The sequence below is a fragment of the Pseudoclavibacter sp. Z016 genome (assembly GCF_002931215.1).
In the GTDB taxonomy this organism is placed as follows: Bacteria; Actinomycetota; Actinomycetes; order Actinomycetales; family Microbacteriaceae; genus Pseudoclavibacter.
The window spans coordinates 110,342-217,182 of sequence record NZ_PSTU01000002.1; the positions used below are offsets into that span (position 1 = coordinate 110,342).

Sequence of the window (106,841 nt, forward strand, 5' to 3'; positions counted from 1 at the left end):
CCTCGCTGATCGCACGCTTCGCTAGCATCGGCTGAATGTCGAACACCACGAACGCCTACTCCCTGCGAGCTGAGGAGTACAGCACCCTCCTGGGCTCGATGGAGTCGGTGCACGACTCCGACCGTCAGCTCATCGACAGCTGGGCGGCCGCAGTTGACGGTCGGGTGCTGGATGCCGGTTGCGGGCCCGGGCAGTGGACGGACTATCTCGCCAGGAGGGGGCTCGAGGTCCGGGGCATCGACCTGGTCCCGGCCTTCATCGAGCGTGCGCGATCCTCGTATTCCGGCGTGCGATTCGATGTGGGGAGCATCGACGAGATCGACGAGCCCGACGACTCCCTCGGGGGCGTCCTGTCCTGGTACTCGACGATCCACCACGACCCGTCTCGCATCTCCGAACCCCTCACCGAGTTCGCTCGGGTCCTGCGCCCAGGCGGCCTGCTTGTCCTCGGGTACTTCGAAGGTCCCGCGTGCGAAGCGTTCGATCACGCCATCACAACCGCGTACCGGTGGCCGGCGAGCGAGTTCGAGCAAACCCTGGAAGCATCCGGATTCGAGGTGCTCGAATCCCATCGGCGAACGAGCAGAACCCACAGACCACACGGCGCCGTCGTCTGCCGACTCGCTTGAGCCTGGCTGAACGGCGGGTGGCATCGCAGGAGGGATGCTTCGGCCCGGCCTTTCAGGCGAGTTCGAGTTTCCACTCGGCGACATCGCACTGCCCGTCGTCGCTGTTGCCGGATGCAAGCACTGTTCCGTCTGCGCGCAGGCCGAGCGTGTGCGCTGACCCCGCGGCCACCGCCACGACGTCCCGCCACGTTGCGACCTCGCATTGCCCACGCCCGTTGTCACCGGATGCGCGCACCCGACCGTTCCCGAGGACAGCAACCGTGTGGCGGCTCCCCGCTGAGAGGGCCACCACGTCGCGCCACTCCAGCGCATCCACGAGGCCCGCCGCCCGATCGCCAGCGACAACCACCCGACCTTCTCGAGTCAGACCGACAGTGTGGAGGTAGCCCGCAGCCACCGCGCTCACGCCGCGCCAGTCCGCCACGGAGGATTGCCCCCTCCGATCGTTGCCCGCAGCGACCGCCGTGCCGTCTGCGCGAAGCCCCACCGTGTGCCAGTCTCCCGCGGCGACGGCGACAAGCTCGCTCCACCCTTCGACGTCATTCGCTCCCTCGTTCCGCCTCCCCGCCGCCAGGGCTCGCCCGTCCGCGGAGACGGCGAGAGTGCGCCGCCAGCCGGCGGCAACAGCCACGACCTGCGTCCAGTCGCCGACGTCGCACTGCCCCTCGTTGTTCCAACCGGTGGCGAGCACGGTGCCGTCCGCGCGCAACCCCACTGTGTGAGATCGGCCCGTGTTCGCTGCGGTATGCACCCCACCGACAGCGACCGAGATGACGTCGGACCAGCTTTCCACCCGTCGCTCCTCAGAGCGCGCTTGACCAGCGGTGCACACAGCCCCGCCTGCCATCACACCGGCAGAGTGTCGTCGACCGGCCGCGATCTTCGCGCGGGCAGGTTTCGCGTGCTGGTCGAAGCTCATACGTTGATCGTCTCAGCCCGTTCGTCGTACCGCACTCATCGACGTGCGGTGCCCTCCGGTATCACTCCGACGACGGGGCCAGCTCGCCGTCGTACTAGGGACGCAACCAGCGGATGAGTCGCCGGAGGAGCTCTCGGTGCTCCGGAGCTTCGAAGGATCGAGCGTCGTGCTCGAGCGTCCTCCGACTCCGCAGCCTCGACGGCCGGCCGACGATGCTCGAGCGGCTCACGTTCACGGAGGAAGTCGGACGCCACCTCTTCGAGGTCGACCTGAACACCGTGTCCATCACCGAGTTCCTCGACAGCCGCGGCTACGGCTACACCGACATCGACCACGAGATCGACGCGAAGGCCGCCGATGCACTGGACGCCAGGCTGCTGGAGATCGAGGAAGGCTCCCCCGTCCTGCGCCTGCGCCGGGTGACGCGAGACAACGATGGCCGCGTCTTCGAGGTCTCCGATGACCGCTACCGGAGCGACATCGTGCGCTTCACGGTGTCAGCATCCGGCAGGTCGCGGCGGGGGACGCACTACGTGCGGCCGATCGCGTTCTGACCTTCGCCGGTCGGCGTTCAAGGTCGCCGATGCTGCCATCTGCCGACCCACTTGAGCCCGCTTGAACGGACCGCTGGCCTCACCCTTGTGTCAAGCGTGCTTGACGTGTATAACTGTCTCGACAGTCAAGCTAGCTTTACACATGGGAGTGCAACATGGACACCGAGCGTTCTTCGTACACAGCGGACACTCGAAGCCGGTGGGGCCGAGTGAAGTTCGGCGGGCGCTGGTCGGCGCTCTGGCTGGCGATCCCCTCCGGCCTGCTCCTCGCCTGCGCCATCGCAACGATTCTGGTGCTGACAGGGTCCGCCGGCCCGCACCCGCTCGTCGGGTGGTTCGCGACGGTGCTGGTGTCGTTCTGGGCCTGTGCCGGTCTCGTGTGGGCGCTGTCCGTCGACCGGGACAGCCTTCGAGGGGCCACCCCGCGTCCCGAGCAGTCGGTGGAGTCGGCGTGGATCGAACGCGCGACGAGTGGCGCGTTCGGCGACACCCTGCTCGTGACCGGTCTCGGCACCGCGGTCATCGCGGTCGGGAACCTCGACATTCCCGCGCTCCTTGCTCTGGTCGCCGTGATCATCGTCGCGATGGGATCGGTGAGCATCCGGTATGGCCTCGAGCGAAGGCGAGGCTAGTCGGTGAAGAACGAGCTCCCGGCGCTTCGCAAGCAACGCGGGTGGTCGCAGCAGCGCCTCGCGGAAGAGCTCGGCGTCTCCCGCCAGACGGTCATCTCCATCGAGCGCGGCCGCTTCGACCCCTCGCTACCCCTCGCGTTCCGACTCGCGCGCGTCTTCGAATGCCCGATCGAGAGCATCTTCGACGACGATGACGCCGACGGGGCCGACGACACCGAGTGACGGGTCCCCTCTGACGACTCCCGCAGGCATCCGCGAGAAGGGCCGCGTCAGCCGTCGTCGCGCGGGCGTTCCGTCAGCCCGAGGAGGGCGATGACCTGCTCGGCGTGCGCGCGCGCAGCCGCCGCGCTCGGTGCGGGCGCCAGCCCGAGCAGGCGGCGACGGTGCGGCTCACCGAGGAGCAGCCCGAACAGCGCCTCCGCCAGCGCCAGTGCCTCCGCGTCCGTCTTCACCTGCACGAGCCCGCTCGCAGGAGAGAGGCACTGCGCAAGCAGGGCGACGTACCCCCGTGGGCCGCTGGAGTAGAAGCCCGACGCGAGCTCCGGGAACTGCGCCGCTTCTCCGATCATGAGCCGGTGCAGGCCGACGGCGTTGTCCGAGTGCAGGACAAAGACGAGCCGCGCTGCGGTCTCGAGCAGCGACTCGGCGGTCACCCCGTGGTTCGCGAGGTCGCGAGCGCGGAACCGCTCGATCGCCGCGGTGAACACCTCCGCCTTGTCGCCGAAGTAGGTGTAGATCGTGCGCTTGGTGACCCGTGCGGCTGCTGCGATCTCGTCGACGGTGACCTGGCCGTAGCCATTCGACACGAACAGCGCGACGGCGGCGTCCAGGATCTGGTCTCGGCGCTCCTCCCGCTCCTGGGCGGTCGGGCGGCCCCGCTTGCGGCTCGTGCTCGACACGGTCTCGCTCATCCGCAGTGCTCCCCACCTCGTGCTTCGCATGTCGACCCTCGACGACAACCATCCTATAATGAGACGTATTCGTTTCATTACCCGCGTGGTCATCCCTCGCGGTCGATCGCGCCGAGCCCCAGAAGGGTCAGGCGAGAGGAGCTCCCAATGGCTGCACGCAGATCCGCAACCCCGCGGAAGACAGCGTCGAATCCACCCCCAGCGCACACCACGTCCCTCGACAGTGAGGGACTCGTCGAGTTCTACCGCCAGATGGTGCTGATCCGGCGGTTCGAGGAGCGCGCCGCCCGCTCGTACACGCAGGCGGAGATCGGTGGCTACTGCCACCTGAACCTCGGCGAGGAGGCGACGGTGGTCGGCCTGATGGCGGCGATGGAGTCGACCGACTACCTCTTCACGAACTACCGGGAGCACGGGTACGCGCTCGGGCGAGGCATCGCGCCAGGGCGGATCATGGCAGAGCTCTACGGGCGCAGCGGCGGCGTGTCGAAGGGGTGGGGCGGGTCGATGCACCTCTTCGACCTGGAGTCGCGCCTGCTCGGCGGGTACGGCATCGTCGGCGGGCAGGTGCCGCTCGCCACCGGTGCAGCCCTCGCGATCGACTACCGCAGCGGCCAAGAGGCCGTGGTCTGCGTCATGGGAGACGGCACCACGAACATCGGGGCGTTTCACGAGTCGCTGAACATCGCTGCCCTGTGGGACCTGCCGGTCGTCTACGTGGTCGTCAACAACGGCCTCGGGATGGGCACCACGGTCGAGCGCGCCTCCGGCGAGCCCGAGCTGCACAAGCGGGCATCCTCGTACCGGATGGCATCCGCCCGCGTCGACGGGAACGACCCGGTCGCCGTCCGGGACGCCGCGGCCAGCGCGCTCGCGAGCGCCCGGGCCGGCAAGCCGTTCCTGCTGGAGACGGTGAGCGAGCGGTTGAAGGGCCACTCGGTCGTCGACCCCGCGAAGTACCGCACCCGCGAGGAGGCTGAGGCTCTCAAGGTCGGCGACCCCATCGCCGCGTTCGCAGTTCGCCTCGCCGAGCAGGGACTCCTGACTGACGAGGCAATCGCCGACATCGACGCTGCCGCCATGGCCGCCGTCGCCGAGGCCGTCGCGTTCGCCGAGGCGAGCCCGCACCCGTCGGTCGACACGCTCTTCGACTACACCTACGCCACACCGGTTCCCAACGATTCCCGCAGGCTGCCCGGCCAGCCGCTCTTCGAACCATCCCCCTCACCCACGATCGGAGCATCCGCATGAGCATGATGACCTACCGTCAGGCGCTCCACGACACCCTCCGCGCCGAGATGCTGCGAGACGAGAACGTGCTGCTCATCGGCGAGGAGATCGGCGTCTTCGAGGGCTCGTACAAGATCACCGCCGGCATGCTCGCGGAGTTCGGCGAGAAGCGCGTGCGAGACACCCCCATCGCCGAGGAGGGGTTCACGGGAGCCGCCATCGGCGCCGCGATGCTCGGACTGCGCCCGGTCGTGGAGATCATGACCATCAACTTCTCGCTGCTGGCCCTGGACCAGATCGTGAACCACGCCGCGAAGATCTACGGCATGTTCGGCGGTCAGGCCCGGGTCCCCCTCGTCATCCGCACCCCGGGCGGAGGCGGGCAGCAGCTCGGCGCCACGCACTCGCAGAACATCGAGCTGTACTACGCGTTCGTGCCCGGAATGAAGGTCGTCGCCCCGTCCAGCCCCGCTGACGCGAAGGCGCTGCTGCTGGCCGCGATCCGCGACGACGACCCCGTGCTGTTCCTCGAGAACCTGGCGCTCTACAACACCAAGGGCGAGGTGCCGGACGACGACACCCCCGCCGAGATCGGCCGGGCCGCCGTGACCCGCGAGGGTGCCGACATCACCGTGGTCGCCTACTCGCGCATGGCGGCCGTCGCCCTCGAAGTGGCCGAGCGGCTCGCCGAGACCGAGGACATCGACGTGGAGGTCGTCGACCTCCGCAGCCTGCGCCCGCTCGACCGCGACACCGTCATCGCATCCGTGAAGAAGACCCACTGCGCCGTCGTCCTGGAAGACGACTGGCTCACCTACGGCATCGGCGCCGAGATCGCCGCGACCATCTCGGACGGCGCCTTCGACTGGCTGGACGCACCCGTGCGCCGGGTCGCGATGGCCGAGGTGCCCATGCCCTACTCCAAGCCGCTCGAGACCGCCGCGCTCCCCTCCGCGGACGACGCCGCCACCGCCATCCGGCAGACCCTCGCCGCGGTCTCCCGCCGCATCTAAGGACACCCCATGATCAATATCCTCATGCCCCGCCTCTCCGACACCATGCAGGAGGGCGCCATCGCCGCGTGGCACAAGCAGCCAGGCGATGCCGTCGCCGTTGGCGACCTGCTCGTCGAGGTCGAGACCGACAAGGCCACCATGGAGTACGAGGCCTACGACGCCGGCGTCCTGCGCGACATCCTGGTCGCCGAAGGCGAGGTGGCGACCATCGGCACGGTCATCGCGCGCCTCGATGACGGCAACGAAGACGCAGCGGCCGCGAGCGCGGACGCTCAGGCTTTGGAGGTCGCTTCGGAGGTCGCTTCCCAGGCCGACCACCAGGGCACAGCAGGACAGCGGCTGTTCGCGACGCCGCTCGCGCGCCGACTCGCCCGCGAGCACGAGATCGACCTGTCGGGCGTCCTGGGATCCGGCCCCGGCGGCCGGATCGTCCGCGCCGATATCGAGGATGCACGCGCACGCCAGGCCTCCCCCGCGGACACGGCCATCGCGTCGCCCGCTCGGTGCACGTCGCGCGCGACGGCGGGCCAGACCACCGTTGGCACCAACACCAACACCAACACTCCTGATGAGCGACAGCCAACGGTCGTCCCGTTCGACAAGACCCGCGAAGTGATCGCTCGACGCCTCAGCGAGAGCAGCAGCACGGTGCCGCACTTCTTCGTCACGGCTGCGGCCGACGTCGAGGCCCTCATGGCGCTCCGCGCCGAGCTGAACGGCAACCTCGAATCGACGGGGCGCCCCAAGATCAGCGTCAACGATCTCCTCGTGCGCGCCTGCGCCATCGCGCTTCGCTCGCATCCGGGAGTCAACGCCTCCTACTCCCCCGAGGGCCGTGGAGAGACCCTGCTCCACGGGCGCGTCAACATCGGCATCGCCATCGCCTCCCCGACCGGGCTCGTCGTGCCGGTGATCGACGACGCAGATCTGAGGCCGGCGTCGCAGATCGCGCGCGAGTCTCGGCGACTGGCCGGACTCGCGAAGGAACGCAAGCTCGGCGCCTCGGACATGGCGGGCGGCACGTTCACCATCAGCAACCTCGGCATGTACGGCGTCGAGCAGTTCACCGCCATCATCAACCCGCCGGAGGGGGCGATCCTCGCGGTCGGCGCGGCGAGGCCAGAACCCGTCGCCGTCAACGGGGCAGTCGAGGTGCGTCACCGCCTGCGATACACCCTCTCCGCCGACCACCGCATCATCGACGGAGCCCTTGCCGCGGAGTTCCTCGCCACGCTGACGGGGCTCCTCGAACGGCCCATGCACGTCATCGCCTGAGCGACTGGAATCGCGGTCGCGGGGACGGTCGCACCCCCGCGACCCCGACCCGGTGATGGCGGTCCGGCTTCCCGGGCGGCGATCTCGTACTGTGGTGGGACCGTCGCTCGAAACCGGAGAGCCCGGGCGACGCCCACTCCAGGTGGGAAGCTGAAGGAGGGACCACATGGGCCGACCGAGTCTTGTGCATGAGCGGCGCCCGCAGATCGTCGCGGCCGCGAAGCGAGTCATCGGGAAGTACGGAGTCGAGGGCGCGACCCAGGAGCGCATCGCCTCCGAAGCTCAGCTGAGCCGGGCGCACATCCGGCACTACGTCGGCAACCGCGACGAGCTCATCCAGCTCGTCTGGAACTCGACGATGGACCCGTACGCGCAGGAGATGCACGAACGGGTGCAGGCCGCGCGCTCCGGCCAGGGGCTCGAGGGGGTGCTCGACTTCCTCTTCGGCACCGGTGTCGAAGCGAGTCCAGACGATGCCGTGTTCGATGCATTCCTGGCCTGGTCCCAGCACGACGAGCAGGTCAGGCGGCGCCTGCTCGACAGCTACGCAACCGTGGTCACCGAGGTCGCCGCGGCGATCAGGGCGACGCACCGGGAGATGGACGTCGCACGGAGCGAGGCGCTCGGCTATGCCATGCTGTGCCTCACCATCGGGTCCTCGAGCATGAGCGTTCTCCAGTTCCCGGACGCGCAGACCAGTCCGCTTCGCGACCTGGCGGCGTCGATGATCCAAGCGGCGGCGGCTGCCTGAGCGCCGCCGCCGCCCGATCGTGGCTCAACTGCGATCGGCGCTCGGCACCTCGAGACTGCGGGTGCTCTCGTCGTCGCCGACCTCGTCCTCCGCGCGGATCTGCGCGGGCAGACGGCGGAAGCCCTTGGTCAGGAAGCCGAGGTAGATCACCCCGATGATCAGCCAGGTGATGCCGAGCATCTTCGCCGAGGAATCGATGCTCACCCAGAGGGCGACATTGGTGGCGACGCCGATCAGCGGGAGGACGAGGTAGCGCACCACATCCATCCCCGAACGCCGGCGCTGGCGAACGAAGTAGTGGTTGATCACGGCGATATTGACCATGATGAAGCCCGTGATGGCACCGAAGCTCGTGAGCGAGGTCGCGCCGAGGAGGTTGTCGGTGAAGAAGACGGCGCCGAGCGCCGCGACGGAGACGAGCACGATGTTGTTGACCGGGGTTCCGAATCGCGGCGAGAGCTTGCCGAAGAACCGCTTCGGGAGCAGACCGTCGCGCCCCATGCCGTAGAGCACGCGGGAGACGGCGGCGACGGCGGCCATCGCGCAGAGGATGCTCGCGGCCTGATCGGCGACGAAGAACGTGATGTTCAGCGCTTCTCCCCCGATCCGGGGCAGGAGCTCGAAGATGCCGGTATCCGGATCCTCGAACTCCGCGTACCCGGTGGGCCACGCGATCTGCAGGAAGTAGGCGATCGTCGCGAAGCCGAGGCCCGCGCCGATGCACATGATCAGGATCGCTCGCGGGATCGTGACGGTCGGCTGGTGGGTCTCCTCCGCGAGCGTGGAGACGGCGTCGAAGCCGAGGAAGGAGACGGCGAGGATCGAAGCCGCCCACATCACGTTGCCGAAGTTGAACGTCTCGGGGTTGTAGATGGCCTCCGGCACGAAGAGGCCACCGGCTCCACCGCCCTGCAGGACGTAGCTCGTGATGAGGCCGATGAGTACAACCGCGAAGATGATCTGCGCGGAGACGACGGCGATGTTGAGCCGCCCGGAGACCCGTGCTCCGAGGATGTTCATGACCGCGCCGAAGCCGGCCGCGAGCATCACCCAGATGGCGGTCGGAATGGCGGGAACGTACTCCTCCATGTAGATCCCGAACAGCAGGTAGCAGATCATCGGGAGCAGCATGTAGTCGAGCAGGAACACCCAGCCGGTCGCGAAGCCGAGGTAGGGATGCACGCTCTTCTGCACATAGGTGTACGCGGACCCGGCGACCGGGAAGGCCTTCACCATCTGCGCATACGAGTACGCGGTGAAGAACATGACGACCAGCGTCACGAGGTACGCGAGGGCCATCATGCCCCCGCTGAGCTCGGTGGCGATGCCGTAGAAGTTGAAGATGGCCGTCGGGGCGAGGTAGGCAAGCCCGAACGCCAGGAGGTGACGCAGCTTGAGTGATCGAACGAACTGGGTGGCTTGACTCACGGGTGCTCCTCTGGGGGTCTCCGTCGACTGCACTGTCGCGTGGAGTGGGGCACGAAGCGTGCCCTCTGGCGAATAGATTACCAACATTGCTAATTTATGCCAGACTGCATTTCCAAGTTGTTACGTCTCTACCCGCAAGGAGCGCTCATCGTGGACCTGATCCTGACGAACGGCAGATTCTTCACCGCCGACGAGGCCGCTCCGTGGGCGAGCGGAGCCGTCATCCGTGACGGCCGGATCGCGCAGATGCTCAGGGAGGAGGACTCGCTGCCCTTCCCAGCGGAGGGGCTTCCCAGCTACGACCTGGGCGGACGACTCGTGCTGCCCGGCCTGATCGACGCCCACACGCATCCCAGCGGCGTCGCGAAGAGCGCCTGGCACGTCTCCCTCCCGCAGACGGACGACGTGGACGCGATCCTCGCCTTCATCCGCGAACACGGCGAGCGGCACCCCAAGGAGGAGGCGCCCTACCTGTTCTTCGAGTACTACCCGAGCACGCTGTTCGCGGGAAGCGCCCCGACGAAGGAGCTCCTCGACTCGGCGATCAGCGACCGCCCCGTGCTCTGCCAGGACTTCAGCGACCACGCGCACTGGGTCAACTCGAAGATGCTCGAGCTGCTCGAGGTCGACGAGCACACGCCAGACCCCGTGCCTGGCCTCGAGATGTTCGTCCGTGACGCACACGGCGTGCCGACTGGTCACATCCTCGAGTTCGCGCACCTCCGCTTCATCGACCGCCTGTACGACTCCATCGGGTGGCGCCCACCAGAGGAGCTGACCGCCGAGAGCCTGAAGCCGTTCTTCGAGTTCATGACCCGGCACGGTGTCACGTCCCTCTTCGAGGCGCTCATCGAGGACGAGGATGTGCTCCCCGCACTCCGCGAGCTCCACCGACGCGGGGAGCTGCACACCAGGTACGAAGGCGCGGTTCGGTTCCGGACCCTCGCCGACCTTCCCGACGCGATCGAGCGAGCCCAGCGCCTCGACCGCGAGCACGGCACGGATCACATCCGCGTGCGAACGCTCAAGCTCTTCCTCGACGGCACGAACGAGAGCGGGAACAGCGCGGTCCTCGCTCCGCTGGTCCACGACGACTCCGGCAGTCTCGGCGAGATGCAGATCGAGACCGACGAGCTTGTGAGCTGCCTGCTGCTGGCGAACGAGGCGGAGATCGACGTGCACATCCACATGGTCGGCGACCGCGCCTTCCGGGCTGGATGCGATGCCGTCGCGGCCACCAAGGAGTCGCTCGCCGGGACAGGCGGTGCCTGGCGGACGCAGGTGACGTTCGCGCACTGCGAGCTCATCGACCCGGCCGACATGCACCGGCCGGCCGAGCTCGGCATCATCGTGAACTGGACGAACCACTGGTCGGCGGGGTACTTCGGTGAAGAAGCGAAGAGCTACCTCGGGGACGAGCGATGGAATCGGATGTACGACTTCCGGGGCGTCCTGCAGGCCGGCACCTCGATGACCTTCGCGAGCGACGTCGTGACGAACTTCGAGCTCCACCGGGGAAACCCGTTCTTCGGCATGCAGGTGGCCGCGACGCGGGTCGACCCTGAGCTGCCCCTCGACCCCGACCGCTACCCGGGGAGCATCCGGCCGAGCCGCGAATCGCGCTTCGAGGTCACCGCGCTCCTGCGCGGGCACACCATCGAAGCGGCTCGACAGCTCCGGATCGATGACAGAGTCGGGTCCCTCGAGGTCGGGAAGGACGCGAACCTCGTCGTCCTCGACCGGGACCTCTTCGACGTGGAGCTCGACCAGCTCGGACAGGTGAGCCCGTCGGCGGTCCTGTTCGAAGGAGAGCTGGCCTTCGGCTCGCTCACCTAGACCGACGGCGGTCTCCGTCCGCGAAGTCCTCAGCGAGATGTGCGCTTCGGAACGAGCAGAGTGATGAGGAGAACGGCGAGACCTGCGCCTCCGGCGACGAACCCCGCCATCTGGAGGATCCCGGCACCGATGTTCGCATCGAGTGCCGTCGGGTCGGTGATGAGGACCGCCGCGGCGAGCGCGATGAATCCGATGGCAAGAAGAATCGTTCCGAGAAGTCGCATGCAGTGTTCCTTTGGTTGAAGCGCGGTTGGGTGTGGTCGTGATGTGTGTCCGGCTCAGCCCTCGTGGAGCGTGTACCCGACCCCGTAGACGGTGAGGAGCCTCGACGGCGTCTGCGGATCGGCCTCGATCTTGGCCCGGAGGTTCTTCACGTGGGTGTCGATCGTGCGGCCTCCGATCCAGCGATCTGTGCCATGCAGGCGGTCGAGCAGGCGGGCGCGGCTGAGGACGATACCGGGGTGCAGGGCGAACTCCTCGAGCAGGTCGAACTCCGCGCGGGTGAGGTCGAGGAGCCGATCGGAGAGGGTGGCTCGACGCCGCTCCGGGTCGATCTCCAGGTCGCCGACGGCGACGACCCTCGTGGCCGGCGCCGTGCGGTGGACTCGCCGCAGAAGCGCGCGGACTCGGGCGACGAGCTCGCGCGGGCTGTACGGCTTGGCGAGGTAGTCATCGGCGCCGAGCTCGAGCCCGAGGAGCAGATCGTTCTCCGTGGAGCGTGCGGTGAGCAGGAGTATCGGGAGCTCGAACTGCTCCTCGCGCAGCGTGCGGCAGACGGTGAGGCCGTCGGCCCCGGGGAGCATCACGTCGAGGACAAGCAGGTCGGGCGCAGAGCGACGCACCTCGGAGAGCGCTTCGGCGCCGTCGGCCAGCACCGTCACGTCATGCCCCTCGCGTTCGAGGTAGCGGCGGACGAGCTCGGACTGCAGCGCATCGTCCTCGACGATCAAGACTCTGGTCACGACCCAACCCTAAGCACGCGTCCGCCATGCGGTCTGGCTCTGCACTGAACGCTCACAAGTCCCTCACATCCGAGGACGAGCGTGGGTCACGGCCGCTCACGACACGAGGAGGACTCATGCTCCGCATCACCCACCGATCCCTGACCGCCGCAGCAGGCGCCATCGCGCTCGTCGGAGTGCTCGCCGCGTGCTCCGCACCCTCAGCCGACCAGAGCCCTGAGGGTGACACCGGCATCGCGACGTTGGAGACGGCCGCTCCGGCCCTGACCGAGGCAGCCGATGCGCTCATCGCGGAGTACGGCGAGCCGGTGCGCCTGCGTCTCGACATGTCGGACGAAGAGGAGGCGGACGCCTGGAAGGCGCGGGATCGCTGCCTCGAAGACCACACCGATGCACCGCAGGACGCCCCCGTGGGCGGCGGCGGAGACTCGGTCAGCGCCAGCGACGGTGGGGATCCGGTGAAGGCCGCCGAGGCCGAGGCTCTCTGCCTGCGCGTGGCGCCGCTGCCTCCGTGGGAGCTCGACGTGCAGAACCCGGATGCGCTGCGGTTCGCGCAGGGCGTGGTGGACTGCCTGCACGATCGCGGCGTCCGCGAGGTCGAGATCGCGGAGGCGGACCAGTTCGGCCGGATCAATATCGCCTTCGGCGGTGAGACGAACGATGCCACCTCGATCTCGCTTGGCATGCAGTACGTGGATGCCTGTGTGGCCTCCGAATCGGATGGGAGCGCTGCATGACGAGAGGTCGTCGCCGCACCGCGCTCATCGTCGCGCTCGCGGTCTGCTCCGCGCTCGCCGCGGGCGCCGGCGGTGCCGCCCTGGTGCTCCGGCCCGCGAATGAGGCAGCCCCCGTGGAGGAGACAGCCGCGCCGTCCACCACGGTCGTCGAGCGTGGCGAGCTCGTGCAGACCGCTCGCCTCGACGGTGCCGTCGGCTTCGGCACCGCGGCCCCCGTGACGACGAAGGCGGATGGCATCATCACCTGGCTGCCCGAGGCGGGCGAAGTCCTTGATCGGGGGTCGGTGGCCCTGCGCGCGAACGAGCGCCCGGTGCCCGTGCTCATCGGCGAGGTTCCGCTCTACCGCGCGATCGACAAGCCGCAGATGGAGGGGGCCGATGTCAGCATGGTCGCGTCGAACCTGATGGACCTCGGCTACCTGTACCCCAGCGACATCGACACGTTCGAGACGGGGAAGCACTTCAAGCAGGCAGTGCGGGACTGGCAGGAGTCGCTCGGCGTCGAGCGCACCGGCATCCTCGGACCCGCCGACGTGGTCGTCCTGAGCGCGTCGAGTCGCGTCGCCGCCGTGAGCGCCCGCCTCGGCGACACTGCGGCTGGCCAGCCATACACGGTGACGCTCACGACGCGCGTCGTCGAGGCGTCCGTCCCGGCGCAGGATGCGGGGGTGATCGGCGCCGGTGCACGAGCCACGATCGAGCTGCCGGATGGACGCGTCGTCGACGGTTCCATCGACAGCGTGAACACGACCGGCGAGGGGGCCGAGGCGAAGGTCGACGCAATCGTCGCGATCGACGATCAGGCCGCCCTCGACGGCGTCGACGCTGCCGCCGTGACCGTCCGCATCGTCACCAGATCGGTGCAGGACGTGCTGATCGTCCCCGTGGCCTCGCTTGTCGCCCTCGCCGAAGGCGGGTACGCCCTGCAGGACGACCGGGGCGGACTGCACGGCGTCGAGATCGGTCTGATCGCGGACGACCGCGTCGAGGTCAGCGGCGAGGGAATCGACGCCGGCATGACGGTGGTGTCGGCACGATGACGACGACGCCTGCACTCGAGCTCGAGCGAGTCAGCCGCATCCACCCCGGTGGAGTCGTCGCCCTCGACGACGTCTCGCTGCAGATCGACCCCGGTGAGCTCACCGCGATCGTCGGACGCTCCGGCGCCGGCAAGTCGACGTTGCTCAACGTGCTCGGCACGCTCGACCGCCCCACGAGCGGTGCGGTTCGCATCGGCGGGACCGACACCCGAAATCTCACGGATCGTGCGCTCTCCACCCTGCGGGGCAGCACGATCGGGTTCGTCTTCCAGGGCTTCCACCTGAGCGACGGCGTGACCGCCGAGCAGAACGTCATGATGGCGCTCCTCTACAGCGGCGTTCCGAGGCGAGCGCGCCGCGATCTCGCACGCGCGGCGCTCGAGCGCGTCGGGCTCGAGCACCGCATGGGGCACGCGGCGCAGGAGCTCTCCGGCGGCGAACGGCAGCGAGTCGCCATCGCCAGGGCGATCGTGACCGATCCGCTCGTCGTCCTCGCCGACGAACCGACCGGCGCCCTCGACACCGCGAACGGCGAACGTGTGCTCAGCCTGCTCGAGCGGCTGCACCACGAGGGCACCACCGTCGTCGTCATCACCCACGACGTCGAGCTCGCCACGCGACTGCCGCGCCGCGTCGAGCTGAGCGACGGCCGCATCGTCGCCGACACGAACACCGCCACCACAACCGATGCCGGTACCGAGGCGGTGGAGCATGCGTGAGCGCCGCAGACGCCTCGGCCTCCGAGACCTGCTCGAGGTGGGCACGGTCGGGCTTCGCACTCGGCCGCTGCGCGCCGTGCTCTCCACCATCGGCATCGCCATCGGCATCGCCACGCTGGTGACCGTCACCGCGGTGCCCGCGTCCTCGCAGGCCGCGCTCGACGAACAGCTCACCGCGCTCGGCGCGGACCTGCTGCGCGCCGACCCACGTTCAGGTGCCGACGGAGACCCCGTCCCGCTTCCGGCCGAGGCGCTCGGCATGCTGCAGCGCATCGGGGCCGTGACCGATGCCGCGACGGTCGGCAATGCCCACGCCCCCATTCGCAGCAACGAGCTCCGCGAGTACCCGGAGACCGGGCTGACGACGCTCGCCGTTCGCGGTGACCTCCCCGCGGTGCTCAGGGCGGAGGTGACCTCCGGTCGCTGGCTGGCAGAGAGCGACCTGCCCACAGCGGTGCTCGGCATCGACGCCGCTGAGCGGCTCGGCCTGTCCCAGCTCCCCGACCGTCCCGTCACGATCGACGTCGGCGGCGTCGCGTTCACCGTCATCGGAGTGCTTTCCGCGACGCCGCTCTCCGGCGACCTGCAGTCAGCGGTCCTCGTCGACGATGCTGCGGCGCAGCGCTGGCTCGGCTTCGATGGCGCACCGACGGTCGCCTACGTCACCGGAGACGAGGCGTCGATCGAGGCGCTGCGTCCGGTCGTCGCCGCGACCCTCGCCCCGGGGGCGAGCGGGCTCGTGCAGGTGAGTCAGCCCTCGGCCGTCCTCGCCGCGAAGGACGCCGCCCGTTCCAACTTCGATGGGCTGTTCCTCGCGCTCGCCGCGGTCGCGCTCGTGATCGGCGGCATCGGCATCGCGAACACGATGTTCGTCTCCGTGCTCGAGCGTCGCCGGGAGATCGGCCTGCGACGCGCGCTCGGCGCACACCGCGGGCAGATCCGGGCCCAGTTCCTCCTGGAGGCGATCCTGCTCTGCGCGCTGGGCGGCGCATCCGGAGTGCCGCTCGGGCTGCTCGGCACCGCAGCTTGGAGCGTCGTGCAGGGGTGGCCGCTGGTCGTTCCGGTGGAGACGATCGTGGCAGGTATGACAGCGGCGCTTGCGACAGGCGCAGTCGCCGGACTCGCCCCCTCGATCCGCGCCGCGCGACAGTCGCCGACGGCGGCCCTCGCCGCGACGTGAGCAGGCAGGGCGTCGACCGTGCGCGGATACCATTCCGGGCGAACAGCGATGAGAGCATGGCAGACGACATGAGCAGAAGCAGAAGAGCCGGGGCCGCGGGCGCCCGACGTGTGCCCCGGCTGCTCGCCCGCTACCTCGCGGCTGGAGTACTGCTCGTCATCGCGTCGGCGGGCGGCACGATCTGGCTCGCGGAGACCTCCGAGTACCGCTACGACGAGCAGGCGTCCGGCGCCGCGCTCATGCGGGACGAGCAGGTGATCGACGAACTCACGAACTGGGCTGGGAGCCACACCGACTGGAGCACCGTCGGGCCAACGCTGCTGCTCCTGGGCAACGAGACAGGGCGCCGCATCGCCGTCATCGACGCTGCGGGGACGGTCATCGCCGACACGGCGCCCGATCTGCCCCGCCCAGCGAGCTCCACTCGGCTGCTCGACCCGCTCGAGCCGCTCTCCGACCCGGTGACGCTCGAGCCGCAGCTGCACGAGGGAATCACCGGGCCCTTCCTGCTCGATCAGACGCAGCGCGACCAGCTCACAGGGCAGGCGAGCGCGGTGGTGGAGTGCCTGGGTGACGCGCTCGTCGACACGACGGTGTGGGCGAGCGGTCGCCCTGTGGTCGTCGGCGGAGAAGACGCCCCAGACTGCGGCCGTGCGGCCCTGAACACGCCACTGCCGAGCGAGCGGACCGCCCTCGACGAGCTCCGCGATCGCACGAACGCGTGCATGCTCGCCGCAGATGCACCTCTCGTCGCCGACGTCGAGCTCGACCTGCCCCCGTCGAGCGACTCCGCGCATCTCGCGCTGCGCACCGTCCCGGCAAGCGGCGATACCGCAGATGAGTGCCTCCTGCAGGCGCGCATCGACCAGTCCGAGGCGACGACCGCGCCCGCGGTGCACGTGGTCCTCACCGACGAGCGTGGCGGCCCGCAGGGTCCGCTCGACGCGAGCCCAGGATCGATCGCCCGCTTCGGAGTCTTCATCGTGGTGCTGCTCGCGCTCCTGTCGGCAGCTGCCGCGCTCATCATCGGGCCGACCCTGCGGAGCGCGCGCCGACTCGAGACCGCCGTCGATCGCTTCAGCGCCGGTGACCGCGACGCTCGCACGGGCCTGCATGCCCGCGACGATCTCGCCGGGATCGGTGCGGCATTCGACCGCATGTCCAGCGAGATCGCCGGACACGAAGCGTCCCGCCGGCGCCTGCTCGGCGATATCGCTCACGAGCTGCGCAGCCCGCTCACGAACATCCGCGGATGGGTCGAGGCTGCGGACGATGGACTCGGCCTCGAACATGCGGCGCTCCGGCGGCTCGTGCTCGACGAGGCCAGTCGCATGGAACGCATCACCGGCGACCTCCAGCTCCTCGCGCTCGCGGAGTCCGGCGACCTCGTGCTGGAGCGCACGCGGTGCGATGCGGCCGCCGTCGTGCAGGAGCTCGCCGAGGCGTACCGAGCCCGCGCGGCCACCGCAGGCGTCGAGCTGAACGTCACGACCCCCGAGCAGCTGCCGCTCACCACCGATCCCGCCAGATTGCGGCAGATCCTCGACAACCTCCTCTCGAACGCGCTCCGGCACACGCCGTCCGGCGGACGCGTCGACGTCGAGGCGGCGACAGCAGACGGCACGGTGCGCATCGCCGTGATCGACACCGGGACGGGCATCGCCCCAGCCGACCTCCCCCGCGTCTTCGATCGCCTCTGGCGCGGGGAGCCTTCTCGAGTCCGCGCAGGGCAGAGCACCGGCCTCGGCCTCTCGATCGCCCGCAGCCTCGCCGAAGCGCTCGGCGGCACGATCCAGGCGCGGAGCACTCTCGGCGAGGGCAGCCGGTTCGAGGTGTCGCTGCCTCCGCTCAGACCACAGTGACGGGTTCCGCGTGCGGCGGGATCAGCCCTGAGCCAGCCAGAAGTCGACCTCCTGCTGGCGCGGCCTCGGAACGACCCTGGTCTCATCGCCGAGCTCGAGGACGTGATCGGGAGATGCCTGGAGCGTGGGCCAGGCAGGCCGCGCATCGCCGTTCGGGTCGCCGGTCCTGACGAAGGCCAGCCAGTAGCCGGTCATCTCGGCCTCGAGACGATGATCGATCGCCTCGTAGGCGACGTCGCCATCGGCCCCCAGATTGCCGTACGCGTACATGACCTCGGCCCCGTGGTACGCGCCGAATCGCTCGAGTGCGGGGTCAGGTGGCACCCGCGTGAAGAAGTACGGATAGACGCTCCCGGTACCCGTCGCCGCCGCGCTCACGCCCCACTCGTGGGTCGGGCTGATCATGGACCTGTCGGTCTCCGCCCGCACGCGCGAGTCGAGCACCTGCTCCGCGGTCTCGCCCGGGTACAGCTGCAGGTAGGCATCCGCCTCCGCGCCGTAGGTCTCGCGGGCTTCCTGCTCGTAGGCGCCCGGGTCCGTGTCCAGGCTCCCCAGCAACGACAGGGAGGCTTCGTCCGCGTTGCTGCCCAAGAGCAGCGGGACGTCATTCTGCGCGCCGGCGGCGTAGATCTCGGTGGGCGAGGCGGGGAGCAGCGCACCGTCGATGTGCGGCCACCAGTGCGCCGACAGCGAAGCCGCAGCCTCCTGGATCGCCTCGGAGGGCAGTGCGCGCAGCTCGGCCAGACTCGCGACCCCGAGCGCTTCCTGCAACGAGGCTGCGGCCGCGCGGGCGTTCTCGGCGGTGTCGTACAGGTCGCCGGCGTCTCTGTCGCCGGCCGTTCCGAGACAGCTGCCGCTCTCGCCGATGAGGCCGTGGACGAGCCCCGCAGCAAGCGGGGAGACGCCGAGGATGCAGGCGCTGCCGGAGCCCGCAGACTCCCCCGCCACGGTGACCCGGCCGGGATCGCCCCCGAACGCGGCGATGTTGTCCTGCACCCAGTGCAGCGCGGCGATCTGATCGCGCAGACCCTGGTTGCCGCCCTCGTCCCCCAGCTCCTCATCCGCCAAGAAGCCGAACACGCCGAGACGGTAGTTGATGGTGATGACGATTGCCTCGCCGCGAGCAGCCAGCGCGGCACCGTCGTAGGCGGGAAGCGCCCCAGACCCACCGGTGAATGAGCCACCGTGCACGAACACCAGCACCGGGAGCCGCTGTTCGGGCTGCGCCGAACTGCTGCGCCAGATGTTGAGCCGCAGCGCATCCTCGTCCGTGGCGTAGCCGCCGAGCAGGGTGTTCTCGAGCGGCACATCCATTACCTGCGTCGCCGCGCGGACGAAGAACGACGGCTCGGATTGCACAGCAGAAGGGCCGAAATCGTCCGCGATCAGGGTCTCAGCGCGAGGAAGCGCGGGCTGCGGCGCCGCCCAGCGCAAGTCGCCGACGGGAGGGGCCGCGTACGGTATGCCGGCGAACGCCTCCACCCCGGCTTCCTCGTCGCGCACCCCGACCACCGCTCCCTGCTCGGTCGCCACGGCGGCGGTGTGCGGACCATCGATGGTCCGGGTCACGATCGGCGGACCAGCCGCGATGGCAATCGCTGCGACCAGGGAGGCGGACACCAGCCATGCCGGCACCTGCACGAACCACCGGCGGGAACCCCACGTGTGCGCCGCGAGCGCGACGAGCAGCACGCTGGCGGCCACCAGCAGCCAGGCCCACCAGAGCCCCTGGTTGAGCCAAACCAGAACCCCGCCGAGGGCCGAGACCAGCGCAAGCGGCACCCACCACCTGGCGCCGAACTTCGGTGTCCGGGACGCGCGCGGAGTTCGCGGACGGCTCATGGTCTTCTCCTCGTTTCAGCTCTCAGACACCTCACCGCACCGCGACCTCCACAAAGGCAGGGTGCGCGACGCTGACTCGCGTCGTGGTGGGTCAGTAGAGCTCGAGCGCCAGTTCCTGCGCGAGTTCCATGCTCCGCCAGCGCGCTGGGGAGAAGTCGTACGGCATCATCTGGACGGCCTCGGCGAGGCTCGTCCCGCGCGCTGCACGGGCGTCTTCGGCATCTTCGGCGGCGTCCTCCGCGCCCTCGTGGTCATCGGCAGGAGCAGGATGTGATTCCTCCCAGGCGTCGAAGCGGTCGTTGTCGGCCTGCGCGAGGCCGGAGCTCTCGATGACCCCGTTGAGGGTGGCCTCGAAGGCGGCCCGTTCAGCGGCCACCTCAGCCACGCGGGGGTCGTCGACGGCGACGGTATCGTCCAGCGCCTCCTCGGCGGCGTCGATGCGGTCGGCCTCCTCCCGCAGCTCCGGGTGGGTGGCCAGGGCGATGAACCGGGATGCCTGGACGGAAGCACCGAGTGCGCCGAAGATCCGCTCGGTCACGAGGAGGGTGTCCAGGTCGTCCTGTCGCAGGGCCCCCTCTGGCAGCTCTGCCAGGCGGTCGCTCACGACATCGGAGAGCAAACCCAACCTGCTGCCCTGCGCGCGCATGCGCTGCACCGCCGTCCGCTGCCGCTCGAGTTCGGCCTGCCGCGCGACGAGGGACTCCTCCAGCCGCTCGAGGATGCGCGCGACATCGCCGCCGCTGTCGACTGAGTCGGCCACGTCCGCGTCCGCGAAGGCATCGCGGATGTCGTCGAGGGCGATACCGGCGTCGGCCATCCGACGGATCCACAGCAGCTGGATCATCTCGTCGTAGCCGTAGCGGCGGCGGTCGTCGCTCCCCCGCGCCGGCTCCGGGATCAGCCCCAGCTGGTGGTAGTGGCGAATCGCGCGGGGCGTGGTCCCGACGAATTCGGCGGCTCCGCCGATCGTGACCTGGCGGGGCGGGATGAACGACGACAGCATGTGGGGCCTTCCTCGGGGGTGGCTGGATGCATCCACTGCACCACATGACGCTGCGGAAGGTGCAAGTCCGCCGTCGATCCGAGCCGGAGACGGCGGGGTCTAGAATGAGAACTGTTCTGGTGTTATGGTGTTTATGTACAGTGGAGTTCGCATGCGGAAAGTACTGATTTCAACGAGCGCCTCGTTGCCCATCTACGAACAGATCAAGACGCAGGTACGGTCGGCGATCCTGTCCGGAGATGCCGCGGCAGGCGAGACGTTGCCTTCATTGCGCCAGTTGGCGGCAGACCTCCGAGTGAGTGTCATCACCGTGACTCGCGCGTACAACGACCTCGTCCACGAGGGCCTGGTCCGCAACGAGCACGGCCGCGGATTCGTCGTGCTGGAGGTCGACCCCACGATCGCCTCCGGAGCACTGGAGGAGCGAGTCGCCGCCGCACTGCACGAGCTGCTCATCGCAGCCCGAAGCGCCCACATCGACATCGACGAAATGCACCGACGCCTTGATGAGGCTTGGAGGAACAATGACTGACGACGCAGCGCAGATCTCAGACCTGCGCATCACTCGACCCGACTTCACGGTCGAGGACATCTCATTCAGCATCCCGCGCGGTTCCGTGGTTGGACTCGTCGGCCCGAACGGCGCCGGGAAGACCACGATCATCCGCTCCCTGCTTGGCCTGATCACCCCCGACGCGGGACGCATCGAGGTCTTCGGCGGCCCAGCTGGAGCGAGCACGGCCCTCGCGAAGACGGGCATCGTCCTCGACCGGCCGACAGCCGCCGAGGACTGGCGCGTAACGTCGCTCGGCCGAAGGCTCGCCCCGTTCTACCCGAGGTGGGATCACGCCCGCTTCGCGCAGCTGCTCGACCGGTTCAGCATCCCCGAGAAGCGGCGAGTCGGTGAGCTCTCCCGCGGACAGGGCGTGAAGCTCGCGCTCTCGTGCGCCCTCGCGCAGCAGCCGGAGCTCCTCATCCTCGACGAGCCCTCGAGCGGACTCGATCCGGCATCGCGCCGGGAGATCACGGACGTGATCCGCGAGTTCATGGTCGACGCGCGGCACGCGGTGCTGTTCTCGACGCACATCACGACCGACCTCGACGAGCTCGCCGATGACCTCATCGTGCTCGTGGGCGGGCGCATCGCGCGCCGAGGCCCACTCCCCGACGTCAAGGGGAGCTACGCCATCGCGCGCGGCACAGGCACCGTGCCCGCGAGCGCACTCGGCCCCCAGCACACGGGCCAGGGATGGTCCGCGCTCATCCGCGTCGACGACTCCCCGCAGTACGGGCCCGAGGTCGTGATCGACGAGGCGACCATCGACGACATCATCATCCACCTGGCCGCCGCACACGAGGAGGCAACAGCATGACGCTCGCATTCACTCGCTTCGACCTGATGTCCTGGGCCGTCAAGAAGCAGACGCTGCTGCTGCTCGCGTTCATCGCCCTGGTCGGCATCGTGCTCCCGCTACCGGGGATGGCCATCGCCGCATCCGCCCTCGTCACATCCCTGATCCTGTCCGCCCCTTTCCTGGGAGACGAACGCGATCGACTCGACACGCTCTACGGAGTGCTCCCGATCTCGCGGGGCGCAGTTGTCGTCGGGCGCGCGATCTCGGTGCTCCTCTACGGCCTCGCCGCGGTGGCCGTCGCGACAGCAGTGACGTTCGTCATGGCGTGGGTGCGCAACCGCGAGCTCGCGCCCGAACTGCTTCTCGTGAACTACGCGGCGGCGTTCGCGATCATCGGCCTGGCGGTCGGCGTGCAGCTCCCCGTGCTCTTCCGCGTCGGCTACACCCGTGGACGCTTCATGGTCTACGCCCCGGTGATCGTCATCGCGGGCGGAGCCTGGGTGGGCCAGGCCACCGGCGTCCTCGGCGACGACACGTTCTCGGCCCTGCCCCTCGAGGGCATCGTCGCGGCGTGCGCCGCCATCGGCATCATCGGCATCACCGTGGGCACCGGTCTCGCTGCACGTTTCTACCGGGCGCGCGAACTGCGCTGACCGCATTCCTGCACTCCGCCACTCCCGCATTCCTGGCGACCCGCATCGAACAGCATGCATTGCAATACCTTGCATTACAAAGTAAAGTGCAATGCATGACAACCTCAGTCGGTGCGCAACTCCGCAAGGGCGTCGTCGAGTACTGCGTCCTCGGACTCCTTCAACAGGGGCCCATGTACGGGTGGCTGATCTCAGAACGACTGGTCTCCCTCGGGCTCATCGGCAGCATCGGAACGCTCTACCCGTTGATGACTCGACTGCGCGAGCGCGAGCTGATCGCCGCGCACGCCGACGACTCCGACTCGGCGCGACCCCGGAAGTACTACGCCATCACCAGTCAGGGACACGCCGAGTTGGAGCAGTTCAGGTCCCAGTGGGCGCCGTTCGCCTCCGCCGTGGAGGAAGTCACGCAATCACGAACGACCACCACCACGACCGCGAGCGACAGCATCCGCTCACGCGACCAGACGGAAGCAGGAGACCGATGAAGCCTTTCGAATCGCAGAACGAAATCGCAGGCAGCTACCTGAAGGAGCTCCAAGCAGCACTTCGCGATGGGGCGCCCCAGGTCCGGGACGAGGTGCTCAACGACATCGCGGACACGCTCCGCGGCCTCGATGCCGACGAGACTCGAGTCCGCATCCGAGAGCTCGGGGCACCGAGCACGATCGCAGCCGACGCCATGGCGGAGACGCCCTCGCCCGAAGGGACCGGGCCGAGCCGCGCGTACCCGATCATCATGTCCATCGTCCTCATCGCCGGCTGGTACCTGGTGCCAGTGCTCGGCTGGGTGGCCGGACTCATCATGATCGGCGCGAGCCAGCACTGGTCGTCGCGAGTGCGCAGGAACGGCATCCTCGCGTCTGTCGCCGTGATCGTCGTCTCGAGCATCGGCATCTTCGCGTTCCGCGGGACAGAAGCGTGGGTCGTCGGCGTGATCATCTTCGCTGTGCTGCCGCTCCTCGGCAACATCTTCGTCGCCGACTACCTCCGCCGCCGCTGGGCACTGCCCGGCCAGCACTAGATCCGACGCACACCCGGCCCGATCTGGCCCAGCTCGACAGCTCTGCCGATGACCGATGACCCGAACTCTGGAGGAGAATGCCGGTATGCGCCTCCGTCGATTCACTCCAGTGCTGCTCGTCCCCCTCGTGCTCGCAGCACTCGTTGGATGCTCGCCCACTGCGCCCACGGAACCGGAGCCGCCGAAGTTCAAGCTCTCCCTCAACGAGGTACGCGACGCATCGCGGGAGGTGGCCGAGGGGATGGTCGCGGAGTTCCCGGAAGCAACGGGGCTCATCGAAGCCGATCCCAACGTCTCAGCCTGCGCCGGCGAGGAACCCAGAATCGGTCGTTGGGTGTGGGCGACGACGTTCTCGTCCACCGACCTCGTGAACACCGTCACGAAACTCCAAGAGGAGTATGGCGACGCCGTGACCTCCACGGGCACCGCGAGTGAGACGGTCGAGTATGCCGACGGCTCCACATGGCCTGCGACTGGCTTGCACACCTTGATCGAAGACGAGACCGGGTCGTACCTCCTGAACTACCCAGCTGGAACCGAAGGACAGGTCCTGCTTCGCGTGGTCACCGCCTGCGGAGTGCTGCGCTGAGCATCCCACCATCGAGACGATTCGGACCCCACGGGTCTCGCGCATCTGGGCGCTAACGCCTCCCTGCCGAACCCTGCTAAGTTAGGGGCAATCGTTCAGCCCGCCCGGTCCACCGGTGTGGGCTGGATTTTTTTGTCCGAGAGGATGCCGAGAGTGTCACCTTCACCGGAGAAGTACCTCACGATCGGAGAGCAGGCTCAGCTCCTCGAGAGCCGGGGCATGGAGCTCGACGGCAACCCCGAGCAGTGGCTGAAGTCGATCAACTACTACCGGTTGAGCGGGTACTGGTACACGTCGCGTCGATTCGAGACAAACGCTGAGGGCGCGCCCTCACGATCCGATCAGTTCCAACCGGGGACCAAGTTCTCAGAGGTTGCGGCACTGTACGAGCTTGACCGCAAACTTCGCTCTCTTGTACACGTCGGGCTCGAGCGGGTCGAAGTAGCGCTCCGCAGTCAGGTCAGCTACGTCCTCGGGCGCTACGGCCCTTTGTCCTACGAGAACAAGTCCCTGTTTCGGGATGCCTTCAACCACTCGTCGTGGGTCGACAAGACGCACGAACGGGTGAAGCGGGCGGCCCGCAGATCGATGTTCATCAACCATCACATGCAGAATCACGCTGGGGTGATTCCGATCTGGGTGCTCGTCGACGTCCTCGACTTCTCGGACGTATCGATGCTCTACGACGGAATGCGCGCAACAGACCAGTTCGATGTGGCTGAAGGCATGGGTATTCGTCTCCGACTTGACCGGTTATCGCACAGGCAACGCGGCAAAGCCGTCAAGCATCATCCGTTCGCCCGGTGGCTCGAGCAGCTGACGGTCGTTCGCAATATCTCTGCCCATCATGGACGCCTTTGGAACCGCTCCCTCGTCCCGGCTGCGACAGGGGCAATGAGGACCATCGAAGAGTTGGAGAGCCTTCCTCCTGGACAGAGCGAAGATCTCTAAGGAGCGCTCGCGGTCATCGCGCAGATCTTGACAGCTGCCGCGCCCGACTCGAATTGGGCACTCAAGGTCGCGTCGGAAGTCGAGCGCGGGTTCGCGGCGCTGCCCGGGCGGGATGTCAGTGAGATGGGGTTTCCCGGCGATTGGCGCGATGTCGGCGTCTGGAGGGCCTGAGAAGCGCACCGTCCGCAGTGGTTCGTTTGCGCAGGATTTCCTGGGTGGGCCACGCCTATCTGGCCGAGCACGCTCGCAGAGCGTCCCCTCGAAACCGGTGACCCGATCAGCGATAGCGTGATCGCATGACAGGCGGCACTCTGCGTTGGGCGACCGAAGCTGATGCGCGGGCAGTCGCCATCGTGCACGTCGACTCGTGGCGAGCGGCCTACGCGGGCCTCATCCCCTCGGAGGTGCTGGCCGCCCTGAGCGTCGAGCAGCGCGCCGCCGGCTGGACACGGTGGATCGCCGCCTCCCTGCGCGGCGATGCGACGGACCTCGACGCCGTGCGCCCGCATCGGCTGCTCGTCGCCGAGGACGGGGAACGCATCGTCGGCTGGGCCGCATTCGGGCCCGGGAGAGACCCCGACGATGGGCACCGAGGGGAGCTCGGTGGCCTGTACGTGCATCCAGACCACTGGTCGACGGGGGTCGGCGCTTCGCTCATCCGTCGCGCCGAACAAGAACTCCGCACGGCCGGCCACTCGGACGCCTACGTGTGGGTGCTGACGGGCAACGAGCGGGCGATCGGCTTCTACGAGCGACAGGGCTGGCGTGCGGACGGCGCCAGCAAGATCGCGGATGAGGGCAGCGCACGCGCGCTCGTCGAACTCCGGCACACGAAGCCCCTGTCTTAGTCATGCCGAAGAAGCGCTGACCGAGAAGGACATGGGGCGGCTGGCCTCAGCGACGGATACGCGGGGCCAGCCGCCCGACCTGGAGGCGACGCCCGGACTAGACGCCCAGCTGCCCCAGCCACTCTGTGACGGAGCGAGGCGTGATGCCGAGGCGCCGCTGCGCGCTCGTCGCCTCCTCGATGACCTCGTGGGGCTGCGTGGCTCGCCACTTGTAGGACTCGACGACGGGCGCAGCACCGGGACCGATGACACGCGCAAGGTCCTCTCCGAACGCATCCGGATCACGACTCTCGAAGCTGACCGAACGACCAAGGTGCGCTGCGAAACTCTGCGCGAGATCGTCGCCGAGCAGACCGGGGAGGGCGCCGACGCCGACGATTCCGGTGATCGCATCGTCCTGCAGCAGTCCGACGACGACGTCAGCGACGTCGAGGTGGGAGCTCCAAGAGACCGCATAGTCCGCACGGATGGGGTAGCTGAGAACGCCACGCTCCTGCACCGACTCGACGACGAACGGCAGCAGGAGGTTCTCGAGGTAGAGGCGGGGCTGCACGATGGCGGTCGAGATCTCGGCCTCCTCGAGCCTGCGCACCAGCACGGCGAGCGCGCTCTCCGGGTCCTCCAGCGTGTACCCGCTCGTGGAGACCACGACTCGGGCCGGAGTCGACGCCTCGGCGGCGTCGGCGACCGCGTTCGCTGCGGACAGCTGGTCGGCAGGCGATCCAATCGGCAGGTGGACGAAGATCCCCTGAACTCTGCGATACGCGTCGGCCAGCGAGGCGGCGTCGGTGAAGTCGACGGCAACCGCCGTTCCCGGGCCGACATAGGAGCTCGGTGTGCGAACCGCGGCAGTGACATCGAGGTCGGCCTGGGCGAGGGCTGCGATGACGGGGGCGCCCTGGGCACCAGTGGCGCCATGAATCAAGTAGGTCATACGTCCATTAGTGCACAGGATGCATCGGTTACGTCAACTGCACTAAAGGGATATGCTCAAACTCATGCCAAGATGCGACGATCTCCCCGAGTGCGGTGTCGCCCGATTCCTCGTACTCCTCGAGGGGCCATGGGCCACCTTGATCGTGCGGGAACTGCTCCACGGCCCCCTCCGATTCACCGAGATCAAAGACCGCCTCCCCGGCATCAGTGCGCACACGCTCACGAACCGGCTGCGGCGCTTCGAGGCCAACGGGCTCGTCACACGGACGTCCTACCCGGAGATCCCGCCGAGGGTCGTCTACGAGCTGACCGAGGTCGGTGAGCAGCTGCGGACGGTCCTCGACGCCATGAACGCGTGGGCCTTGTCCGTGCCGGAAGTCGCCAACGCGGAGTGACCGGTTAGCTCCGCCATCACCGTTCTACTAAGATCCTTGCTCGGAATTGCTAGCCATGTCACGAGGTTCGCCTGATGCCTCGTGCCGACCGAGCAAGGAGCCGGCCGTGCAGTCGCCCGAGTCAAAACTCACCCCAAGCAGCTACGGCGCGGTTCGCCGGACGACCAAGGGAGAGAAGACTCCCCGGATCACGCAGAGCTATGGCGCAGTCTCGAAGGCGATCCGTGGGGAGGGACTCCTCGATCGCACGCTCGGGTTCTACGGCGCTCTCGCAGCAGGCCTTCTGGTCGCGCTTGCCGCCGCGATCACTGGGTTCATCCTGCTCGGGGACAGCTGGTTCCAGCTGCTCATCGCGGCGGCACTCGGGGTCATCTTCACGCAGTTCGCGTTCCTCGCTCACGAAGCCTCCCACCGCCAGGTCCTGACCTCGGGCAGGGCGAACGACCGGCTCGGTCGTTTCCTCGCGGCCGGCATCGTCGGGATGAGCTACAGCTGGTGGATGACGAAGCACACGCGTCATCACGCCAACCCCAACAAGAAGGGGAAGGATCCCGACATCGACTTCGACACGATCTCCTTCACGGAGGAGTCGGCGAGCGAGCAACGGGGTCTGCTGGCGCTGATCACCCGCAAGCAGGGGTACCTGTTCTTCCCGCTGCTGACCTTCGAGGGCTACAACCTCCACTTCCGGTCCATCAAGTCGCTCTTCGCCAGGGAGAAGATCACGGGTCGGTGGGTGGAGCTGACGATGATCGCGGTCCGCTTCGCGATCTACCTCGGCGCGATCTTCTGGATGCTCCCGCTTGGCCTCGCGGTCGCGTTCGTCGCCGTGCAGATGGCCGTGTTCGGGGTCTACATGGGGGCGTCGTTCGCGCCCAACCACAAGGGCATGCCGCTCATCCCCGCCGACGTGAAGCTCGACTTCTTCAGCAGGCAGGTCCTCACCTCGCGCAACGTGCGGGGCGGCTGGTGGGCCAGTGCGCTCATGGGCGGACTCAACTACCAGATCGAGCACCACCTCTTCCCGAGCATGCCGAGGCCGCACCTCGCCCGTGCTCGCGAGATCGTGCGCGCCTACTGCGAAGAGCAGGACGTGCCGTACGCGGAGACCTCGCTCCTGGAGTCGTACCGCATCGTGATCGAGTACCTCAACAGGGTGGGACTGCAGGCTCGCGACCCGTTCGACTGCCCCGTCGCCGGCGACTTCCGGCGGCGCTAGGCGACCACGCCCACCTGCCTCGGTGAGTCCAGAGCTCAGACGTCGCGCGCGAACCCGCGAACAGCCTCGACGACCGGCGTCTGCCCCTCGTTCAACTCCAGGATCTGCCGCCTGATGGACGGCTCGAGCACCAGCGCCTCGAGGACTGCGGCCACATCCTCGCGGGGTATCTCGCCGTGCTCCTCTGCGGGCCCGAGGGAGACCGCCCCGGTTCCAGCGTCATCCGTCAAGAGCGATGGGCGGAGGATCACCCAATCGACATCCTGTCGGGTCAGGCTCACCTCTGCCCGCTTCTTGACCGCGAAGTAGTGCTCCTCGTCGTCGCTCAGCGCTCGTTCACGCCACGCTTCGGGAAGCACGGAGAGCAGAATGAGCCGCACCCCTCGGACGCGCTCGACCGCCTCCGCCACGCGACCGAGGGCGGCGAGGTCGATATCGTCCGTCACGCGCTGGGGGCCAGCGTTCGAGCCAGCGGCGTACACGACGACATCGCAGTCCCGGATCATCGCCCCGAGCTCGTCTGTGGTGGAGGCTCCGAGGTCCCCGAGCAGCGGCGACACCTCGGCCCGCTCGAGCGCTGCGGCCTGCCGCCGCGTCCGAACGAGACCGGAAACGGGCACGCCCTGACCTTGGAGGCGGGCCGCGAGCAGCCGGCCGACCCTGCCTGAGATGCCGAAGATGAAGACGCGAGGAGGCACCGCCCGCTTCGGCGCTGACCTCGACTGCTCATCCGCAGAAGTGGGAGCTGAGTGGATGGGCTTCGAAATGATGATGCTCCCTTTCATCGGCGAACCTCTTCTGCTGCCAGCAGGTTCACGAGCTCCTCGTATCCGTAGAGACGGGCGAGATCCTTCGGCGTGAGCCCTGCGTGTGTTCGCAGCACCAGTGAGGCCCCCGCCTCGAGGAGCACCCGAGCCGAGTCGACGTGGCCGTGCCAGACCGCGTCGTGGAGCGCAGTGAGGCCGTTGTACAACCCCTGGGCGTCAAGGTCTGCCGAGAGGCCTGTCTGGCGTGGCGCAAGCAGGCAGCGGAGCACGTCGGCATGTCCGAAGTAGGCGGCGTCGTGAACCGCGGTGCCCTTCATCAGGCCGATCGTGAGGCGCGGGTCTGCGCCGGCATCGAGGAGACGATCTGCGACATCGACGTGACCTTCGCGAGCGGCCACACCCAACGGCGTGTAGTCGTCGTCGAAGCCACCGACGATCGGGTGGCGCTCGTCGAGCGCGGCGCCGCCTGCGATGAGCTGCTCCACCGCGGTGAGATCCCCCGCGCTCGCGGCGGCGAACAGCGCAAGGGAAGCCACATGCCGCTCGTTGGCACTGTCATGGTCCAGGATGAGCGCTTCGATGGTACCCAAGCCATCCTCGCGGGCGAGCTGGACTGCCGTCTGGTGCCAGTGGTTCATCACGTCGGTTCGAGCTCCTCGGTTCAGGAGAACCTGGACGGCTTCCGGCTGCTTCTGCAGGACAGCGTCCATGAGCGCGGTGTTGCCGAGAGACGGGGACTGCTGATCGATGAACGCGCCGTGATCGAGGAGCAGCGACACCACATCGCCGTTGCCGCCCTGCGCTGCCTTGTGCAGAGCTGTGGCCCCCATGTGACGTTCCACTGTCAGCGGGTCGGCTCCTGCGGTCAGCAGCAGGTCGACGAGTTGCGCGTTCCCGAAGGTGGCGGCGACCATCAGGGGCGTGAGGCCGTCTGGCAGGGGCTGGCTGGCGTCTGTTCCCGTGCGAAGAAGGTCAGCGACCCTGGACAGGTCTTCCGCTCGGACAGCTTGGTCGAGGTTCATCATCGTTTGCTCTCACTTTCAGCACCCATGTCACTGGTGCATTGCCATTCGATACCGGCAAGGAATGCCAAGATCTCCGCCGTCACCCGTTCGGCCGCTTCGTGCTGCGGCCAGTGCCCGACCCCTTCGAGACGGACGACGTCTACCAGCCCAGGGGCGGATACGCGCAACTGCTCGACGGTCGGCGGTTCGGGGTGGAAGAGCTGGCAGAGGCCATCTTCAGCGCCCCATATGTACAGCGCGGGCTGCCGGATCGGCACCCCCTTGAACGCCGACATCTGCTCGAAGGTGATGTCGGATGCGCGGTAGTAGTTCAGACCCGTCGCGAAGCCGCTCCCTTGGAAGGCGGCGATGGAGCGCGAGACATACGTGGGGTCGGCCCAAGCGGGGACGCCGACTGGCGCAGGTCGGAGCATGCCTCGGGAGGAGTCGACGGGATCCCACCCTTCCCCGACGGCGGGGCTTCCAGAAAGCCAGTACAGCGCACTCGGAATGGATGCAGCCGCGGGCTCGAAGGCGAGATGCCCGTCAGGCTTCATCATCTCGAACGCGTAGTAGCTGTCGCCCAACCCGTCCTTCTTCAGCTGGCTCCACAGGCTCGCTTCCCCGCGGGGCAGAAACGGGATGCTCAAGCTGACAAGTCCGCGGAACAGGTCTGGACGGAGCACCATCGCGCGCTGCGCCACGTCCGCACCCCAGTCGTGGCCGACGAGCACGGCCTCGGAGATCTCCAGCGCGTCCAGAACCCCGACGAGGTCCCCCACCGTGTGGAGAGCGCTGTAGAGCTCGACGCTGCTTGGGGAGTAGCTGGCTCCGAACCCTCGCATGTCGAGAGCCACAGCCCTGTATCCCGCCTCAGCGACTCCGGCCATCTGACCGAGCCAGGTCTCCCCCACGTCAGGGAACCCGTGGGCGAACAGGACAGTGGGCCCATCTCCTTGATCGAGCACTCGGAACGGGTGGCCATTCACGTCGATCTGCCGCTCGCGCAACGGCGGCCTGTTTCCTTCTCCTCGGTTCAACGGTGGTCCTCCTTCTCTCTTGCCTGGCCGAGCCGAAGCGCTTGGGCGCAGAAACGCCCCATTGGTGCCTTCGACTCGGTAAGCTACTTTCTGTAGCAACAGTAACCTACTGAAGGTAGCTTAATGATGGCCCAAGCAACACCACCCCCCGAAGAACCACGGAAGCGTCGCCTCCCCTGGGATGCTCGCCACCAGGATCTGCTGGAGAAGGCGCTGGCCATCGTGCGGCAGGACGGGGTGGACGCCCTGACGCTGGGCACCCTCGCCCAGCACGGGGGCGTGTCGAAGCCCGTCGTCTACGATCACTTCGAGTCGCGCTCGTCGCTGCTGACGGCCCTGTACCGGTGGATCGACGCGGAGCGGAAGCGGGCGTTCCAAGAGGGGATGGCCCAGGACAGCCTCGCCCACGAGCCCACGATCGACGCCCTCTCCGAGACGTACATCCGGTGCGCGACGGATGCCAGCAGCGAGTTCTTCGCCGTCGGGGCTGCGATGACGGGCAACGAAGAACGTGCCAGCATCTACCGCGAGCTCGAGGAGACGGGCGTCCAGATGTTCGAGGCGATCCTTCGGCCGCACGTCGTCATGCCCGACCCGGAACTCCACCTCCTCTGCATCGCCCTCGTCGGCGCGGGCGAGTCCCTCTCGGCCTCGACCCTCAAGGGGGCGATCACGGAGGCCGAGGCGATCGCGACGTACTCCCAGCTGATCGGACTGGCGACGAGGAAGGACAGCGGATGTCGGAGCTGAGCGCCGACGACCGCGTGATCCTCGTCCATGGGTGGCCGGGACTCCCGTCGGACTACGACGCGGTGCGAGACGCCCTCCAGCCCGCGACGACGATCGTGCCAGACCTCCGCGGATTCGGAGCAGCGTTCGCGGGCGAGCTCCCGCTCGCTGAGGCCACCGCGGAAGCGCACGCCCGCCGCCTCCTCGATGGGCTTGCGGACCCTGCCAGCGGCGGCCGCACCATCATCGCCGGCTACGACATCGGCAGTCGAATCGCTCAGGCGGCGCTTCGCCTCGACCCGTCGCGGTTCGACGGGGCCGTCCTCACCCCCGCATATCCGGGCATCGGCGACCGCGCGACGGCGCCGTCCCTCGCACCGACATTCTGGTACCAGCACTTCCAACGCGAGCCGATCGCTGCCGAGCTGATCGATGGCAGACCCGACGCGGTCGCCAGCTACCTCGACTACCTCTGGCGCACCTGGAGCGGAGCCGCCGCACCCCAGCGTCACCCGCAGCGCGAGGAGCTCATCGCGGCCTATTCCCGGCCCGGAGCGTTCGCCGCGAGCATCCAGTGGTACCTCGCGAATCGCGGGTACGCGGGCGAACTGCCACCGATCGAGACCCAGACCGTCATGCTCTGGCCGACGGAGGACCCCCTGTTCCCGATCAAGTGGGCCGACCGGCTCGACGATCACTTCAGCCGCGTCAGCCTGCACCCCGTCATCGGAAGCGGACACCTCCTCCCGATCGAAGCACCCGCCGAGTTCGTCAGCGCGATCCGCTCCCTCGTCGTCGCCAGCGAACGCTGAACACACCGGGCGCGCGGCAGCCGACGTCGCCAGGACTCAGAGTGCTCCGTTGCCGGTGGGCCCCTCGGCGAGGTCCCTGAACCGGGGCGCGCCCAGATGCATGCAGAGGGCCGCGACGCTCAGCAGCGTCGCGAACACCGCGAGTACGACCTCGGTCCGCACCACGCTCCCGAGGACTCCGATCGCCAGCACCGTCGACGCGGATGCGGCATAGGTGGCGACGGCGAACTTCGACGCGAGCGAGCTCTGCTGGCTCGCGGCCGCTCCGCGCGTCAGATGCACCAGCGACGTCCGGTAGGCCACAGCCCCTCCCGCACCGAGCAGCGCCATCGCGAGCAACGCGAGCGGGTTGTTCGAGAGCAGCACCGACGTGACCGCGAGCGCACAGCCGACGGCGAACGCGAAGTGACCGCTGGCTGCGGGGAGCAGCCGACCGAGCGGCACGCTCGCGAGCTGAGCGACGGCCGCAGCAACCAGCATGGTGACGCTGCCGCCGAACTGCGCCAGCGGCATCGTGGCATCGGAGAACACCGTCGGCGCGTAGACGACGCCAGCGCTGAGCCCCGTCCAGACCACCGCGGCGCGCGCGATCGTCCGGACGTCGGCGCGCGTCAGCCGACGGGAGGTCGGAGCCCCGATTCCGCGCTTGCGCGCTGCCCGTGGCACGCTCCGGGGAAGCAACAGGACAAGGGCCAGTGCGAGCAGGAGCGCTATCGCGGCGCCAGCGACGTACATGGACATCGCCCCGGCGACGGTCTCGAGCGCCGCAACCCCCTGGGCGATCGCGGTGCCGACGACAGCGCCGACGAGGTTCCCCGTCGCGGCCAGCCCCCGCCCACGCCCTTTGAGCGCATCCACCACCAGACCGGCCGCACCGCCCGTCGCGAGCCCGACCGCGACCCCGGTAGCCGCCCGCCCGACGAGCAGCTGCACCTCGTTCGAGGACGCGAGGAGCAGGTTCGCGAGCGCCGCGATGAGCAGGGCCGCGACCACGGCCGAACCGGGTGTCACTCGCAGCCGGGAGAAGCCGACGACCAGGAGGGTGGCAACCGCTGCTGACACGTAAACCACGAACGTCAGCGACACACCGAGCGGGCTCAGGGGCACCTCGACCCGGAGCATGGGCAGCAGCGGGTTGATGCTGTTGGCGCCGGCGATCACGAAGCCGAAGGCGATGGCCGCGAACGCAGCCAGCGCACGCTCCCTGGGGCGGATGTTCGTCAAGGGGACTCCAGATGTCGCTCACCGATCGGATCGCGAAGGCCCCGAAGGTCACCTGGCGCGCGGGTGTCACGCGCACACCCTGCTGAGCCCGAGTGTACCTCCGAACCGCCGGTGGACACCGCCCCAGGATCCGTGTAAGTTCATGCAACGGACATGTGACTGGTCATGCAGGCAGGATCCGATTGTTGCTCTACAGAGCTACGGTCGGGTCCTTTTTTGTTGCCCGGAAGCTGTCCCCCGAGTTCCAATGGAGGAGCACAACATGAACATCAGCTCAGAGGCGGCAGAGATCCTCGAGCACGTCGGCGGGAGCAGCAATGTGTCTGCCCTGCAGCACTGCTCGACCCGCCTGAGGTTTACCCTCAGCGACGACAGCCCCGTCGACGAGGCGGCACTCAAGTCCATCCCCGGCGTGCTCGGCGTGGTCCGCGGACCCCAGACGCAGGTCATCGTGGGAGGACGAGTTCTCGAGTACTACCGAGCGGTCGAGAAGCTCCGCTCCGGGTCACCGACCGCCGCCGCGACCGAGAAGCCCCGGACCCCGTGGACCGTCAAGCGGGTCGGCTCCAAGGTGCTGGACTTCGTCGTCAGCGTCTTCGTGCCCATCATCCCCGCCATCGCGGGCGCGGGAATCTTCAAGTCGCTCCTCGTCCTCGCGGCCGCGCTCGGCTGGATCGACCGGGAGAGCGACTCGTACGCGCTCATCGCCGCCGTCCCCGACGCCGTGTTCGCGTTCCTGCCGCTGCTTGTCGCCTACACCACCGCGAAGAAGCTCGACGTGAACCGGCCGGTGGCCCTCGGCTCCGTCGCGCTGCTCCTCTTCCCCGGGTTCACGAGCCTCGTGAGCCAGGATGGCGGCGCGGCGCTCTTCGGGATCCCCGTGCCCGTCGTCAACTACAACGCGCAGGTGTTCCCCGCGATCCTCGCCGTGCTGCTCCTCTGGGGTGCAGAGCGCTTCTTCACGAAGTTCTCGTGGCCGCCCATCCGCACCTTCTACGTGCCCCTCATGTGCTACCTCGTGGTCGCGCCCGCCACGGTGTTCCTCATCGGTCCGTTCGGCTTCGAGATCGGCGACCTCTTCGCAGGCCTGCTCTTCAACTTCCACAACACCTTCGGGTGGATCGCCGTCGCGCTCCTCGCCGCCATCCTGCCGTTCCTCATCTCGGTCGGCATGCACAAGCCGCTCCTGCCACCGACGATCACGACGATGGCCACGTACGGCAAGGAGAGCTTCTACCTGACCGCCTCCCTCGCGCACAACATCGCCGAAGCCGGCGCGAGCTTCGCCGTCGCTGTCCGCACCCGCAACCAGGTGCTCCGCGCCACGGCCGTCTCCGCAGGCTTCTCGGCGCTGTTCGGCGTTACCGAGCCGGCCCTCTACGGCGTCACCCTCCAGAACCGACGCGCACTCATCGCGGTGCTCGCCGGCGCCATCACCTCGGGCGCGTACCTCGGCATCACGCTCGTCGACACCTTTGCGATCGTCAGCCCCGGCCTCGCGAGCTTCTCCATGTTCATCGACGCCCTCGACCCGTGGAACCTCATCCACGCCCTCATCGGCCTCGTGATCGGCGCGGCCGTGTCGTTCATCGTCGGCGTCGTGCTCTGGAAGGACTCCGACTCCGGCACCCTGCGCGTGCTCGGCAAGACCGACGAGCACGCGGATGCGAGCGCGGACGCGGGTACCGCAGCGAGTCCGTCGCAGCCTCGCGCGCTCACGATCGTCTCCCCCATGCAGGGCGAGGTCGTCGAGCTCGCCTCGCTCGGCGACGGGGTCTTCTCGACGGGTGTGCTCGGTGACGGCGTCGCGATCCGCCCCACGGATGGACGCGTGGTCGCCCCCGTGTCGGGCACCGTCACGTCCCTCCTCGACTCGCAGCACGCGATCGGCATCCGCACTGACGACGGCGTCGAGGTGCTCGTGCACGTCGGCATGGACACCGTCGTCCTCGAAGGCGCCCCCTTCACGACGCACGTCGCGCAGGGCGACCGGGTCGAGGAGGGCCAGCCCGTCATCGACGCGGACCTCGACGCCATCGCCGCGGCCGGCCTCGACACGATCACCCCCATCGTCGTCGTCAACACGGCCGGGGGCGACGCGCAGTTCGACACCGGCCAGCACGTCAACCGGGGCGCATCCCTCATCTCACTCACCAACATCAAGGAGACCGCACATGGCACTGTCTGATCACTTCCTCTGGGGCGGCGCAATCGCCGCGAACCAAGCCGAAGGCGGCTGGGGCGAGGATGGCCGAGGATGGGTCGTCACCGACGTGCTCCGCCGCCACCCGAACGCCAACAACGACGACTTCGCCGCGCTGCACGCCGTCACCCTCGAGAGCATCGCCGAGGCCAAGCGCGACCCGGACCCCACGTACTTCCCGAAGCGGCGCGCCATCGACTTCGTGCACCGCTACAAGGAAGACCTCGCCCTGTTCGCCGAGATGGGCTTCAGCGTGCTGCGGGTGTCGATCCTCTGGTCGCGGCTCTACCCGACCGGCGAGGAGCTCGAGCCCAACGAGGACGGCATCGCCTACTACCTCGACCTGTTCGAGGAGATGCAGAGCCACGGCATCCAGCCCCTCGTGACGCTGTCGCACTTCGACGCGCCCCTCGAGCTCGCGGTCACCCGCAACGGCTGGCTCGACCGGGCCACGATCGGCCTCTTCGAGCGTTTCGCCCGCACCTGCTTCGAACGGTTCGGGCACATCGTGAAGCGGTGGATCTCGTTCAACGAGATCGATGGCATGGAACGCCACCCGTTCACCTCGGGCGGCATCATCGAGGAGACCGTCACGGGGACCTCGATCACGCAGGCCTGCTACACGGCCCTGCACCACCAGTTCATCGCAGGCGCATCCGTCACCCGCATGCTGCGAGAGCTGCACCCGGACGCGCAGATGGGCTGCATGATCACCATGCTCACGACCTACCCGCGCACCTGCCACCCGAACGACGTCGCCGCGACGCGCGCGAAGGAACGCCTCCTCTACATGTGCTCGGACGTGCAGGCCGGCGGGTCGTACTCGCCGATCGTGCTCCGCCAGCTCGAGGAGATGGGCGTCACCGTGCCGTTCGAGGACGGCGACGTGGAGCTCCTGCGCGAGCACACGGCCGACTTCGTGTCGTTCAGCTATTACATGTCGATGACCGAATCCGTCGACCCCGACGCCGAGCGCACGCCGGGCAACACGGTCCTCGGCGTCAAGAACCCCTACCTCGGCTCGTCCGAGTGGGGCTGGCAGATCGACCCGATCGGGCTGCGCATCTCCCTCCTCGACCTGTACGACCGCTACCGCAAGCCCCTCTTCATCGTGGAGAACGGGCTCGGGATGCGCGACACGGTCGACGAGGACGGACGGATCCGCGACGACTACCGCGTCGAGTACTTCCGAGCGCACTTCGAGCAGATGATCCAGGCCGTGGACGAGGGCGTCGACCTGCTCGGCTACACCAGCTGGGGGCCCATCGACCTCGTCAGCTCGTCGACATCGCAGATGAGCAAGCGGTACGGGTTCATCCACGTCGACCTCGACGACCTCGGGAATGGCACACTGGAGCGCCGACGCAAGGACTCGTTCCACTGGTACCGCCAGGTCATCGAGTCCAACGGCGCAGACCTCAGCTAACCCCCTCCCCTCCAAGCGGCGTCAAAGGAGACCACCGTGCCCGCCATCAAGAAGGTCCTCAATTCCAGTGTGGTGCTCGTCGTCGACGACCGCGGCGTCGAGCGGGTCCTGCTGGGCAAGGGCATCGGGTACGGCCAGAAGCCGGGCGACGAGGTTTCGGCGACGATCACGGACCAGGAGTTCATCTCCCTCCCTGACTCGGATCACCGGAACCTCGTCGAGCTGCTCGCGCAGATCCCGGCAGAGTACGTCGAGCTGACCCGCGAGATCGTCGCGGATGCGGGTCGAGCGGGACTCACCCTCGACCCGCACGTGTACCTCACCCTCACCGACCACCTCCACTTCGCGGTGGAGCGATACCGGAAGGGCATCGCCCTCACGAACCGGCTCGCGTGGGAGGTACGCACCGTCTACCCGGACCACCACGCCGTGAGCGTCCGCGCCCTCGACGACGTCGAACGACGCCTCGGCGTGCGGCTCGGCGAGGAGGAGGCAGCCAACGTCGCCTTCCACCTCGTCAACGCCGACACGGGCAAGCTCGGCGTCGACTCGATGCGCGTCGTCGACCTGGTCGCGAAGGTCACGAGCATCGTGACGATGACCTCCGCCGTCCGGGTCTCCAGGAAGGACCTCCACGCCTCGCGGTTCCTCACGCACCTGCAGTTCTTCGCGGAGCGATTCTTCGCGGGCCAGCTGCTGGGCGGCGACGACTTCCTGTTCCGGAACCTCAGCGAGCGCGCCCCTCGTGCGATCGCGACCGCGGAACGCGTGCGCACGTTCATCCGCGAGACGCACGGCGTGGAGCTTCCCGACGAGGAAGTGGCCTTCCTCGCAGTGCACATCGCGCGCGCCTCGCCGGAGTAGGGAGATGAACGCGGCGCCCCATCCCTCCTACCGGCGTCGGTCCCCGGCTTCGGCCGCCTGACTCCGGAGGCGACCCGCGACCCACACACCGACCAGGGCGAGTGCGGCGGTGGACCCGAAGACCGCGAGGAACGCGGGCGTCGTGGCGCCGAGCCGTGCGACGGCCGCCCCACCGAGGCCGGCGATGACCGCCGTCGCGAGGGTCTGCGCGAGCTGCAGGCTCGCGCTGATGCTCCCCGCGGCCGAGGTCGGCGTGGCCGACATGGTCGCCGCCGTCGACGCGTTGAACGCGATCCCCATCCCGATTCCCGCGATGCCCCAGCCGACGACGGCCCAGCCCGGCCAGACCGCCGGAAGCGCGACAGCCGCCCCCATGAGCAGCTGGCCACCCAGCAGGACGAGCATCCCGACCCTCGTCGAGCGAGCGCGCTGTCCGGGCCGGGCTGCGTCGATCCGCGCCTGCACGAACGACCCGGCCGTCCAGGCGAGCGCGCCGGCCGCGAGACCCAGCCCTGCGATCGTGACGTCGAGGCCGTGGATGCTCGTGAGCCCGAGGGGCAGGAACGCCTCCGACCCGAAGTACACGCCGCACAGGATGAAGCGCACGACGACCCCGGCCGGCGCACCACGGCGCGCACGGAAAGATCCCACGGGCAGGGTGCGGCGCAACCCCACGACCGCGGCCACGAGGCCCACGATAAGCAGCGCGAGCATCAGCGGGAGCGCATCCACCTCGAGGCCGAAGAGCACGGCCCCCGTCCCGGCCGCCAGGAGCACCGAGAACCAGACGGGCGCGGAGAACAACCGGCCACTCCGCACTCTCGGGCCTGCCGAGACCCGGCGTGCACCCGGCAAGACGAGCGGGAGGAGGAGGATCGTGATCGGGGCGATGGTCCAGAACACGACGCGCCAGTCGAGCACCGTCGTGAGCACCCCGGCGAAGACCGGGCCCAGGAGCGACGGGATCGTCCACGCTGACGACAGGAACGCGAACATGACGGCCTGGAGCCGAGGCGGATACGCGAGGCCGACCAGGCTGTAGGCGTACGCCATGATCGCTCCGACCCCGAATCCCTGGAGCGCTCGCGCGGCCACGAACACTCCCCACCCGGGGGCGAGGCCAGCGAGCAGGCAGCCGAGCGCGAAGACCAGGCTTCCGACCACCACTGCCCGGGCGGGCCCCCTGCGGTCGATGTCGCTCCCGGCGACGACGGTGCCGACGATGCTGGCGAGCATGAGCGCCGAGAGCCCCCAGCCGTATCCGCGCAGGCCTCCCAGCTCCTCGGCGACGGTCGGGAGGACGGTCGCGACCCCCAGCGATTCGAAGGCCACCGCCCCGACGCTCACGAGGATCCCGATCGTCGACCCGCGCAGACGGGGCGAGAAGACACCTCCGGCCTCTACCTCTGAGGGTGTCGTCGCCCCCGCCGTCGAACGCGATTCATCCTGCTGCATGCGCACTCCCATTCATTACATTCCACACCGGAACGTAATGAATGTAGGGTACGGTGAGGCAATGCCGCAACCAGAGCCGCACGCTGCACCCCGGACCCGATCACTGCCGCACGGCCGCCCCCGCGACGCGACGATCGACGCCAGGGCGACCGAGGCGGTCATCGGCCTCCTCGAGACCGGCCAGTACCGCTCGCTCACGATGGAGAATGTCGCGGCAGCCGCCGGGACAAGCAAGCCCGCGCTTCGACGGCGCTGGAAAAGCCTGCCCGGCATCGTCGTGCACACGCTCATCTCGGTGCTCGGAACGACGCCGACGCCGGACACCGGCTGCGTGCACTGCGACCTCGTCAGCGGCATCTCGAACATCGCCGACGGGTTCGGCGACTCCCCCATCACCCGCGCACTCCCGGGACTCCTCGCCGACCTGGAGGCCGACCCGGAGCTCCGCGAGCTGTTTCTCCGCGAGTACTTCGAGGCTCGCCGCGCGACGACCAGGACAGTCCTCGAGCACGCCATCGAGCGAGGAGACCTGCGGGCGGAACTCGACATGGAGCTCACCCTCGACCTCCTCGCGGCACCGCTCTACTACCGAGCGTTCTTCGGCCACCAGCCGATCGACGCGAAGCTCGCCGAGCGCACGGTACTCAGCGTCCTGACCGGCATCGCCGACCCCACCTGGCAAGAACGGCACCACTCAGCACAGGAGCAGCCGCCGAGCTAGCCGAGTCGAGCGCCGAGCTCACGAGGACGACGATGCCGCCGCTGCGCGGTGCGCGCGCACGCGGCCGCGGGATGCGCACGCAGGTGCTGGGCACCACCGCCTGCGGCCAGATGAATCCAGAAAGACCCAGCGGCAGTCGACCTCATCGCACTGGCGAAGGAGCGCACGGTCGGGCCCGCGCAACGTGAGGGTCGCCTGAATCGCGAGCGCTGACAGCGCGGACGCGACATCACCGAGCGGCGCCCCGGCTAGAGCCGGGTTCCCCTTCGTGGAGAACTCTAGGAGCGCATCCATGCTCAGCCCCCTGGGTGACGAAGGCTCCACGGCTGCCATCGCCAGCCCACGAAGGGTCTCGCGGAGCCGCACCGCCTCCTTCAGGTCGCCTCCGCTCGGCGCCTCGAGGGGTCGCAGGCCCATCAGCGTGAGCCACCGCTGGAGGTCTTCGGGGGCGCGAAGGCGCTCGATGGGATGCGCACCGAATGTCTGCCCCCGAGTGGCGAGGAGATTGAGCCACGCCGCTCCACCATCTGTCCTGAATGCTGTCTTGTCGGCCACTCGACAAGTGTAACGTGTGAACCGTTACAGAATGGAGTCGCCATGGACAGGCAGTACGACCCAGAGGCAGGCCTCGATACGCTCGCCGCGTTGCAGGAACCCGAGACGACGCAGGGATGGCGCACGACCGTCGACGCGACGGCGCCCGGTTTCGATGAGTGGATCGTCGGTGCGGTCTTCGGCGGCACCTACCAGCGCCCCGGGCTCAGCCCCCGCGATCGGCAGCTCCTCAACCTCGGAGCCCTCGCGGCACTGGGCGGCGTGGATCCTCAACTGCAGGGACAGATCGCATCCTCGATCAGGATCGGCATGTCGCGGGAGGAGGTCGCCGAGGCCTTCGTTCACCTCGTCGCCTACGTCGGCCTGCCCCGCACCATGGCGGCCCTGCGCGCACTCGACACGGTCTCCCCGAACAGCGCGACAGCGTGACCGGGGAGGTCGTCCGAACGACTGCCGGCGACCTCGACGCGGCGAGCGTCGGCGTCGTGGATTCGCACGACCATCTCTTCCTCTCCACGCCCGCCCTGCCAGGCCAGGAGCTCGCCGACTTCGGGGCCGCGGTGCTCGAGGCTGACCTCTTCCGCGAGGAAGGCGGAACCACGATCGTGCAGTGGACTCCGCGCGGCCTCGGTCGGCAGCTGGCCGCACTGCAGGAACTCGGGCATGCGTCTCGAGTCCACATCGTCGCCGCGACCGGCCGGCACCGCCGGGAGGTCTATCGGCCCGGGCATCCACTGCTCGACGCCAGTGCCGTCGAACTCGCGGCGGCCTTCGTCGAGGACGTGATCGATCGGCGGTGCGGCCTGATCAAGGTCGGGACCGGACCGGCGGGCGCGACGCCGTTCGAACGGACGAGCTTGGATGCGGCTGCGGCCGCGCATCACGCGACCGGTGCACCCATCGCCGTCCACCTGGAAGGAGGAAGGTGCGCCCTCGCGGTCGTCGGCCTGCTCCGAGAGCTTGAGGTGACGCCTGAAGCCGTCGTCCTGGGACACCTGGGCCGCAACCCCGACCTCGAGTACATCGCCGAAGTCAGCGCCACCGGCGCGTTCCTGTGCGTCGACGGGCCCTCGCCCAACCACGCCCGCACGGACTCCGCCCTGCTGTCCGTCATCAGCCGGATCGTTGACACGGGCCACGCCGACTCGCTCCTCATCGGCGGCGACACCACGACGCGCTCGGCGACGGCAGCCGGCGGCGGGGCCGGGATGCGCGGCCTCCTCAGCCAGACGAGGCGGACGATCGCCTCGCACGTCGGCGACGTCGTCGCCACAGCGATGTTCACGACGAATCCCGCTCGGGCGTGGCGCCTTCGCGGCAGTGGGCACCCCGAACGAGGTTCGTGAACTACAGCTCAGTCGGCGAGCTGGGGATGATCGTCCCCTGGTGGTATCGGAGGGTTGGGCCTCGCGTGTCCCACAGCGACGCATGCCTGCTGCTCCGGCCGGGCTCATGGAGCACGTAGTTCACGAGCACGAGCTCCGCACTCACCCGGTTGAAGAGCCACTCCGATGTGCGCGGAAGAGGGCGCTCCTCCTCGCCGGCCAGGGCCGCCACCGACTCCGCGTACGTCCAGCGACGCCCGGAGCGCCCGATCTCTGCGAAGTCCTCAGATAGGAACGCGGACGTCTGGGCGGAGTCGGCTCGCACGGCCGACGAGAGCAGCGCGAGTTCAGCGCTCTTGATGTCCGCGAAGTCCTCGGTATCCGTCTCCCACATAGAGCGACCCTACCGACGCATCCGCTCGTCGCAGCCCCGGCAGGAGCCTCTCGGCCCCTGCCCGTTGGACCTGAACAGGAGCACGGGCTCAGGCGCCCTCGAACTCCAGCCGGTCGTAGACGACGGGATCCATGACATCGAGGCCCGCGTCGACAGCTTCCCCGTAGACGACCGCTTCCCTGTCATCCCTCTGGCTGCTCGTGAGCCCCGAGATCCAGTACGCCGTGGCGTGCAGATTCCCCCGAGGCACCCCGAGACCCTCGATGAGGTGGCGGCGGATGCTGCGAACGGTCGCCGACTCGGCGGCCAGCCACACCTGCGCATGCGGGGGTACGGTCAGGTTGCGGGCGGCGCTCACGAGGGCGCTCTCCAACCCCTGGGACGACCTCCCGGTGAGCCAGACGACACGCAGTCGGTCACCCAGCGACTCGATCGCCGCGGAGAGAAGCGCACGATCTTCTGGGTTGCCCGTCTCCGCCAGCAGAGCCACTCGGTGACCAGTGGGAAGCGACTCGAGGATGGCGGCGGTTGCGGGGAGAGCGCTGGCGTCGGCGATGAACACGTGCTCTGTGACCCCGTCACCGACGGCGAAATCTCGCCGGAAGCCGAGGAAGCGCACCCGTTGACCGACCGCGACCGTCTGCGACCAGTCGCTGGCACGACCCGCCTCATGCAGGGCGACGTCGAAGTCGAACTGCAAGCGCTCTGCCCGGAAATCACGGACCGTGAAGCCCCGGATAAGCGGGTTCGCCTCCGAGCCGATATCGATCTTGAAGGCATCTGCAGGCAGCGGCTCCGTGTAGTCCGCAAGGCACGCGCCCCCGAGCGTGACCCGTTGGAACCCCGGAGTGAGACGACGGCTCGCGACCACCTCGACGAAGTCGTCGATCAGGATCGCTCGCCCCTGGGAGACTTCCCGGATGCGGTCACGGATCGTTGCCATGAAGGCCTTCCTCTGGGGATGAGAGGCGCCGGACAGGACGCACTCCCACGACGCTGCACTTAGGTTAGCATTCCCTTACAAAAGCCTCCGTGACAGCCGTACTGTCCCGCATCAGAGAAAGCCCTCCCCCCAATGACGCTTCCCATTGCGCGCATCGCCGCTGTCAGTCTCGCGGCCTTGACCGCCCTCTCCCTCGCGGCCTGCTCGGCACCAGCGGAGTCCAGCCCTGCCGCGGGCAACGACAGTTCGGCACTCTCAGGCGAGTTCCCCCGAACCGTGACGACGATCCAAGGCGATGTCGAATTGACGGAGAAGCCGGAGCGCATCGTCGTCCTCGATTCTCAGAGCGCCGACGTCGCCGCTGCCCTCGGTGTCGAACCGGTTGCCTACGACATCGGCACGAGCGACAGCCTCGAGACGCTGCCCTGGCTCGACGGGGCCCTGACGGGCGCCTTCGAACCTGGTCTCATCGGCGCCGACGGCTCACTCGACTTCGAAGCCATCCTGGCAACGGACCCCGATCTGATTGTCGTCGACTACTGGACGGCAGCGGAGGGAGAGGCCTACGACCGCCTCAGCGCCATCGCGCCGACCCTCACCAGTGACGTCGAAGCCGCGCAGAGCTGGCAAGAACGCACGACCTTCCTCGCGGACGCGCTCGGAGTCGCCGACCAGGGCGAGCGTGTGATCTCTGAGACGGAAGCCTCCATCACGACAGCAACCGAGGGGCTCTCCGCACTCGATGGCGAAAGCTACTCGTACCTCGGCTATTCAGTCGAGCAGGGCGGCTTCTGGTACGGAAACGGGACCTGGCTCGAGGACTTCGGGCTCGCCCCCGCCGACGGCCAGGACAACAGCCACGAGGAGTTCACCGTCATCTCGCTCGAGAATGTGAGTGACTTCGACTCTGATGTGCTCAGCATCTGGGCGATGACCGACGCAGACAAGGCCGCCCTCGAAGCGGATGCGCGCTTCCAGGCGCTGCCCGCCGTGCAGAGCGGCAAGGTCGTCTGGCTCGACTATGCCCTCGCCGTTGCCACCAACGTGCCCGGCCCGCTCAGCATCACGTACATGCTCGACGAGGTGACTCCGACCTTCGAGGCAGCCCTTGCCAGCTGAGCTCACTGACACGCAAGGGGCGGCGCTGACGGGCGCTGCCCCTTCCGCTGCGGGCGCGCGACGCCGGATGCGGATGCTCGGTCTCGCAATCGGGGTCGCGCTGCTCCTCGTGACGGTCGTGCTCTCGGTCCTCATCGGCGCGAAGCCGCTCCCGATCCCGGACATGATCTCGGCGCTGGCGAACCCAGACGGCTCAGAGGCCTCCGAGATCCTCTTCACCTTGCGCATTCCACGAACCGTGGTCGGCATCTTCGCGGGCATGGCGCTTGCCGTGTCGGGCGCTCTGATGCAGGCGCTCACGCGCAATCCCCTGGCTGACCCCGGGCTGCTCGGCGTCAACGCCGGTGCCGCGCTCGCCGTCGCGCTCGGCATAGCGCTTGTCGGCATCACGACGCCGAGCGAGTACAGCGTTTTCTCGTTCGTGGGCGCCGTCGTTGCGACGCTCGTGGTGCTAGCCATCGGCCGCACGGGAAGATACGGCGCCTCCCCCGCTCGGCTCGTCCTCGCGGGCGTCGCCCTAGCCGCGGTCTTCTCCGGCATCAGCATGGCCCTCACCATGCTCTTCCCCCTTGTCTTCGCGGGCTACCGCGCCTGGACCGTCGGGTCGCTGGTCGGGCACGACCTGCTCGGTGCCATGCCAGTTCTGCCCGTCATCGTGGTCGGCCTCATCGTCGCGGTCTGCATCAGTCGCGGTCTGGGAGCGCTCTCGCTCGGCGACGATCATGCGCGCGCGCTCGGAACGCGGGTGCGGCTCGTCCGCGGGGCCGCGCTCGTGTCGGTGACGCTGCTCGCGGGATGCGCCACGGCGCTCATCGGGCCGGTTGCGTTCATCGGACTCATGATCCCGCACGTCGTACGGAGGTTCACGGGGCCGAGCCAGCCCTGGATCCTCGCCTCGTCACTCATCTACGGACCGGCGGTGCTGCTCGCCGCAGACATCCTCGGCCGGGTCGTCGCGCAGCCAGGCGAATACCCCGTCGCGTTCATGATGGCGATCATCGGCGCGCCCGTGCTGATCGCGATGATGGCCAGGCGCCGGGTGATCTCGCTGTGAACGAGGGCGGCGGCTCCAGGCCCGGGACCACGCCCACGGGCACGCTGGTCCTGCGGCGGGCGGCCCTCAGCATCCGCGTCCGCATCCGCACCCTTATCGTCGGCGCATGCCTGGTCGCCGCGATCGTCCTTCTCGGCGTCACTGCCCTCTGCGTCGGCAGCCTCGTCCTCTCACCCGGCGAGGTCCTCGCTGCCCTCCTCGGGCAGGGCGACAGCCGCAGCCAGCTCGTGGTGATGGAATGGCGGCTCCCCAGGGTTCTGGCTGCCGTCGTGTTCGGCGCGGCCCTCGGCGCAAGCGGCGCGCTCTTCCAATCGCTGACGAGGAACCCCCTCGGCAGCCCCGACGTCCTCGGCTTCGATGCCGGGGCGGTCACCGGGGCCCTCGTCGCGACTCTGGTGCTCGGCGCGGGGCAGACCGGCCTCACCATCGGCGCCCTCGTCGGCGGTCTCGCCACGGCCGTGGTCGTAGCGGCATTCGGCCTGTCATCTGGGAGCGGCAGCATCCGCCTGATCGTCGTCGGCATCGGCATGAGCGCCATGTTGATCGCGATCAACCAACTGCTCATCCAGCGCGCCGAGCTCGAGGAAGCGATGCGCGCAAGCTCGTGGACGCTCGGGAGCCTCGCTTCGATCGGCTGGGAGCGCCTGGTGCCAGCGACCTGCGTCATCGCCGTGCTCCTCGTGCTGGCCGTTCTGGCAGCCCGACCCGGTCGAATGCTCGAGCTCCACAACGATGCGGCCGCGGCGTTCGGGGTCAGCGTCCGCCCCGTCCGACTCGCCCTTCTCGCCATCGGCGTGGCGCTGGTCGCCGTGCCGGTGGCGGTGGCCGGGCCGATCGCGTTCGTTGCGCTCACCGCTCCACACCTGGCACGCCAGCTGACCCGGGTCGGACCGCTCGCCGTGCTGCCCGCCGCGCTCATGGGTTCACTCGTCCTGCTGGGCGCGGACGTGGCCGTCCTCGTCGCCCCCACCACGTCGAGCCTGCCCGTGAGCATCGCCACGCTCGTGCTCGGCGGGAGCTACTTCATCTGGCTGCTCATCAACGAATGGAGGCACGCGCGATGACCACACCACGGCTCGCCGCTGACGGAGCTCGACTCAGCTACGGCGGCAAGGTTGTCAGCGAGCATCTCACCGTCGCTATCCCGGACGGGTCGTTCACCGTCATCGTGGGCGCGAACGCGTGCGGCAAGTCAACGCTCCTGAGGGCCCTCGCCCGCCTGCTACCCACGACCGAGGGGGCAGTCGTCCTCGACGGGCGCAACATCCTGTCTCTTCCCACGCGCGAGGTCGCGAAGACCATCGGGTTGCTCCCGCAGACATCAGTTGCTCCGGACGGCATCACGGTCGCCGACCTCGTCGCCCACGGCCGCTACCCGCACCAGCGCATGCTGAAGCAGTGGAGTGTGGCAGACGCGGCTGCAGTGGATGAAGCGTTGGAGCTGACGGAGACCGCCGCTCTTGCGGACCGGTTCGTCGACGAGCTCTCGGGTGGGCAACGACAACGCGCGTGGATCGCCATGGCACTGGCCCAGGAAACCCCGTACTTGCTGCTCGACGAACCCACCACGTATCTCGACATCGCGCATCAGATCGACGTGCTGGAACTGTGCGCTGCGTTGAACCGCCGGGGGCGCACGCTTGTGGCAGTGCTGCACGATCTCAACCACGCGGCCCGCTACGCAACCCACCTCATCGCCTTGAAGGACGGATCGCTGGTCGCCGAGGGCAACCCCCGTGAGGTCGTGTCGGCCGAGTTCGTACAGGAGGTCTTCGGCGTCGAGTCGACGATCCTCAGCGATCCTTACTCGGGTTCTCCCCTCGTCGTGCCTGCGGGGCGCAGCGTCAAGGCCTGACGTCGGAGCCTGACCGACCGGACACGCCGCCCCGCAGCGCGCCAGCAGCAACCAAGCTGCAGACCACGAACACTCCGGCCCCGGTGGCGACCGGTATCGCGAGGTCGACCGCCCCAAGGATCCCGCCCATCGTCGCCCCGATGGCAAGCCCCAGGAGGCCGAGCACGCGCGTGCTGGCGCCCACGCGTCCGAGCAGCTCGTCGGGGATGAGGCGCTGGCGGAGGGACTGCGAGCAGATGTTCCAGACCGTCGCGTGCAGGATGTAGAGCGCCAAGAGCACGCCGGCGACGATCGGATTCGTCGTGAGGCACAGTCCACCGAGCGTCAGCGCCCCCAGCGCCAGACTTGCCACGATCGTCCATCGGTATCCGAGCCACGTGCGAAGCCGGGCTGCGAGGAAGGAGCCGAGCAAGCCACCGAGGGCCGACGCGGCGAGCAGCAGGCCGTATCCGGTGCTGTCCAGGCCGAGGCGCTCCTCGGCGAACAGCACGAGAATCGAGAAGGGCAGCATGTAGCCGACGCTCGCGAGCGCTCCGGTGAGCGCAAGGCTCCCGACCACACGGTGGCGTGCCAGCCAGGCGATGCCCTCGCGCACCTCGACGGAGACCGAACGTCGTGCGTCGCGCGCATCCGATCCTGGCCTCGACAGTCGCCGAATCGGCAGCGCGAGGGCGACGAGGCCCGCGACGGCCCACAGCCCACCCATCGCGAAGACAGGAGCCGCTGCGGCGAGGGCGAACAGCAATCCCCCGAGGGGAGGGCCAGCGAACTCGTCCGCGACGAGCTGCGCCGCCGCGACCCTCCCGTTCGCGGAATCGAGTCGCTCTCGGTCGACGAGCGACGGCAGCATGGCCGATGCGGCGTTGTCCGCCGCGCTCTCCAACGTCGCGACCACCGCCATCGCTGCATACAGAACCATGAGGGAGGAGAAGCCGAGCTGGATCGCCAGGGCGAGCCCCAGCAGGGCGCAGCCGCGCAGCACGTTCGCCGCGACGATCAGGGTCCGGCGGTCGACCCGATCGACCCAGACGCCGATGGGCAGCGCGACCAGGAGGCGGACCAGGGCGTAGAGCGTCGCCAAGCCCGCGACGAGGCGCGGGTCGTCGGTGACCGAGGCGGCCAACAGCGGCATCGACACGAACGCGATGCCGTCTGCCAGGTTCGACAGGGCGTTCGCGCTCCAGAGCACACGAAATCCGCAACCGAGTGGCATCCGGGAAGCCTACCGATGCGTGGCTTGCCTGATATCCCTCACCAAGCGCGGAGTCCGAAAGCGTCGCACCTCTGGCAGCCAGGCCCGGGCCGGGTAGCTCAGCCGCACGACGAAGTAGTTGAGGTACTCGACGGCCCCGAATGCCCATGTGAACAGGACGAGCACCGCGACCAGCCAGGAGCTGGGCCACCAGGCCACGATGCCGACGAGGCCGCCGACGAGCACCGCGAGGTTCAGCCACTTCAGCACCCAGAACGTGCGCGCGAGCCCGACGGGCATCCTGGAGGTGCCGACCCAGCGGCGGGCGAGCAGCCAGTACGAACCACCGTGCAGGAGCACAAGCAGCAGGGGTGCGAGCGCCGACCAGAACGCGGCCACGTCACTGCCCGACGGCAAGATGGGTGGCACGGCCCACACGCCCAGCATCGTGAAGGTCAGGACCGACGCCAGCTCGCCGGTGCCGAGCGAGAAGTACTGGCGGCGGGCCGCGTCACGCAGCCCAGGCAGCGAACCGCTGGGTCGGGACGGACTCGCCCCGTCGAAGCCCGGCGTCCGACGATCCGTCACCTCGAGCGCTCGACCGAGTTGCCGCTGCTGCTGCGCACGACGAGCCTCGTCGGCAGGATGCGGTGCTCCCCACTCCGCGGCTGCTCGCCCTCGGCGCTCGCGTCGACGCGCCCCACCACCATCTCGACGGCCGCGGATGCGAGCTGCGCCGGGTCCTGCGCGAGGCTGGTGAGCTGCAGGTACGGCAGCTCGGCCTGCTCGGAATCGTCGAAGCCGACCACGGCCAGGTCCTCGGGAACACGCTTGCCGAGGAGGCGCGCCTGAGCGACGACGCCCTGCGCGCTCCGGTCGTTGAAGGCGACAACCGCGGTGGCGTCCGGGTAGCGCGCCAGCGCCTCCTCGATCACCTTCGCGCCGGCGGCCTCGGAAGCTCCGCCCGCCACGATCGCGACCTGGTCGCCGAGCCCGGCAGCAGCCGTGGCGGCGAGGAACGTGGCCGTGCGCACCTCATCGCCCGAGACGCCAGGCGCCCCGAGGTACAGGATGCGCGAGTGCCCGCGCTCGTGCAGGTGCCGCACCGCCAGCTCCATGCCGCGCGCGTCGTCCATGGACACGCTGTCGAACGACGCCGACGAGTACTGGCTGGCGACCGTGACGACGGGGACCTCCTCGGCGATGCGGTCGAGCTGCTCCTCGGGCAGCGACGCTCCGAGCAGGACGAGCCCCTCGACCCGCTCCCCCAGCAGCGCTTCGATCGCATCCGCCTCGCCCCGCCGCTTCGTGACCGCGGCGAGCGACACGTTGTACCCAGCAGACCGGGCCGCGAGCTGGAGCTCGTCGATGAGCTCGCCGTGGAACGGCTGCGCCGCGTGGAAGACGATGCCGACGAGGCGCGAACGGCCCTGCTTGAGCATCCTCGCCCGCTCGTCTCGCCGGTACCCGAGACGGGCCGCGACCTCGAGGACGTGCGCGCGAGACTCCGGGCTCGCGCCCGGCACGTCGCGCATGACGATCGACACGAGCGGCTGCGAGACGCCAGCCGCGTCGGCGACGTCGCGCATCGTGACGCGCTTGCCGCCGCCCGGTCTCGCCGGGCGGCGGGCGTCTCGTGCGTCAACGTCGCTCATACCTCGATGCTAAAGGCCTCCCGGAACCTGCGGAGCGCGAGGTCGGAGTCACCGGACGCGAACGCCTCCATCGCGACGACCCCGCGGTAGCCGAGCTCGTCGAGTTCCCGAGCGACCCGCGGGTAGTGGATCTCGCCCGTCCCCGGCTCGCAGCGCCCTGGCACATCCGCGACCTGGATCTCGCCGATGTAGGGCAGCGCGCGCCCGCACAGGTCGACGAGGTCTCCCTCGCCGATCTGCGCGTGGTACAGGTCGAGGTTGAGCCGAAGGTGCGGGCTGTCGACCGCGGCGACGAGCGCGATCGTGTCGCTCGCCCGGTTGAACGGCACGCCGGGGTGGTCGACGGCGTGGTTGAGGTTCTCGAGCGTGAACACCTTGCCGTATTCCTCGCCGAGCTTCGCGAGGCGCTCCAGCGTGCGCAGCGCGGCGAGCCAGTCGGCCGGAGTGGTGTGCGCGCTCGGACGCACGGGCAGGCCGTTGTCGTCGAGGCCCGTCCCGTGGATCACGAGTCGCGGCACGTTCAGCACCTGTGCCGCCTCGAGCGACTCGCGCGCCGTGGCGACGATCGCGTCGGCCCCGTCCGGGTCGATGAGCTCTCCGCGAATGTACCCAGACATGGAGCCGAACGTCGCGCCGGTCGCGACGAGCGCATCCAGGTCCTTCTCCCACCACCGCCAGATCTCGACCTCGAAGCCGGCCTCATCGATGCGCCGCACTCGCTCCTCGAACGGGAGGTCGAGGAACAGCATCTCCGCGCAGGCGGCGAGCACGAATGGCGACTCGGTGGCGCCCGAACCAGCACCCGAGCCAGCGCCGGCGACGGTCCCGCTCATCGGACGACCTCGACGGGTGCGCCGGTCTTGACCGACTCGATGCAGGCGAGAGCGATGACCATGGCCTCGAGCGCGGCCTCCGTGCCGGGGCGGGGGCTCTCGACGCCGGCGACGGCGTCGACGAATGCCTGCAGCTCGCCCGTGTAGGCGGCGCGCATGAGCTGCGTGTCGGCACGCACCGTGTCGAAGGATGCGCCCGCCGCGCCATAGAGGCGCAGGCTGGACGCCGCCAGCTCACCCGCGGTCGCCATGCCGGCGCTGCCGAAGACCTCGGCACGGGTGTCGTAGCCGTAGGCGGCCGAGAAGTTCGCCTCCGCGGTGGCGATGGCGCCGTTGTCGTAGCGGATCGTGACGACGGCGGTGTCGAGGAGGCCCTTGTCCTTGAAGTCCGGCGCGACGAGCGCATCCGCGACCGCGTAGACCCGGGTGGCGCGGGCGCCCGGGTTGAAGAAGTTGAGGGTGTCGAAGTCGTGGATGAGGGTCTCGAGGAAGATCGTGAACGGCGGGATCGCCGCGGGGTTCGCGAGGCCCGGGTCGCGGGTCACCGAGCGCAGCAGCTGCGGTGTGCCGAGGGCTCCCGCGTCGAGGGCGGAGCGCAGCTCGGGGAACCCGTTGGCGTAGCGGCGGTTGAAGCCGACCTGGAAGATCACGTCGTGGCGCTCGACGGCGGCCTCGACGCGGCGCAGCTCCTCGAGCGAGACACCCGTCGGCTTCTCGCAGAAGATGGCCTTGCCTGCCGCGGCCGCCTGCTCGACGAGCGCCGTGTGGAAGCGGGGCGGGGCCGTGATGACGACCGCGTCGAGGTCTGGGCGGGCGAGCAGCTCGGCGATGTCCGTGTACGACTGCTCGACGCCGAGCGTCTCGGCGAGCTTCGCCGCGGCGCCTTCGACGGGGTCGGCGATGGCGATGAGCTCGGCGTTCGGGATGTCGCGGGCGATGAGAGCGGCGTGGTTGCTGCCGATGCGGCCGGCGCCGATGAGCGCGACACGAATGAGGGGGGTCTTGGACATGGTGCTTCTCCTGAGGACGGCGGTGCCGACACGACACTGTGCTGCTGGGTGCGCCCAGCACGCACAGACTATTACGTACTAGCGCTCGACGTCTAGTACGTATAAGGTTGCCTCCAATCGGCCGGGAGACCCGGCCAGAATCGCGCAGAGATCACCCAGGAGCGCGACGAACCGCGGAGACAAAGGAGTTCTCATCACTTCCACGCATGGGGCATCAGCGTCAGAGACGACCCTGCCCAAACTCACGCCAGGCCCGTACCGCAAGCGGCTCGGACTCATCTCGATCGTCGCCTGCTTCGGCGGACTGCTCTTCGGCTACGACACGGGTGTCATCAACGGCGCGCTGCGCCCCATGGCCGCGGAGATCGGCCTCGATGCCTTCACGGAGGGCGTCGTCACCAGCTCCCTCGTGTTCGCCGCCGCCTTCGGCGCGCTCTTCGGAGGACGCATCTCGGACGCCATCGGCCGCCGCCACACGATCATCATCCTCGCCGTGCTGTTCTTCCTCGGCACGGTCGTCGTCGTCGCGTCGCCGAACTTCGCGCTGCTCGTCGTCGGGCGCGTCATGCTGGGGCTCGCCGTCGGCGGCGCATCCACCGTCGTGCCCGTCTACCTGGCAGAGCTGGCGCCGTTCGAGATCCGCGGTTCGATCACAGGCCGCAACGAGGTCGCGATCGTCACGGGCCAGCTCTCCGCGTTTGTCATCAACGCCATCCTCGGCAACACGCTCAGCCACATCGACGGGGTCTGGCGCATCATGTTCGCCGTCTGCGCGATTCCCGCCATCGCCCTCTTCTTCGGGATGCTGCGCATGCCCGAGTCGCCGCGCTGGCTGGTCGAGAAGGGCCGCCACGCGGACGCGCTCACCGTGCTCAAGACGGTGCGCTCCGAGGAACGCGCGATCGCCGAGCTCGGCGAGGTCGAGCAGGTCACGAAGGAGGAGCAGACGGAAGCGAAGGTCGGCCTCGGCGCGGTGCTCACGAACAAGTGGCTCATCCGCATCCTGCTCATCGGCATCGGCGTCTCCATGATGCAGCAGCTGACGGGCATCAACTCGATCATGTACTACGGCCAGGTGGTGCTCATCGAGTCGGGCTTCGAGGCGGATGCCGCTCTCATCGCGAACATCGCGCCCGGTGTGGTCGCCGTCATCGGCGGGTTCATAGCGCTGTACATGATGGACCGCGTCGACCGCCGGAAGACGTTCGCGATCGGCCTCACGCTGACGACGACCTGCCACCTGCTCATCGGCGCCGCTTCCCTGCTGCTCCCGGTCGGCAACCCGGCCCGCCCGTTCGTGATCCTCATCCTCGTCGTCGCATTCGTCGCCTCGATGCAGACCTTCTTGAACGTCGCCGTCTGGGTGTACCTCGCGGAGATCTTCCCGCTGCACATGCGCGGCCTCGGCATCGGCGTGTCCGTGTTCTTCGGCTGGATGACCAACGGCTTCCTGGCGCTCTACTTCCCGAGCCTGATCGCCGGGATGGGCATCAGCGGGGTGTTCTTCCTGTTCGCCGGTATCGGGGCGCTCGCGTTGCTCTTCACGATCACGCAGGTTCCCGAGACCCGCGGGGTGACCCTCGAGAAGCTCGAGGTCGGCGTCACGACGGGAGCAATCCACGTGCTCGGAAAGACCCGCTAGCCACCACAGAATTCACGACTCGGCCGCTTCTGCGAGCGGCCGACCCGCCCGCGGGATCGGCTTCGATCTGGACGTCCGAGCCGACTCCGCGGGCTCTTTCTGTGCGCTGCGCCGACCCCAACACCTCAACCGCGAGAGGTCAGACCTGAGTGCGAGCAGCGGACAATATTCGCGCGCTTTCCGCGACAAACACTGTAAATTTCGGTTAATCATCGGATGAATCGGGGCATTTTGGGGGTTTGGGCCTTTCCCCGCGTTGATTGAAACGATACAGTCAACGGACCACGAGACGAAGGAGTCCCGCCCCTATGGCTGAACGCACACGCCGCCTCCCACTGCTATCGAGCGCCAGTGTTCTCACTGCCGCCTTCATCGGCCTGCCGTTGCTCGCCGCGCCCGCGCAGGCGACAACCAGCCCGATCGACACCCCACCACCCGCGGCTTCCTCCACCGCACAACCCACTGCGACCCCGACCCCCACCGCAAGCGCCTCCCCACTGCCATCGGCGAGCGCGTCCGCGACGACTTCCCCAACACCCGGCCCGCTCGTCTGCGACGACCGGGGCGCACCGTACGACTTCGCCGATACCTCCGAGACCGTCATCGAGGAATCGGAGCTCGGCCTCACCTGGGCGGGCATGTACGTCCTCCAGGACCTCCTGACCCAGGACGATCGCCAATACGTCGGCTTCTACACCGACGACCGCGAGATGGTCATCGCCCAGCGCGCCCTCCGCACCGACGGGACCAGCGCAGGCGATTGGATCTACCAGCCCCTCCCAGAGACGCTCGAATGGGACAGCCACAACTACATCTCGCTGGGCCTCGACCGCGACGGTGCGCTCCACGTCGCCGGCAACATGCACGATGTCGCGCTGAACTACTACCGCACCGATGCATCCGGTGACGTGACGACCCTGACCGCGGTCCCGACCATGGTCGACCCAGCGACAGAAGACTCCGTGACCTACCCGGAGTTCGTCAACCGCAAGGACGGCAGCCTCGTGTTCAGCCACCGAAACGGCGGCTCGGGCTCGGGTGTCACCTACTTCAACCTGTTCGACGAGACGACGCAGTCATGGTCGCGCCTGATCGACCAGCCCCTCTTCGACGGCGCCGGTACGACCGAGAACCCGGAAGGCACCTGGAACTCCTACTATCAGGGCCCCACGTTGGGCCCCGACGGAAAGTTCCACCTGCTCTGGGTCTGGCGAGACACCCCGGACGCCGCCACGAACAGCATGCTCAGCTACGCGAGCAGCGACGACCTCGTGACCTGGCAGGACAGCAAGGGCGAACCGCTCACCACCCCATTCACGTATGGAGCCGGCGACGTCGTCGACCCGATTCCAGACTACGCAGGGCTCCTCAACGGCAACGCGCGTATCGGCTTCACTGCCGACGATGAAGTGCTGATCAGCTACCACAAGTACGACGAAGCGGGGAACTCGCAGGTCTTCACGGCCACGCCAGACCGCACCTCCTCCGACCCAGCCTGGAAGATCGACCAGGTGTCCGACTGGGAGGGGCGATGGAGCTTCGGTGGCGGCGGCAGCCTCGTCTTCGAGGTGCAGATGCTGGGCTCCGAGGTGCTGTCCGACGGCGACGTGCAGGTCAACTACCTGTGCTCAGGCGAGCCGATGAGCATCATCATCGACAGAGATCAGCAGCCGGTGACCCAGGTGTCGACCCCGCCGTACCCGGCGCAGGTCGCAGAGCTCGCCGGCACGTATCCGGGACTGCAGGTGAACGTGCAGCAGGACCGAGGCGGCAACACGGACAATGGCCGATACGTCCTCCGGTGGGAGAGCCTCGGTCAGAACCGCGACCTGCCGCGGGACGAATGGCCAGAAGGTGGATCGACGCTCTCCGTGCTGCTGCTCCGAGCAGCGTCGGAGACTCCGCCGGAGACGATCGACCCCACGGCCACTTCGCAGCCCACGGCGACGGCAACCGCCACCGCGCTGCCGCCGATCTCAGTCCAGCCGACGGAGATGACCGGGACCGGGGGCCAGGGGCCAGGCACGATTCCATCCGCGCCGGGCTCCGCCGAGGCCGACAGCGGTTCCGAGCTCGCAACCACCGGCGCCGACCTGCCGTGGCTCGCCTTCGGGGCCGCCGGTGCGCTGCTCCTGCTCGGTGCGGCACTCCTGGCTCGGAGAAAGAACGCCTGAGCCCGCCGACAACACCTGAAGTCATCACCCAAGAGCGCCCCTCCGCTGGTCTGCGGAGGGGCGCTCCTCTCATCCGCACCCCGAGACGGATCACGCGGGGCGCCACCTCGCGCCACTGGACACCGCGCCCACGTCGAGCTAGCAGACATCGGATGAATGCGACTACACTCCGATCATGGCAGTCACCGACGGAGCTATCCTGCAGATCAAGGAGATGATCGTCTCCGGCGATCTCGTGCCTGGGTCCAAACTCCCCCCAGAGAAGGAGCTGAGCGATCGACTCGGGTTGTCGCGCAGCTCGCTTCGCGAGGCCGTCAAGGCGCTCGAAGTCATCCGGGTCCTGGATGTGCGGAGGGGCGACGGCACGTACGTCACGAGTCTCGAGCCACGCCTGCTGCTTGAGGCGATGAACTTCGTCGTCGACCTGCACCAGGATGACAGCGTGCTCGAGATCCTCGCAGTGCGACGCATGCTCGAGCCTCAGGCTGCGGCCGTGGCCGCGCGGGAGGCCTCGCCCGAGCAACTCGAGAACCTCGAGGAGATTCTCCGTGAGATCGGTGACGACACCGAGGTCGAGGGGCTCATCGAGCACGACCTGAAGTTCCATCGCCACATCGTCGAGAGCACCGGGAACAAGTACCTGACGAGCCTCATCGACTCGCTGTCCAGCCGGACCGTGCGGGCCCGCGTCTGGCGCGGCATCACTCAGGCTGGAGCAGTTGCACGGACGATCGACGAGCATCGGGCCATTCTGGACGCGCTCCGCTCAGGAGACGCGGAGCTCACTGCGGCACTCACGCTCGCCCACGTGTCCGGTGTCGAGCGCTGGCTGCGAGACGCTCGATGAGGGTCGCGCTGCACTCGGAGATCAAGCCGGGCGCCATCGAGCGGTATCGCGAAAGCCATGCGGTGATTCCCACCGAGCTCGTTGCGACGTTCGACCGCGTCGGAATCCGCAGCTGGACCATCTACCGCTCAGGGCATCGGCTGTTCCACGACGTGATCTGCGACGACTGGGAAGCGGCGAACGCAGCACTCGACGGAGATGCCGCGAACGCGCGCTGGCAGGAAGACATCGGACGCTTCGTCGAACTGTTCCGAGGCCCCGACGGCAAAGACGGGTACTCGCCGCTCGAATTGATGTGGGATCTCGAGGCTCAGAAGCGGCGCAGCTGACATGAGCGGAGTCCGCGGTTCAGGGCCGGTGGATGCGCACGTGCACGTCTGGGACCGGGCGCGGGTGCGGTTCGACTGGCTCGACGCACTGCCGGACCTCTCCGCGTCGCGACTGCCCGCGGAGTACGACGCTCAGCGAGGCGACGTGCACGCGGCCGTCTTCGTGCAGGCTGGCGCCGCCCCAGAAGACGCACTGACGGAGGCCAGCTGGGTGCAGTCGCTTGCGCCGAAGTGGCCGGCGCTCTCCGGCATCGTCGCGGACGCCGACCTCCTGCGCGGCGTCCCCGCACTCGAGGCACACCTCGACGCCCTCGAGCACCTCGAGCTCTATCGCGGCGTTCGTCACCTGCTGCAGGACCTCCCCCGTGGCGCCGTGGCTTCAGACGCACTCGTCTCGGGCCTTGGCGTGCTCGCCCGGCGCGGTGCGAGCTTCGATGCCTGCGTGCGCTGGTGGCAGCTCGAGGAGTTGGCGGACGCGGTGTCCCGCGCCGCTTCGCTGCCGGTGATTCTCGACCACGTCGGCAAGCCCCCGCTCGCCGACGACGAGCGCGACGCGAGCTGGGCGTCCTGGGAGCGCGGCCTGCGCAGGCTCGGCGCCCTGCCGAACGTCTCCGTCAAGCTGAGCGGCTTGTCTGCCGAGGCTGGCCCGAGCTCGCAGGCGAGCTTCGCCGCTCGGGTCGGACGAGTCGTCGATACAGCACTGGCTGTCTTCGGCCCAGACCGCTGCATGTTCGGGAGCGACTGGCCGGTGAGTGCCGTCGGCGCCGCCGGACTCACGACAGCCGAGTGGCTGGAGTTCGTACGCGCGCGATTGTCGGACGCCGAGTGGCTGCAGGTCGGGACGGAGACGGCGGCGCGGGCCTATCGACTGCGGCGATGACCTGATGGCGGTGCCAGCCGGCACCGCCATCAGGTCATCGGCGTCAGCGCTCGAATGCTGGAGCAGGAATGAGGCCGAGCCGCTCGAGCTCGAGCCACAGCTCTTCGGGGATGGATGCTCGCAGGTGGCGTGCGTTCTCGCGCACGGCGGCAGCCCGCGAGGTGCCGACGACCACCGTCGAGACTGCAGGGTGGCGGAGGGGGAACTGGATGGCGGCCTGGGGAAGCGTCACCTCGTACCTCTCGCAGACCTGCGCGAGCAGGTCGACGCGTGCGGCGACCTCCTCTGGCACAGCCCCATAGTTGTAGTGCGCATCAGCCGCGCGGGTCGCCGTCGCAAGCAGTCCGGAGTTGAAGACCGCAGCCGTCACCACCCTCACGCCACGCGCGAGGCAACGAGGCAGCAGCTCGCTGGCTGCTGGCTGCTCGAGCAACGTGTAGCGGCCGGCGATCATGACCACGTCGATGTCGCTCTCCTCGACGGCCCGGAGCGCCGCACCGACGTCGTTGACGCCGATGCCGACCTCCGCGACGACACCCTGCTCGCGCAGCTCCACAAGAGCAGGCAGCCCTTGGGAGATGCCGGCGTCGAGGTCATAGACGTCGGGGTCGTGGAGGTAGGCCACGTCGACCCGGTCGACGCCCATCCGCTCGAGCGACTCATGGAGACTTCGCTCGACGCCCGACCTCGACGGGTCGAACCGGCGGATGCGGTCGGCGGGCACAGCGAACCCATCGGCTTCGTCTGTCCTGCCATCGAAATCCGGGTTGGGCACCAGGAGACGCCCCACTTTCGTGGAGAGCACGTACTCGTCCGAAGGAAGGCCGGACAGGAACGCCCCGAGCCTTCGCTCGGACAAGCCGAGCCCGTAATGCGGCGCCGTGTCGTAGACCCGAACGCCTTCGTCCCATGCCGCCGCGAGAGCCGCACGGGCCTGCTCGTCGCTGACCTCCCGGTAGAGATTGCCGAGAGAGGCGGCCCCGAAGCCCAGCCGGTCGATCACGCGACCACGACCGGCTCTGAGGAGAACGCGTAGTCGATGAGGGTCTGCGAGAGCATCTCCGTTCCGGCGCCGGGGGCGAGCGGGGTGACGTAGTGCCCGTCTTCGAGGACAGTCGGGCTCACGAAGTGCTCGTGCAGGTGATCGACGAACTCGATCATCCGATTCTCCATCGTGCCGCTCACGGCGACGAAGTCGAACATCGAGAGGTGCTGCACAGCCTCGCAGAGCCCCACTCCGCCCGCGTGCGGGCAGACACGCACGCCGAACTTCGCGGCGAGCAGGAGGTTCGCGATGTTCTCGTTGACGCCTCCGACACGGCTCGCGTCGATCTGCATGACCTGCATGCCATCGGCCTGCAGGAACTGCTTGAACATGACCCGGCTGTGCGCGTGCTCGCCGGTGGCGACGGGGATGGGTGCGATGGCGCGGGAGATGGCGGCGTGCGCGAGGACGTCGTCCGGGCTGGTCGGCTCCTCCACCCAGGCGATCCCGTAGGGAACGAGCGCGGTGATCCACTCGATGGCATCCCGCGTGTCCCAACGCTGGTTCGCGTCGATCGCGATGGGAAAGTCGGGGCCGCAGATCTCGCGGGCGATGCGCATCCGCCGGATGTCGTCATCCAGGTCTCCGCCCACCTTGAGCTTGATCTGCGGGAAGCCGTCGTCGAGCGCCTCCCTGCAGAGTCGCGCAAGCTTCTCATCGGAGTAGCCGAGCCATCCGGGGGTCGTCGTGTAGGCCGGGTAGCCCGTGCGCAGGAGGGTCGCCTCCCGCTCTGCTCTTCCCGGTTCGGAGGCTCGAAGGATCTGCAGCGCATCCTCGCGGGTCAACGCGTCGGACAGGTAGCGGAAATCGACCAGCTGCACGAGCTCTTCTGGCGACATGCGCGACAGGAGCCGCCAGAGCGGCTCACCGGCGCGCTTGGCCTTGAGATCCCACAGGGCGTTGACGACGGCGCCGATGGCCATGTGCATGACGCCCTTCTCGGGGCCGAGCCAGCGCAGCTGGGAGTCGTACACGAACCCTCGGTAGGTGGCGCCCATATCGGCGAGCAGCTCCTCGACGTCCCGCCCGATGAGGTACTGCTCGAGCGACCGGATGGCGGCCACCTGCACGTCGTTGCCGCGGCCGATCGTGAAGGCGAACGCGTGGCCCGCGAGGCCGTCTGCGGCGTCGGTCTCGATCACCGCATACGCCGCCGAGTAGTCGGGGTCGAGATTCATCGCGTCGGTGCCGTCAGCGGTCAGAGACGTCGGGAACCGGACGTCGACAGTCGTCAGTGACTGAACTTTGCTCATTGTTCCTCCTTGCCGAGAACTGTAAACATCGGATCAATACCGCGTCAAGTGTTACAGTAGCCGCGTCGTAGGCCCTCAGAGGTCGTAATCTTCAGATGTTTGGAGCGTATGTATGCGTTTTCTTCGATTGGGTGACGAGGGGGCAGAGATCCCCGTCCTTCGCGCGGCCGGCACGGACTTCGACCTGCGAGGGGTCACCGAAGACCTCGACGGCGGGTTCTTCGAGCACGGTGGCATCGCTCGCGTCCGAGCGGCGCACGAGGCCGGGGAGCTCCCCGAGCTCGACGGAGCAGAAGCACTCCGCGTGGGCACTCCCGTCGCGCGCCCATCGGCGATCATCTGCGTCGGGATGAACTACGCAGCCCACGCCGCAGAGTCAGGCGCCGCACCCCCGAGCGACGTCGTCATGTTCCTCAAGACACCCAACACGGCCTCCGGGCCGTTCGACGACGTGCCCCTGCCGCGGGGCTCAAAGAAGTCGGACTGGGAGGTCGAGCTCGGCGTCGTCATCTCGAAGCGCGTCAGCTACCTCGAGAGCAGCGACGAAGCACTGGATGCGGTCGCCGGCTTCCTCATCGGCAACGACCTCTCCGAGCGGGCCTGGCAGCTCGAAGCCCCGGGTGGGCAATGGAGCAAGGGCAAGTCGGCCCCTCGGTTCTCGCCGCTCGGGCCTGAGCTGGTGACTCCGGACGAAGTCGACTTCCGAGCACTGCGCCTTCGCAGCTTCGTCAACGGCGAGCCGAGGCAGGACTCCTCGACAGCCGACATGATCTTCGATGTCCCGCACATCATCTGGACACTGAGCCAATACCTCACGCTCGAGCCGGGCGATGTCGTCCTCACGGGCACTCCGGAAGGGGTCGCTCTTTCCGGACGGTTCCCGTATCTGCAGGTCGGCGACGTGGTCGAGCTCAGCATCGATGGCCTCGGAACGCAGCGGCAGGTGATCGTGTGAGCGGATCCATGCAGGGGCTTGTCGCGATCGTGACCGGCGGCGCCTCTGGGATCGGCGCCGCGATCGTGACGCGACTCCAGGAAGCTGGGGCGATCGCCGTGCCGTTCGATCTCGCGCCGAGCGAGGGAGGCGCCGTCGTCGACATCGGCGACGACGCGGCTGTGCGGGCGGGCGTGGAGTGGGTCGTCGAACAGCACGGGCGGGTCGACATCGTCGTCAACAATGCCGGCATCAGCACGGTCGGGACGATCGAGACCAACTCCGACGAAGAGTGGCACCGCGCGTTCGATATCAACGTGCTCGGGGCTGTGAGGGTCACGCGAGCCGCGTTGCCACATCTGCGTCGCTCGCCCAGCGCAGCGGTTGTGAACACCTGCTCGATCGCATCGACTGCAGGTCTCCCACAGCGCGCGGTCTACGGAGCGACGAAGGGAGCGCTCCTGGCACTGACGCTGCAGATGGCCGCGGATCACCTCGCCGACGGGGTACGCGTGAACGCAGTGAACCCGGGCACCGCGGACACACCGTGGGTTCAGCGGCTGCTCGCCGACTCCGCCGATCCCGACGCGGCGCGCGCCGCGCTCGAGGCGAGGCAGCCACAGGGCAGATTGGTGGACGCCGACGAGGTCGCCGAGGCCGTGGCCTACCTCGCGAGTCCGGCCGCACGTTCGACAACGGGCACGAGCCTCGCGGTCGACGGCGGGATGGCCGGACTCCGCGTGTCGCCTGCTGCGAGTTGAACCGATGTTTACCCGCATTCCATCCATTGAATTGACTCAAACTCACTCTTGACCATCTAAACATCGGATGATTAGATCGCCTCAGGCGAAGCTTCGGGGCCGCACGCCCCAACATCGCAACATCAAAGGAGATAACGATGAAGAGACGCACGAAGACTGCCGCCGCCGTCCTGGCAATCGGGTCGCTGGCCCTCGCAGGATGCGCGTCGGGAGACTCTGCCGAATCCGCTGACGGGCTCGTCTGGTCGATGTGGATCGGATCCACGGAAGACCAGACAGCCTGGCAGGCCGTCGGCGAAGCAGGAGCCGCCGCCTCAGGGGTGAACGTGACCTTGCAGGGAGCACCATTCGCCGACTACTGGACGAAGCTGTCCACGCAGCTCGGCACCTCCGCCGCCCCGTGCATCGTCTCGATGCAGAGCCTCCGCATCAACCAGTTCAACAGCGGCCTCCTGCCGCTCGACGACCTCATCGCCGGCTCCGACATCGACCTCGCCGAATTCGACCAGGGCGCGCTCGACGCGATGCAGGTCGACGGCCAGCAGTACGCGATTCCCTACGACACAGGCCCCATGGTGCTCTTCTACAACAAGGACGCCTTCGCCGCGGCGGGCGTCGCCGACCCGACTCCCGGCTGGACCGCAGACGAGTTCGATGCGGCCACCGCGAAGCTCAAGGACGCCGGCCAGGTGGGCTTCGCATCGACGGTCGAGGACCTCTTCCTCGAGAGCAGCGTGCTCGCCTACAACGGAGGCCGCGTCCTCGATGAGAACGGCGAGTTCACCTTCGACGACTCAGCCTTCGGCGAGGGAGTCGAATGGATCGCGGAAGCAGTCCAGGACGGCCGCGCGACAGTCGCCAACGGACCGGACAACACCGCGGACGACAACGCCTTCGTGAACGGCTCAGCCGCCTCCGTCGTCGGAGGCCCGTGGCTGCTGCTCGACTTCAACGCGAAGACGGACTTCGAGATCGGCGTCGCGACGCTGCCCGCCGGCCCGAACGGCGGAGGCACCTTCTCGGCCGGCAGCGGCTTCGGCATCTCCTCGGAGTGCGCAGACCCGGAAGCCGCCCTCTCTGCCATCGCAGGCATGACCTCCGAGGAGGTGCTGACCTCGCTCGCTGAGCAGGGCCGCGCCTTCCCGGCACGCACCGCCGCGCAGCAGGTGTGGTTCGACAACGCCGGTATCGACGGCCTCCAGGAGGCCATGGATGCGGCGCTCGAGACGGCGATCCCCCTCCCGGGTTCCGCGAAGGGCGACCAGTTCAACCAGCTGCTCGTCCAGTACGGGCCGCAGATGGTGAACGGCGACAAGCCGGCGGATGAAGTCCTGCCCGAGATCGCGACGCAGCTCGGATCATGACGCTCACCACTGAACCGGAGGCGACGACGCCCGCGGTTCCCTTGACCACCGAGGCGAAGCGAGAGCCAGCGCCGCCGCGCAGGCAGCGCCCGAACCTGTGGGGGCCGGCATTCGCTGCCCCCCACGCGATCGGGCTCGGGCTCTTCACCTTGACCCCCATCGTCATCGCGCTCGTCATGAGCTTCCACGACTGGCCGATGATCGGCAGCCCGACGTTCACCGGCATGGACAACTTCCAGCGCCTGTTCGCTGACGAGACCTTCAGGGCCGCGTTCGGCAACACGCTCCTCTTCGTCGTCCTCTACCTTCCGCTGAACCTCATCGTCTCGATGGGCATGGCCGCATGGCTGTCACCGCGCATCAAGGGACGCCAGTTCTTCAGGGTGCTGTTCTTCCTGCCGACCGTCACGCCGATCGTCGCCAATGCGGTCGTCTGGCGTCTCATCTACGAGCCCGGCGGCACGCTCGACGCGACGTCGCAGACGCTCTTCGGGATCGAGCTGCCGAACTTCCTGGCCGATCCCAACTGGGCCATGGCCGCGATCGTCGTCATGAGTGTGTGGCAGGGGTTCGGCTACAACATGCTGGTGTTCTCGGCTGCCCTCGACTCGGTGCCCGAGAACCAGATCGAAGCCGCACAGCTCGACGGCGCCAACCCCTGGACGATCTTCTGGCGCATCCAATTGCCCTTGATCTCGCCGTCGGTGTTCTTCGCCACGATCATGACGCTCATCACGTCGTTCCAGGTCTTCATCCAGCCCTACATCCTCACCAAGGGAGGGCCCGGAACCTCGACGCTGACGCTCGTGCAGTTCATCTACAACCAGGGCTTCACGTTCCAGCAGCTCGGGCTCGCCGCCGCAGCCGGCTGGGTGCTGTTCATCATGATCCTGGTCATCACCGCCGTGCAGTTCATCGGCCAGAAGAAGTGGGTGCACTATGAGTAGCGGCACCACCCAGGTCCGACGCAGGGCAGCAGTTCCGAGTCGAACAGGTCAGCGCATCCGTTCCGCCATCGGCTACGTGCTGCTCGGGATCGTCACGCTCATCTTCATCTCGCCGCTTCTCGTGATGATCGGGTCATCTCTCAAGAAGCCGAACGAGATCTTCTCCACTCCCCCGAGCCTCTTCGGCTCGACCCTCGAATGGGGCAACTTCGTCGAGGTCTTCGAGTACGCCCCCTTCGGCCAGTACCTGATGAACGGCATGATCGTCGCCGTGCTCGGGACCGCGCTCACGCTCGCGGTCGCCGCGCTCTCCGGCTACGCGTTCTCTCGGCTCAAGTGGAAGGGTCGCGGCGCCACGTTCGCCGTGTTCCTGGCGACCATGATGCTCCCGCAGGAGGTCATCATCGTGCCGGCTTTCGTGCTCATGCGCTCGCTGGGGTGGGTGAACTCGTACGAGGCGCTCATCATCCCCTGGGCGTTCACCGCGCTCGGTGCCTTCCTGCTCCGCCAGTTCTACATGACGGTGCCGCAGGAGCTCGAAGACGCAGCCCGCCTCGATGGCGCAGGAACGGTGACGATCTTCTTTCGCATCATGCTGCCCCTCTCCCGGTCCACGCTCGCCGTGCTCGCGGTCTTCACCTTCATCACGTACTGGAACTCGTTCCTGTGGCCACTCATCATCGTCAACGATGTGAGCGCCCTCGGGACGATCCCGCTCGGACTCCAGCAGTTCTTCGGCCAGCAGGGCACCCAGTGGCATCTGCTCATGGCGGCGTCCGTCATCTCGATGCTCCCGACGACCGTCCTGCTCGTGGCGCTGCAGAAGCACCTCGTCAAAGGTGTCGTCACGTCCGGCATGGGCGGCCGCTGACCGCGACTCCCGTCGCCCACCGACGGCCCTCCCCCACCCCAACCAGGCAACAGCAACCGCTTCAGAGAGGAAGCCGCTTCCCATGGCAATGTTCAAGTCAGAGCCCGTCCGCCCAGAGGCCTACAAGAAGTTCGAACGCGAGACACCCGAGTGGTACCAGGATGCGAAGCTCGGCATCTTCGTGCACTGGGGACCGTACTCGGTGCCGGCCTGGGCCGAGCCGATCGGTCCGCTCGGGACGTTCGACGAGGAGTACTGGTTCCGGCACAACCCCTACGCCGAGTGGTACTACAACACGGTGCGCATCGAGGGCAGCACGGCGCACCAGCATCAGCAGGAGGTGTTCGACGGCGCCCCGTATGACGCGTTCATCGACCTGTGGAAAGCGGAGAACTTCGATGCGGGGGCCGTCATGGACCTCGTGAAGTCGACCGGGGCTCGCTACTTCGTCCCCACCACGAAGCACCATGACGGCGTGGCGCTGTGGGACGCTCCGGGAACCGGCGACCGCAACACCGTGCAGCGCGGCCCCCACCGCGATCTCGTCGCGGAGTTCAAGGACGCCGCCGAGGCTCGCGGCGTGAGGTTCGGCGTCTACTACTCGGGCGGACTCGACTGGCACTTCACCGACGCCGCCGTCATCGACGGCCCCATCGAGGGAGACCGACGCCCCGTCGACAAGGAGTACGCCGACTACGCGCACGACCACGTCGTGGACCTCATCGAGAAGTATCAGCCTGAGGTGCTGTGGGGCGACATCGAGTGGCCGGACGCTGGCAAGGGGCCAGGCGAGAAGAGCCTGGTCAACATCTTTGAGAAGTTCTACGCGAGCCGTCCGGATGGGGTCTCGAACGACCGGTGGGGCGAGACCCACTGGGACTTCCGGACCAGCGAGTACGAGCAGGGACGCGCCCAGGAAGGTGACGGCGCCTGGGAGAACTGCCGCGGCGTCGGGTTCTCGTTCGGGCACAACACGCTGGAGGACGAGTCGAACTCGCTCAGCGGCGTCGACGCGATTCGGAACTTCGTCGACATCGTGTCCCGTGGCGGCAACTTCCTCCTGAACATCGGGCTCACGGCCTCAGGCGAGGTGCCAGAGCTGCAGCGGCACACGCTCGAGGTGCTCGGGGCCTGGAACGCGGTGCACGGAGAGGCCGTCTTCGGCTCACGTCCGCTGGATTCGATGCTCGGCGCAGAGAGCGACACTCCGTGGGTGCGTTGGACGCGCACGGGTGGCATCGCGAACGCCTTCGTGGATCTGCCTGTCGGCGAGACCGTCGTCCTCGAGGCACTGTCCGATCGGCTCGACCTCGCGGGGGCGGAGGTCGTCGGCGCGACCTCCCGTGTTGACGGTGACACGGTGACGCTCATGCGCGCAGACGGTGCCGTCGAAGGCCTCGTTCGCGTCTCCTTCCCGATCCGCGGCGACGTCGAAGCGTAGGTATCGACGTCGGAAACCACGACGCCGCCCGAAGCTGTCATCGCGACAGCCTCGGGCGGCGTCGTGGTTTCCGCCGTCACCTGCTGCCGCCCTGTGCCACCGAATGCCGAGGTCGTGCGCCGAAGGTCAGCCTCCAGCGTCAGCTGTTCGACGACTCCCCATCGACGACCGCGGTGACGCGGTCGAGGTACAGCGAGACGAGCTTCGCCTCCTGCGGGGAGAGATCCTCGGAGAGGCTGCGGATCTGGCCGGAGACGGGGTCGATCTCGTCGGCATCGAGGTCGGTGTCGACCGGAACGATCATCTTGCGTCGACGGTCATCCGGGTCCGGCGCCGTTCGCACGAGGCCCGATTCGGTGAGGCGCTGCACGAGCATCGTCGCCGACGCGCTCGTGACGTCGAGCCAGTCGGCCAGCTCGCCAGGGCTCGTTCGCTTCCCCTCACCGGTGCGCTCGAGGATGAACCGCATCGCGGACCGGTGGGTCTCGCTCAGCTCACCGGTCGCCTGGCGGCGCCGCCCGAGGCGCGCCTCCGCTCGGCGCAGCTCGTCGACGGCCTCAGAGGCCTCGTCCCCTGGAGTCGCGGAGGGGCGCTCACGGGTCGTCGAGTTCTGTTCGCGGTTCCTTGAGACGTCAGTCATGAGCTGTGGTCACCGACCCGATCAGAGGAACGCGGAGACGGCGGCGATGCAGCCGACGCTGAGCGTCGCACCGATGACGGACAGGGCGAGAAACTCCTTCGGGAGCGTACGTCGCTGGTAGGCGTCCCAGTAGCGGTCCGAAGTGGAGCGCTTGGCTGACTTCTCAGAGGCGGAGGTGGGAGCGAGGGAAGTCATGTAGTTAGCCTAGCTACGTTCACGGAGGGCAACAAGGTGAGAACTCCCCACCCCGAGTGCGAACTGCAGCTCGAACCAGAACGAGCCACCGGCGCGCCAAGCACCGGTGGCTCGCTTCCGCAGCAGTCTTCAGAAGAGCTGGTACGCACCGATCAGGCCGCCCACGATGAGCATCACGAGCGCCACGAGGATGCCCCGCACGATGACCTTCTTGAAGTGGTCTCCGAGGTTGACGTTCGCAAGCCCGATGAGCAGCAAGAAGGAAGCCACGAGTGGGCTGGACTGATGCAGCGCCTGTCCAACGAGCCCAGCGCGCGCCATCTCGACGGGAGCGATCCCGTAGTGGCTCGCCGTCTCCGCGAGGATCGGAAGCACTCCGAAGTAGAACGCGTCGTTGGTCATGATGAACGTGAGCGGGATGCTGAGCAACCCCGCGATGACGGGCATGAACGATCCCATCCAGTCCGGGATGATCGAGACGAGCCACGCGGCCATCTCGGTGATCATGCCGGTGCCGTTCATGATGCCGGTGAGGACGGATGCGGCGAAGACCATGCCGACGACACTGATCACACTGTCGGCGTGAGCTTTGATCTGCGCGGACTGTTCCTTGATCTTCGGGAAGTTCACGACAAGGGCGATACCGGCGGCGGCCATGAAGATAACGGCAGGCTCGACGACATCCATGACAAGCAGCGTCATGACGGCCAGGGTGAGGACGAGGTTGAACCAGATCAGCCTCGGACGTGCGTTGGGGCGGGTCTGGATGGTGCCGGTCTCCGTGACCTCACGAGCGAAGTCGTTCTCGATGACCACCGATGAGCCCGTCTTGGGCATTCCCTCTGCGGCGGCGATGCTGTGCACGAGCTGCCGGCTGGAGTTCTTGTCGACTGAGGGTGACACGCCGCCGCCTTCGCCGGGCAGGGACAGCCTGCCGATGCGCTTGCGCTCGGAACGGCCCAGGAAGTATGCGAGGACCAGCACGGTGACGACGCCCGCGAAGATCGCAGGGGCCATGGGGACGAAGATGTCGATCGGCGACACCCCAAGGGCCGCCGCGGCGCGAGCAGTCGAACCGCCCCACGGCACGGTGTTGAGGACACCGTTGGAAAGTGCCGCGACGACGGTGAGCACGACAGGGCTGAGCCCAAGACGCAGGTAGAGAGGCAGAAACGCCGAGGTGACGATGATGAAGGTGGTGGAGCCATCCCCGTCGAGCGAGACGATGCTCGTCAGCAGCGCGGTCCCGATGACCAGACGCACCGGATCGTCCTTCACGAAGCGCAGGATGAGTCGGATCAGTGGGTCGAAGAGGCCGACGTCGATCATCGTCCCAAAGAAGATGATTGCGAAGAACAGCAGTGCCGCGGTTGGTGCGAGCTTGAGCAAAGACTCGATCACCATGTCACCCATGCCGAGGCCAGCCCCAGTGAACGCCCCGAAGATCAGGGGGACGAGGATGAGCGTGGCGATGGGGGTCGCCCTCTTGCTCATCACGAGGTACATGAAGACGGCGATCATCAGAAAGCCGAGGACTACGAGCATCGTTGCTCCTCATTGTCGATACGGGGACTCTAGGTCGCCTGCGGTTGCTCAACACAACCCAGCCAGGCTAGGTACACGGAGTATATACACACAGGTATACCTATTGAGAACCTAATATGTACCCATGGTCGAAATCACGCAACCCCGTTCAGCTGATTCATCTGCCGGTGCGGTGCCGGAGCAGCTTGCGAAGACCGAGCGCGTGTATCGCCACCTGCGTGAGGACATCGAGAACGGGACATTCACCCCTGGGCAGGCGTTGCCCGAGGCGATGCTTGTGGAGCACACCGGTGCTTCACGCACGCCGGTACGTGAAGCACTCCGGCGGCTGGCAGTGGATCAGCTCGTCGAGATCGAGCCCCGACGCGCCCCGACGGTGACGCGGCTCTCGTTGCGAAGCGCCCGAGCACTGTTCGACTATCGACGCATTCTTGAGCCGGCGGCGATGAAGGCGATTGCTGCACGGCAAGTGAAAGACCCGGCGCTGAGCGTGCGATTTTTCGACCTTGAATCGGCATTCGCCGAGCTCGTGGAGGAGCCATACTCCCCGGAGTTCGCAGCCCGTTTCGCCGAGTTGACCCGCAAGTTCGATGACACCGTGGTGTCGCTCACCTCGAACGACTACCTCGCTCGAGCGATCACGGAGCTTCGACCGCACGCTTCCCGCCTGCGGAGAATTGCCCATGCCGACGTCGGCCGTCTCGCGGAGTCCGTACGAGAGCACATCGAGATGTGCCGCGCCATCGCGCAGGGCGACGGAGACAAAGCCGCGGCCGCCTGCATGAACCACCTCTTCCACGTGGATCAGGCGATTTTCACCGCCTTGCTCGACTCCACCCGCCCTGACGCGATGGTGGACATCGACGGCTGATCGCCGTCAGCGACTCGTGATCGCAACGAAGCGGTCGCCAGTCGTGATGACCTGCGAGCCGGGGACGAGGGCTCGAGCCGCCACATCCTTCCAGGTCGCATAGTGCGCCGCACGACGGTGCTCGAGGGTGAAGGCGACCTCGTCGCGGTAGATCTCGTAGAACCCGTACTGACGAGCCTCTCGGTCGATCTCGATGACATCGAAACTCAGGCAGCCGACCTCGTCGCGCACGGAGGCCTCCGCGTTCTCCCTGATCGCTGCCAGGAATTCGCTGACGTGTTGTTCCTGCACTTCAACCGTGACCCAGACGCTGAACATGTACTCTCCCTCTTGCTAGGTATACCTGAAGGTGTACCCTAACTCATGCACCAACGATGGTGCTGGTTCCGAGAGGTCGAAGAATGCAGACGATAAGCCCCCAGGGAGTTCGCGTTGAAGCCGCGGTGTGGCGTGTTTTCGCGTCGAGTGTGCTCCAGTTCCACCACTTGAAGGAAGCCGACGCTGATCTGGTCGCGGACAGCTTGGTGCAGGCCGATATGTGGGGGCATCAGTCGCATGGGCTGCTGCGCCTTCCCTGGTACGTGGCTCGCCTGAGAACCGGAGCGATGCAGGCCTCCGCAACCCCCACGACGCTCGTGGACACGGGCAGTCTCCTCCTGATCGATGGGCACGATGGAGTTGGACAGGTCCTGACTGAGCGTGCACGCAAGGAGGCCGTGACTCGGGCTCGCGTGCATGGCATCGGCGCCGTCGGCGTTCGCAATTCGAACCACTTCGGGACGGCCATGTACTTCACCCGCCGCGCGGCGCACGACGGTTGCGTCTCCATCCTGACCACCAATGCGTCCCCGGCGATGGCGCCGTGGGGTGGCCGCGAGAAGCGTGTGGGCACCAACCCATGGTCGATCGCGGCACCGAATGGCGACGGTGTGATCTCGCTCGATATCGCGAACACCGCCGTGGCGCGCGGGAAGATCTACCTTGCCCGCCAGCGGGAAGAGCCGATTCCCTCCACTTGGGCGCTCACGCCGGACGGTGCTCCGACCACTGACGCTGGCGAAGCCGTACACGGCGTGATCTTGCCTATGGCTGGCCACAAGGGATACGCCATCAGCTTCTTGATGGACGTGCTTTCCGGCGCGCTCACGGGGAGCAAAGTTGGCCGGAGCGTCCACGGGCCGTACGAGGCGGACAAGCCCTCCGGGGCTGGGCACCTCTTCCTCGCCATCGACGTCGCAACCCTGGGCTCCCCGGACGAGTTCCAATCCAGGGTTCAGCAGATGATCGACGAGGTCCACGACACCCCGCTCGCGCAGGGGCATGAACGCATCTACTACCCCGGCGAGATCGAGGACGAATCGGCAGTAGCGAACGCCGCTGCTGGCGGCATCATCCTCCCCGCGAACACCTGGGACGACCTGGCGGAACTCGCGAGCGAAGCGCGCATCGCGCTCCCCCACCGCAGCTAACTCACTTCAAAGAAGAACGGAAGAGAACAATGCCTACCGCTATCAACCCGACGACCGGCCAGAACATTGCCGACTACCCGCTGCACACCCCTGAGGACGTTGACCGCGCTCTAACCGCAGCGGTCACCGCGCAGCGGACCTGGCGGACGACACCCCTCGAAGAGCGCACGCAGCTGCTCACTCGCATCGCCGCGACACTTCGCAGCGGTGTCGACGAATACGCGGCACTCATCACCGATGAGATGGGAAAGCCCATCGCTGAGGCGCGCGGCGAGATCCTCAAGTCCGCCAAGACCCTCGACTACTACGCCGAGCACGCGGCGTCGTACCTTGCATTCGAGGAGATCGAGTCGAACGCCACAACCTCCGGCGTGGAGTTCGATCCGCTCGGCGTGGTCCTGGCGATCATGCCCTGGAACTACCCGTTCTGGCAGTTCTTCCGCTTCGCAGCGCCCGCCCTCGCTGCTGGCAACGGCGCGATCCTCAAGCACGCCAACAACGTCCCCGGCAGTGCTCTCGTCATCCAGAAGATCATGGACGAGGCCGGCACCCCAGCCGGACTCTTCTCGACGCTCATCATCAACGCGTCCGAGGTCAAGGGCATCATCGAGGACGAGCGCATCGCCGCGGTCACCCTCACCGGCTCTACCGAAGTCGGCGCACTCGTCGCCGCGCAGGCGGGCAGCGTCCTCAAGAAGCAGGTCCTCGAGCTTGGCGGCTCCGACCCCTTCATCGTGGCAGCAGATGCAGACCTCGAGGCCGCATCCACTGTTGCCGTCAGCTCCCGCTTCAACACCACCGGGCAGTCCTGCGTCAACGCGAAGCGCTTCCTCGTGGACGAGAGCATCGCGGACGAGTTCGTGAGACTCTTCACCGAGAAAGCTGCTGCTCTGGTCGTTGGAGACCCTCGCCGCGAGGAAACGCAGATCGGCCCCATGGCACGTGGCAACCTCCGAGACGCTCTGCACGAGCAGGTCGAGCGCACGCTCGAGTCCGGGGCGACGGCGCTCATCGGAGGCGCGATCCCGGACGGCCCTGGCTACTTCTACCCGCCAACGATCCTCGACCACGTCAAGCCGGGCAGCGCCGCGTTCGACGAAGAGACCTTCGGCCCCGTCGCTTCCGTCACTCGCGTCGCCAACATCGATGAGGCCGTCGAGCTCGCAAACTCCAGTGAATACGGGCTCGGGGCGACGATCTTCTCTCGCGACGTCGACGCTGCTCGAGCCACCGCACGACGAGTTGACTCGGGAGCCGTGTTCATCAACGGCCAGGTCGCCTCCGACCCGCGCCTGCCCTTCGGCGGCATCAAGCGATCCGGCTACGGGCGCGAGCTCTCCGGATACGGCATCCGCGAGTTCGTGAACGTCAAGACGATCTGGATCGGACCGGTCAGCGAATGAGCCCCATCAGCTCCTACCAGCCCCATGTCTTTCGACCGGAAGAGCTGCCCTCAAAGAATCGCGGCGGTGGTGCACGCACCATCCCCCTCGTCACCTACGGCCGAGGCGCGACTTCCTACCTCAACGGCATGACGATCTTCGACCCCGGCGCCCAGATCGGCCACCACACCCACAACGTCGCCGAATCCGTCATGGTCATCGAAGGCCGCGCCATCGTCGACATCGACGGTGAACGCTCGGAGCTCAACACCTTTGACACCACCTTCGTGCCCGCGAACATTCCCCACCACTTCGAGAACATCTCGGCCACCGAGCCCATGAGAATCCTCTGGACCTACGGATCGATCGATTCCACACGCACGCTCATCGACAGCGGTGAGCACGGGCGAATCGACGGGGAATCGGCCGACAGCGCTGGCCCCTCCGGTCTCGACTCTGTCACCGAAGTCGCGACCTTGAGAGTCCATGACGGACACCAGGCGGCGTTCGAGCGCGCCGTCGCAAGAGCAGCCCCCTTGTTCCAGCGAACTGCCGGTGCGCGCACCTTCGCGCTCGAGTCTGTCGCAGAGGACGCCACCGAGTACCGGCTCATCGTGCGATGGGAGTCCGTCGACCACCACATGGTCATCTTCCGGGAGTCTCCCGAATTCCAGGAATGGCGAGCCCTCGTGGGCGAACACCTCGCCGAACCGCCTCGTGTCGAGCATCTCAAGAACGTCTTGACGGCGTTCTGACTCCCGGTCTGCTTTGTGGTGCACGCCCCGTCGCGCCTCAGCATGTGCACCACAAAGCTCCCGTCGGGGGGCTGTCCCTAACGCCCGAGCGCACCCGAGATCCCACGCGCCGCCATCCGCACCCCGAGTGCGAACTGCGGCTCGGCGAGGCGCTCGACGTGCGCGATGATCGACACCGCCGCCACGACCTCGCCGTGCGCATCCACCACCGGAGCGGCCATCGAGAACGCACCGGGCGTCATCTCCTCGACCGACCTGGAGAGGCCCGTCGCCCGGATCTCCGCGAGCCGGCGCCGAAGTGCCTTCTCCTCGGTGATCGTGTTCGGCAGGTACTGCCGCGGCTTCGACGCGACGACCTCGTCGAAGACCTCGATGGGCGAATGCGCGAGCAGCACCAGCCCGACACCAGTCGCGTGCAGGGGCAGCCGCGTGCCGACATCCGAGATGACCCGCACCGCATTCGGGCTCGAGATGCGCTCGAGGTAGACCGCGCCGAGGCCGTCCCGCACCGCGATGTGCACGTTCTCCTCCGTTGCCTCCAGGAGATCCTCGAGATACGGCCGCGCGATGGCGCGCAAGCGCTCGACCGTCGTCCGCCGCGCCCCGAGGCGCCACAGCTTGATGCCGACCCGGTAGGTGCCCGACTCCGTACGCTCGAGCCCACCCCACTCGGTCCAGGACGCGAGCATGCGGTGCGCCGTCGACACCGGAAGGTTCGCCGCCGCCGCGACCTGCGTGAGCGTCAGCTCCTCACGAGCCGCGAACGCGTCGACGATCGCGAACAGCTTCTGCGCCACACTGCGCTCATCACCACCGCCACCGGACATGCCGCAATGGTAGCCGCGAGCGGACCATCCACATCGATGATGCTCGCCATCATGAACTTCAGCTTCCCTGATATGTGGGTTCCGGACGAAAGTGGTGTTGTGCCCGAGACGGCACATGCAAGCCGCGGCCGAGAACCGCCACAGACGCACCGCACCAGACGAAAAGGATCGACGATGATCAAACTGCTCTCCCACCTCTCGCACATCGAGATCGCGACGCCAGACGTCGAAGCCTCGGTCACGTTCTACGAGAACGAATTCGGCCTGCGCGTCGTCGCACGCGAAGACGGCAAGGTCTACCTCCGCTCGTGGGGCGACTACTACACGTACAGCCTCGTCATCGCCGAAGGCCCAGAGGCCGCCCTCAACGTCATGGGCTGGCGCACCTCCAGCGCCGAGGCACTCGACGAGGCGGCCAAGCGCATCGAAGCCGCCGGCGTGCACGGCGAATGGGCAGACCGCAGCGTCGGCCACGGCAAGTCGTACACCTTCACCGGGCCGTACGGTCACACGATGGAGCTCTACTGGGACGTTGAGAAGTACCAGGCGGACGCCGAGCACGCCTCCGTCTTCCCCGACCGCCCCGAGAAGCGCTCGAAGCACGCCGTCGGCCCCCGCCAGCTCGACCACGTCACCGTCGCCGCCTCCGACGTTCGCGGCTTCGCGAAGTGGTACAACGAGGTCCTCGGCTTCCGCATCATGGCCTACACGGTGCTCGACGACCACCCCGTCACGGTCTTCTCCGTCCTCACCACCAACGAGAAGTCGCACGACCTCGGCGTCGTCCTCGACAGCTCGTCGCGCCCCGGCCGCATCAACCACTACGCGTACTGGGTCGACACCCGCGAGGAGCTCCTCCAGGGAGCCGACGTGCTCATGGAGAACAACATCCCCATCGAGTACGGCCCCTCCATCCACGGCATCGGCGAGCAGAGCTTCCTCTACCTCCGCGACCCCAGCGGCATGCGCATCGAGGTCAACACGGGCGGCTACCGCAACTACGTGCCCGACTGGGAGCCCAACGACTGGAAGCCCTCCACCGGCTCCAACAACCTCTACCGCAACGGCGCCATGCCGATCTCGATGACCGAGTCGTTCCCGCCGGACGCCGGACGCCCCACCGCGACCGAGGAGGGCATCCTCCCCGGAACCGAAGAGGCCATCCTCAACCCCTACGCAGTGCAGGGCCGCGGCTAGGTCACTCCGCTCCGGGCAGTGCTCAGCTCGTGGGCTGCTCCACCGGCGAGCTGAGCACGGCACTCGCACGATCCGCGCGGGCCCCCGCATCCACCAGGTTCCTCCTTTCCTGGTTCCGGATGCGCGGGCCCGCGTCAGTGCGAGCACTCATGCGTGCGTGCGTGCGTCAGCGCTTCGGCAGGGCGACCCCGGTGGCCTCGGCCAGCTCCGCGATGAGGCGCGCCCGGAAGTCCGCGTCACGCACACCGACCGCCGGCTGCTGCTCGGCGCCGTGGTGCCAGTAGCCGCCCGTGACCTGCAGACTCGGGTCGACCGCCAGACGCTCCTGCGTCTCATGGCCGAGATCGAAGTCATCTGGCGCCCCTGACCCGCCCATCTTCGTCGCCACCCAGCCCGGGTCGACGGAGTTGGCGAGCACGCGCGGAGCCCACAGCTCGGCGACGCCCACCGAGAAGGCCGCGACGAGCAGCTTCGTATCGGAATAGCTCGCCGTCACGGAACCGCCCGACCAGTCGAGCCCCGCCAGCTGTGCCTTGCCGTCTCGGTGCATGCTGCTGCTGAGGTAGACATGCCAGCTCGGAGTCGTCAGGAGAGCCGTGCAGAGATACGGCGCGACCACGTTGACAGGCAGCAGGCTCGGCCCCGTCAGCACACCGGCGTTGTGGATGACCGCGTCAATGGCCCGCCCATCGTTGAGTTCGTCCATCGCGTCGAGCACTGCCCCGCGGTCGGCGAGGTCGGCGATCACCAGGTCCGCGCCGCGGTCGATGAGCGCCGACACGGCCTCCGCCCGAGCCGCGCTCCGCGCGTGCACGATGACCTCGTGCCCCTGATCGAGGAGCGACTCCGCAGTCGCGTATCCGAGGCCGTCGGTGGAACCGGTGATGAGGATGCGTGTCATCGCCCCATCCTCACACCCCGACCGCTCAGCGCGCTCATACTCCGTCGGGGCCCGGCGCAGGAGGTATATTCACTGGAAACTGACGCGGTCGACCCGGTCGCCGTGACCCCCCATTCGCTTCCCTGGCCTGAAGAGATGCACATGACACGACAAGAAGTTCTCGCCCTCGGATACCTCATCGCGGGACTCGCGCTCGGCGTGATCGCCGTCATCGCAGACCTCATGGGCGGACCCGCCTACCTGCACGCCCTCACCTGGGTCGGCGGATTCGCCGGCGGCTACGGCCTGATCACGATCATCAAGAGCGCGCGACAGCGCCGACGGCACCCGCTCGGGACCAAGGACTACGAGCCGGACACGAGCAACCCGCCGCACCTCACCTGAGTCCTCGCGGCCGGGCTACCCGCCGAAGATGCGGCGGGTGATCTCGGCCGCGGACCTCTCGAGGAGCAGCCGCAGGCGCGGCTCATCCTGAGGGCGATCCTCCGACCAGGTGACCGCGATCGCAGCCGCCGGCCACCCAGTGTGGTCGAGCACTGGCATCCCCACCGAGCGCATCCCCACCGACACCTCGCCGTTCTCCGACGCCAGCGACCCGCTGAGGACCCCGTCGAGCACCGCCCGTAGCTCGCGCGGAGTCCTCGGGCCGCGACCCGTGCGATCCGCGAACGAAGACGCATCCGGGAACAGCGCACGCACCTGCTTCTGCGGCAGGGCCGCGAGCATCGCACGACCGGACGCGGTGAGGTGCGCCGGCAGACGCACCCCCACGTCGGCGACCAGAACCGGCCGACGTGGGGCGCGCTCGTCGACGATGTAGAGCACATCCCGGCCGCTCATCACCGCGAGGTGCGCGCTCTCCCCCACCTGGTCGACGAGGTCGGCGACCACCTGGTGGCCGACCCGCGCGAGCGGCTCCTGCCGTGCGTATCCGCCAGCCAACTCGAACGCGGCCGTGCCGAGACCCCAGCGACGCTCGCCGCGCAGATGCACGACGAAGCGGTGCTCGAGCAGCGTCGTCAGCAGGTGGTAGACGCTCGAGCGCGGGATGCCGAGCTGCGTCGCGATCGTGCTCGCCGCAACCGGCCCCCGCTGGCGACTCAGGAAGCTGAGGATCGCGAGCGTCTGGTCGGCCGCCGGCACCTGGGCGCGACCGGCAGCCTTGCCGCCGGCTGCCGTCACGGGCTCATCTCGGCAATGCCCTCGAGCGACCTCGACCTGGCCGCGTGCGTGACCAACATCAGTGCGAAAAACTGCCCGGGACGCGCCAAGAGCCCCCGGACGGCAGATATTGCACTCAAGTTGGACAGGCGCGCAGGCGACTCCGCTGCGCCCGTCGCGCCTGTCGCAGCCACCAGGCCCGTCGCGTCTGCCGAGCCCATCGCGCCCACGGCGAACGACTCCCGGGCAGCCGTGACCAACATGAGTGCAAAAGACGGCCCGGAACACCGGATGAGCCAAGAAGGCGCCGGATAAGCACTCATGTTGGACACCGGGTTGACCGTCGGCAGCGTACGCGCGAGCTGGCCGACCAGCGCGGACACTCTGTCTGAGATCACAGACACTGAGTGTCCTCCCCGCGCTGACGATGCGCAACGGGTGGGGTGGAATCGAGCTCATGAGCACACCCGCATCCGCCGCCGGCCACCCCTCGTCCAGCTCCGCCGGGCCCGGCTCGGGACAGGCAGCGCCGCTCGCGCCCGTCACTCTCGGCCTTCGCCCGCTCGAGCCCTCGGAGGTCGTCGCTGTCGCGAGGCACGGCGCGCGCGTCGACGTCGCACCGGCCGCGCTCGCCGAGGTGGCGCGCACCCGCGACCTCATCGAACGCCTCGCCGACGACCCGAACCCGCACTACGGCATCTCGACGGGCTTCGGCGCGCTCGCGACGAAGTTCATCGCACCCGAGCGGCGCGTGCAACTGCAGGCGAGCCTCGTCCGCTCGCACGCGGCTGGTACCGGGCCGGAGGTTGAACGTGAGGTGGTCAGAGCGCTGCAGCTGCTGCGCCTGCAGACCCTCGCGACGGGGCGAACCGGCGTGCGGCCCGTGGTCGTCGAGACGTATGCCGCCATGCTCAACGCGGGCATCACCCCGATCGTGCGCGAGTACGGCTCGCTCGGCTGCTCGGGTGACCTCGCCCCGCTCTCGCACCTGGCCCTCGCCGCGACCGGCGAGGGCACCGTCCGCGACGCGAGCGGCACCGAAGTGGATGCGGGTGCGGCACTCGTGGCCGCCGGCATCGAGCCGCTTGTCCTGCGCGAGAAGGAGGGCCTCGCGCTCATCAACGGCACAGACGGGATGCTCGGGATGCTGCTGCTCGCGATCCACGACATCCGGATGCTGCTCACGACGGCCGACCTGGCCGCCGCGATGTCGGTGGAGAGCCAGTTCGCGACCGATGCCGTCTTCGCCGCCGACCTGCAGGCGCTGCGCCCGCAGCTTGGCCAGGGCGAGTCCGCCGCGAACCTGCGCCGATTCCTCGCCGGATCCCCCATCGTCGCCAGCCACCGCGGGCCCGAGGACGGCCGCGTGCAGGACGCCTACTCGCTGCGCTGCTCGCCCCAGGTGCACGGGGCCGCCCGCGACACGCTGGCGCACGCGGCGATGATCGCCGAGCGGGAGCTCGCATCGGCCGTCGACAACCCGGTCGTGACGCTGGATGGTCGGGTCGCGTCGAACGGGAACTTCCACGGGGCACCCGTGGCCTACGTCCTCGACTTCCTGGCCATCGCGGTCGCCGACGTGGCCAGCATCTCCGAGCGCCGCACCGACCGCGCCCTCGACCCGTCCCGCAACCGTGGGCTCCCGCCGTTCCTCGCGCACGAGGTCGGCGTCGACTCGGGTCTGATGATCGCGCAGTACGCGGCCGCGGGCATCGTCTCGGAGCTCAAGCGGCTCGCGGTGCCCGCGTCCGTCGACTCGATCCCGTCATCGGCCATGCAGGAGGACCACGTCTCGATGGGCTGGGCTGCAGCGCGCAAGCTGCGCCGCGCCGTCGACGGGCTCGGGCGGGTGCTCGCCATCGAGGTGCTCACAGGATCCCGCGCGCTCCAGCTCCGCGCTCCGCTCGAGCCAGGCCGGGCCACCGGCGCCGTCCTGAGCCTCGTCTCCGCCGTCTCCGAGGGGGCCGGTCCCGACCGTTTCCTGAGCCCCGAGATGGAAGCCGTCGCCGAGCTCGTGCTCGCGGGAGAGGTGGCGCGGACAGCCCTCGCGAACTCCACCGCCGCCTGACCCGCTCATCCGCTCATCCAAATTCTCGGGATGGAAAAGTCACTTCGTTCGGGGAAGTTCTCCAGCACGAAGTGACTTTTCCATCCCGAGAGTCGGCGCAAAGGCTACGTCGTCGGCTCGGCCTCGTCCCACCCTTGCTGCGGCGTCTCGCACGTGTCGCGGAACACGTACTGCGAGGGCAGCTTGCGCTGGTGCGACGACCAGTCGATGGCGGGGCGGCGCTGCTCCTTGGGGAGGTAGCCGAGGCGGTACACGGCCATGAGCTCGAACTCGTCCGGCACCTTGAGGAGGTCGACGATCTTGTCCCACTGCCCCGGCACCTCCATGGGGAACGACACGAACTGGATGCCCATCCCGATCTCACCCGTGGTGAGCCAGATGTTCTCCATGGCCGCCCCCATGCTGAAGACCGAGTAGAACGAGGACAACTCCCCCGGCCGATACTCGGCGCGGTCGAGCATCACGCCGAGCAGCAGCGGTGAGCCGGCGACGAGCTTGCGGTTCTCCTCGCCGAGCGTGTTGGGGACGCGCAGCGAGTTCATGAGGAACTGCCCGCGCTTCGTGAACACCTGGCTCGTGAAGGGCCGGAGGGGCGCGGGGAGCTTGTCGAACAGCATCCCGTCTCGCCGCTCCTCCATCTCCTGCTTGCTGAAGCGGAAGTACGGCTTGTACCGCTCGAAGAACGTGCCGTTGCTCATGGCCGTCGTCATGCTCTCGCCGCTGATGCTGGCGATCTCCTCGATCGTCTCGCGCGCCTCGACGACCACGAACCGCCACGGCTGGCTGTTGAGCTGCGATGGGGCACGGCCGGCGACCTCCATGAGGAGGCGCTGATGCTCCTCGCTGACGGGGTCTGGGAGGAACGGGCCGTTGGTGGTCTTGCGGCGCCGCAGGACGTCGAGGAATTCCATGCGCTGAGTCTGGCGCATCCGCCTGAAACGTATGCCCGAGCCTGCGGGTGGACCTCGGGGGCCGAAAGTCCAGCCCCTCAGCCTGATGCCGGTGATCCGAACTCCTTATGTGCGATTTCGACAGAAGGCTGGAAGCCTGGACTGACCACCCGGCTCAAAGGAGAACCAGTGACCAAGCCCCTCAACGTGCTCATCCTCTCGGGACACATGACGTCCGAGCATGACAACGAGTTCCGCAGCTTCCGCCAGCACAACCAATGGCTGACGACGCTCCTCGAAGCCACGGCTCGGTTCAAGGTGCGCGTCACCGAGGACCCCCGCGGTCTCACCTCCGAGATCATCGACAAGTACGACGTGCTGCTCATCGTCTTCGAAGGTCGCGACGGCTACCACGACCAAGGCACCGGGTTCGGTCCCGAGACGGATGCGGCGATTCTGAAGTTCGTGCACGACGACGGCAAGGGCATCGTCTGGTTCCACGGCTCGGCCGTGCAGGAAGACGACTGGGGGTACCCGGAGGAGTACAACGTCATGCGCGGCTCGAAGCTCAGCGTGCCAACGGGCATCCGTCCCCGCCCCTGGGGTGAGGCGCAGCTGCGCACGACCGAACCCCGCCACGCCATCACCGACGGCATCAACGACACCTGGACGGTCACGGGCGACGACATCCTCGTCGGCGTCGAGCTGTACGAGGGCGCGCAGGTGCTCCTCACGACCTTCGACGACCTCGAGTCCTACGAGAAGGCGCCCATGTGGCCCATGCCGCACTACCCCGTCGCGATCCCGCCCGAGGGCATCGCCGCGCTGCCCGGAATCAACACCGACCAGCCCCTCGCCTGGATCAAAGAGTACGGCACTGGCCGCTCGTTCACGATCACGATCGGGCACGACATCGACACGTTCCGCCGCATCGAGTTCATCCGCATGTTCCCGCGCGGCGTCGAGTGGGCAGCGACCGGCGAGGTGACGCTCACCGGACCGGACCGCCGCGGCGACCGCCGCATCAACCCGTGGCCGTACTACAACGGCGAAGGCTGAGGCGCTTCGGCGCCAGATGTGCCGCCGCGCGGTCTGGCGGCCCCATCTACATCGCAGTCACCCGCGCCTGAGCCCGCGCCCGCGCCCGCAAGATCGCTGCCAGTCGAATACCCATCCAGCACTCATCCTGGAAGGCAATTCGACTGGCAGCGATTGACCGGTCGGGGCGCTGGCGGGCAGGGCGGCAGGGCAGAAGGGCAGGGCGGCAACGCGGCAGCGGTGGGGCCGGGCGGCAACCCGGCAGGGCTGGGCTTCTCAGCGGCGGGCGGATGCCGGGCGGGCGGATGCTCGCATCGCGAGCGCGTAGAAGGGTGCGGCCGCGAGCGCGATGGCGGGGTGCCGTCGGGAGTGGGTGCCTGCGTACGGGATCGCGGCGAGCGGGAGCGCGGTCGGCAGCAGCAGCGTGCCCGCGCGGCGGCGGTGCTCGTCGCCGCTCGTGAGCAGCGTCACACCGGCGGCGAGCGTGAGCGCCGACGTGCAGATGTAGAGGGCGTGGTGGATCCAATGCCAGCGGCCGGTGCGCACGACACCCGTCGCGACGCTCACGCCCAGGGCGCAGTTCGCGGCGTAGCTGGTCGTCGCGGCGACCAGCAGCGGGGGCACGTTCACGTCGCCGACGGTACACCGGCGGGCTGAGGCGAGCCCTGCGGCGTGAGCGTCTGGTCTCGGATCAGCAGCAGGCGGTAGGGGAACTCGCGCCGCACCGTCCATCCCTGCGGCGCGAGCGCTCGAAGCTCGGTCGCCGTGTAGCTGCGACGGATGGAGAGCGTCCCGTCGAAGTGCACGAACGACCCGCGGTCGAGGGGCTTCGTCGCGACGCCGAACGCGGCGAGCGCGAGGCGTCCGCGCTCGATGTCGCTGTGCAGGGTGAGCGGGGCGAGGGCCGCACTGTCGGTGAGGAGGCCGGTGAGCGCATCCGCGTCGAGGTGGTGCAGGAGGTGGTTGGACGTGACGATGTCGTAGGACTCCCCCGCGGCGACGAGCTCGCTGCTCGAGGCCGCCCGGAAGCCGACGCCGCTCGCCGTGAGGCCGCGCGTCTCGACGAACTCGTGCGCACGCTCGTCGGGGTCGATGGCGGTCACCTCGAGGCGCAGCCCGTCGTGCGCGGCCCACCGGGCGAGTGCCAGTGGGATGTCGCCGCCCCCGAAGCCGATGTCCAGCAGTCTGGATGCGCGCGTCCGGTCGAGCACGGGCCGCACGTCGCGCAGGTACACGCGCCGCCAGCCCGCGACGAGCGCGTTGACGGCGCGGAACTGCCGGTACGTCGCGAAGAGGCGATCGCGGTCGCAATCGGGGTCGTCCATGAGCTCGAGCGACGTCGTATCGCGCGGGAGGGCGAGCGCCGAGGCGACCGCGCGGAGTGCGCTCACGCGCGCGTCCGCGTGAATCGTCCGACCTCGACCGTGAGGCCGGGACCGAACGCCATCGCGCAGAGCGCCTCCCCGCGGTCGCTGGGGTTCTCGATAGTCGCATCGCGGACGCTCGGGTCGCCGACGCCTGGGCCGTCAGCGCCCGGCCCGTCGATGCTCGACTCGCCGACGCTTGGGCTGTTCCTCGAATCGTTGGCGTTCTCGCTGAGCAGCCGTTCGAGGATGAACAGCACCGTCGCGCTCGACATGTTGCCGTAGTCGCGCAGCACGCCTCGCGACGGCGCGAGCTGCTCCTCGGTGAGGCCGAGGGCCTGCTCGACCTTGTCGAGGATGCTCCGCCCACCCGGGTGGATCGCCCACAGCGGGGTCTCGGCGGGCACGGTCGGCGCGAGCAGCGGAGCGACGACGTCTTCGATCGACGCCCCGATGATGCTCGGCACATACCCCGAGAGGCGCATCCGGAACCCGCTGTCGCCGATGGTCCACGCCATCTCCGACTCGCCCTCGTCGGTGATGGTGCTCGCGAGGGCGTCGATGGTCAGGATGCGCGTGCCGGCCGGGGCGGGGCGTGCCGTCACGAGGGCTGCCGCGGCCCCGTCGGCGAAGACCGAGGTGGCGACGATCTGCTCCGGGTCGTTCGAGCTCGTCAAGTGGATGGTGCACAGCTCGACGCACACGATGAGCACGACCGCGTTCGGGTCGGCCCTGGCGAAGGCATCCGCTGCACGTAGCGCCGGGAAGGCGCCGTAGCAGCCCATGAAACCGAGGTGGAAGCGCTGCACGCGGGGCGACAGGCCGAGGCCGCGCACGAGCTCGTAGTCGGGGCCGGGCGCGTAGAAGCCCGTGCAGGAGACGGTGACGACGTGCGTGATGTCGCCGGTCTCGAGGCCGCTGCCCTCGAGCGCGGCACGGGCGGCGCCGAGCAGCAGCTCGGGCACGCGCTCGGCGTAGACCGCATTGCGGGCGCCGGTGGAGGCGTCCAGCACCAGGCCTTCGGCGACGAGCGCCGAGTCGGTGCCGCCGGCGAGCGCATCCACGACCGTGTGCCTCGTCTCGATCGCGGAGCCGTCGAAGGCCGCGCCGATGAGGCGCGCGCCGAGGCGGTTGATGCCGGGCTGGGCCGCGAAGAGGTCACGGGCCTTCGTCTGGGGCAGCTCGGTCGGGGGGACGGCAGTGCCGATGCTGCGGATATGCACGCTCACGCCACGACCGTACGCCCCGCATCCTGAGAGCCCCCGCGAGTCGCCGCCCTCGCAGAAGTCCGGGCGAATCGGAGCCCATCACGGCCCGACAAAGCCCCCTCGACGCGAGGCTCCGGAGGGCGAAACGCCGGGCAGCGATCCCCGGGGCAGGAGGAGCGGCGGCGGGGTGGGGCTACGCGGCGGGGTAGGTCATGAGGTCGCCGGTGAGCGGCACCTGGTTGGTGCGCGCTCCGGCGTTTGCCTTGTCGACCTTGTAGGCCTTGCCCTGTTCGCCGGCGTCGAGCGCGGCCTGCGAGGTGACCTGGCCGTCGAGCGTGAACGTGTCGAAGACGAACGGCAGTCCGTTGGAGGCGAGGGGGTTCGGGGAGTCCATGACATGGAAGTGGAGGTGCGGGGCGTCGCTGTTCCCGCTGTTGCCGAGCAGCCCGAGGCGGTCGCCGCGGGCGAGCTGCTGACCGACCCGGAGCTCGAAGGGGTTGCCGGTCTTGAGGTGGGCGTAGAACGCGTAGTTGCCGCCGCCGATGTCCTGCACGACGTAGTTGCCGCCGTATTCATCGAGGGTGAGGGTCGGGCCGGGGGCTGTGCCTGCATCCTGCTCGGGGCGGTCGCTCGTGATGGCGACGATGGGGCCGTCGGCGACGGCGATGACGTTCTCGCCGAAGCCGGGGTAGCTGCGCGCGTTGTCGCGAGAGTCTTCGTAGAGCCGCATGGTGGGGGTGAGCTTGACGTAGTCGATGGCCCAGCGTTCCGGCGCCCAGTAGGCGCCGTTGATGGGGCTGACGGCGCCGCGGTGGGCGGTGAGGCCGCAGCAGCCGTTGGCGTCGAGCCATCCGCTGCCGGTGAGGGGCGGGCCGATGACGGCGACCTCGCGTCTGTCGACGGCGACGGCCTGAGTGGTCTCGGCGATGGTCTTCTCGTACAGCGGCGGTTGCGCCTTGGGCATCTCGACGGTGACGGTGTGGTCGATGAGGTCGGGCACGTCGGTGTCGGACGCGACGGTCGCGTCCATCCACACCGTCGCGTTCTGCCCAGGCCCGAGCTCGAGCCCTCCACCATCGGTGGCACCGGCGACGCGCATCACGTCGTCGAGGTCGTCGCCCTCGAGCTCCTGCAGCACCGTTCCGCCGCTGCTCGCCTCGACCGCCTGGATCTTCACCTTCGACGGCGACCCGTTGGTGAGCTGCAGCTCGTAGGCGAGGTGGATGCGCTCATCAGTGCCGAGCACGGGGATGGGCGCAGCGAGGGCGGAGACGACGACGGGCGTGAACTGCTCGCCGCTCGCCGCCGGAGGTGCGGCGACTGATGGGGTCTCGGTGACCGTGGGAGGCGCATCCGCCCCGATCGTGAGGGCCGGGCTCGCCGAGCAGGCGCTCAGCGACGCGAGCGCAGCCGCCGCGAGGACCGCCGCGCAGACGCGCGCTCCCCGTGCGGTGATGCCGGTCATGGGCTGAGTTTAGGCTCGCACAGGGAGGCTCGCCAGGCACAGCGCCCGCCGCTATTGCGTTCGTCGCTTCCGGGAGGTGACGGCCCGCTGCAGCAGCACGAACACGAGCAGGATGCCGCCGGTGATGATCGTCGTCGCCTCGGGAGGGATACTGCCGTCGCGTGTGATGAGGACGTTCATGAGACCCAGCACGAGTGCGCCGACCACTGAGCCGAGCACGAACCCACCGCCGCCGGTCAGCAGCGTGCCGCCGATGATGACCGCCGCGATCGCGTCGAGTTCCCATCCGACGCCCGTGATGTTCTGCGCGATCCCGAGCTTCGAGGTGTAGAGCACTGCCGCGATGCCCGCGAGGGTGCCGCTGATGACGTAGATCATGATCTTCGTCCGAGCGACGGGGAGTCCCATGAGCAGCGCGGACTGCTCCGAGCCTCCCATGGCGTAGACGGTCCGCCCGAAGCGGGTGCGGTGCAGGATGAAGAAGGCGACACCGACGAGGAGAACCGCGATGACGACGGCGGGGGTGACGACGAGGTCGTTGATCTTCGGTCCGTCGATGATCTTGATCTCGGTGGAGAGCCCGCGGATGGGCGAGTCGTCCGCGAGTCGCTGGGGCTCGGTGCTGAGCATCGAGGCGAGCCCGCGGGCGAGGAACATCATCGCGAGGGTCGCGATGAACGGCTGCACTCGGAAGGAGTGGATGAGGATTCCGGAGGCGAGGCCGAAGAGCGAGCCGACGCCGATCATCAGCACGATCACGAGGATCGCGGGGAGACCTGCGCTGGAGAGCATGACCCCGATCAGGCTGCTGACGGCGATGACCGCGCCGACGGAGAGGTCGATGCCGCCCGTCAGGATGACGAAGGTCAGTCCGATGGCGAGGACGATCAGGTAGGCGTTGTTGATGAGGAGGTTGGAGAGGGTGCTGAACTGCAGGATCCCGCCGTACGCGAGTTCCCCGTATGCGAGCATCCCGACGAAGATGACCACTGCGGCGAGCGTCGGGAGGGAGTCGAGGTTCGGCTTGAACTTCGCGAGCCTGGTGACCTGGCTGGTCTGTTCGACGATGGTGGTCATGCGGCAACCGCCTTCTGGGCTGGTGCGGAACTCGCGGGTCCGGTGGGGGTCTTGGCTCGTCGCCGTTTGAAGAAGTCGCGGACGCGCTGCGACTGCAGGAGGCAGACGAGGACGATCACGATCGCCTTGAACGCGGGCGTGGCTGAGGATGGGATGGAGAGGAACACGACGGTCTTGTCCAGCGTCGCGATGAGCAGGGCGCCGATGACGCTGCCCGTGAGCGAGAACTTGCCCCCGGCGAGCGACGTGCCGCCGATGACGACGGCGAGGATCGCATCCATCTCCGACGCCGATCCTGTCTTGGCGACTTCGACCGTCATGACGGTGGCGGTGCTGAGGATGCCCGCGACGCCAGCGAGGATCGCGCTCGAGATGTAGACGAAGAAGAGCAGCCCGATGGGGCGGATGCCCGCCATGCGGGAGGCCTTGGGGTTGATGCCGATGGACTCGATCATGAGGCCGAGCGCGGTGCGTCGCACGAGCAGCGCGACGAGGACGACGATGCCGACGGCCAGCAGGAAGATCACGGGGAACCCGCCGATCGTGCCGTTGGCAATCCAGCGGAACGAGTCGTTGCTCGCCGACGTGTTCTGGCCGGCGGTGATGACCTTCGCGAGCCCGCGACCGGCGAGCATCATGATGAGCGTGGTGATGAAGGGCTGCAGGCCGACCACGGAGACGAGGAGTCCGTTGACGGTGCCGAGGAGCGCGCTGATGAGCAGCGCAAGGCCGATGGCGGTCAGTGCCGAGCCGAAGGAGTTCTGCGCGGACGCCATGAATTCCATCGAGACGGCACCCGCCACGGCCATGACGGAGCCGACGGACAGGTCGATGCCGCGCGTAGCGATCACGAGGGTCATGCCGACGGCGATCATCATGACGGGTGCGCTTGCGCGGAGGATGTCGATGATGTTGCCGTTGAGGTCGCCGGTCGCCTGGTTGACCGAGATGCCCAGGTAGCCCGGGTCCTTGAGCAGGTTGATGATGATGAGCAGCACGAGTGCGACGACCGCCCAGATGTAGGGCTGCCGGAGCGCGCCGCGCACCGGGTGGTCGGTGTCTCGTCGGCGTCGGGGCGGTTCGGCGGGGCTGTCGGTGGTCGGTGTGCCGAGCGGGGCCGTGGTCTGGCTCATGCGTGGGCTCCCTCGACGTCAGTGGATGCGGGTGGGGTGGACGGGGTGTCCGGCAGCTGCGCGTCGACTCCGTCGGCGGCGATGGTCTGGACAATGAGGTCCGCGGTGACGTCGGGGCCGTTGGCGATCTCCGCGATCTTCCTGTGGTCCTTGAGGACGACGATCCGCTCGCTGAGCCTGACCACCTCGTCGAGCTCCGACGAGATGAAGATGACCGACATGCCGTCTTCGGCGAGCTGCGCGATGGTCTCCTGGATCTCGGCCTTGGCTCCCACGTCGATGCCGCGGGTCGGCTCGTCCAGGATGAGCAGCTCGGGCTTCGTGGCGAGCCAGCGCCCGAGGAGCACCTTCTGCTGGTTGCCTCCGGAGAGGTTGCGGATGGCGCGCTCCGGGTCGGCGGGGCGGACGTTGAGCTCGGTCAGGTACTTGGCGCAGAGCTCGTTCTGCTCTCTTCTGGACAGGGGGCGGGCCCAGCCTCGTCTGGCCTGGACGGCGAGGATCAGGTTCTCGCGAACGGTGAGGTCGCCCACGATGCCCTCGTCTCGACGGTTCTCGGTCGAGAAGGCGATGTGCTTGCCGAGCGCGGCGGCGGGCGAATGCACCTCGACGGGCGCTCCGTTCAGGTGGGCCGTTCCGGCGTCTGGCTTGTCTGCCCCGTAGATCAGGCGCCCGAGCTCGGTGCGCCCCGATCCGAGGAGTCCGGCGAGGCCGACGACCTCTCCGCGGTGGACCTCGATGTCGACGGGATCGATGGAGCCTTTTCGGCCGATGCCCTGAGCGCGGTAGAGGGGGACATCATCGCTGCCGCGAGCGTCGACCCGTCGGTTGGCGCCCAGCGACTCGAGGGTCGAGAACTCCTTGCCGATCATCTTCGAGATGAGATCGCTTCTGCTGAGCTCCGCGGTGGCGTACTCGCCGACGAACTGGCCGTTGCGGAGCACGGTCAGCCGGTCGCTGATCGCGTACACCTGGTCGAGGAAGTGGGAGACGAACAGGATCGCGACCCCCTGCTCGCGAAGCTGGCGGATGACGGCGAAGAGCCCATCCACTTCCTGCGCGTCGAGGCTCGACGTCGGCTCGTCGAGGATGAGGACCTTCGATCTGATGACCATCGCTCGGCTGATCGCGACGAGCTGCTGCATCGCGAGCGAGATGCTCGAGAGGGAGCGCTTCGGGTCGAGGTGGTCGAGTCCGAGTGCCGCGAGTGCGTCGCGCGCTGCCGCGTTCGTCTTGCGCCAGTTGATCCCGAGGGGCCCACGCACTTCGTGCCCGAGCATCACGTTCTCCCCGATGGAGAGGTTGTCGCAGAGGTTGACCTCTTGGTAGACGGTGGAGATGCCTGCGGCTTGGGCGTCTGCCGTGCCCCTGAGCTGTCGCTCCTCGTCGCCGATCAGGATGGCGCCTGCGTCGATCTTGTAGACGCCGGTGAGGGCCTTGATGAGGGTGGACTTCCCCGCGCCGTTCTCGCCCATGAGGGTGTGCACTTCGCCGGGGAAGAGGCGGAAGTTCACGTCTTGGAGTGCTTTCACTCCGGGGAACTCGATTGAGATGCCGCTCATCTCAACGATTGGCTGGTTCGCTGCCATGATCGCCTAGCGTTCTGCCGGTGGGCCGGCGTCGAGTGTGTGGGGTGGGTGCGCCCGGTGCGCCGCCGAGAGAGCGGCGGCGCGCCGGGGCACGAGCGCTGTCAGTACTTGCGGTCGGGGAGGGCGGTGGTCGCGGCCTCCGGCGAGTCGAAGGTCACGCTCTCGACGACGATGTTCTTCTCGACGCTCTCGCCGGCGACCGCGGACTTCACGACGTCGACGGCGACGTCACCGAACAGCGGGTTGTATTCGGCGACGAAGGACAGGCGGCCAGCTGCGAGCGCTTCGAGGGCGGCCTTGGTGCCGTCGATCGTGATGATCTTCACGTCGGTGCCCGGCTTGAGTCCAGCTTCCTCGACGGCGAGGGCTGCGCCGAGTCCCATCTCGTCGTTCTGCGCGAAGACGAGCTGCACGTCGTTGCTGTTCGACTTGAGGATCGTCTCGAAGACGCTCTTGGCCTCTTCAGTCGACCAGTTCGCCGACTGGCTCTCGAGCTTCTTCAGCTTCGAGTCGATGCTCTCGTCCCACCCCTTGTTGCGGTCGTTGACGACGGAGAGTCCGGGGGGACCTTCGAGCACGACGTAGTTGCCTCCGTCTGCGAACTGCCCGTTCGCCCACTCGGCTGCGGCTGAGCTGATCCCCACGTTGTCAGGCGCGATGTGGCTCGTGTAGAGGGCTTCGTCGTTCGGCTCGATGCCGCGGTCCAGGAGGATGACGGGGATCTCGGCTTCCTGGGCTCGTTCGAGGACGCTCTCCCAGCCGGTGGCTTCGGTGGCGGAGAGCAGGATGGCGTCGACGCCCTCGTCGATGAACGAGGTGAATGCGGTGATCTGCGAGTTCTGGTCCCCGTTGGTCGCGGGCGCGTACTTGAGCTCGAAGCCGTTCTCGGTGGAGAACGAGTCCTGGATGTTCTGCTCGTTCGCGGTGCGCCAGCCGCCTTCTGGTCCGACGGCGACGAAGCCGACGGTGATGAGCTCTCCGTCGCTGCCTGCGGCCGTGTCACCTGAACCTCCGGAGCAGGCCGCCATGCTCAGAGTGAGTGCTCCTGCCATCGCGATCCCGGCGATGGTCTTGATCGTTGACTTGTTCACGCTTGTCTCTCCTCGTTGAGAGCAGTTCACTCGTGCCTGGGCCGTCGTGATGCTGCGCCGTGGGATGCTTCCTCGCATCTGCCGAAATGTTATCGATCACATCCGGGGAGCGCAACCGCCAATCTCAATCGTTATTCGGGCACCGCCACTCGCTGGCTGTGGGCATAATTGCGGAATGACGAACGGACCTGTGGATGCGATGAAGCCCAAGCGGGCCGCAAGCGTGTTCGACGTCGCGCGTGCCGCCGGGGTTTCCCACCAGACCGTCTCGAGGGTCCTCAACGACCATTCGAGCGTCCGCCCGGCCACTCGGCAGAAGGTGCTGGATGCGATGGGCGAGCTCGACTACCGCCCGAACCTCGCCGCGAGGGCACTCTCCTCGAAGCGGAGCCGAACACTGGGGGTCCTCTCGACCGCGAACGGCGAGTACGGCCCGTCGTCGAGCATCATCGCCATCACGGAAGCCGCGCGCGCACGGGGCTACACGACGATCGTCGAACAGACGGACGGCTTCGATGTCGCGTCGATCGAGCAGGCCCTCGGGAACCTGGCGAGCCTCAACGTCGAGGGCATCGTCGCGGTCGCGCCGCAGACCCCCCTCCTCGAGGCGCTGAGCAGCATGAAGTCGGGCATCCCGTTCGTGACGCTGCAGGCATGGGCCACCGAGGGAGGGGCCGACCTTGCTCAGGATCAGCTCGAGGGTGCCCGCGTGGCGACGGCCCACCTGCTCGACCTGGGGCACATCAACGTGGTGCACCTCGCCGGCCCCAGCGATTGGATCGACGCCACCTCCCGCCTCCGGGGCTTCCGTCTCGAGATGGAGTCGCGGGGCCTGGACGCGCGACACATCGACGCCAGGGACTGGTCCCCCGGCGCTGGCTATCTGGCCGCGGCCCAGATCTTCGAGTCGAACGCGACAGCCGTGTTCTGCGCGAACGACCAGACCGCCCTCGGCGTGCTCCACGCGGCGCACGATGCCGGCGTCTCCGTGCCGGACGACCTGAGTGTCGTGGGCTTCGACGACATCCCGGAGGCCGCGCACTTCTGGCCCCCGCTGACGACCGTCCGGCAGCATTTCGCCGCCGCGGGGGCCCAGTGCGTCGCGCGACTCCTCGACGGCGACGAGGGCATCCCGAACGTGCTGCCGAAGCTGATCAGCCGCGCGTCGACTCGTCGGATGACCCTCGAGAGCTAGCCGGACCGCGTCCACAACTCTGGGCTTGCGCTCACGGCGTCTGCATGGTGTGATCGATCACATTACATCCGGTCGAGCCAAAGGAGACCGCCAGGATGAGTCATTCGACGAACTCGGAATCGCGCATGCAGGACGCCGATCGCACGAGGGCAGACACCGCGGATCGCTACGTCATCGGCGTCGACTACGGCACCCTCTCCGGCCGGGCGGTCGTCGTCCGGGTGCGTGACGGCGCCGAGCTCGGCGTCGGCGAGCTGGCGTACCCGAACGCCGTGGTCGACGAGCGGCTCCCGGCGACGGGTGAGCAGCTCCCGCCCGAGTGGGCGCTGCAGGTGCCGAGCGACTACGTCGACGTCCTCAAGGTCGCCGTGCCGGCTGCCATCGCAGATGCTGGCATCGACGCGGCGGATGTCATCGGCATCGGCACCGACTTCACGGCCTGCACCATGGTGCCGACGCTCGCCGACGGCACCCCGCTCAACGAGGTCGCCGGCTTCGAGACGCGGCCCCACGCCTACGTGAAGCTCTGGAAGCACCATGCAGCGCAGCCGCACGCCGACCGCATCAACGACCTCGCCGAGCTGAGAGGTGAGAAGTGGCTGCCCCGGTACGGCGGCCTCATCTCGAGCGAATGGGAGTTCGCGAAGGGCCTCCAGCTCCTCGAGGAGGACCCCGAGGTGTACGCCGCCATGGACCACTGGGTGGAAGCGGCCGACTGGATCGTCTGGCAGCTCACGGGCACGTACGTCCGCAACGCCTGCACCGCCGGCTACAAGGGCATCCTGCAGGACGGCGAGTACCCCAGCCGCGAGTTCCTCGCCGCCCTCAACCCCGAGTTCGCCGACTTCGCCGAGGCCAAGCTGGCCCACGAGATCGGCCAGCTCGGCGACGCAGCAGGCACGCTCTCGGCGGAAGCCGCGGCGTGGACGGGACTGCCAGAGGGCATCGCGGTCGCGGTCGGCAACGTCGACGCGCACGTCACCGCCCCTGCTGCGGCCGCGACCGAGCCGGGCCAGATGGTCGCCATCATGGGCACCTCCACCTGCCACGTCATGAGCTCCGGCACCCTCGCCGAGGTGCCGGGGATGTGCGGGGTCGTGGACGGCGGCATCGTCGCGGGCCTCTACGGCTACGAGGCCGGCCAGTCGGGCGTCGGCGACATCTTCGCCTGGTACGTCGAGAACCAGGTGCCCGCCCGCTACGAGCGGGCCGCGGCCGAACTCGGCATCTCCGTGCACGAGCACCTCACCAACCTCGCGGCAGCGCAGCCCGTCGGGGCGCACGGCCTCATCGCGCTCGACTGGCATAGCGGCAACCGCTCCGTGCTCGTCGACCACGAGCTCTCCGGCCTGCTCGTCGGTGCGACGCTCGCGACGAAGGCGGAGGACGTCTATCGTGCGCTGCTCGAGTCGACGGCCTTCGGCACGCGCAAGATCGTCGAGACGTTCAACGCCTCCGGGGTTCCCGTGACGGAGTTCATCGCGGCCGGCGGACTGCTCAAGAACGCGTTCCTCATGCAGACCTACAGCGACATCCTCGGCCTGCCGATCTCCACGATCGACAGCGCGCAGGGTCCGGCGCTCGGTTCCGCCATCCACGCGGCGATCGCCGCAGGAGCGTACCCGGATGCGCGCGCCGCGGCCGCCGCCATGGGGCGCGTGACCCAAGCCAAGTACGTGCCGAATCCCGAGGCGGTCGCCGCGTACGACGAGCTCTACGCCGAGTACGACGAGCTCCACGACCACTTCGGGCGGGGCGCGAACCAGGTCATGAAGCGCCTCAAGCGACGCCGCCGCGAGGCGCTCGCCGGCGCATCCGCTGCCCCGGCCCCGGCAACCCGCGAGGAGGTCAACGCGTGAGCATCCAGACCTCCGGCACCACGCCCGTCATCACGCCTGAAACTCAGACGAGCATCGACAAGGTCCGCGCCGAGGTCGCCTCGCTGCACGACGAGCTCGTCCGCTACGGACTCGTGGTCTGGACGGGCGGCAACATCTCCGGCCGCGTGCCGGGCACGGAGCTGTTCGTCATCAAGCCGTCCGGCGTCAGCTACGACGAGCTGAGCGCCGACAACATGATCCTCTGCACCCTCGACGGCGAGGTCGTGCCCGGCACTCCCGGCTCCGATCGCTCGCCATCGAGCGACACCGCGGCGCACGCCTACGTGTACCGCAACATGCCAGAGGTGGGCGGGGTCGTGCACACGCACTCCGACTACGCCGTGGCGTGGGCGGCGCGGGGCGAACCCATCCCGTGCGTCATCACGGCGATGGCGGATGAGTTCGGCGGGGAGATCCCCGTCGGCCCATTCGCGATCATCGGCGACGACTCGATCGGCCGCGGCATCGTCGAGACGCTGCGCGGGCACCGCTCGCGGGCCGTGCTCATGAAGAACCACGGGCCGTTCACGATCGGCAAGGACGCCCGCGACGCCGTGAAGGCGGCCGTCATGGTCGAGGACGTCGCCCGCACCGTGCACATCTCCCGACAGCTCGGCACTCCGAACGCCATCCCCCAGCAGGCCGTCGACTCGCTGTTCGACCGCTATCAGAACGTCTACGGACAAGACCCGACAGGAGCCCTCAGTTGAGCGCACTCACCACTTCCTTCGACGAGTTCGAGATCTGGTTCTTCACCGGCAGCCAGGGCCTCTACGGCGAGGAGACGCTGCGCCAGGTCGCCGAGCAGTCGCAGGCCATCGTCGACACCCTCAACGAGTCGCCGAAGACGCCCGTGAAGATCGTCTGGAAGCCGGTGCTCACCGATTCCGACGCCATCCGCCGCGCTGCCCTCGAGGTCAACTCGAACGACAACGTCATCGGCATCGTCGCGTGGATGCACACCTTCAGCCCCGCGAAGATGTGGATCCAGGGCCTCGACACGCTCGCGAAGCCGCTCCTGCACCTGCACACGCAGGCCAACGTGGAGCTGCCGTGGGCGGACATCGACTTCGACTTCATGAACCTCAACCAGGCGGCGCACGGCGACCGCGAGTTCGGGTACATCCAGACCCGCCTCGGCATCCCCCGCAAGACGGTCGTCGGCCACGCGTCGAGCGCGAGCGTGACGCGGCAGATCGACAGCTGGTCGCGCGCCGCGGCCGCCTGGCAGGCCGTGCGCACCATGAAGCTCGCCCGCTTCGGCGACAACATGCGCTTCGTCGCCGTCACCGAGGGCGATAAGACGGAGGCCGAGCTGCGCTTCGGCGTTCAGGTCAACACGTGGGGCGTCAACGAGCTCGCCGACGCCGTCGCCGCGGTCGACGACGCGGCGGTGGATGCGCTGGTCGCCGAGTACGAGGAGCTGTACGACGTCGCCCCCGAGCTGCGGCGCGGCGCCGAGCGCCACCAGTCGCTGCGCGACGGCGCGGCCATCGAGCTCGGCCTGCGCTCGTTCCTCGAGGCCGGCGGCTTCAGCGCGTTCACGACGAGCTTCGAGGACCTCGGGGCACTCAAGCAGCTCCCGGGGCTCGCCGTGCAGCGCCTCATGGCCGAGGGCTACGGCTTCGGCGCCGAGGGCGACTGGAAGACGGCCATCCTCGTGCGGGCCGCGAACGTCATGGGCGCCGGCCTGCCCGGCGGGGCGAGCCTCATGGAGGACTACACGTACGACCTCACCGAGGGCAGCGAGCTCATCCTGGGCGCGCACATGCTCGAGGTGAGCCCCTCCCTCACCACCGCCAAGCCGAGCCTCGAGGTGCACCCGCTCGGCATCGGCGGCAAGGAGGACCCCGTGCGCCTCGTCTTCACCGCCGACCCGGGCCCCGCGGTCGTCGTCGCGCTCAGCGACATGCGCGACCGGTTCCGCCTCGTCGCGAACGTCGTCGAGGTCGTGGAGCCCACCGCTCCCCTGCCGAAGCTGCCCGTCGGCCGCGCCGTCTGGAAGCCGGAGCCCTCGTTCGAGGTGTCGGCCGCAGCCTGGCTCACCGCCGGCGCCGCGCACCACACGGTCATGTCGACCGCCGTCGGCATCGACGTGTTCGAGGACTTCGCGACCATCGCGAAGACCGAGCTGCTGCGCATCGACGCCGACACCACCCTGCGCGAGTTCAGCAAGGAAGTGCGCTGGAACCAGGCCTACTACCGCCTCGCGCAGGGGCTGTAGACCCGGCGGTTCTCGACCGACCTCGGTGCCGCCGCGGCTCTTCGCGGCGGCACCGAACGACGACCACGAGGTGGCGCCGCTCTTGTTCGGAGAGGGCCAACGGCGCCACCCCGTGGCACCTCTCCTCGGCATGCCGCGCCGCGGTCACACCCGTTGGACCTGGCCCCGCTGCGCGATACTCCGCGCCGCGTCGTGGATCGCCCGCGAGATGGCGTACATCGCCGGCGTGTACTGCCGCCGCGCGAGCGACGCGATCGTGATGGAACGGGACGGCACCTCGTCGCGACCGGCGAAGCGGACCATCCGCACGTCCGGCCGGTGGTGCGCGATCGCGAGCTCCGGCACCATCGCGATCCCCACACCGGCCGCCACCATCGCCTCGATCTCCTGGTAGTCGTGCGCCTCGTAGACGACTCGCGGCTCGAACCTCGCCGCCGCGCAGGCTCGGAACAGCACCTCCGAGGCAGGATGCCGGTCGTTGCGGATGATCCACTGGGCGGAACGCAGCGACCTCACGGTCACGTTGTCCTCGATCTCGGAGTCGGCCGCGACCAGGAGCACCGTCCGATCCGTGGCGACCGGCACGAGCGACAGCGACTGCTCGGCCGCCTCCGTCCAGGCGTAGCTCCACATGAGCGCGAGCTCCACCTCGCTGCTGTGCAGCATCTCAACGAGCCGCGGCCGAAGCGCTGACCGCACCTGCACGGTGATGCTCGGCTGCGAGTGATGGAAGCTCTTGAGCGCGTCGGAGAGCAGTGACGCGCTCACGGTGGGGAACGAGCCGAGGCGTACGGTGCCGCGCTCGAGGCCTCGAAGCGCCTCGAGGTCGCCCCTCGCGGCCCGCATCTCTCGCCGGAAGAGTCTCGCGCGCTCGACCAGCACGGCCCCCGCCTCCGTCACCTGCACACCCCGGGGGAGGCGGACGAGGACGGGCTGGCCGATCGACTTCTCGAGCTTGGTGATGCGCTGCGAGGCGGCGGACACCGTCATGTTCGCGCGCTCGGCTCCCGAGGTGATGCTGCCAGCATCCACGACGTCCAAGAGCAGGGACAGCGTTGCGGCGTCGAAGAGGTCCGACATGACTCACCTTTCAGTTTGGCTAAAGCTGAGCGTAGCAACATTCAATTTACGTGAAGCCTTTCGCTTCCTAGCTTGGAGGGAGTCAGACGAAAGGCTCCACGATGCAAACCCCAGCAACCCTCATGCGAGGCGGCACCAGCAAGTGCTGGATCTTCGATTCCCGAGATGTCCCTGCGGACCGAGCGGCGCTCACCGCACTGCTCGTCGACACGTTCGGCGCAGAGGACCCGCGGCAGCTCGACGGCGTCGGCGGCGGCACCTCCGTCACCTCGAAGGCCGCCATCGTGTCGAGGAGCGCCGACCCCGCCTTCGACATCGACTACCTCTTCGCGCAGGTCGCCGTCGGCGAATCCGTCGTCGAGTGGGGCAGCAACTGCGGGAACTGCGCCACCGCGGTCGCGCTCTGGGCCGTCGACACCTTCGACCTCGCACACGGGGCGCCGAGCACGGAGGTGCGGATGCGCAACCTCAACACGGGCGCAGAGGTGAACGCCCGGGTGGACACCGAGGAGCACGAGGCGACCGTGAGCGTCCCCGGCGTCCGGGGAGCCGGCACCGCCGTCGACCTCGCCTTCATCAACCCGGTCGGCTCGACCACGGGAAGCCTCTGGCCCACAGGCAACCACCGAGACGAGCTCACCGTCGACGGACTCACCGTGGCGGTCTCGATGGCGGATGCCGGAGCCCCGGTCGCGCTTGTCGAGGCAGACTCGCTCGGCGTCTCGGCCGCCGCGACCGAGGAGCAGGTGCGCCAGTACGTTCCGATGCTGCGCAAGATCCGCGCCCGCACCGCCGTGGCGATGGGCATCGCACCCTCCATCGACGAGGCCTTCGACGCGATCCCGAAGGTCGGCATCGTCGGCCCGCCCGTCGACTACGTGACGTCGCTCGGGGAGCCGGTCAGCGCCAACGACTACGACGTCTCGGTCCGCATGCTCTCGATGAACAACCCGCATCCGACCATCGGCCTGACCAGCGCGGTGGCCATCGCCCTCGCGACGACCGCCACCGACTCGGTCCTCGGACCAGTCGGCCAGCCGGCGGATGCTGCGTCCTCCACTTCGGCCCTCGACGTCCGGGTGATCACCATCGGCACGCTCGGCGGCACCCTCCGCTGCGAGGTCGAGATCTCCGCGGACGGCTCACGCGTCCTCCTGCGACGCGCTGCCCGCCGGCTCGCCGACTCGCAGCTCTACGTGCGGTGAGCACGCCCCCACTGGCATATTCTCCATCCTGATCCGAAAGCGTGACAATGTCGTCCACTGAAATCCTTCCTCTCATCGCACTGATCGCGATGTTCGTGATCGCCACGATCTTCCCCATCAACATCGGCTTCCTCGGGTTCGTCGGAGCCTTCGCCGTCGGAGCCATCTACCTCGGCTTCGACGACAAGGAGATCCTGTCCGCGTTCCCCGGCTCGATCGTGCTCACGATCGTGGGCGTCACGTACTTCTTCGGCATGGCCAAGAAGAACGGCACGATCGACCTCTTGGTCAACGTGTGCATCCGCGCAGTGCGGGGCCGCGTCTCCCTCATCCCCTGGGTCTTCTTCGCGGTCGCATCGTTCCTGACCGCGCTCGGCACGTTCAGCCCGGCCGCCGTGGCCCTGATCGCACCCGCCGCGATGACGTTCGCAGCCCGCAGCCGCATGAGCCCGCTGGTGATGGGCATCATGACCATCAACGGCGCCCACGCCGGGGCGTTCTCGCCGATCTCGGTCTCCGGGATCATCGTGCGCGACCTCGTCGAGGGCAACGGACTCGCCATCGAGCCCTGGTCGCTCTTCTTCGCCAGCTACGGCATCAACACCCTCCTGTCGATCCTGACCGTCGTGGTCTACGCCGTCGCGAGCCGAGTGCGCACACTCGAGTACACGGCGACCGGCTCCATCACCACCGCCGGCGCCCACGACATCGACGACGAAGGCCCTTCGAAGGCGAACCGCGTCCAGGCGCTCACGCTCGCGCTGATCGCCGTGATCCTGGTCCTTGTCCTGGTCTTCCACCTGCCGATCAGCTTCATCGCCATCGCGGCGGGCGTCGTGCTGGCCTTCACCGATCTGAAGAAGCAGAGCGACGCGATCGCCGGCATCAGCTGGTCCACCGTGCTCCTGGTCTCCGGCATGATCACCTACGTGTCGATCCTCCAGGAGCTCGGCACGATCGACCACCTCGCCGACATGGCCCTCCTCATCGGAGCTCCGATCGTGGTCGCGCTGGTGCTCTGCTACGTGATCGGCCTGACGTCCGCCTTCGCCTCCTCAACTGCCCTCCTGACGGCGATCATCCCCCTGGCGATGCCGCTGCTGGAGATGGGCGCGCTCCCCATCGTTGGAGTCGTCGCGGCCCTCTCCATCTCGGCCACCGTCGTCGACGTCTCACCGTTCTCCACGAACGGCGCGCTGGTGCTCGCGAACGCGCAGGGCATCGACCGCCGTGTCTTCTACAAGCACCTGCTGCTCAACGCGGTGGCCGTCGTCGCGATCGCCCCGCTGCTCTGCTGGCTGATCCTCGTCATCATCCCCAACGCGGTCGGGTAGCTCTGCCCACAGAAGAACACGGCCCGCAACAGAGCACGGCCCGCTGCCGCATCCCGAGACGGGAGCGCCAGCGGGCCGTTGCCTCACGGGTGCAGCGAGTCGTCCGCCGGCGTCGTCCGCCACGCGGTGAAGTGCACCACCAGGCCGCTCCGCGACGGCGCGCAGCAGAACGGGCCAGCCGCGACGCGGGCATCGGCAGCCAGCGGTGCCACTCGAACGAGGCGCCACGGCTCGGCGTCCACCCGGGCGCGGATGGTGACGGCGTTGCCCTCCCGGCTCGCGCGCACCGCGACACGGCGGCCACCCCACTCGGGCACTGGAGCCAGCGACCAATCCGACTCGGACCTGGTGACCACCGCCCCCAGCTGCTCCTGCCCGTCGCTCAGCTCGATGCCGGCCTTGATCCAGGTCTCGTCGTCGACCCTGAGGAAGATCCCCGCCTGGTCGAACTGCTCGGTGAAGTCCACGACGAACTCCACCTCGACGGCGGAATCCTGCTCGAACGGACGCAGCAGCGCGTGCTCGGTGTCGTGGATGAACCCGTAGGACGTGGTGCGCCACGCGTCGCTGCCCTCGACGGCGGTGACGCGGAGCCCGTCCTCGCTCGCCTCCGCGGCAACCGGCTCGTTGGTCCAGTGACCGTCACCCCACGGGATGCTCGTCACGTTCAGTTCCGTCATCATCGACTCCGTTCGGCTCGGCTCGGTTCGGTTCGGGGCGGCACGCGCAGCCCAGGTCGAGCGTGCGTGCCATCAGTTCGTTCCGCAGTCCATCATGGCTGTCGAGCGCGCTGCTCGGCCAAGCCGCTCCCGTTACTCCGTCCACACCCCTTCGCGCGGAATCACGAGCGGCGTGCCGGTCTCGGGGTCGTCGATGATGCGGCAGGGCAGCGAGAAGACGTCCTCGACGAGCTCGGCGGTGAGCACCTCGCCCGGCTTGCCCTGGGCGACGATCTCGCCGTCGCGCATGACCACGAGGTGCGTCGCGAACCGGGCCGCCTGGTTGAGGTCGTGCAGCACGGCGACCAGCGTGCGCCCCTCGCCGCGGAGCCGCCGGAACAGCTCGAGCAGCTCGTACTGGTGGGAGATGTCGAGGAACGTCGTGGGCTCGTCGAGCAGCAGCACGGGTGCTTCCTGCGCGAGCGCCATCGCGACCCACACGCGCTGCCGCTGACCGCCGGACAGCTCGTCCACGAACCGCGACGACAGCGCATCCACCCGCGTCGCGGCCATCGCGTCGGTGACGGCGCGCTCGTCGGCCTCCGACCAGCGGTCGAACATGCCCTGGTGCGGGAACCGGCCCCGCGCGACGAGGTCGGCGACCCGGATGCCCTCAGGGGCGAGCGACGTCTGTGGCAGCAAGCCGAGGCGCTTCGCGACGTCCTTCGTCTTGAGTGTGAAGATGTCGCTGCCATCGAGCAGCACGCTGCCGTCGCTCGGTTTGAGGAGCCGTGCGAGGGCCTTCAGCAGCGTCGACTTGCCGCACGCGTTCGGCCCGATGATGACGGTGAACGAATGCGCCGGCACCTCGAAGTCGAGGCCCTCGATGATGGGCTGCGCGTCGTAGCCGACGTGCACGGAGGTGGCCTTGAGCTCAGCCGCGACCAGGCCCGTCGCAGGGCCTGCCAGGCTCGCTGTATCCGCTTCGATCGTCATCACTGACGTCCCTTCTTCGTGGTCTGCTCGTGCACGAGCAGCCAGGCGAGGTAGATGCCGCCGACGCAGACGGTGAGCACGCCGACGGGGAGGTCGACGAGCTGCGCGACGAGGTCGGCGGAGACGAGGAGGAGCGCGCCCACGAGCGCCGACGGCAGGAGCTGCAGGCTTGCACCCTTGGTCAGCCGGCGCGCGATCTGCGGGGCGGCGAGCGAGATGAACGAGATGGGTCCGGCCGCTGCCGTGACGAGCGCCGTCAGCGCGACCCCGACGAGGGTCGAGAAGGCGCGCGTGCGGTTCGCATGCACGCCGAGCGACAGAGCCGCGTCGTCGCCGACCTCGAGCGCCGCGAGCGGACGACCGAGGACCCCGCATCCCACGACCAGCGCGGCGAAGATGAGCGTCGCCGGCAGCAGCTGCGCGTAGCCGAGCGCGCTCAGCGAGCCGGAGCCCCAGACGGCGGCGAGCATCGCCTGCTCCTGGCTGACCCGCATCATCATGAGCGCGTTGAGAGACGCGAGCATGGCGCTCGCGCCGATGCCCACGATGATGAGCCGGAACGGACGGAGTCCCTTCCGGTAGGCGAGCAGGTAGACGGCCGCCGCGACGACGGCCCCGCCGAGCAGGGCCCCCGCTCCGATGGCGTAGTACGAGGTCGAGCCGATCCAGAGCATCACGATGATCGCGCCCGTGTAGGAGCCCGTCGAGAAGCCGATGATGTCGGGCGAGCCGAGCGGGTTGCGGGTGATCGACTGGAAGATCGCGCCGCTTGCGCCGAGCGCGAGGCCGGCCAGCACGGCGAACAGGAACCGCGGGAGGCGCCACTCGAACACGACGAGCCGATGCGCCCTCGATGCATCCGAATCGAAGAGCGCCGTCAGCACCTCCCAGGGCGAGAGGGCGAGCGTGCCGTAGCCGAGCGAGACGACGCCGAGCGCCAGCATGGCGACGACGATCGCGCCGCACACGACGACCGCGCGGCGGCGGTGGAGGTTGGAGAAGCGGCCGAAGCGCACGGCGTAGGTGCGGTCGCCGAAGTCGATGCCCCGGGCAGCAGTTGCGGCGACGGCGGTTCTCTCACGTGTCGCGGTCATAGTCCGCTCACCTTCTTGCGACGCACGAGGCCGATGAGCACGGGTGCTCCGATGATCGCGGTCACGAGCCCCACCCGCAGCTCTCCGGACGGCAACACGATGCGGCCGAGAATGTCGGCGGCCAGCAGCAGGATGGGCGACATGACGATCGACATGACGATGATCCAGCGCTGGTCGGGCCCGACGAACCAGCGCACGACGTGCGGCACCATGAGGCCGACGAAGCCGATCGGGCCGGCGATCGCGACGGCGGTGCCGGCGAGCAGCGTCACGGCGATGACCACGAGCACTCGGGTCGAGCGGATGCGCACCCCGAGCGAGGCCGCGAGCTCGTCACCCAGCGACAGCGCGTTGAGGGAGCGGGCGCAGAACAGCGCGAGCACCACCCCGACGATGATGAGGGGCAGGCACGTGAGCACCACGTCCATCGACCTCCCGCCGATGGATCCGACTCCCCAGAACCGGGTCACGTTGAGGGCGTCGATGTTCTTCAGCACGATGGCCGAGGTGAAGCCGCCGAGCACGGCGCTGATCGCAACGCCCGCGAGCGTGAGGGTGAGGGGCGTCGCCTTGCCGCCGCCGACCGAGCCCATGGCGTAGACGAGCATGGTCGCGAGGAACGCCCCGATGAGCGCGAACCACACGTACTGGCCGGGGGCGGTGAAGCCGAAGAGGCCGACCGCGAGCGTCACGACGAAGCTCGCGCCGGCATTGACGCCGAGGATGCCGGGGTCGGCGAGCGGGTTGCGGGTGAACGCCTGGATGAGGGCGCCGCACAGCCCGAGCGCGGGCCCGACGACAAGCCCCACGAGGGTCCGCGGGATGCGCAGGTCGAGCACCATGACGTGCTCTTCGGTGGCGCGCGAGCCGAGCAGACCCTCCCAGACCACCTCGGGCGAGATGGCTCGCGCGCCGACGAAGATGCTGAGCACGACCGTGCCTGCGAGCACCGCGAGGGCGATGACAAGCGCGAGGGTGCGCTTGGCGTTGCTGCTCGCCAGGCCGCTCCCGCTCGGGTCCCGGGGGTTCGAGCGAGCCGCCCCGACGCTCGGACCCGCTGTGCTGATCGTCGCCACGGCGCTGCTAGAGGCCGACCGAGGCGTAGATGCGGAAGACCTCGTCCATGCGGGTCTCCTCATCCATCTCCGGTTCGCCGTCGCCGGTCTCGCCGTAGAGGTCCATGATCTGCTGCTTGATCGACTCGTCGAGCGCCTCCCACTTGGCCGACCAGGCCTCGACCTCGTAGGTCCAGTAGCCGACGACCTTGTACGCGGAGCCGGGGAGGCCGAGGGTGTGGCGGAGGTGGCTGCGCACCTCTCGTGTGACGCGCGTCTCGCCGGCCACCCACACGTAGACACTGCCGTCGTTCGGGATGTCGAGGCGGCGCACGGCCTCGACGAGGCGGCTCGGCCGGTGGCCGTTGCCGGAGCCGCGCACCCAGTGTGCCGCCTTGAGCTCGACCGACGGGAGCAGCTCGTAGCCCGCATCCCGGATCTCGCAGACGATCTCCGTCTCGACGTGTGGCGTCAGCTCGGCGATGCGCAGCGCGGCAGGCAGGGCCGGCTCGTCGCAGATGAGCACCTGCTTGGCGACACCCTCGGGCAGCGCGTACAGGTCGCGCGGCGGGTTGATGCCGAGCACGTAGCCGGGCTTCGCGCCGAGCACCCACGTGCTCGCGATCCCGCCCTCGTGCACGACGAAGTCGATGTCGATCTCACCAGGCCGGTGGTCGCGGATCGTGTACGTGCGCATCTGCGATGGCTCGACACCCTCCTCGTAGTCCCAGCCGCGGCCCGAGACGAACGGCAGGCGCGGCTCGAGGTGCGCCTCGTCGGGGAAGAAGAGGCGCACGTACTCGTCGCCGATCCCCGTCGTGGGGTAGTCGAGCAGGTCGTCGCCGCCGAACGTGACCCGCAGCATCCCGGGCCCGAGCTGCCGCACGCCCGTCACGACGGCGCGGTGGATGCGCTCGACGTAGCTGCTCGCTGCTGTCTCAGACTCGGTTCCGGCTTCGGTTGCGGATTCGGTTCCGGCTGCGGTTCCGGCTTCGGTGAGGGCGGTCATTCCGCGCCTCCGACTCCGTTGCCGTCGATGGCGGAGTTCAGCATGGGAACGAACTCGTCGATGGCCCACGGGATGGAGAGGGGCGTGGGTGCGTTGGTCGCCATGGCGAGCGGCTCGCTCTCGAGGAACAGGTAGTGGCCGGTGGCGATGGGCTCCCACAGCTTGAACGTGGGGTGGTTGAGCGTGTAGTCGAGCTCTTCCTGGCTGTTCGACCAGGCGACGAAGATGTCGGCGGGGATGGTGTCGAGTTCCTCGAGGCTCACGGCGCCGTACCAGTTGTCGCCCTCGACGGTGCCGAGCACCGTGTCCATGGCCGGGGTGTTCTTGAGGCCCAGCTCGGTGAGGAACTGCACCCGCAGGTCGCTCGGGATGTAGATGCCGGCCTCCGTCGCCCCATCGCTGAGGGTGAGCCCGTACGCGAAGGTCGTGTCGGCGAACCGCGGGTTCTCTTCCTTGACGGTGTCGAGCTGGCCCTGCGTCTCGGCGATGATCTCGTCGGCCTTCGCGGGCTGTCCGAGGCTGTCGCCGACGATCTCGACGAGCGACTGCCACGACTCGGAGGCCCACGGCTTCTCGGGGTACGCGACCGTCGGGGCGATCTCGGAGAGGCGGTTGTACTCGACCTCGGTGAGGCCGGAGTGCGGGGCCAGGATCACGTCGGGCTCGAGCGTGAGGATCTGCTCGAAGTCGAGCTCGTTCGCGTCGTTGTAGTTGAGGATCTCCGGCATGGTGCCGCCCAGCTCCTCGACCTCCGCGCGGAACCACGGCGAGTAGCCTTCCTCGTCGCCGCCCCACGTCTCGGGAATCCCGACCGGCACGGTGCCGAACGCGGCGACGACGTCCTGCGTCGCCCAGCCGATCGTCACGACCCGCTCTGGTGCTTCCGAGATCGTGGTCTCGCCGAAGACGTGCGTCATCGTGACGGGCAGGGCACCCTCCTCGGCCGCCGTCGCCGTCACTCCGTCAGCCGCTTCGGCGTCACCGGATGCGCAGCCCGCGAGCGCGAAAACCGCGACGGTGGCCGCGGCGAGCGCTCCGGTCCAGCGGCGATGCGTCGAGCGTCGCGGGGTGGGACGGGATGAGGTGGACAAGCGACGGGTGACAGTCGAGGTCAAGGTGGCTCCATTCGACAGAAGTACGAGCGCCAGAGGTAAGGCTAACCTCAGAACACACCGAGCTTACGGAGGCGGCGTATCGCTCCGCGGTCACTCGGCATCGCATTCCTGCCACCCCGAGCGTCGCGCGGGCACCCCCTCGCCGCGCTACTCTTCGAAGGTGAATCAAGACGAGCTGTTCGGGGGGCTGCTCGCCATCTTCGTGCTCGCGGTCATCGCGATCGGTGCGATCGTCGTCTTCGGCGACCTCAGCATCCGCCCCCGCCCGAGGCGCCTCCCGCTGTGGCAGTACACGCACCGCGTCATCGGCAGGGACCAGCCGTTCGTCACCTCGAGCGGGTCGTTCCCGGCGAACGAGCAGCGCCTCTGGGAACTATGGGTCGAGAGCCACAAGCCCGGGAAGCTCGTCGCCGTCCCCGTCGAGGAGCAGGCGCCCACCCCGGTCGCCGTGCCCGCCGAGGGCGACACCGGTAGCGGAGACGAGACCGGGGCCGACGGTTCGCCAGCCAAGCCAGCAGAACCAGCGGAGACGCGTCAGCTGCGGGTCTCCAGGGTCTCCCGTGAGCTTCGCTCCGTGTATCCGCTGGCCCTGGTGGGCTTCAACGCCTACTTCGAGGACTACGAGAAGAGCGAGTTCCCAGTCGGCCTCATCGTGCGCGGCAGCGATGGCGTCGCGATGATGACCCTCACCGCGGACGACGTCGTCGCGTTCGACGAGCGGGGGCGCAGGCTCTGGTCGAGCCGCTGGGAGCGCCTCATCTTCTCCAACGCCCACGACCTGCTCCTGTACAACGGGCACACGCAGATCCGCATCGACGACGAGGACCAGCGCGACCTCGTCGAGGCGCTTGTCGTCAAGTACGGCCGACTCGAGCAGATGCACTTCCTGCCGGGCCCCCTGCGCCGCGACACCGAAGACTGACGTCGAGCCGGCCCCACCCGACGCTCGCCCCGCCCCGCCGCACGTC

At 68.3% G+C, this 106,841-nt stretch carries 108 protein-coding genes; 62 read left to right on the forward strand and 46 right to left on the reverse strand.

Going from position 1 to position 106,841, the window contains the following annotated elements:
• Positions 1 to 35 precede the first annotated feature (35 nt).
• Positions 36 to 629, forward strand: coding sequence for a class I SAM-dependent methyltransferase (locus tag C5B99_RS00730; protein ID WP_104239858.1), 594 nt, complete (start codon positions 36 to 38; stop codon positions 627 to 629).
• 52 nt (positions 630 to 681) lie between these two features.
• Here the strand turns inward: C5B99_RS00730 and C5B99_RS00735 are convergent, their stop codons facing one another.
• On the reverse strand, positions 682 to 1,422 hold the full coding sequence (locus C5B99_RS00735) for a chromosome condensation regulator (protein ID WP_258062986.1): 741 nt from the start codon (positions 1,420 to 1,422) through the stop codon (positions 682 to 684).
• A gap of 239 nt (positions 1,423 to 1,661) precedes the next feature.
• Here C5B99_RS00735 and C5B99_RS00740 point away from each other — a divergent pair, with 239 nt between their 5' ends.
• From C5B99_RS00740 to C5B99_RS00750, 3 genes are all read left to right on the forward strand, one after another.
• A complete protein-coding gene (locus tag C5B99_RS00740) occupies positions 1,662 to 2,102 on the forward strand; it encodes a UTRA domain-containing protein (RefSeq protein ID WP_104239860.1) in 441 nt (146 codons plus the stop codon).
• Between the two features lie 155 nt (positions 2,103 to 2,257).
• A complete protein-coding gene (locus C5B99_RS00745) occupies positions 2,258 to 2,734 on the forward strand; it encodes a hypothetical protein (RefSeq protein WP_104307365.1) in 477 nt (158 codons plus the stop codon).
• A 3-nt stretch (positions 2,735 to 2,737) separates the two neighbouring features.
• A complete protein-coding gene (locus C5B99_RS00750) occupies positions 2,738 to 2,956 on the forward strand; it encodes a helix-turn-helix transcriptional regulator (protein ID WP_104239862.1) in 219 nt (72 codons plus the stop codon).
• Between the two features lie 47 nt (positions 2,957 to 3,003).
• On the opposite strand, the gene C5B99_RS00755 is transcribed toward C5B99_RS00750, so the two are convergent.
• Entirely contained in the window at positions 3,004 to 3,645 is a 642-nt protein-coding gene (locus C5B99_RS00755) for a TetR/AcrR family transcriptional regulator (protein WP_104239863.1), read from the reverse strand.
• Positions 3,646 to 3,792: 147 nt separating this feature from the next.
• Here C5B99_RS00755 and pdhA point away from each other — a divergent pair, with 147 nt between their 5' ends.
• From pdhA to C5B99_RS00775, 4 genes are all read left to right on the forward strand, one after another.
• Complete coding sequence (gene pdhA, locus C5B99_RS00760; RefSeq protein ID WP_104239864.1) at positions 3,793 to 4,896, forward strand: pyruvate dehydrogenase (acetyl-transferring) E1 component subunit alpha; 1,104 nt, start codon at positions 3,793 to 3,795, stop codon at positions 4,894 to 4,896.
• Positions 4,893 to 5,888: an alpha-ketoacid dehydrogenase subunit beta gene (locus C5B99_RS00765; RefSeq protein WP_104239865.1), complete on the forward strand. Its 996-nt coding sequence runs from the start codon at positions 4,893 to 4,895 to the stop codon at positions 5,886 to 5,888. Before pdhA ends, C5B99_RS00765 begins: the two co-directional genes overlap by 4 nt.
• 9 nt (positions 5,889 to 5,897) lie before the next feature.
• Positions 5,898 to 7,166, forward strand: a complete 1,269-nt coding sequence (locus tag C5B99_RS00770) for a dihydrolipoamide acetyltransferase family protein (protein WP_104239866.1) — start codon at positions 5,898 to 5,900, stop codon at positions 7,164 to 7,166.
• A gap of 166 nt (positions 7,167 to 7,332) precedes the next feature.
• Entirely contained in the window at positions 7,333 to 7,917 is a 585-nt protein-coding gene (locus tag C5B99_RS00775) for a TetR/AcrR family transcriptional regulator (protein ID WP_104239867.1), read from the forward strand.
• Between the two features lie 24 nt (positions 7,918 to 7,941).
• Here the strand turns inward: C5B99_RS00775 and C5B99_RS00780 are convergent, their stop codons facing one another.
• Positions 7,942 to 9,345, reverse strand: coding sequence for an APC family permease (locus C5B99_RS00780; RefSeq protein ID WP_181064899.1), 1,404 nt, complete (start codon positions 9,343 to 9,345; stop codon positions 7,942 to 7,944).
• A gap of 150 nt (positions 9,346 to 9,495) precedes the next feature.
• Here C5B99_RS00780 and C5B99_RS00785 point away from each other — a divergent pair, with 150 nt between their 5' ends.
• The gene (locus C5B99_RS00785; protein ID WP_181064900.1) at positions 9,496 to 11,181 is read left to right on the forward strand and encodes an amidohydrolase; all 1,686 of its coding nucleotides are present in this window, start codon (positions 9,496 to 9,498) and stop codon (positions 11,179 to 11,181) included.
• A gap of 29 nt (positions 11,182 to 11,210) precedes the next feature.
• Here the strand turns inward: C5B99_RS00785 and C5B99_RS00790 are convergent, their stop codons facing one another.
• Both C5B99_RS00790 and C5B99_RS00795 read right to left on the reverse strand, forming a co-directional pair.
• On the reverse strand, positions 11,211 to 11,405 hold the full coding sequence (locus tag C5B99_RS00790) for a hypothetical protein (RefSeq protein WP_104239870.1): 195 nt from the start codon (positions 11,403 to 11,405) through the stop codon (positions 11,211 to 11,213).
• A gap of 54 nt (positions 11,406 to 11,459) precedes the next feature.
• On the reverse strand, positions 11,460 to 12,143 hold the full coding sequence (locus tag C5B99_RS00795; RefSeq protein ID WP_104239871.1) for a response regulator transcription factor: 684 nt from the start codon (positions 12,141 to 12,143) through the stop codon (positions 11,460 to 11,462).
• A 116-nt stretch (positions 12,144 to 12,259) separates the two neighbouring features.
• Between C5B99_RS00795 and C5B99_RS00800 the strand changes: the two genes are divergently transcribed.
• The 5 genes from C5B99_RS00800 to C5B99_RS00820 all read left to right on the forward strand — a co-directional run bounded on the left by C5B99_RS00800 (position 12,260) and on the right by C5B99_RS00820 (position 17,681).
• Entirely contained in the window at positions 12,260 to 12,880 is a 621-nt protein-coding gene (locus C5B99_RS00800; RefSeq protein ID WP_104239872.1) for a hypothetical protein, read from the forward strand.
• Positions 12,877 to 13,920: a peptidoglycan-binding protein gene (locus tag C5B99_RS00805; RefSeq protein ID WP_104239873.1), complete on the forward strand. Its 1,044-nt coding sequence runs from the start codon at positions 12,877 to 12,879 to the stop codon at positions 13,918 to 13,920. Before C5B99_RS00800 ends, C5B99_RS00805 begins: the two co-directional genes overlap by 4 nt.
• Positions 13,917 to 14,639, forward strand: a complete 723-nt coding sequence (locus tag C5B99_RS00810) for an ABC transporter ATP-binding protein (protein WP_104239874.1) — start codon at positions 13,917 to 13,919, stop codon at positions 14,637 to 14,639. The genes C5B99_RS00805 and C5B99_RS00810 overlap by 4 nt, the downstream gene beginning before the upstream one ends.
• Positions 14,632 to 15,819 (forward strand): ABC transporter permease, encoded by a 1,188-nt coding sequence (locus C5B99_RS00815; protein WP_104239875.1) that lies wholly within the window; start codon positions 14,632 to 14,634, stop codon positions 15,817 to 15,819. The genes C5B99_RS00810 and C5B99_RS00815 overlap by 8 nt, the downstream gene beginning before the upstream one ends.
• A gap of 68 nt (positions 15,820 to 15,887) precedes the next feature.
• Positions 15,888 to 17,681, forward strand: a complete 1,794-nt coding sequence (locus C5B99_RS00820) for a cell wall metabolism sensor histidine kinase WalK (RefSeq protein ID WP_146081911.1) — start codon at positions 15,888 to 15,890, stop codon at positions 17,679 to 17,681.
• 21 nt (positions 17,682 to 17,702) lie between these two features.
• Here C5B99_RS00820 and C5B99_RS00825 read toward each other — a convergent pair whose 3' ends face one another.
• Both C5B99_RS00825 and C5B99_RS00830 read right to left on the reverse strand, forming a co-directional pair.
• The gene (locus C5B99_RS00825) at positions 17,703 to 19,523 is read right to left on the reverse strand and encodes a carboxylesterase/lipase family protein (protein WP_104239877.1); all 1,821 of its coding nucleotides are present in this window, start codon (positions 19,521 to 19,523) and stop codon (positions 17,703 to 17,705) included.
• A 91-nt stretch (positions 19,524 to 19,614) separates the two neighbouring features.
• Positions 19,615 to 20,526, reverse strand: a complete 912-nt coding sequence (locus C5B99_RS00830) for a MerR family transcriptional regulator (RefSeq protein ID WP_104239878.1) — start codon at positions 20,524 to 20,526, stop codon at positions 19,615 to 19,617.
• Between the two features lie 184 nt (positions 20,527 to 20,710).
• On the opposite strand from C5B99_RS00830, the gene C5B99_RS00835 reads away from it, so the two are divergent.
• The 8 genes from C5B99_RS00835 (at position 20,711) to C5B99_RS00870 (ending at position 25,946) form a co-directional block, all read left to right on the forward strand.
• On the forward strand, positions 20,711 to 21,058 hold the full coding sequence (locus C5B99_RS00835) for a GntR family transcriptional regulator (protein WP_228496687.1): 348 nt from the start codon (positions 20,711 to 20,713) through the stop codon (positions 21,056 to 21,058).
• On the forward strand, positions 21,051 to 21,899 hold the full coding sequence (locus tag C5B99_RS00840) for an ABC transporter ATP-binding protein (RefSeq protein WP_181064901.1): 849 nt from the start codon (positions 21,051 to 21,053) through the stop codon (positions 21,897 to 21,899). The genes C5B99_RS00835 and C5B99_RS00840 overlap by 8 nt, the downstream gene beginning before the upstream one ends.
• Positions 21,896 to 22,534 (forward strand): ABC-2 transporter permease, encoded by a 639-nt coding sequence (locus tag C5B99_RS00845; RefSeq protein WP_181059478.1) that lies wholly within the window; start codon positions 21,896 to 21,898, stop codon positions 22,532 to 22,534. The genes C5B99_RS00840 and C5B99_RS00845 overlap by 4 nt, the downstream gene beginning before the upstream one ends.
• Positions 22,535 to 22,629: 95 nt before the next feature.
• The gene (locus tag C5B99_RS00850; RefSeq protein ID WP_104239880.1) at positions 22,630 to 23,022 is read left to right on the forward strand and encodes a PadR family transcriptional regulator; all 393 of its coding nucleotides are present in this window, start codon (positions 22,630 to 22,632) and stop codon (positions 23,020 to 23,022) included.
• Positions 23,019 to 23,558: a hypothetical protein gene (locus tag C5B99_RS00855; protein ID WP_104239881.1), complete on the forward strand. Its 540-nt coding sequence runs from the start codon at positions 23,019 to 23,021 to the stop codon at positions 23,556 to 23,558. The genes C5B99_RS00850 and C5B99_RS00855 overlap by 4 nt, the downstream gene beginning before the upstream one ends.
• An 85-nt stretch (positions 23,559 to 23,643) precedes the next feature.
• The gene (locus C5B99_RS00860) at positions 23,644 to 24,147 is read left to right on the forward strand and encodes a hypothetical protein (RefSeq protein ID WP_104239882.1); all 504 of its coding nucleotides are present in this window, start codon (positions 23,644 to 23,646) and stop codon (positions 24,145 to 24,147) included.
• Positions 24,148 to 24,300: 153 nt separating this feature from the next.
• A complete protein-coding gene (locus C5B99_RS00865) occupies positions 24,301 to 25,098 on the forward strand; it encodes an Abi family protein (protein WP_181064902.1) in 798 nt (265 codons plus the stop codon).
• Positions 25,099 to 25,394: 296 nt separating this feature from the next.
• Positions 25,395 to 25,946, forward strand: a complete 552-nt coding sequence (locus tag C5B99_RS00870) for a GNAT family N-acetyltransferase (RefSeq protein WP_104239884.1) — start codon at positions 25,395 to 25,397, stop codon at positions 25,944 to 25,946.
• Positions 25,947 to 26,043: 97 nt separating this feature from the next.
• Here the strand turns inward: C5B99_RS00870 and C5B99_RS00875 are convergent, their stop codons facing one another.
• Positions 26,044 to 26,880 (reverse strand): SDR family oxidoreductase, encoded by an 837-nt coding sequence (locus C5B99_RS00875; protein ID WP_104239885.1) that lies wholly within the window; start codon positions 26,878 to 26,880, stop codon positions 26,044 to 26,046.
• A gap of 64 nt (positions 26,881 to 26,944) precedes the next feature.
• Between C5B99_RS00875 and C5B99_RS00880 the strand changes: the two genes are divergently transcribed.
• A complete protein-coding gene (locus tag C5B99_RS00880; protein WP_104239962.1) occupies positions 26,945 to 27,277 on the forward strand; it encodes a helix-turn-helix domain-containing protein in 333 nt (110 codons plus the stop codon).
• A gap of 106 nt (positions 27,278 to 27,383) precedes the next feature.
• Positions 27,384 to 28,496: an acyl-CoA desaturase gene (locus C5B99_RS00885; protein ID WP_258062987.1), complete on the forward strand. Its 1,113-nt coding sequence runs from the start codon at positions 27,384 to 27,386 to the stop codon at positions 28,494 to 28,496.
• A 35-nt stretch (positions 28,497 to 28,531) separates the two neighbouring features.
• Here C5B99_RS00885 and C5B99_RS00890 read toward each other — a convergent pair whose 3' ends face one another.
• Genes C5B99_RS00890 through C5B99_RS00900 form a run of 3 tightly spaced genes read right to left on the reverse strand, consistent with a single transcriptional unit; the run spans position 28,532 to position 31,256 of the window.
• Positions 28,532 to 29,281 carry an NAD(P)H-binding protein gene (locus C5B99_RS00890; RefSeq protein WP_104239887.1) on the reverse strand — a complete coding sequence of 250 codons (750 nt, stop codon included), beginning with the start codon at positions 29,279 to 29,281 and terminating at the stop codon, positions 28,532 to 28,534.
• Positions 29,278 to 30,288, reverse strand: coding sequence for an ankyrin repeat domain-containing protein (locus C5B99_RS00895; RefSeq protein WP_219819595.1), 1,011 nt, complete (start codon positions 30,286 to 30,288; stop codon positions 29,278 to 29,280). Before C5B99_RS00895 ends, C5B99_RS00890 begins: the two co-directional genes overlap by 4 nt.
• Entirely contained in the window at positions 30,285 to 31,256 is a 972-nt protein-coding gene (locus C5B99_RS00900) for an alpha/beta hydrolase (RefSeq protein ID WP_308471572.1), read from the reverse strand. The genes C5B99_RS00895 and C5B99_RS00900 overlap by 4 nt, the downstream gene beginning before the upstream one ends.
• A 174-nt stretch (positions 31,257 to 31,430) precedes the next feature.
• On the opposite strand from C5B99_RS00900, the gene C5B99_RS00905 reads away from it, so the two are divergent.
• Both C5B99_RS00905 and C5B99_RS00910 read left to right on the forward strand, forming a co-directional pair.
• Positions 31,431 to 32,057 carry a TetR/AcrR family transcriptional regulator gene (locus C5B99_RS00905; protein WP_104239890.1) on the forward strand — a complete coding sequence of 209 codons (627 nt, stop codon included), beginning with the start codon at positions 31,431 to 31,433 and terminating at the stop codon, positions 32,055 to 32,057.
• Complete coding sequence (locus C5B99_RS00910; protein WP_104239891.1) at positions 32,045 to 32,848, forward strand: alpha/beta fold hydrolase; 804 nt, start codon at positions 32,045 to 32,047, stop codon at positions 32,846 to 32,848. The genes C5B99_RS00905 and C5B99_RS00910 overlap by 13 nt, the downstream gene beginning before the upstream one ends.
• 36 nt (positions 32,849 to 32,884) lie before the next feature.
• Here the strand turns inward: C5B99_RS00910 and C5B99_RS00915 are convergent, their stop codons facing one another.
• Positions 32,885 to 34,072, reverse strand: coding sequence for an MFS transporter (locus C5B99_RS00915; protein WP_104239892.1), 1,188 nt, complete (start codon positions 34,070 to 34,072; stop codon positions 32,885 to 32,887).
• Positions 34,073 to 34,334: 262 nt separating this feature from the next.
• Between C5B99_RS00915 and C5B99_RS00920 the strand changes: the two genes are divergently transcribed.
• The 3 genes from C5B99_RS00920 to C5B99_RS00930 are packed head-to-tail and all read left to right on the forward strand — an operon-like array spanning position 34,335 to position 38,565.
• Positions 34,335 to 36,260 carry a glucose PTS transporter subunit IIA gene (locus tag C5B99_RS00920; protein WP_104239963.1) on the forward strand — a complete coding sequence of 642 codons (1,926 nt, stop codon included), beginning with the start codon at positions 34,335 to 34,337 and terminating at the stop codon, positions 36,258 to 36,260.
• Positions 36,247 to 37,701 (forward strand): family 1 glycosylhydrolase, encoded by a 1,455-nt coding sequence (locus C5B99_RS00925; protein WP_104239893.1) that lies wholly within the window; start codon positions 36,247 to 36,249, stop codon positions 37,699 to 37,701. Before C5B99_RS00920 ends, C5B99_RS00925 begins: the two co-directional genes overlap by 14 nt.
• A gap of 36 nt (positions 37,702 to 37,737) precedes the next feature.
• Positions 37,738 to 38,565, forward strand: a complete 828-nt coding sequence (locus tag C5B99_RS00930; RefSeq protein WP_104239894.1) for a PRD domain-containing protein — start codon at positions 37,738 to 37,740, stop codon at positions 38,563 to 38,565.
• Positions 38,566 to 38,592: 27 nt separating this feature from the next.
• Here C5B99_RS00930 and C5B99_RS00935 read toward each other — a convergent pair whose 3' ends face one another.
• Complete coding sequence (locus C5B99_RS00935; RefSeq protein WP_258062988.1) at positions 38,593 to 40,020, reverse strand: MFS transporter; 1,428 nt, start codon at positions 40,018 to 40,020, stop codon at positions 38,593 to 38,595.
• A 61-nt stretch (positions 40,021 to 40,081) separates the two neighbouring features.
• Here C5B99_RS00935 and C5B99_RS00940 point away from each other — a divergent pair, with 61 nt between their 5' ends.
• Positions 40,082 to 40,741, forward strand: a complete 660-nt coding sequence (locus C5B99_RS00940; protein WP_104239896.1) for a TetR-like C-terminal domain-containing protein — start codon at positions 40,082 to 40,084, stop codon at positions 40,739 to 40,741.
• Positions 40,742 to 40,759: 18 nt separating this feature from the next.
• On the opposite strand, the gene C5B99_RS19800 is transcribed toward C5B99_RS00940, so the two are convergent.
• On the reverse strand, positions 40,760 to 41,296 hold the full coding sequence (locus C5B99_RS19800) for a CGNR zinc finger domain-containing protein (RefSeq protein ID WP_104239897.1): 537 nt from the start codon (positions 41,294 to 41,296) through the stop codon (positions 40,760 to 40,762).
• Between the two features lie 42 nt (positions 41,297 to 41,338).
• Between C5B99_RS19800 and C5B99_RS00950 the strand changes: the two genes are divergently transcribed.
• Both C5B99_RS00950 and C5B99_RS00955 read left to right on the forward strand, forming a co-directional pair.
• Positions 41,339 to 41,725, forward strand: coding sequence for a carboxymuconolactone decarboxylase family protein (locus tag C5B99_RS00950; protein WP_104239898.1), 387 nt, complete (start codon positions 41,339 to 41,341; stop codon positions 41,723 to 41,725).
• Positions 41,722 to 42,642, forward strand: coding sequence for a phosphotriesterase (locus tag C5B99_RS00955; protein WP_104239899.1), 921 nt, complete (start codon positions 41,722 to 41,724; stop codon positions 42,640 to 42,642). The genes C5B99_RS00950 and C5B99_RS00955 overlap by 4 nt, the downstream gene beginning before the upstream one ends.
• 1 nt (position 42,643) lies before the next feature.
• Here C5B99_RS00955 and C5B99_RS00960 read toward each other — a convergent pair whose 3' ends face one another.
• Positions 42,644 to 43,015 (reverse strand): DUF4440 domain-containing protein, encoded by a 372-nt coding sequence (locus C5B99_RS00960; RefSeq protein WP_104239900.1) that lies wholly within the window; start codon positions 43,013 to 43,015, stop codon positions 42,644 to 42,646.
• A gap of 88 nt (positions 43,016 to 43,103) precedes the next feature.
• Positions 43,104 to 43,958: a siderophore-interacting protein gene (locus tag C5B99_RS00965; protein ID WP_104239901.1), complete on the reverse strand. Its 855-nt coding sequence runs from the start codon at positions 43,956 to 43,958 to the stop codon at positions 43,104 to 43,106.
• A gap of 132 nt (positions 43,959 to 44,090) precedes the next feature.
• Between C5B99_RS00965 and C5B99_RS00970 the strand changes: the two genes are divergently transcribed.
• The 4 genes from C5B99_RS00970 (at position 44,091) to C5B99_RS00985 (ending at position 47,986) form a co-directional block, all read left to right on the forward strand.
• Positions 44,091 to 45,077, forward strand: a complete 987-nt coding sequence (locus C5B99_RS00970) for an ABC transporter substrate-binding protein (protein WP_104239902.1) — start codon at positions 44,091 to 44,093, stop codon at positions 45,075 to 45,077.
• A 73-nt stretch (positions 45,078 to 45,150) separates the two neighbouring features.
• Positions 45,151 to 46,131, forward strand: a complete 981-nt coding sequence (locus tag C5B99_RS00975; protein WP_258062989.1) for an iron ABC transporter permease — start codon at positions 45,151 to 45,153, stop codon at positions 46,129 to 46,131.
• Positions 46,128 to 47,195, forward strand: coding sequence for an iron chelate uptake ABC transporter family permease subunit (locus C5B99_RS00980; protein WP_104239904.1), 1,068 nt, complete (start codon positions 46,128 to 46,130; stop codon positions 47,193 to 47,195). The genes C5B99_RS00975 and C5B99_RS00980 overlap by 4 nt, the downstream gene beginning before the upstream one ends.
• Entirely contained in the window at positions 47,192 to 47,986 is a 795-nt protein-coding gene (locus tag C5B99_RS00985; protein ID WP_104239905.1) for an ABC transporter ATP-binding protein, read from the forward strand. The genes C5B99_RS00980 and C5B99_RS00985 overlap by 4 nt, the downstream gene beginning before the upstream one ends.
• On the opposite strand, the gene C5B99_RS00990 is transcribed toward C5B99_RS00985, so the two are convergent.
• The 5 genes from C5B99_RS00990 to C5B99_RS01010 are packed head-to-tail and all read right to left on the reverse strand — an operon-like array spanning position 47,976 to position 52,676.
• Positions 47,976 to 49,199 (reverse strand): MFS transporter, encoded by a 1,224-nt coding sequence (locus C5B99_RS00990; RefSeq protein ID WP_104239906.1) that lies wholly within the window; start codon positions 49,197 to 49,199, stop codon positions 47,976 to 47,978. The two genes, C5B99_RS00985 and C5B99_RS00990, sit on opposite strands and share 11 nt — an antisense overlap.
• A 9-nt stretch (positions 49,200 to 49,208) precedes the next feature.
• Positions 49,209 to 49,766, reverse strand: coding sequence for a hypothetical protein (locus C5B99_RS00995; RefSeq protein WP_258062990.1), 558 nt, complete (start codon positions 49,764 to 49,766; stop codon positions 49,209 to 49,211).
• Entirely contained in the window at positions 49,763 to 50,833 is a 1,071-nt protein-coding gene (locus C5B99_RS01000; RefSeq protein ID WP_104239907.1) for a LacI family DNA-binding transcriptional regulator, read from the reverse strand. The genes C5B99_RS00995 and C5B99_RS01000 overlap by 4 nt, the downstream gene beginning before the upstream one ends.
• On the reverse strand, positions 50,830 to 51,666 hold the full coding sequence (locus C5B99_RS01005) for a TIM barrel protein (protein ID WP_104239908.1): 837 nt from the start codon (positions 51,664 to 51,666) through the stop codon (positions 50,830 to 50,832). Before C5B99_RS01005 ends, C5B99_RS01000 begins: the two co-directional genes overlap by 4 nt.
• Positions 51,663 to 52,676 (reverse strand): Gfo/Idh/MocA family oxidoreductase, encoded by a 1,014-nt coding sequence (locus C5B99_RS01010; protein WP_104239909.1) that lies wholly within the window; start codon positions 52,674 to 52,676, stop codon positions 51,663 to 51,665. Before C5B99_RS01010 ends, C5B99_RS01005 begins: the two co-directional genes overlap by 4 nt.
• Before the next feature lie 139 nt (positions 52,677 to 52,815).
• Here C5B99_RS01010 and C5B99_RS01015 point away from each other — a divergent pair, with 139 nt between their 5' ends.
• The 5 genes from C5B99_RS01015 (at position 52,816) to C5B99_RS01035 (ending at position 58,548) form a co-directional block, all read left to right on the forward strand.
• Positions 52,816 to 54,318: a sugar porter family MFS transporter gene (locus tag C5B99_RS01015; RefSeq protein ID WP_104239910.1), complete on the forward strand. Its 1,503-nt coding sequence runs from the start codon at positions 52,816 to 52,818 to the stop codon at positions 54,316 to 54,318.
• 308 nt (positions 54,319 to 54,626) lie between these two features.
• A complete protein-coding gene (locus C5B99_RS01020) occupies positions 54,627 to 56,492 on the forward strand; it encodes a BNR-4 repeat-containing protein (protein WP_219819597.1) in 1,866 nt (621 codons plus the stop codon).
• Positions 56,493 to 56,667: 175 nt separating this feature from the next.
• Entirely contained in the window at positions 56,668 to 57,339 is a 672-nt protein-coding gene (locus C5B99_RS01025; protein WP_104239911.1) for a FadR/GntR family transcriptional regulator, read from the forward strand.
• Positions 57,336 to 57,668, forward strand: a complete 333-nt coding sequence (locus C5B99_RS01030) for an L-rhamnose mutarotase (protein ID WP_104239912.1) — start codon at positions 57,336 to 57,338, stop codon at positions 57,666 to 57,668. The genes C5B99_RS01025 and C5B99_RS01030 overlap by 4 nt, the downstream gene beginning before the upstream one ends.
• Before the next feature lies 1 nt (position 57,669).
• Positions 57,670 to 58,548, forward strand: a complete 879-nt coding sequence (locus C5B99_RS01035; RefSeq protein ID WP_104239913.1) for an amidohydrolase — start codon at positions 57,670 to 57,672, stop codon at positions 58,546 to 58,548.
• A gap of 43 nt (positions 58,549 to 58,591) precedes the next feature.
• Here the strand turns inward: C5B99_RS01035 and C5B99_RS01040 are convergent, their stop codons facing one another.
• Both C5B99_RS01040 and C5B99_RS01045 read right to left on the reverse strand, forming a co-directional pair.
• Positions 58,592 to 59,551 carry an aldo/keto reductase gene (locus tag C5B99_RS01040; RefSeq protein ID WP_104239914.1) on the reverse strand — a complete coding sequence of 320 codons (960 nt, stop codon included), beginning with the start codon at positions 59,549 to 59,551 and terminating at the stop codon, positions 58,592 to 58,594.
• Entirely contained in the window at positions 59,548 to 60,846 is a 1,299-nt protein-coding gene (locus tag C5B99_RS01045; RefSeq protein WP_104239915.1) for an enolase C-terminal domain-like protein, read from the reverse strand. Before C5B99_RS01045 ends, C5B99_RS01040 begins: the two co-directional genes overlap by 4 nt.
• Before the next feature lie 112 nt (positions 60,847 to 60,958).
• On the opposite strand from C5B99_RS01045, the gene C5B99_RS01050 reads away from it, so the two are divergent.
• The 6 genes from C5B99_RS01050 to C5B99_RS01075 all read left to right on the forward strand — a co-directional run bounded on the left by C5B99_RS01050 (position 60,959) and on the right by C5B99_RS01075 (position 67,164).
• Positions 60,959 to 61,801 (forward strand): fumarylacetoacetate hydrolase family protein, encoded by an 843-nt coding sequence (locus C5B99_RS01050; RefSeq protein WP_104239916.1) that lies wholly within the window; start codon positions 60,959 to 60,961, stop codon positions 61,799 to 61,801.
• 8 nt (positions 61,802 to 61,809) lie between these two features.
• Positions 61,810 to 62,541: an SDR family NAD(P)-dependent oxidoreductase gene (locus C5B99_RS01055; RefSeq protein ID WP_104239965.1), complete on the forward strand. Its 732-nt coding sequence runs from the start codon at positions 61,810 to 61,812 to the stop codon at positions 62,539 to 62,541.
• A 137-nt stretch (positions 62,542 to 62,678) separates the two neighbouring features.
• Positions 62,679 to 63,905, forward strand: a complete 1,227-nt coding sequence (locus tag C5B99_RS01060; protein WP_104239917.1) for an ABC transporter substrate-binding protein — start codon at positions 62,679 to 62,681, stop codon at positions 63,903 to 63,905.
• A complete protein-coding gene (locus C5B99_RS01065; RefSeq protein WP_104239918.1) occupies positions 63,902 to 64,852 on the forward strand; it encodes a carbohydrate ABC transporter permease in 951 nt (316 codons plus the stop codon). Before C5B99_RS01060 ends, C5B99_RS01065 begins: the two co-directional genes overlap by 4 nt.
• Positions 64,845 to 65,723, forward strand: a complete 879-nt coding sequence (locus C5B99_RS01070) for a carbohydrate ABC transporter permease (RefSeq protein ID WP_104239919.1) — start codon at positions 64,845 to 64,847, stop codon at positions 65,721 to 65,723. The genes C5B99_RS01065 and C5B99_RS01070 overlap by 8 nt, the downstream gene beginning before the upstream one ends.
• Before the next feature lie 82 nt (positions 65,724 to 65,805).
• On the forward strand, positions 65,806 to 67,164 hold the full coding sequence (locus tag C5B99_RS01075; RefSeq protein ID WP_104239920.1) for an alpha-L-fucosidase: 1,359 nt from the start codon (positions 65,806 to 65,808) through the stop codon (positions 67,162 to 67,164).
• Between the two features lie 139 nt (positions 67,165 to 67,303).
• Here C5B99_RS01075 and C5B99_RS01080 read toward each other — a convergent pair whose 3' ends face one another.
• The 3 genes from C5B99_RS01080 to C5B99_RS01085 all read right to left on the reverse strand — a co-directional run bounded on the left by C5B99_RS01080 (position 67,304) and on the right by C5B99_RS01085 (position 69,544).
• Positions 67,304 to 67,804 (reverse strand): MarR family winged helix-turn-helix transcriptional regulator, encoded by a 501-nt coding sequence (locus C5B99_RS01080; RefSeq protein ID WP_104239921.1) that lies wholly within the window; start codon positions 67,802 to 67,804, stop codon positions 67,304 to 67,306.
• 21 nt (positions 67,805 to 67,825) lie between these two features.
• Positions 67,826 to 67,999, reverse strand: coding sequence for a hypothetical protein (locus C5B99_RS19115; RefSeq protein WP_181058150.1), 174 nt, complete (start codon positions 67,997 to 67,999; stop codon positions 67,826 to 67,828).
• Between the two features lie 129 nt (positions 68,000 to 68,128).
• On the reverse strand, positions 68,129 to 69,544 hold the full coding sequence (locus tag C5B99_RS01085) for a CitMHS family transporter (RefSeq protein ID WP_104239922.1): 1,416 nt from the start codon (positions 69,542 to 69,544) through the stop codon (positions 68,129 to 68,131).
• Positions 69,545 to 69,668: 124 nt separating this feature from the next.
• On the opposite strand from C5B99_RS01085, the gene C5B99_RS01090 reads away from it, so the two are divergent.
• The gene (locus C5B99_RS01090; RefSeq protein ID WP_104239923.1) at positions 69,669 to 70,415 is read left to right on the forward strand and encodes a GntR family transcriptional regulator; all 747 of its coding nucleotides are present in this window, start codon (positions 69,669 to 69,671) and stop codon (positions 70,413 to 70,415) included.
• Between the two features lie 6 nt (positions 70,416 to 70,421).
• Here C5B99_RS01090 and C5B99_RS01095 read toward each other — a convergent pair whose 3' ends face one another.
• Positions 70,422 to 70,733 carry a putative quinol monooxygenase gene (locus C5B99_RS01095; protein ID WP_104239924.1) on the reverse strand — a complete coding sequence of 104 codons (312 nt, stop codon included), beginning with the start codon at positions 70,731 to 70,733 and terminating at the stop codon, positions 70,422 to 70,424.
• A 56-nt stretch (positions 70,734 to 70,789) separates the two neighbouring features.
• Between C5B99_RS01095 and C5B99_RS01100 the strand changes: the two genes are divergently transcribed.
• From C5B99_RS01100 to C5B99_RS19535, 3 genes are read left to right on the forward strand one after another with little or no spacing between them, the layout of a single operon-like run.
• Complete coding sequence (locus tag C5B99_RS01100) at positions 70,790 to 71,884, forward strand: Ldh family oxidoreductase (RefSeq protein WP_219819598.1); 1,095 nt, start codon at positions 70,790 to 70,792, stop codon at positions 71,882 to 71,884.
• Between the two features lie 29 nt (positions 71,885 to 71,913).
• Complete coding sequence (locus C5B99_RS01105; protein ID WP_104239926.1) at positions 71,914 to 73,287, forward strand: NAD-dependent succinate-semialdehyde dehydrogenase; 1,374 nt, start codon at positions 71,914 to 71,916, stop codon at positions 73,285 to 73,287.
• A complete protein-coding gene (locus C5B99_RS19535) occupies positions 73,284 to 74,021 on the forward strand; it encodes a cupin domain-containing protein (protein ID WP_228496681.1) in 738 nt (245 codons plus the stop codon). Before C5B99_RS01105 ends, C5B99_RS19535 begins: the two co-directional genes overlap by 4 nt.
• Positions 74,022 to 74,098: 77 nt before the next feature.
• On the opposite strand, the gene C5B99_RS01115 is transcribed toward C5B99_RS19535, so the two are convergent.
• Positions 74,099 to 74,848 (reverse strand): IclR family transcriptional regulator, encoded by a 750-nt coding sequence (locus C5B99_RS01115; protein ID WP_181058148.1) that lies wholly within the window; start codon positions 74,846 to 74,848, stop codon positions 74,099 to 74,101.
• Between the two features lie 174 nt (positions 74,849 to 75,022).
• Here C5B99_RS01115 and C5B99_RS01120 point away from each other — a divergent pair, with 174 nt between their 5' ends.
• Positions 75,023 to 76,045, forward strand: coding sequence for a VOC family protein (locus C5B99_RS01120; protein WP_104239928.1), 1,023 nt, complete (start codon positions 75,023 to 75,025; stop codon positions 76,043 to 76,045).
• A 166-nt stretch (positions 76,046 to 76,211) separates the two neighbouring features.
• Here the strand turns inward: C5B99_RS01120 and C5B99_RS01125 are convergent, their stop codons facing one another.
• A complete protein-coding gene (locus tag C5B99_RS01125) occupies positions 76,212 to 76,946 on the reverse strand; it encodes an SDR family NAD(P)-dependent oxidoreductase (RefSeq protein ID WP_104239929.1) in 735 nt (244 codons plus the stop codon).
• A 141-nt stretch (positions 76,947 to 77,087) separates the two neighbouring features.
• Here C5B99_RS01125 and C5B99_RS01130 point away from each other — a divergent pair, with 141 nt between their 5' ends.
• Positions 77,088 to 77,330 carry a hypothetical protein gene (locus tag C5B99_RS01130; protein WP_104239930.1) on the forward strand — a complete coding sequence of 81 codons (243 nt, stop codon included), beginning with the start codon at positions 77,088 to 77,090 and terminating at the stop codon, positions 77,328 to 77,330.
• Between the two features lie 15 nt (positions 77,331 to 77,345).
• On the opposite strand, the gene C5B99_RS19540 is transcribed toward C5B99_RS01130, so the two are convergent.
• Positions 77,346 to 78,128 carry an IclR family transcriptional regulator gene (locus tag C5B99_RS19540; protein ID WP_258062991.1) on the reverse strand — a complete coding sequence of 261 codons (783 nt, stop codon included), beginning with the start codon at positions 78,126 to 78,128 and terminating at the stop codon, positions 77,346 to 77,348.
• Positions 78,129 to 78,564: 436 nt separating this feature from the next.
• On the opposite strand from C5B99_RS19540, the gene hutH reads away from it, so the two are divergent.
• Complete coding sequence (gene hutH, locus C5B99_RS01140) at positions 78,565 to 80,175, forward strand: histidine ammonia-lyase (RefSeq protein WP_104239932.1); 1,611 nt, start codon at positions 78,565 to 78,567, stop codon at positions 80,173 to 80,175.
• 104 nt (positions 80,176 to 80,279) lie between these two features.
• On the opposite strand, the gene C5B99_RS01145 is transcribed toward hutH, so the two are convergent.
• The gene (locus C5B99_RS01145; protein WP_104239933.1) at positions 80,280 to 81,086 is read right to left on the reverse strand and encodes a nitroreductase family protein; all 807 of its coding nucleotides are present in this window, start codon (positions 81,084 to 81,086) and stop codon (positions 80,280 to 80,282) included.
• A 168-nt stretch (positions 81,087 to 81,254) separates the two neighbouring features.
• Here C5B99_RS01145 and C5B99_RS01150 point away from each other — a divergent pair, with 168 nt between their 5' ends.
• Positions 81,255 to 82,124 carry a ThuA domain-containing protein gene (locus tag C5B99_RS01150; protein ID WP_104239934.1) on the forward strand — a complete coding sequence of 290 codons (870 nt, stop codon included), beginning with the start codon at positions 81,255 to 81,257 and terminating at the stop codon, positions 82,122 to 82,124.
• 255 nt (positions 82,125 to 82,379) lie between these two features.
• Here the strand turns inward: C5B99_RS01150 and C5B99_RS01155 are convergent, their stop codons facing one another.
• The 8 genes from C5B99_RS01155 to C5B99_RS01190 form a co-directional block, all read right to left on the reverse strand.
• On the reverse strand, positions 82,380 to 82,733 hold the full coding sequence (locus tag C5B99_RS01155; protein ID WP_104239935.1) for a hypothetical protein: 354 nt from the start codon (positions 82,731 to 82,733) through the stop codon (positions 82,380 to 82,382).
• Positions 82,730 to 83,494, reverse strand: coding sequence for a class I SAM-dependent methyltransferase (locus C5B99_RS01160; protein WP_258062992.1), 765 nt, complete (start codon positions 83,492 to 83,494; stop codon positions 82,730 to 82,732). The genes C5B99_RS01155 and C5B99_RS01160 overlap by 4 nt, the downstream gene beginning before the upstream one ends.
• Positions 83,491 to 84,696, reverse strand: coding sequence for a type III polyketide synthase (locus C5B99_RS01165; RefSeq protein WP_104239936.1), 1,206 nt, complete (start codon positions 84,694 to 84,696; stop codon positions 83,491 to 83,493). The genes C5B99_RS01160 and C5B99_RS01165 overlap by 4 nt, the downstream gene beginning before the upstream one ends.
• Positions 84,697 to 84,868: 172 nt before the next feature.
• Positions 84,869 to 86,140 (reverse strand): M23 family metallopeptidase, encoded by a 1,272-nt coding sequence (locus C5B99_RS01170; protein WP_104239937.1) that lies wholly within the window; start codon positions 86,138 to 86,140, stop codon positions 84,869 to 84,871.
• A gap of 51 nt (positions 86,141 to 86,191) precedes the next feature.
• On the reverse strand, positions 86,192 to 87,217 hold the full coding sequence (locus tag C5B99_RS01175) for an ABC transporter permease (RefSeq protein ID WP_104239938.1): 1,026 nt from the start codon (positions 87,215 to 87,217) through the stop codon (positions 86,192 to 86,194).
• A complete protein-coding gene (locus C5B99_RS01180; protein ID WP_104239939.1) occupies positions 87,214 to 88,350 on the reverse strand; it encodes an ABC transporter permease in 1,137 nt (378 codons plus the stop codon). Before C5B99_RS01180 ends, C5B99_RS01175 begins: the two co-directional genes overlap by 4 nt.
• Entirely contained in the window at positions 88,347 to 89,909 is a 1,563-nt protein-coding gene (locus tag C5B99_RS01185) for a sugar ABC transporter ATP-binding protein (RefSeq protein ID WP_374953457.1), read from the reverse strand. Before C5B99_RS01185 ends, C5B99_RS01180 begins: the two co-directional genes overlap by 4 nt.
• Positions 89,910 to 90,037: 128 nt before the next feature.
• A complete protein-coding gene (locus C5B99_RS01190; RefSeq protein ID WP_308471571.1) occupies positions 90,038 to 91,027 on the reverse strand; it encodes an ABC transporter substrate-binding protein in 990 nt (329 codons plus the stop codon).
• Positions 91,028 to 91,202: 175 nt separating this feature from the next.
• Here C5B99_RS01190 and C5B99_RS01195 point away from each other — a divergent pair, with 175 nt between their 5' ends.
• From C5B99_RS01195 to araA, 4 genes are all read left to right on the forward strand, one after another.
• Positions 91,203 to 92,222 (forward strand): LacI family DNA-binding transcriptional regulator, encoded by a 1,020-nt coding sequence (locus tag C5B99_RS01195; protein ID WP_228496680.1) that lies wholly within the window; start codon positions 91,203 to 91,205, stop codon positions 92,220 to 92,222.
• 125 nt (positions 92,223 to 92,347) lie between these two features.
• The gene (gene araB, locus C5B99_RS01200; protein WP_104239969.1) at positions 92,348 to 94,081 is read left to right on the forward strand and encodes a ribulokinase; all 1,734 of its coding nucleotides are present in this window, start codon (positions 92,348 to 92,350) and stop codon (positions 94,079 to 94,081) included.
• Between the two features lie 2 nt (positions 94,082 to 94,083).
• Positions 94,084 to 94,812, forward strand: coding sequence for an L-ribulose-5-phosphate 4-epimerase (locus C5B99_RS01205; RefSeq protein WP_258062997.1), 729 nt, complete (start codon positions 94,084 to 94,086; stop codon positions 94,810 to 94,812).
• The gene (gene araA / locus C5B99_RS01210) at positions 94,809 to 96,326 is read left to right on the forward strand and encodes an L-arabinose isomerase (protein ID WP_104239942.1); all 1,518 of its coding nucleotides are present in this window, start codon (positions 94,809 to 94,811) and stop codon (positions 96,324 to 96,326) included. Before C5B99_RS01205 ends, araA begins: the two co-directional genes overlap by 4 nt.
• 144 nt (positions 96,327 to 96,470) lie before the next feature.
• Here araA and C5B99_RS01215 read toward each other — a convergent pair whose 3' ends face one another.
• Positions 96,471 to 97,406, reverse strand: coding sequence for a LysR family transcriptional regulator (locus tag C5B99_RS01215; RefSeq protein WP_104239943.1), 936 nt, complete (start codon positions 97,404 to 97,406; stop codon positions 96,471 to 96,473).
• 101 nt (positions 97,407 to 97,507) lie between these two features.
• Here C5B99_RS01215 and C5B99_RS01220 point away from each other — a divergent pair, with 101 nt between their 5' ends.
• Together C5B99_RS01220 and C5B99_RS01225 are read left to right on the forward strand one after the other, a co-directional pair.
• Entirely contained in the window at positions 97,508 to 98,611 is a 1,104-nt protein-coding gene (locus C5B99_RS01220; protein ID WP_104239944.1) for a PrpF domain-containing protein, read from the forward strand.
• Between the two features lie 47 nt (positions 98,612 to 98,658).
• On the forward strand, positions 98,659 to 99,945 hold the full coding sequence (locus tag C5B99_RS01225; protein WP_104239945.1) for an SLC13 family permease: 1,287 nt from the start codon (positions 98,659 to 98,661) through the stop codon (positions 99,943 to 99,945).
• A gap of 83 nt (positions 99,946 to 100,028) precedes the next feature.
• On the opposite strand, the gene C5B99_RS01230 is transcribed toward C5B99_RS01225, so the two are convergent.
• The 6 genes from C5B99_RS01230 to C5B99_RS01255 form a co-directional block, all read right to left on the reverse strand.
• A complete protein-coding gene (locus tag C5B99_RS01230; RefSeq protein WP_104239946.1) occupies positions 100,029 to 100,625 on the reverse strand; it encodes a DUF1349 domain-containing protein in 597 nt (198 codons plus the stop codon).
• Between the two features lie 132 nt (positions 100,626 to 100,757).
• The gene (locus C5B99_RS01235; RefSeq protein WP_104239947.1) at positions 100,758 to 101,600 is read right to left on the reverse strand and encodes an ABC transporter ATP-binding protein; all 843 of its coding nucleotides are present in this window, start codon (positions 101,598 to 101,600) and stop codon (positions 100,758 to 100,760) included.
• The gene (locus C5B99_RS01240) at positions 101,600 to 102,694 is read right to left on the reverse strand and encodes an iron chelate uptake ABC transporter family permease subunit (protein ID WP_104239948.1); all 1,095 of its coding nucleotides are present in this window, start codon (positions 102,692 to 102,694) and stop codon (positions 101,600 to 101,602) included. Before C5B99_RS01240 ends, C5B99_RS01235 begins: the two co-directional genes overlap by 1 nt.
• Positions 102,691 to 103,770: an iron ABC transporter permease gene (locus tag C5B99_RS01245; protein ID WP_258062993.1), complete on the reverse strand. Its 1,080-nt coding sequence runs from the start codon at positions 103,768 to 103,770 to the stop codon at positions 102,691 to 102,693. The genes C5B99_RS01240 and C5B99_RS01245 overlap by 4 nt, the downstream gene beginning before the upstream one ends.
• Positions 103,771 to 103,777: 7 nt before the next feature.
• Positions 103,778 to 104,758: a siderophore-interacting protein gene (locus tag C5B99_RS01250; RefSeq protein ID WP_181064904.1), complete on the reverse strand. Its 981-nt coding sequence runs from the start codon at positions 104,756 to 104,758 to the stop codon at positions 103,778 to 103,780.
• Positions 104,755 to 105,873, reverse strand: coding sequence for an ABC transporter substrate-binding protein (locus C5B99_RS01255; protein WP_219819599.1), 1,119 nt, complete (start codon positions 105,871 to 105,873; stop codon positions 104,755 to 104,757). Before C5B99_RS01255 ends, C5B99_RS01250 begins: the two co-directional genes overlap by 4 nt.
• Before the next feature lie 160 nt (positions 105,874 to 106,033).
• Between C5B99_RS01255 and C5B99_RS01260 the strand changes: the two genes are divergently transcribed.
• Complete coding sequence (locus C5B99_RS01260; RefSeq protein WP_104239950.1) at positions 106,034 to 106,795, forward strand: hypothetical protein; 762 nt, start codon at positions 106,034 to 106,036, stop codon at positions 106,793 to 106,795.
• Positions 106,796 to 106,841: the final 46 nt, after the last annotated feature.

Excerpts from the sequence above, each read along its gene's own strand:
- C5B99_RS01240 (WP_104239948.1), bottom strand. The coding sequence starts at position 102,694 with ATGACCGCGACACGTGAGAGAACCGCCGTCGCCGCAACTGCTGCCCGG.
- C5B99_RS01250 (WP_181064904.1), bottom strand. The coding sequence starts at position 104,758 with ATGACCGCCCTCACCGAAGCCGGAACCGCAGCCGGAACCGAATCCGCA.
- C5B99_RS01060 (WP_104239917.1), top strand. The coding sequence starts at position 62,679 with ATGAAGAGACGCACGAAGACTGCCGCCGCCGTCCTGGCAATCGGGTCG.
- pdhA (WP_104239864.1), top strand. The coding sequence starts at position 3,793 with ATGGCTGCACGCAGATCCGCAACCCCGCGGAAGACAGCGTCGAATCCA.
- C5B99_RS01000 (WP_104239907.1), bottom strand. The coding sequence starts at position 50,833 with ATGAGCGACGTTGACGCACGAGACGCCCGCCGCCCGGCGAGACCGGGC.
- C5B99_RS01070 (WP_104239919.1), top strand. The coding sequence starts at position 64,845 with ATGAGTAGCGGCACCACCCAGGTCCGACGCAGGGCAGCAGTTCCGAGT.
- C5B99_RS01225 (WP_104239945.1), top strand. The coding sequence starts at position 98,659 with ATGTCGTCCACTGAAATCCTTCCTCTCATCGCACTGATCGCGATGTTC.
- C5B99_RS01075 (WP_104239920.1), top strand. The coding sequence starts at position 65,806 with ATGGCAATGTTCAAGTCAGAGCCCGTCCGCCCAGAGGCCTACAAGAAG.
- C5B99_RS01005 (WP_104239908.1), bottom strand. The coding sequence starts at position 51,666 with ATGAGCGGGACCGTCGCCGGCGCTGGCTCGGGTGCTGGTTCGGGCGCC.
- C5B99_RS01185 (WP_374953457.1), bottom strand. The coding sequence starts at position 89,909 with ATGAGCGGCATCTCAATCGAGTTCCCCGGAGTGAAAGCACTCCAAGAC.
- C5B99_RS00790 (WP_104239870.1), bottom strand. The coding sequence starts at position 11,405 with ATGCGACTTCTCGGAACGATTCTTCTTGCCATCGGATTCATCGCGCTC.
- C5B99_RS00890 (WP_104239887.1), bottom strand. The coding sequence starts at position 29,281 with ATGAAAGGGAGCATCATCATTTCGAAGCCCATCCACTCAGCTCCCACT.
- C5B99_RS01115 (WP_181058148.1), bottom strand. The coding sequence starts at position 74,848 with ATGTCCGGTGGCGGTGGTGATGAGCGCAGTGTGGCGCAGAAGCTGTTC.
- C5B99_RS00990 (WP_104239906.1), bottom strand. The coding sequence starts at position 49,199 with ATGCCACTCGGTTGCGGATTTCGTGTGCTCTGGAGCGCGAACGCCCTG.
- C5B99_RS01020 (WP_219819597.1), top strand. The coding sequence starts at position 54,627 with ATGGCTGAACGCACACGCCGCCTCCCACTGCTATCGAGCGCCAGTGTT.
- hutH (WP_104239932.1), top strand. The coding sequence starts at position 78,565 with ATGAGCACACCCGCATCCGCCGCCGGCCACCCCTCGTCCAGCTCCGCC.
- C5B99_RS01215 (WP_104239943.1), bottom strand. The coding sequence starts at position 97,406 with ATGTCGGACCTCTTCGACGCCGCAACGCTGTCCCTGCTCTTGGACGTC.
- C5B99_RS00805 (WP_104239873.1), top strand. The coding sequence starts at position 12,877 with ATGACGAGAGGTCGTCGCCGCACCGCGCTCATCGTCGCGCTCGCGGTC.
- C5B99_RS00905 (WP_104239890.1), top strand. The coding sequence starts at position 31,431 with ATGATGGCCCAAGCAACACCACCCCCCGAAGAACCACGGAAGCGTCGC.
- C5B99_RS01180 (WP_104239939.1), bottom strand. The coding sequence starts at position 88,350 with ATGAGCCAGACCACGGCCCCGCTCGGCACACCGACCACCGACAGCCCC.
- C5B99_RS01055 (WP_104239965.1), top strand. The coding sequence starts at position 61,810 with ATGCAGGGGCTTGTCGCGATCGTGACCGGCGGCGCCTCTGGGATCGGC.
- C5B99_RS01235 (WP_104239947.1), bottom strand. The coding sequence starts at position 101,600 with ATGACGATCGAAGCGGATACAGCGAGCCTGGCAGGCCCTGCGACGGGC.
- C5B99_RS00895 (WP_219819595.1), bottom strand. The coding sequence starts at position 30,288 with ATGATGAACCTCGACCAAGCTGTCCGAGCGGAAGACCTGTCCAGGGTC.
- C5B99_RS19115 (WP_181058150.1), bottom strand. The coding sequence starts at position 67,999 with ATGACTTCCCTCGCTCCCACCTCCGCCTCTGAGAAGTCAGCCAAGCGC.
- C5B99_RS01010 (WP_104239909.1), bottom strand. The coding sequence starts at position 52,676 with ATGTCCAAGACCCCCCTCATTCGTGTCGCGCTCATCGGCGCCGGCCGC.
- C5B99_RS19535 (WP_228496681.1), top strand. The coding sequence starts at position 73,284 with ATGAGCCCCATCAGCTCCTACCAGCCCCATGTCTTTCGACCGGAAGAG.
- C5B99_RS00840 (WP_181064901.1), top strand. The coding sequence starts at position 21,051 with ATGACTGACGACGCAGCGCAGATCTCAGACCTGCGCATCACTCGACCC.
- araB (WP_104239969.1), top strand. The coding sequence starts at position 92,348 with ATGCAGGACGCCGATCGCACGAGGGCAGACACCGCGGATCGCTACGTC.
- C5B99_RS01085 (WP_104239922.1), bottom strand. The coding sequence starts at position 69,544 with ATGCTCGTAGTCCTCGGCTTTCTGATGATCGCCGTCTTCATGTACCTC.
- C5B99_RS00860 (WP_104239882.1), top strand. The coding sequence starts at position 23,644 with ATGCGCCTCCGTCGATTCACTCCAGTGCTGCTCGTCCCCCTCGTGCTC.
- C5B99_RS00965 (WP_104239901.1), bottom strand. The coding sequence starts at position 43,958 with ATGGCAACGATCCGTGACCGCATCCGGGAAGTCTCCCAGGGGCGAGCG.
- C5B99_RS00875 (WP_104239885.1), bottom strand. The coding sequence starts at position 26,880 with ATGACCTACTTGATTCATGGCGCCACTGGTGCCCAGGGCGCCCCCGTC.
- C5B99_RS00770 (WP_104239866.1), top strand. The coding sequence starts at position 5,898 with ATGATCAATATCCTCATGCCCCGCCTCTCCGACACCATGCAGGAGGGC.
- C5B99_RS00985 (WP_104239905.1), top strand. The coding sequence starts at position 47,192 with ATGACCACACCACGGCTCGCCGCTGACGGAGCTCGACTCAGCTACGGC.
- C5B99_RS00755 (WP_104239863.1), bottom strand. The coding sequence starts at position 3,645 with ATGAGCGAGACCGTGTCGAGCACGAGCCGCAAGCGGGGCCGCCCGACC.
- C5B99_RS00730 (WP_104239858.1), top strand. The coding sequence starts at position 36 with ATGTCGAACACCACGAACGCCTACTCCCTGCGAGCTGAGGAGTACAGC.
- C5B99_RS00855 (WP_104239881.1), top strand. The coding sequence starts at position 23,019 with ATGAAGCCTTTCGAATCGCAGAACGAAATCGCAGGCAGCTACCTGAAG.
- C5B99_RS00800 (WP_104239872.1), top strand. The coding sequence starts at position 12,260 with ATGCTCCGCATCACCCACCGATCCCTGACCGCCGCAGCAGGCGCCATC.
- C5B99_RS01145 (WP_104239933.1), bottom strand. The coding sequence starts at position 81,086 with ATGGAATTCCTCGACGTCCTGCGGCGCCGCAAGACCACCAACGGCCCG.
- C5B99_RS00975 (WP_258062989.1), top strand. The coding sequence starts at position 45,151 with ATGCTCGGTCTCGCAATCGGGGTCGCGCTGCTCCTCGTGACGGTCGTG.
- C5B99_RS00850 (WP_104239880.1), top strand. The coding sequence starts at position 22,630 with ATGACAACCTCAGTCGGTGCGCAACTCCGCAAGGGCGTCGTCGAGTAC.
- C5B99_RS01090 (WP_104239923.1), top strand. The coding sequence starts at position 69,669 with ATGGTCGAAATCACGCAACCCCGTTCAGCTGATTCATCTGCCGGTGCG.
- C5B99_RS01080 (WP_104239921.1), bottom strand. The coding sequence starts at position 67,804 with ATGACTGACGTCTCAAGGAACCGCGAACAGAACTCGACGACCCGTGAG.
- C5B99_RS01100 (WP_219819598.1), top strand. The coding sequence starts at position 70,790 with ATGGTGCTGGTTCCGAGAGGTCGAAGAATGCAGACGATAAGCCCCCAG.
- C5B99_RS01045 (WP_104239915.1), bottom strand. The coding sequence starts at position 60,846 with ATGAGCAAAGTTCAGTCACTGACGACTGTCGACGTCCGGTTCCCGACG.
- C5B99_RS00935 (WP_258062988.1), bottom strand. The coding sequence starts at position 40,020 with ATGCAGCAGGATGAATCGCGTTCGACGGCGGGGGCGACGACACCCTCA.
- C5B99_RS01230 (WP_104239946.1), bottom strand. The coding sequence starts at position 100,625 with ATGACGGAACTGAACGTGACGAGCATCCCGTGGGGTGACGGTCACTGG.
- C5B99_RS01130 (WP_104239930.1), top strand. The coding sequence starts at position 77,088 with ATGACACGACAAGAAGTTCTCGCCCTCGGATACCTCATCGCGGGACTC.
- C5B99_RS00745 (WP_104307365.1), top strand. The coding sequence starts at position 2,258 with ATGGACACCGAGCGTTCTTCGTACACAGCGGACACTCGAAGCCGGTGG.
- C5B99_RS00765 (WP_104239865.1), top strand. The coding sequence starts at position 4,893 with ATGAGCATGATGACCTACCGTCAGGCGCTCCACGACACCCTCCGCGCC.
- C5B99_RS01050 (WP_104239916.1), top strand. The coding sequence starts at position 60,959 with ATGCGTTTTCTTCGATTGGGTGACGAGGGGGCAGAGATCCCCGTCCTT.
- C5B99_RS01120 (WP_104239928.1), top strand. The coding sequence starts at position 75,023 with ATGATCAAACTGCTCTCCCACCTCTCGCACATCGAGATCGCGACGCCA.
- C5B99_RS01065 (WP_104239918.1), top strand. The coding sequence starts at position 63,902 with ATGACGCTCACCACTGAACCGGAGGCGACGACGCCCGCGGTTCCCTTG.
- C5B99_RS00870 (WP_104239884.1), top strand. The coding sequence starts at position 25,395 with ATGACAGGCGGCACTCTGCGTTGGGCGACCGAAGCTGATGCGCGGGCA.
- C5B99_RS01170 (WP_104239937.1), bottom strand. The coding sequence starts at position 86,140 with ATGACCGGCATCACCGCACGGGGAGCGCGCGTCTGCGCGGCGGTCCTC.
- C5B99_RS00925 (WP_104239893.1), top strand. The coding sequence starts at position 36,247 with ATGGCACTGTCTGATCACTTCCTCTGGGGCGGCGCAATCGCCGCGAAC.
- C5B99_RS00910 (WP_104239891.1), top strand. The coding sequence starts at position 32,045 with ATGTCGGAGCTGAGCGCCGACGACCGCGTGATCCTCGTCCATGGGTGG.
- C5B99_RS00950 (WP_104239898.1), top strand. The coding sequence starts at position 41,339 with ATGGACAGGCAGTACGACCCAGAGGCAGGCCTCGATACGCTCGCCGCG.
- C5B99_RS00830 (WP_104239878.1), bottom strand. The coding sequence starts at position 20,526 with ATGCTGTCGTCGTTCATCCCGCCCCGCCAGGTCACGATCGGCGGAGCC.
- C5B99_RS01095 (WP_104239924.1), bottom strand. The coding sequence starts at position 70,733 with ATGTTCAGCGTCTGGGTCACGGTTGAAGTGCAGGAACAACACGTCAGC.
- C5B99_RS01195 (WP_228496680.1), top strand. The coding sequence starts at position 91,203 with ATGACGAACGGACCTGTGGATGCGATGAAGCCCAAGCGGGCCGCAAGC.
- C5B99_RS01030 (WP_104239912.1), top strand. The coding sequence starts at position 57,336 with ATGAGGGTCGCGCTGCACTCGGAGATCAAGCCGGGCGCCATCGAGCGG.
- C5B99_RS00880 (WP_104239962.1), top strand. The coding sequence starts at position 26,945 with ATGCCAAGATGCGACGATCTCCCCGAGTGCGGTGTCGCCCGATTCCTC.
- C5B99_RS00815 (WP_104239875.1), top strand. The coding sequence starts at position 14,632 with ATGCGTGAGCGCCGCAGACGCCTCGGCCTCCGAGACCTGCTCGAGGTG.
- C5B99_RS01220 (WP_104239944.1), top strand. The coding sequence starts at position 97,508 with ATGCAAACCCCAGCAACCCTCATGCGAGGCGGCACCAGCAAGTGCTGG.
- C5B99_RS01035 (WP_104239913.1), top strand. The coding sequence starts at position 57,670 with ATGAGCGGAGTCCGCGGTTCAGGGCCGGTGGATGCGCACGTGCACGTC.
- C5B99_RS00820 (WP_146081911.1), top strand. The coding sequence starts at position 15,888 with ATGAGCAGAAGCAGAAGAGCCGGGGCCGCGGGCGCCCGACGTGTGCCC.
- C5B99_RS01125 (WP_104239929.1), bottom strand. The coding sequence starts at position 76,946 with ATGACACGCATCCTCATCACCGGTTCCACCGACGGCCTCGGATACGCG.
- C5B99_RS00740 (WP_104239860.1), top strand. The coding sequence starts at position 1,662 with ATGAGTCGCCGGAGGAGCTCTCGGTGCTCCGGAGCTTCGAAGGATCGA.
- C5B99_RS00940 (WP_104239896.1), top strand. The coding sequence starts at position 40,082 with ATGCCGCAACCAGAGCCGCACGCTGCACCCCGGACCCGATCACTGCCG.
- C5B99_RS01105 (WP_104239926.1), top strand. The coding sequence starts at position 71,914 with ATGCCTACCGCTATCAACCCGACGACCGGCCAGAACATTGCCGACTAC.
- C5B99_RS00825 (WP_104239877.1), bottom strand. The coding sequence starts at position 19,523 with ATGAGCCGTCCGCGAACTCCGCGCGCGTCCCGGACACCGAAGTTCGGC.
- C5B99_RS00845 (WP_181059478.1), top strand. The coding sequence starts at position 21,896 with ATGACGCTCGCATTCACTCGCTTCGACCTGATGTCCTGGGCCGTCAAG.
- C5B99_RS00970 (WP_104239902.1), top strand. The coding sequence starts at position 44,091 with ATGACGCTTCCCATTGCGCGCATCGCCGCTGTCAGTCTCGCGGCCTTG.
- C5B99_RS00810 (WP_104239874.1), top strand. The coding sequence starts at position 13,917 with ATGACGACGACGCCTGCACTCGAGCTCGAGCGAGTCAGCCGCATCCAC.
- C5B99_RS00775 (WP_104239867.1), top strand. The coding sequence starts at position 7,333 with ATGGGCCGACCGAGTCTTGTGCATGAGCGGCGCCCGCAGATCGTCGCG.
- C5B99_RS01175 (WP_104239938.1), bottom strand. The coding sequence starts at position 87,217 with ATGACCACCATCGTCGAACAGACCAGCCAGGTCACCAGGCTCGCGAAG.
- C5B99_RS00920 (WP_104239963.1), top strand. The coding sequence starts at position 34,335 with ATGAACATCAGCTCAGAGGCGGCAGAGATCCTCGAGCACGTCGGCGGG.
- C5B99_RS00960 (WP_104239900.1), bottom strand. The coding sequence starts at position 43,015 with ATGTGGGAGACGGATACCGAGGACTTCGCGGACATCAAGAGCGCTGAA.
- C5B99_RS01025 (WP_104239911.1), top strand. The coding sequence starts at position 56,668 with ATGGCAGTCACCGACGGAGCTATCCTGCAGATCAAGGAGATGATCGTC.